The following is a 115,343-nucleotide window of genomic DNA, read 5'->3' as shown; positions in this document are numbered from 1 at the left end:
ACGTCGCCCGGCGGGTGATGGCCCTCACCGGCAAGGACGTCGGCTACATCGACGTCCTCGTCACCAACGTGGCCTCCACCCGTGACGACCACGGCGATCATGGCGATCACGGCGACCGGGAGGCCTCGGGAGCCTCGGGGTCCTTGGGGGCCGGGGGCGCCACGACGGCCGGAGGAGATCCGGCGGGCGGCTCCGGCCGGACCGGTGCCGGAAGCCCGGACCGGACCACCGCGCCCGCAGGCGACCCCGCCGACAACCCCACCGAGGACATCGTCCCGCTACGTGAGGAGCGATGATGGCCAGGCAGGTACCCGACCCGGGGGAGCCGGTCCCCAGAGCGGAACCGACCGGTGAGACGACGCCCACACCCCGTCCGGAGATGACGGAACCGGCCGCACCACCGGCATACGGCACGACAGACCCGGCCGCACCACCGGCGTACGGCACCACCGATCCGGCCGCGTCATCGGCGTACGGCACGACCGAGCCCGCCGTACCACCGGCGTACGGCACGGAACCCGCCGTACCGTCGGCCTACGGCACGACGGAGCCCTACCCGCCGCCGATATACGGCACGGTGGCGAAGGACGCCTCCGCGGATCGCGCGGCGGTCAGGGCGTTCCGCCCGCGCCGGGTGCTTCCGTCGGTCCTCACGGCCATCGTGATGACCCTGGTCGGCCTCCTTCTCGCGCTGGAGGTCATCTCCGCGCTGCTGGGCCGCCCGCTCCGCCTGGTGCCGTACGACCGGATGCTGTCCTGGGCGGCGTCGACGCCGTGGAACGACCCTCGGGTGATGGCGGGCGCGGGCCTGGCGGGGCTGCTTGGCCTGTTGCTGGTGCTGCTCGCGATCGTCCCGGGACGGCCCACGCTGATCCCGGTGAGGACCGGGGACAAGGACCTCGCCATCGGCATGCAGCGCCGGGGCTTCACCCGGTCGCTCGCCCACGCGGCCGAGCAGGTGCAGGGGATCGAGCACGCCCGGGTGCGGCTGCGGGGAAAGGCCGTGCACGTCGCGGCCGACAGCGGCATGCGGGACACCCGCGGGCTGGCCGACGCCGTACGGGAGGCCGTGAACCTGCGGATCACCGCGCTCTCCCCCGTCTGGAAGTATCCCGTCCGCGTGTACCTGCGAGAGAAGTGAGTGCCATGGACGACAAGACCGCCCGGGGCAACCGGCTGGGGTTGCTCATCGTGGGACTGGCGCTGATGGTCCTCAGCGCCCTGGCGATCGCACGCGGCGCGAGGGCGTTCCCGCAGGCGCCGGCCCGCAGCCCGCTCGTGGACGGCTCGGTACGCCAGCCGTTCGCCACCTACGACCCGTGGCTGTGGTGGGTGATCGCGGCGGCGGGCATCGTGCTCGCGCTGTTCGGCCTGCGCTGGCTGCTGGCCCAGGGACGCCACGAGAAGCTGGGCGGCATGCGCCTGGACGGCGGCCCCGACGGGGTCACCGAGGTCGACACGGGCAGCGTCACCGACGCGGCGGCCGCCGAGGCGGGCACGCACCCCGCGATCATCAACGCCACCGCCGACATGATCGGCACGAGCGCGCACCCCGCCGTACGGATGAAGGTGACGGTCGCCGAGGACGCGCCGATGAGCGCGGTCCGCGAGCAGCTGGGCGGGGTGGTCATCCCGCACATGCGCCAGGCGCTGGAGGCCGAGCGCATGCCCGCCGTCGCCCGGGTGAGCCTGGAGGACGCGCCACGCCGCCGGAGGACCCTCGCCTGAGCCACGTGACGGAGCGCCGATCATAGAGTGATCAGGGAAACCAACGCTTCGAGGAGACGATGTGCCTTCGGTCGTGAAGATAAACGCGCTGACGGTGTCCGGGGAGATGCGCGAGGAGCTGGAACGCCGCTTCTCCAGCCGGGCGGGGATCGTCGAGTCCGCGGACGGGTTCGAGTGGTTCGAGCTGCTCCGTCCCGTGGACGGCACCGACCGGTACCTGGTCTACACCCGCTGGCGTTCCGAGGAGGATTTCAAGCGCTGGACCGAGAGCCAGGCCTTCCAGCGGGGCCACGCCCAGGCCGCCGCCGAGGCCGGACAGGGGCAGGGACACGGCAACCCCCACAGCGCGGCCCAGGGCCACGGGCACGGTCAGGGGCAGGGCCCGGCCCAGGGTCACGGCCCCGGGCAGGGACCGGCCGCCACCGGGGCCGAGCTGTGGTCGTTCGAGGTCGTCCAGAGCACCGGCCCCGCACCCGGAGCCTGACCGGCGGCGAGAGACCGAACTCCCCGCGGGAGGCCGTCGGCGGTCCGGGGACCGGGCCTCCGGCGGGGAGCTTTCAGCGGTCCGGGGGCCTGGCTCCCGGCGGTGAGCTTTCAGCGCTCCAGGAGACCAGGTTCCCGGCGGGAAGCCTTCAACGGTCCGAGGGGACGGGTTCCCGGTGAAGAGTCCTCGACGGTCCAAGGGGCTTTCAGCGGTCCAGGAGCTCGGCTCCGGGCAAGGAATCCTCAGCGATCCAGGGGCTCGGCTCCGGGCGGGGAGTCGTCAGCGGTCCAGGGGGTTGGCGGCGATGCGCTCGGCGGCCCCCGCGCGGACGAACCGTCCGGCCAGGCTGTCCGGCTTGCGGGTGCCCTGGTCGACGAAGCACGCGGTGAACTCCGGGCCGATCCCCAGCCGGGGGTAGTGCCGCAGCACCTCGGCGCGGAGCTCCGCCGGGAAGTCCTCCGGCCGCCGCCCGGAGATGTCGAGCGCGGTGGACAGTTCGAGCAGGTATCCCTCGGGGTCCTCCTCGGGGTCGACCTTGTCCCACATGTGGCGTACGACGATCTCCGACGCGCGCACGCGGCGCTCGACGGGCCACCCGGCCCCGGCGGCGAAGACCCACGCGACATGGCCGCCCGCCTCCTCGAACGGCACGGTGTGGCTGTCGAACTCCTTGACCAGGCCGAGGTCGTGCATCATCGACGCGACGTACAGCAGCTCGTCGTCGAAGGCGACACCGTTCATCGCACCGTAGGCCGCCGCGAACAGGTAGGCGCGGACGGAGTGGTTGAGCAGGGCGGGCGAGCAGTAGGCGGTCGCCACCTCCAGCGCGCCTCGGGCGGCCGGTGTGTCGGGGATGACGATGTCGGCGAATCTCATGTCGCCCAGCCTGCCGAAACGCGGCGGCGTCCGCGAGTGGCAGGAGAGACATCGACCGACGAAATCCCGCCACGGGCGAGCGGACGGTGAACGGACCGGGCGGGAGTGACACGGGACGGCAGGAGCGACGGGAACGGCGAGGACGGTGAGAGCAGCGGGAACGCTGTGCGTCCCCGCGAAAGCCGTGACCCCCGTGAAAGCTGTGAACGCTGTGAGGAAACTGGGAGACCCGCATCTAGTTGCTAACGATGTTTCAGAAGGGACCATCCCAGCTTGACCGGTTTGGTGGGATTCGGACAGCATGATCCGCCCCCCTCGTTCGGCCCGGAAGGAACTGGCGTGCGCCGCCGCACAAAAGCATTAGCCCTCTGCATCAGCCTCCTGATGACCTGCGGCGTCACGGTCGGGACCGCGGAGGCGAGGGAGGCGAAACGCACAGCCGAGTGCCAGGGCGACTGGCTGCCCGCCACGCCGACGTCGACGGACATCATGAACGGCGAGGTCGACTTCCTCGACCTCGACCCGGTGAAGGTCGGCAAGGACGTCGACTGGCGCACCGACCCCTACCGGAACCGCTCGTGGAGCATGGTCTTCCACTCGCTGCGCTGGATGGGCCGTCTCGTCGCCGACTACGAGACGAACGGCAACGAGGCGTACCTGACGCGGGCCGTCGAGATCGCCAAGGACTGGGTGGCCGACAACCCCCGCGGCGGCGCGAAGACCAGCCCGTACGCCTGGCAGGAGCACCCGATCGCGCTGCGCGCCCCCGCGCTGGTCTGCCTCAGCAAGCACGTCGGCGGCTCGTGGCTCACCGGCAGCCTGGCCGAGCACGCGAAGATGCTCTCCGACCCGAGGCTGTACGAGAAGGGCCACAACCACGGCATCGACCAGGACATCGCGCTGCTCGGCATCGGCTGCCGCTACGGCCGCGACCAGTGGTCCAGCCTCGCGATCAGGCGGCTCACCGAGACCGTGAAGCTCGACGTCGACTCCCAGGGGGTGCTGCGCGAGCAGGCCCCGCGCTACGCGCTCTACGTCCACGACCGCCTGAAGGTCGCGATGGAGAACATCAAGGCGTGCAAGCGCGCGGTGCCCGGCGACATCTCCCGGCGCTGGGAGTCGCTGGAGGACTTCATCTCCCACTCCACCCAGCCCGACGGGTTCATGGTCCCGATCGGCGACGGCGGCGCGGACGTGCGGCCGGTCGGCTACAGCCACCCGAAGCAGACCGTACGGGTGTTCGGCGGCGGCTACGTCTACGGGCGCACCGCCTGGGACAAGCCCGAGTCGGCGTTCTACTCCATCCGCTTCGGGCCCGGCATGAAGTACCACGGCCACGAGGACCACCTGGGCGTGACCTACTACGCCCAGGGCCGTGACGTCCTGGTCGACGCCGGTTTCGACTCGTACGAGAACAGCGGCTACCGCAACTGGACGATCTCCCCCGAGGCGCACAACACGTCGATGGTCGCCGGGGAGAGGTTCCGCGGCAAGACCGCCACGACGCTGAGCAGGTCCTCGATCGGGCAGGACCGGCAGAGCTACCGGCTGACCGACAAGGCCTACGGCGTGCCCAGGACCCGCTCGGTGCTCGTCAACCACCGTCAGGACGCGATGGCCGTGCTGGACACGGTCCCCAAGGGCTCGAAGGTCCGCAACGTCTGGCACTTCTCCCGTGACCTGTCCACCGTCTCCAGCGGGGGCGGCCAGGTCGTGGTGAAGGACAAGGCGGGCTGGAGGGCGACGCTCGTCCAGGTCTCGATGCCGTCCTGCCGTCCTGTCTCCGGGCTGAAGGTGGTCCGCGGCCAGAAGAGCCCGTACCAGGGCTGGGTCTCCTCCGCCTACCTGCAGAGACACCCTGCCCCCGCGGTCGTCTCCCCCGCCTCGGGCGACCCCGTGCTGACCGTGGTGGTGCCCGGCAGCGCGAAGCCGTCGCTCTCCTGCTCCGGCGGCAAGGTCAGCCTGGAGACCTCCGAGGGCCAGGTGAGCTTCCGCGTCAGCGGCGCCGACCTCTCCTGACCGGTCTTACGGCAACCTGGTCACCAGGTCGGCTCTCGGCGGCTTGGTGACAGGGCCGGCTTTAGCGGCTTGGTGACCAGGTCGGCGCGTCAGCGGCGCCGACCTGTCCCACGGGTCTCCCCGGCCGTTTCCCGGTGCCTTCCGGTGTTTTCCGGTGCTTTCCGGCGGGGGAACGGCCGGTGGCCCGGTGACCGTGTCAGGCGGTGTGGCCCGCGCGCAGGAGGCCGTAGGTGACGGCCTGCTCCAACGCCTGCCAGGAGGCCTCGATGATGTTCTCGTCGACTCCGACCGTGGACCACTCCCCGGCCGCGTCGCTGGAGGTGATCAGCACGCGCGTGACGGCGTCGGTGCCGTGCGTACCCTCCAGGATGCGCACCTTGAAGTCGATCAGCTCGACCCCCGCCAGCTCGGGGTAGAGCCGCTCCAGCGCCAGCCGTACGGCCCGGTCGAGGGCGTTGACCGGGCCGTTGCCCTCGCCGGTGGCGACGATCCGCTCCCCCTTGGCGTACAGCTTCACGGTGGCCTCGCTGACGACCTCGCCGCCCCGGGCCCGCTCGACGATCACCCTCCAGGACTCGACCTGGAAGTGACGCCTGCGCTCGCCCGCGACGGTGTCGCGCAGCAGCAGCTCGAAGGAGGCGTCGGCGGCCTCGAAGGTGTAGCCCTTCGACTCCAGCTCCTTGACCCGGTTCACCAGCTCCCGCGAGGTGTCGGAGGCCAGCTCGTAGCCCAGCTCGCGGCCCTTGAGCTCCACCGAGGCGCGTCCGGCCATGTCGGAGACGAGCATGCGCATGTCGTTGCCGACCTCGGCCGGGTCGATGTGCTGGTAGAGGTTGGGATCGACCTTGATCGCGCTGGCGTGCAGCCCGGCCTTGTGCGCGAAGGCGGAGACGCCCACGTAGGGGGCGTGGGAGTTGGGGGTGACGTTGGTGACCTCGGTGATCGCGTGGGCGATCCTGGTCATGTCGGCCAGCGCCTCCGTCGGCACGAGGTCGAACCCCCGCTTGAGCTGCAGGTTGGCCACCACGGTGAACAGGTTGGCGTTGCCAGAGCGCTCGCCGTAGCCGTTGGCGCAGCCCTGCACGTGGGTGGCTCCGGCCCGCACCGCGGCCAGGGAGTTGGCGACCGCGCAGCCGGTGTCGTCGTGGCAGTGGATGCCGATCCTGGCCGACGTCCCGACGGCCGCGTTCACGACCTCGGCCAGCTCGTCGGGGAGCATGCCGCCGTTGGTGTCGCACAGCGCGATCACGTCGGCCCCGGCCTCGGCCGCGGTCCTGAGGACCTCCAGCGCGTAGTCGGGGTTGGACCTGTAGCCGTCGAAGAAGTGCTCGGCGTCGAGGAAGACCCTCTGCCCCTCCGTACGAAGGTGGGAGACCGTGTCGCGGATCATCGCGAGGTTCTCCTGGAGGGTCGTACGCAGGGCCAGCTCCACGTGCCGGTCGTGACTCTTGGCGACAAGGGTCACGACCGGCGCGCCGGATTCGCGCAGCGCGGCCACCAACGGGTCGTCGGCTGCCTTCACACCTGCCCGGCGGGTCGCGCCGAACGCGGCGAGCTGCGCGTGCTTCAGGTCGAGCTCTGTTTGGGCTCGCCGGAAGAATTCCGTGTCCTTGGGGTTGGCACCGGGCCAGCCGCCCTCGATGAAGCCGACGCCCAGACCGTCCAGGTGACGCGCGATGGTCAGCTTGTCGGCAACCGTGAGGTTGAGCCCCTCCTGCTGGGCACCGTCACGCAGAGTCGTGTCGTACACGTGGAAGCGATCGTCGGCCATGTCGTTCTCCTTCGCGGGTTCGATGATTCGCCGCGCGCTCATCCGGCTTCTGGAAACAAAAATGACCCCTCACGGACGTGAGAGGTCTGCGCGCTGGCGGTGTCCCTTTTCAGCCAGCGCGCCTGCCGATAATGAGCAGACCGTAGAACATGATGCTTCGGAGTCTGCCATACGCCGACACCATCTGACACATCGATCTCAGGATCCGAGACTTACGGCGTGCCGGCCCGCCCCGGCCACAGGCCTGGAGAACAGCCCGGACGGAACCCGGAACAGGGCCCCGGACGGGCCTTCGGCCACGGATCGGGGCGAACCGCGCACGAGCAGCACGGAGCCTGAACAGGGCCTGAACAGGACCCCAACAGGGCCCGCTCAGTCCCCGGACACGACCCGGACACGACCCGGAATCGCCCCCGCCGCCGTCCGGCACGGGCGAGAATGGGCCCCATGAAGGCGACTTATCTCGACCCCACCGTGGGGCAGTATCTGCTCGCGCACACCACCCAGCCCGACGACGTCCTCGACGCGCTCGCCCTCGAGACCCGTGAGCTGACCGGCAACAACTCGTCGATGCAGATCTCCCCCGACCAGGGGCGTTTCCTTACCATGATCGCCCAGCTCGGCGGCGCCAGGAACGCCGTGGAGGTGGGCACCTTCACCGGATACTCCTCCATCTGCCTCGCCCGCGGGCTCGCCCCCGGCGGCGGGCTCACCTGCTTCGACGTGAGCGAGGAGTGGACGGCGATCGCCCGGACCTACTGGGACAAGGCACGGGTCGCCGACCTCATCGAGCTGAGGATCGGCCCCGCGGCCGAGCGGCTGCGCGAGCTTCCCGAGCACCCGGCCATCGATCTGGCGTTCATCGACGCCGACAAGGTCAACTATCCCGTCTACTACGAGATCCTCATGTCCCGCCTGGCCCCCGGCGGGGTGATCCTCGTCGACAACACCCTGTGGAGCGGCCACGTCGCCGACCCCAGCAGGGACGACGAGACCGTCAGGCACATCCGCGAGTTCAACGACATGGTCAGCGCCGACGAGCGGGTCACCTCGATCATGCTCCCCATCGCCGACGGCCTCACCATGATTCGAAAGCACTGACGAGAACTTTCCCGAATCGCGGGCGCGGAGAAATCTTTTCGATTACTTTGAGTGACGTGACCAACACGTTGCGCCCACCCGTGCGGGGGGAAGGATGACCTCATGGCCAAGACCCTGGACCGTCGCGAGGCGAAGCCCATGTCCACCAACCACCAGGAGCTCGAACGGCACTACCAGAAGACCTGCGATCAGTGGCCCGACCGCAAGGTCGAGCTCATCAACGGCCGGATCGTGGTGAGGGAGTTGCCCACGCTCAACCACGCCAAGATCATCCTGCAGTTGCTGGTCCAGCTCATCCCGTTCGCCACGGCGCAGGGCTGGCACCCCGTATACGACGTCAAGCTCTTCCTCGGGGTCCAGAAAGATCGCTATCGGCCCGACCTCCTCGTCGTGCCGAAATTTCCCCGCATGTGGGACGACGAGAACGTCTACGCCGAGGAAACGCTGCTCGTCGTGGAGGTGGTCTCCCCCAGCAGCCGTGACGACGACCATGTCACCAAGCCGGAAAACTGCGCGATCGCCGGTGTCCCGCTCTATCTGGTGATCGACGCCACCCAGAATCTCGCCCGGCTGCTCAGCCACCCCGGAGAGCGGGGATACCAGCAGCAACACCAGGTGATCCTCGGGGAGTCACTGGAGCTCCCCGCGCCCTGGGACCTCACGATCGACACCGGCAAGCTGATCGAGGAATAGGCCCGCCCGGCGGGAGAGGCCCGGCCGGGTGGGCGGCCAGGTCTCCTCCACGCGAGACCGATGGGACCGGCGGGACCGGCGGGACCGATGGGACCGGCGGCCCTCCGGCCGACCGGCCCCTGCGGACCTCTCCGTGAGCTCCTCCGTACGGGACCGACGGGCATCTCGGCCGACCGGCTCTCACGCCCCCCTCCGTACTGGGCCTGCGGACACGTCTCCGTGCGGAACCGGTGGACACGTCGGCCGACCGGCCCCGCGCTGACCTCTCCGTGGCTCTCCACGGACTTCTTCGTACGGGGACTAGCAGATCTTGTGAACCCAGCTGTGCGGGTCGGGACGGGATCCGTACTGGATGCCCACGAGTTCCTCGCGGATCTTCGAGGTGACGGGGCCCTGGGTGCCGTCGCCGATCGTCCAGGCGCGGTCGGCGCCCTTGACCGAGCCGACCGGGGTGACCACCGCGGCGGTGCCGCAGGCGAAGACCTCGCTGAGCTCGCCCGTCTCGCAGCCCCGCTGCCACTCCTCGACCGACAGGCGCCCCTCCTCGGCGCGCAGGCCGAGGTCGGCGGCGAAGGAGAGGATCGAGTCGCGGGTGATGCCGGGCAGGAGCGTTCCGGTGAGCGCCGGGGTGAGCAGGCGGTCGCCGTAGACGAAGAACAGGTTCATCCCGCCCATCTCCTCGACGTAGCGGTGCTCGCTCGCGTCGAGCCAGACCACCTGGTCACAGCCCTGCTCGACGGCCTGGCGCTGGGCCACGAAGGCCGCCGCGTAGTTGCCGCCGCACTTGGCGAAGCCGGTGCCGCCGGGGGCCGCGCGGGTGTACTCGGTGGAGAGCCAGACCGTGACGGCCTTGCCCCCGCCGAAGTAGGCCGCCGCCGGAGAGGCGATGACCATGTACTTGTAGGTCCTGGACGGGTAGTTGACGCCGAGCGCCGGCTGCGTCGCGATCATGAAGGGGCGCAGGTAGAGGCTGTGTCCCGGCGTGGTCGGGACCCACTCGCGGTCGGTCTGGACGAGCAGCTCCAGCGACTCGACGAACGTCTCCTCGGGCAGCTCGGGCATCGCCATCCGCGCCGCCGAGGTGTTGAAGCGCGCGGCGTTGGCCTCCGGCCGGAAGGTCACGATCGTGCCGTTCTCCTGCCGGTAGGCCTTGAGCCCCTCGAAGAGCTCCTGCGCGTAGTGGAAGACCGACGTCGCGGGGTCGAGGCTGAGCGGGCCGTACGGCACGAGCTTGGCGTCGTGCCAGCCCTGCCCCTCGGTGTAGTCGATCGAGATCATGTGGTCGGTGAAGACCTGCCCGAACCCGGGGCTCGCCAGTACCTGCTCGCGCTCTGCCGCGGTGCGAGCGTGGTCGGAGAGCTGCACGTCGAAGCTGAGCTTCTGAGCGGTGGTCATCGCACGGATCCTTCTCTTGGTGTCTGGCTTACCCTTGGGTCCATTCTGCGTCGGACCGGGTAACGGGAAACTACTCCATCCATGCCGAAAACCGGCAGTGCTGGAGAAACAAAAACGCACCTGGCGGCTCGGATGAGCCGCCAGGCGCGTCGGGGTCGAGGAGGGCGGCTTCCTCAGCCGGCTACTCGGGCGGTGATGTCGTCGCCGATCTCCTGGGTGGTCCGGCCGGCCCGGCCGGACAGCCGCTCGACCAGGTCGTCGGCGACGGCCCGCTCGACCCTGGCGGCCTCGTCGGCCAGGCCCAGGTGGTCGAGGAGCATGGCGACCGACAGGATCGTGGCGGTCGGGTCGGCCTTGCCCTGGCCCGCGATGTCGGGGGCGCTGCCGTGGACCGGCTCGAACATGCTCGGCGCGGTGCGGTCGGGGTTGACGTTGCCACTGGCCGCGAGGCCGATGCCGCCGGCGATCGCCGCGCCGATGTCGGTGAGGATGTCGCCGAAGAGGTTGTCGGTGACGATCACGTCGAAGCGCTCGGGCTGGCTGACGAAGAACATCGAGGCCGCGTCGACGTGGCAGTAGTCGGTCTGGACATCGGGAAACTCCAGGCCGACCCGGTCGAAGGTGCGGGCCCAGAGGTCACCGGCGTAGGTGAGCACGTTGGTCTTGTGGACCAGCGTCAGCTTCCTGCGCGGGCGGCCCTGCGCCTTGGCGAAGGCGTAGCGCACGACGCGCTCGACGCCGTAGGCGGTGTTCAGCGACTCCTGGGTGGCGATCTCGTGCGGCGTGTCCCGGCGCATCACGCCGCCCGCCCCGGCGTACGGGCCCTCGGTGCCCTCGCGGACGACGATCATGTCGATGTCCTCGGGGCGGGCCTTGCCCAGCGGCGTCTCGACGCCGGGGAAGAGCTTGACCGGGCGGAGGTTCACGTAGTGGTCGAGCCGGAAGCGGAGCTTGAGCAGCAGGTCGCGCTCCAGGATGCCCGGGGGCACGCTGGGGTCGCCGACCGCGCCGAGCAGGATCGCGTCGTATCCGCGCAGCTCTTCGAGGACCGTGTCGGGCAGGGTCTCGCCGGTCTCGTGGTAGCGCTTGGCGCCGAGGTCGTAGGTGGTGGTCTCCACCTTCGTGCCGACCGCTTCGAGGACCTTCAGCCCCTCGGTGACGACCTCGACTCCGATTCCGTCCCCGGGGATGACCGCCAGGCGAATGTTACGCGAATCCATGCAGGCACCTTACCGGTCCGTCTCGGTGATCGAACAGCGGTCTCACCCTCCGGACACATGCACCTTCAGACCCCCTGATCGTTTTGTCCATTTTTGCTTCCTATTGACCGTTTCGGGAGGTTTGGCTATGGTCCTCCCATTCACATCAATGCCTAATCCGTACGGGCCATCCCCTTACCGGGCCCGCACGGAGCCGGGGAACCACTCTTTACGGGATCTACCTGGCCTCGGGAACCCCGCTCCTCCCCCGGAGCGCCGTTCCCGGCCGTCGTCAGGTGGATTCCTTGGGGCGAATCAGCGCGTTCTCGCGCCGTAGGGCGGCCTCCACGCCCGAGCCCGACAGCTCACCCGGCCGGCCTTATGGAAGGAATTCATGCTGTCCGGCACAGTTCTCCCCCGCGTCCTGTCCATCTCCGCCTCCCTGATCGTCGCGGGCGCCGCGGTGTGCGCGGCCTCACCCGCCGCCCTGGCCGCCTCCCCGCCCCCCGCCCCCGGGCCCGCCGCGCTCAACACCCCCGCGCTGAAAGAGGCCCTCAAGGCGGTGGCCGTCAAGCCCGCTTGGCAGAAAGCCGTGAAGTGGGCCCTGTCCAAGCAGGGAACGCCCTACGTCTGGGGCGGCACCGGCCACGGCGGCTTCGACTGCTCCGGCCTGGTGCTCCGCGCCTACGGCGCCGCCGGGATCAAGCTCCCCCGCGTCACCAACGACCAGTACGCCGCCTTCTCCAAGAAGATCGCCTGGAAGGATCTCAAGCCCGGCGACCTGGTCTTCTTCAGCGGCCTCGGCCACGTCGGCATGATCACGAAGCCCGGCTACATGGTTCACGCCCCGCAGACCGGCGACGTGGTCAAGGAGGAGAAGCTCGACTCCTGGCGCCGCGACTCCTTCGCGGGCGCGGTGCGTCCCGACCCGCAGGGCGTTCAGCTGGCCAAGCGGGTCAAGCTCGCGACGGAAACCGTGGCCGGCGGATGAGACACGCCGGCGGATCACCGCCGGGAGGCTCCGAAGATCCCGGCGGCGAGAACGGGCTCAGCGGGTGGGGACACCACCGTTGTCCCTGCGGTCCAGAGCGGTCTGGAGCGCGTCGGTGGCCTCGTCCTCGGTCTCGTCGGGACGGTTCCAGGGATACATGTCGTACATGGCGAATCTCGTCTCGGTCGCATGCCAGCAAGGAAGGTGGTCGAGACTCCGGTCGGGACTCCGACCAGGCCTGATGTCGCGGGTCCGGATCACGGACCGCCGACGACGGGGGCTTGGAGCCGGCACGCGCCACGACACCGCGGCGAGTCGCCGGCCTGCCCCTGTCAGGCCTCGCCGCGGCAGGTAGGAATTACGAGAACCTGGCGCATATCACTCCAGGTTACCCGGCGGCGGAAACACCGTCTCGTCCGGCGTACACACTTCTCACATGCTGAGACGAGAGGTGGCCGCCGTCCCGGTCTCCGGGACGGCGGCCACCTGGGCTTTTCCGGCTAGTCGGCCAGGTCGACCGAGCGGCCGCTGTCGGCGCCGATCTCCGAGCCGATCTGGTCGATCACCTCGGCCGGGATGGCGGTGTCGACGGTGAGCGCGATGAGCGCCTTGCCGCCCTTGACGTCACGGGCCACCTGCATCGAGGCGATGTTGATCGAGTGGTCGCCGAGGATGCGGCCGACCACGCCGACGATGCCGGGCCGGTCGGTGTAGGTGAAGAACGACAGGTGGTCGGTCGGCTCGATCTCCATCTGGTAGCCGTTGACCTCGACGATCTTCGTGATCTGCCTCGGCCCCGCCAGGGTGCCGGAGACCGAGATCGCGCGGCCGTCGGCGAGGACGCCGCGGACCGTCACGACGTTGCGCCAGTCGGGGCTCTCGGAGCTGGTGATCAGCTCGACCGTCACGCCGCGGTCCTTGGCGAGCAGCGGGGCGTTGACGTAGGTGACCGAGTCCTCGACCACGTCGGTGAAGACGCCCTTGAGGGCGGCCAGCTCCAGCACGCGGACGTCGTGGGAGGCGATCTCGCCGCGCACCTCGACGTCGAGCTTGGTGGCGACCTCGCCCGCGAGGGCGGTGAACACCCGGCCGAGCTTCTCGGCCAGCGGCAGGCCCGGCTTGACGTCCTCGGCGACGGCACCGCCCTGGACGTTGACCGCGTCCGGCACGAACTCCCCGGCGAGCGCGAGCTTCACGCTGCGCGCGACCTGGGTGCCGGCCTTCTCCTGGGCCTCGTGGGTGGAGGCGCCCAGGTGCGGGGTGACGACGACCTGGTCGAGCTCGAAGAGCGGGCTGTCGGTGACCGGCTCCTTCGGGAACACGTCGATGCCGGCGCCGGCGACGCGGCCCTCCTTGATCGCGGAGTAGAGGGCGTTCTCGTCGATGATGCCGCCGCGGGCGACGTTGATGAGGCGGACGTTCGGCTTGACCGCGTGGAGCTCCCTGTCGCCGATGAGACCGATGGTCTCCTTGGACTTGGGCAGGTGCACGGTGATGAAGTCGGCCTCGGCCAGGGCCTCCTCCAGCGAGACCAGCCGGACGCCCATCTGCGCGGCGCGGGCCGGCTGCAGGTAGGGGTCGTAGGCGATCAGCTCGACGCCGAACGGCTGGAGGCGTTGCGCGACCAGCTGGCCGATCTTGCCGAGGCCGAGGATCGCGACGACCTTCTCGTCGAGCTCCACACCGGTGTACTTCGAGCGCTTCCACTCGCCGCCCTTGAGCGCGGAGTGCGCCTGGGCGACGTTGCGGGCGGAGGCGAGGATGAGGGCGACGGTGTGCTCGGCGGCGCTGGTGATGTTGGAGGTCGGCGCGTTGACGACCATGACACCGGCCTTGGTGGCGGCCTCCACGTCGACGTTGTCCAGGCCGACGCCCGCGCGGGCGACAACGCGGAGCCGGGGAGCGTTGGCGATCGCCTCGGCGTCGACCTGCGTGGCGCTGCGCACGATGAGCGCGTCCACGTCGGCGAGGGCGGGCAGGAACTGGGCACGGTCGGCGCCGTCGGTGTGGCGGACTTCGAAGTCCGCGCCCAGAACCGCGAGACCGGCCTCGGAAAGTTCCTCAGCGACCAGTACGACGGGCTTGTTCACAGGCTGGATCCTTACTAGACGGTGAGGGGTGCACGGACCTCACGTAGTCTATCGGCGCTTGTGAACGCGTTCACGAGTGTCCCGCGATCCGAGACGCCTCGATGCCCGGCGGGACGCTCCCGGAGGCTCGCGGGACGCGAGGGGACCCAGCGACACAGGAGACGGTTACCCGTCTTGACAGATCTCATGCGCTCAAAATTCAAGTTGGTATTGATCCCAGGAAAACTTCGCGATTACCCTGATAAGCCGTGGTCCACTACCTATCGTTCCTCATATGAGCATCGGGAACCCCGCTCTCGGCAACGTGCTCGCGCAGCACGGCGATCCGCACCGGCTGCTTGCGGCGCTGGCCGAATGGGGACTCCTGGTTGCCGTGCGACCCGACCGCTCCGTCGTGCTGGGCACGACCCAGGCCGGTGATCGTGTCCTGCTCGGATACACCTCGGCGGACACCTACGCGCGGCACCGTGGCAGCCACTCGCTGTCGGCGTGCGACGCCGACACCATCCTCGACATCCAGCGCGTCACCGGCGTGCGGGAGATCGTGATCGACGCGGCGGGCCCGGCGGCCGCGGCCGTGCCGATCGAGGATCTCCAGCGCTACCTGCTCTCGACGCGCAGCGGCCCCACGCCCGCGCTGTCGAGCGCGGCGCCGACGGCGTACGCGACCGGGGCGATGGCCACGGTCTCGCGTCCCGCGCCCGCGCGCCCGCCGAGAGCGCCGGTGCCCGCCGCGCCCTCCCAGCCGTGGATCCCGGCGCCCCGGCCACATCTGTCGGGCCCGATGCAGCTGGTGGACCCGGGATACCGCCGGTGCGACCACCCGATCCTGCCCGCGCTGCGCGCCGCGATCTCGCAGCTGCTCATGGACTACCCGCTCGTCCACCACGTGTGGATCTCCGAGGCCGGCACCTCCTCGGGCGCGCCGGGGATCATGCTGCACGTGAAGGTGCACATGTCGGCGGCCGAGGACGTGGTCAGGGACATCCATCGCGGGGTGCGCGCCCGGCTGCCGCAGCTCGCCGCGAGCGAGGCGCCGATCCTGATGGCGAGGGTCGCCGACGCGCGCAGCGAGCAGCGGATGGTCGAGCTGGGCGCCCACGTGGTCTGCGCCGACGTCACCGACTGAGCGACGCCTCTCCGCCGTACGACGCCCCCGGAAGCGGTTCCGGGGGCGGTTTCCGGGGATCCGGGGATCGCCTCCGGCGGGGTGACGCGGGAAGGCGGCTCCCGGACGGCGACGCCGGAAAGGCGGCTCCCCGGACGGCGGTGTTCTCGTGTCACCGTCCGGGGAACCGGCGCGTCCGTCCTCGGGCCTCCCGCGCCACGAGACACGCCACGAGACACCACGAGACGCCACGAGACGTCGCGGGCGCTAGCCGGTCGCTAGCCGGTCCTGCGGGTCAGGGTCGTCTTCGTCCGGGTGAACGCCCCCGCCACCAGGGCGGCCAGCACCGGCAGGCCGATCACCACGGCCGCGAGCAAGAGCCAGGGGATCTCGATCTTCGGTGTCGGCGGAATAGCGCGAAGCGCCTCGGCCGGCGTGAGCAGGAAGCTGTACATCCTGGACGTCATGGGCCAGGTCGCGGCGACTCCGGTCACGGAACCGGCGATCGTGCCGATCAGGACACCGAGCCCCGCGATGAATCCGGCCTGTCCGGCGACGACCAGCCTGCGCGTGCCCGGCGGCGCCCCGACGGCGGCCATCGTCGCGAGATCGGAGCGCATGTCGGCGGCGGCGAGCCCGGTGGCGACGAACGTGCCGCCGAGCACCAGAACGAGTGCCGCTCCCATGAGCAGCCACAGTGTCGGGGCGACGTCGTTCTGGAACCCGCGCTCGACCGTGACCCGGACGTCGGCCCGGGGGACCACTCCCGTGAGCTCCCACTCCAGGTCCAGCTCCTGCCGGGGAGTGAGTTCGTGCGAGGCCGGGGCGGCGTACAGGAAGCGAGGCCTGGTCTCCAGGCCGGCGTTCCGCAGGGCGGCGGGCGGCAGCACCGCGATGGCGTACTGGGGGTCGGCGACCGTGGCCAGAACCGCCGGAACCGTGATCTCGCCGGGTGTCGGTTCCTCGCCCCTGGTCGCCTCCAGGATCAGGGAGAGCCTTCCTTCCCGGATTATCCGGGGGTCGAACACCACCGCCTTTCCCGAGGCGAGCGCGGCCGACGCCACCGGGTCCCGCCGGCCCTGGACGAGCGTGAGCAGCCGCTCGTCCCCGATCGGGAGGTACCAGTGGGAGCGTTCCGCCGCGTTCTCACCGGTGAACCGGACTCTCATGCCGACCGTCACTCCCTCGGCGTCCGTCGCCTCGGCCCCCTCGATCAGTGGCACCCCCGGCAGCTCGCGCCGGACGGCGGCTCTCAGCGTGCCCCAGCGGTCGTCGTCGAGCCTCCCGGCCTGGATGGTCATGGTCCCGGCCGGGACGGCCGCCTGGAAGTTGTCCCGGTGCTGGGCGAAGTTGCTGTTGCTCGCGATGGCGAACGCGACGACCGCGGCCGTGGCGGTCATGACCGCCGCGACGGCGGACGCGGTGCGGCCCCGGTGGCGGGAGGCGTCGCGAGCGGCCAGGCGGAAGGGAAGCGGCAGCCGGGCCGCCAGGCCCGCCGCCCCCTTCACCAGCCTCGGTGCCAGCGCGACCAGCCCCAGCTGCGAGAGGACGGCGGCGGAGTAGACCCAGACCACGTTGTACCTGATGGCGAACACGGTCGCCGCGGCTCCCGCGGCGAGCAGGAGCAGCCCCAGGACCGGGCGGCCCACCCGGTCACGCACCTCGCTCCTGCGGCCGGCGAGCACCGCCGCCGGGTCCTGGCGGGCCGCCTGCACCGCGGGGACCAGCGCGGCGACGAGCCCGCTGCCCGCTCCGAGCAGGGCGACCGCCGTCACGGAAACCCAGGGGATCTCCAGGGGACCGGCCACGCCGACCACCTTGCCCAGCAACAGGGGGACGGAGGCCCACGCCAGGCACACCCCGAGGACCAAGCCGGCCACCGCCGCTCCGCAGCCGAGGACGACGCCGTCGGCCAGGACGATCAGGCGCAGGTGCGCCGGGGAGCCGCCCTGCGCGGCGACCAGCGCGAGTTCCCGGCGCCGCCGCCTGAGACCGACCGCGAAGGCGGGACCTGCGAGCAGCACCACCTCCAGCACGATCATGACTCCGACGAGCCCGATCCCGACGAGCTGGTCCTCGTCGTACGAGGAGAAGAGGAAGCCGGCGTCGTCGGGCGGATTCTCGACGACGGCACGGGACGCGACCAGCAGACCGGCCGCGTTCAGCCTCTGGACGGTGGCGAACGTGACCGGTCCGGGGGTGTCGGCCAGCCAGCCGGTGCCCTGGGTGGTACCCGGCTTGTCGAAGAGGAGCGTGCCGGGAAGGCTGACGATCTCCGCCTCGCGGATCCTGTGCGGGGGTTCGACCACGCCGACGACCCTGATCGGTCTCCTGTCCCGCGTGACCTCCAGCAGGGCGCCGAGGCGAGCCCCTCGCGCCAGGATCTCCGGGGTCACCGCGATCTCCTGGGCGGAGACCGGGACGCGGCCCCCGGCCAGGCGGTACATGCCCGCCGTCAGGGGGTCCCGCAGGTCCACTTCCCGTACGGAGACATGATCACGGCCGTCCCGGGCCACGTAGTCGACGCTGCCCTCGTACACCGGCAGGAGCCGGGTTCCGGGCTCCAGGAGCTTCTTCACCTCGGCTTCCGTCCAGGGCGGCGTCAGGCCGGTGGAGGGTTCGCCAAAACTTGCCCACATCCCGCCACGTATGTCCTGATTCACCTTTCCCCGGATCGGGCTCAGCCTGATCCGCGCGTCGGCCGCGCCGATGTCCGCCGTGAGACCCTCGCGAGGGTTGATGTCCGCGGTCTCGTAGAGGGTCAGGAAACCGGTGATGACGAGTACGGGCAGGCCGATCATCAGCATGATCAGGGCAGTGCGGCCCCTGGCGCGCCGGGCGTCCCTGCGGGAGATCCGCAACGCGGCGAGGAGGGCGCTCACGCGACCCCCTCCGCCCGCCGGGAATCCGCCCGCGGCCACCGGAGATCCGCCGGCCGCGGGCGATCCACTCGCCGCCGGAGACCCACTCGCTGCCGGAGAGCCCTTCGTCGCCGGAGACCGGTGGGCCGCCGGAGGTCGGTGAACCGCCGAGGATCGGTAAGCCACCGGAGGTCGATGAGCCGCTGGAGATTGGTGAGCCGCTGGGGATCGGTAGGCCGCCGGAGGTCGAGGGGGCGCTGGAGGTTCGCGGGTGCGCTCCGTGTGTCCGGTCGCTCGTTCATCGGGCGCTCTCCAGGAGGGGGGCGGTGGTGGCCGCCAGGGCGAGCTTGATGACCAGCTCGTCCCGAGGCCGGTCCGACTGGGCGACGGGGGTGCCGAACCATCGCTCCATCTCGGCCAGACCGGCCTCGGTGATCGAGTGGACGACCCGGCCCTGCTGGTCCTGCTCGCCGGGGCTCACCAGGCCGTCGCGTTCCAGGCGGGAGAGCGTCGTGTAGACCTGGCCGATGTTGAGTGGCCAGGTCGCCCCCGTCGACGCCTCGAACTCGGTACGCAACTGGTAGCCGTGGCGGGGCCCCTGGCTCAGCAGGGCCAGGAGTCCCTGTCGGATCGCCATGAATACTGAGTATGCATACGCAGTATCCATGAGGCAAGAGATCTGCATATTCTGGACAGGTTCCGCCCTTGGGGCCGATACTCGGAGGATGAGCTCGACGCATCCCCCGGCCCGTGCCTCCGACGGGGACCGCGATCGCGCGATCAGCGAGCTACGTGACCGTGCCGTCGAGGGACGCCTGTCGCACGACACCTTCCTCGGCCGTGTCGACATGGCCCTGCGCGCTCGCAACCAGGGTGAGCTCGACAACCTGGTCGCCGACCTGCCGCAACGCGGCCGGTTCCGCCGCATGGTCACCGAGGCCGTCGCCTCCGCCTCTGACTTCACCAAGCGTGTGGAGTCGGCCTGGCGACGCCCCAGGCTGCCCCGGCTCGCGCTGCCCGGCGACGGCAGGACCCGCTACGTGGTGGGCCGTGGCTCCGCCTGCGACCTGGTCCTCGCCGACCTGACCGTCTCCCGGGTGCACGCCGAGCTGCGCCGTGACGAGGAGGGCTGGGTCCTGGTCGATCTCGGCTCGCTGAACGGCACCCGGCTGAACGACTGGCGCCTGGTCGGCCCGGCGAAGGTCCGGCCGGGCGACGTCGTCTCCTTCGGCGACTGCGGCTTCCTGATGATCACGCCCCAGATGCTCTGACGGCCGACCAGGCCTCGGATCCCCTGACCGCCCAGGTCTCGGATCCCCCGGCCGCGCACGCCTCGGCTCTCCCCTGACCGCGTGCCTCGAATGCTCCGGCCGCACGCCTCGGGTGCCCTGACCGGCCGCGCCCAGGCCATCCCGAGCCGCACACGGCTTCCCCGGACGCACCGGCTTTCCTGGATACACCGGCTTCCCCGGACGCACCGGCTTTCCTGGATACACCGGCTTCCCCGGACCACGCCACGACCACTCGGACCGCGCTTCGGGCGCCCCCCGAACGCGCCACGGTCACCTCGGACCGTGGCGTGGGTTCCCGTGGAGGGAGCCGCCTCAGTTGTCCCGCGTCTCGACCGTGTCGGCCGGGGTCGTGGCGGCGGCGTCCTGGGCCTCCCTGATCTTCGCGGCCGTCAGGGTGTAACGCAGGGTCAGCAGGATGCTCACCCCCATCAGGATCGCGGGCAGCAGCGTTGTGCCGTACAGCACCGCCGTGGTCGCCGACTCGGGCTGGGCGACGGGGGTGGAGGGGTCGGACTCGACGAAACCGGTCGCGGCCAGTAGCCAGCCGAGCACGAGCGCGCCGAACGCGAAGACCACGGTCTCCGCGGCCGTCCAGAGCCCGGTGAACACCCCGGCCCGGCGCTTGCCGGTGACCAGGGCGTCATGGACGATCACGTCGGAGAGCATCGAGAACTGCAGCAGCTGGAGCCCCGCGTAGCCGATGCCGACGAGGAGCACGCACGCGTGCGCGTACGCCGAACCGAGCGAGCCGGAGAAGGCCATCCCCACGGTGCCCGCCATGAACAAGGCCGACGACAGGATCATCGCGCCGCGCTTGTCGTAGCGCTTGGACAGCCAGACCCAGAGCGGCATGGTGATCAGCAGCGGGCCGACGATGCCCAGGAAGAGCGTGGTGGTCGCCGCCGGGTCGCCCAGCGTGTAGGTGGCGTAGTAGGGGGCTCCGGCCAGCATGACGCCGGCCGAGAACATCTGGGCGCAGCTCAGGCCGAGCAGCACCATGAACGTCCTGTTCGAGCGGGCAGCGGTGAACTGGGCGGCGATCGACGGCTCCGCCTCGGCACGCGCGATCATCGGGGCGCGGGCCGTTCCGAAGAAGGCGGCGAGCATCGACAGCAGCAGCACGGCGCCGATGACCATCCCCATGATCCGGTGGCCGGAGACGTCGGTGCCCGCGATCGCCGGAGCGCCGGCCCCGGCGAGCAGGATCCCCAGGCCGACGAAGACCATCTTCCACTGCAGGAGCGAGGAGCGCTCGTGGTAGTCGTCGGTCATCTCCGCGGGCATCGCCTTGTACGGGACCTCGTAGAAGGCGTAGGCCGTCGCGGTGAGGAAGTAGAAGAAGGCGACGTACAGGGCGGCGGAGACGCCGGTGAGCGGGGGGCCCGCGAAGGTGAGGGCGAACGTGACCGGCAGGGTGACCGCGCCCAGGAGCATCCAGGGGCGGCGGGCGCCGAAGCGGGAGACCGTCCGGTCGGAACGCTGGCCCACCCAGGGGTTGATGAACATGTCCCAGAGCTTCGGCAGGAAGACCACGATGCCGGCGATCCAGGCGGGAACCGCGAGCACGTTCGTCATGTAGAAGAGCAGCAGCAGTCCGGGGACCGTGGAGAAGGTGGCGGTGCAGATCGAGCCGACACCGTAGCCGACGCGCACGCCGCGCGACACGGTGACGACGGCGGGGGAGGGCGCCGGGGAGACCATGCCACATTCAATCGCAGCGAGCGGGCGGCCGGTAAGACCCGGGGCGGGGCGCGACACCGGAAGACGAGAATATTTCGGCTCCGCCTGGACGGCGACTCCGGGTGACTGCCCCCCCTCCCGCCCTGCGGCGATCCAGCGGCACGACTCCTACTTATGCGCTATATGTCCAGCTCAGAGCACCTATAGATGGAAATATCCGTATTAAGGGGTCCGGGGTGTGAGCCCGGGCATCACCGGGCCCAGACGCCTCTGCGACCACTCTGGTTTACCTGGGGCCCACAGTTAATGTCCGTAATTTGCTGACAAGACCGATCCGTCCCCGACAGAATGCGGAGGCCATCCAGCGTCTAACCAACTGGAGGAACCGACATGCGCAGACCGCTAGGGGCACTGCTCTGCCTCGGGAGCCTGGCGGCCCTCAGCACGCCGATCGCCACGGCTCATGCCGCGGCCGCTCCCCAGGCCGAGTGCCGTGTGTACGCCGCCAAGCCGTACGTCACCCCCGCCGGACGGATCCAGGCCTCCGCCGCGCGGCTGGGCTGCGACGACACCGCCCTGGTCCGCGTCCGCATCAAGCGCGCCGTGGCCGGGGCCGACCCGATCGTCAAGAGCGCGTCCCGGCAGGGGACCAACGGGCGGGTGACGGTGAGACTGCGTTGCGCCCCCGGCGTCTACTACACCGTCGTCACCGACTACCGGGGCAACAGCGGCCGTTCCAAGCCCGTGAGGCTCAGCACCTGCTCCCCCACCGCCACCCCGGCCCCCACCCCCACGCCGACCGGCACCACCAAGCCGACCCCGGCGCCGTCCCCCTCGGCGAGCACCGGCCCCAGCACGCCTCCCAACTCCTCGCCGGGATCCTCCCTGTCCGAGGAAGTGGTGCGCCTGACCAACGTCGAGCGGCAGAAGAACGGCTGCGGCGCGCTCGTCTCCGACCCGCAGCTGCGCTCGGCCGCGCAGGGCCACTCGGACGACATGGCGGCCAAGAACTACTTCAGCCACACCTCGCAGGACGGCCGCGACATGACCGCCCGGATCAGGGCGAGCGGGTTCAGCCCGATGCGGGCCTGGGCCGAGAACATCGCGATGGGCCAGCGCACCCCGGCCGAGGTGGTCACCGCCTGGATGAACAGCGCGGGCCACCGGGCCAACATCGTGAACTGCGCCTACACCCACCTCGGGGTGGGCGTGGCCAACAGCTCCCGCGGCATCTACTGGACCCAGAACTTCGCCAAGCACTAGGCGAATCGGGCCGGACAGCTGGAAACCGGACAGCTGGAAACCGGGCAGCTAGCAGCCGACAGTTAGAAGCCGGACAGCTAGCAGTCGGCAGTTGGAAGCGAAACAGCTGGCAGTCGGCAGCCGGACAGTGAAAAACGGCCCGTGCCCCCTCGTCGCGGGGGGCACGGGCCGTCGCTCTCCCCGCGCCCGGTCAACCTGGGCGCGGGGAGCCGGGCGTCGTTACTTGAGCCAGCTCATCATCGGGCGGAGCTTGGCGCCGGTCTTCTCGATCGGGTGCTCGGCGAGCTCGTCGCGGTAGGCGGTGAACTTCTTCTGGCCGCCGTCGAACTCGTCCACCAGCTCCTTGGCGAACTCGCCGGACTGGATCTCGGCGAGGATGCGCTGCATCTCCTTCTTCGTCTCCGGCGTCACGATGCGCGGGCCGCGGGAGTAGCCGCCGTACTCGGCGGTGTCGGAGACCGACCAGTACATCTTGTGGATGCCGCCCTCGTACATCAGGTCGACGATCAGCTTCATCTCGTGCAGGCACTCGAAGTAGGCGACCTCGGGCTGGTAGCCCGCCTCGATCAGGGTCTCGAAACCGGCCTTGATCAGCTCGGACACGCCGCCGCACAGCACGGCCTGCTCACCGAACAGGTCGGTCTCGGTCTCCTCCTTGAACGTCGTCCTCAGCGCCCCGGCGCGGGTGCCGCCGATGCCCTTGGCGTACGACAGCGCGAGGTCCAGGGCGTTTCCGCTGGCGTCCTTCTCCACCGCGACGAGACACGGCACGCCGCGGCCCGCCGTGTACTGGCGGCGCACGAGGTGACCGGGACCCTTGGGGGCGACCATGGCCACGTCCACGCCCTCGGGCGCCTCGATGAGGCCGTAGCGGATGTTGAGGCCGTGCCCGAAGAAGAGCGCGTCGCCCTCGACCAGGTTCGGGGCCACGTGGTCGGCGTACAGGTGGCGCTGGATGTGGTCCGGCGCGAGGATCATGGTCAGGTCGGCCTCTTCGACGGCCTCCGAGGGCGTGAGCACGCGCAGGCCGTCGGCCTCCGCCTTCTCCCGGCTCTTGGAACCCTCGGGCAGGCCCACCCGGACGTCCACGCCGGAGTCGCGCAGCGAGAGCGCGTGAGCGTGGCCCTGGCTGCCGTATCCCAGAACGGCGACGTGCCGGCCCTGGATGATCGACAGGTCGGCCTGGTCGTCGTAGAAGATCTCAGTCACTTGCTTAACCTTTCGGGTTTCTCGTACGCGTTACGCGGTCCGGTCCAGGGCCCGGAGAGAACGGTCGGTGATGGAACGGGCGCCGCGGCCGATGGCCACCATGCCCGACTGGACAAGCTCCTTGATGCCGAACGGCTCCAGCACCTTGATGAAGGCCTGCAGCTTGTCGGGTGTGCCGGTGACCTCGATGGTCACCGCGTCCGAGGAGACGTCGACGCAGCGCGCCCGGAACAGGTTGACCAGCTCCAGCACGCTGGAACGGTTCTCCGCGTCGGCCCGCACCTTGATCAGGGTGAGCTCGCGCTGCACCGACTGCGCCGGGTCGAGCTCCACGATCTTCAGCACGTTGACGAGCTTGTTGAGCTGCTTGGTGACCTGCTCCAGCGGCAGGTCGGCGACGTTGACCACGATGGTCATCCGGGAGATGTCCTCGTGCTCGGTCGGCCCGACCGCCAGCGAGTCGATGTTGAACCCTCTGCGGCTGAACAGCGACGCGACGCGCGCGAGCACGCCCGGCTTGTTCTCCACCAGCACGGAGAGCGTGTGCCTGCTCATCCCTAGTCCTCGCTGTCCCAGACGGGCGCCATGTCGCGCGCGAACTTGATCTCGTCGTTGCTGGTCCCGGCCGCGACCATCGGCCACACCATGGCGTCCTGGTGCACCACGAAGTCGACGACCACCGGCACGTCGTTGATCTCCATGGCCTTCTTGATCGTCGCGTCCACGTCCTCCGGACGCTCGCACCGCAGCCCCACGCAACCGTACGCCTCGGCGAGCTTGACGAAGTCGGGGATCCGGCGGACCGTCTGCAGGTCGGTGTTGGAGTAGCGCTGGTTGTAGAACAGCGTCTGCCACTGCCTGACCATGCCCAGGTTACCGTTGTTGATGATCGCGACCTTGATCGGCACACCCTCGATGGTGCAGGTGGCGAGCTCCTGGTTGGTCATCTGGAAGCAGCCGTCGCCGTCGATGGCCCAGACCGTGGTGTCGGGGCTGCCCATCTTGGCGCCCATCGCCGCCGGCAGGGCGAAGCCCATCGTGCCCGCGCCGCCGGAGTTGATGAACGTGCCAGGGTTCTCGTAGCCGATGAACTGCGCGGCCCACATCTGGTGCTGGCCGACGCCCGCGGTGTAGATCGCGTCCGGGCCGACGAGCGCGCCCAGCCGCTCCATGACGTACTGCGGGGCGAGGGAGCCGTCCTCGAACTCGGTGTAGCCGAGCGGGTAGGTCGCCTTGTAGGCGTTGAGCGCCGTCCACCAGTCGGCGTAGTCGCCCTTGCGCTCCTCGTTGCGCACCACGCCGATCAGGTCGGAGATGACCTCCTTGCAGTCGCCCACGATCGGGACGTCCGCGTGCCGGTTCTTGGAGATCTCCGCCGGGTCGATGTCCGCGTGGACGACCTTCGCGTGCGGCGCGAAGGTGGACAGCTGGCCGGTGACGCGGTCGTCGAAGCGGACGCCGAGCCCGATGATCAGGTCGGACCTCTGCAGCGCGCCGACCGCCGACACCGAGCCGTGCATGCCGGGCATGCCCATGTGCTGCGGGTGGCTGTCGGGGAAGGTGCCCCTGGCCATCAGGGTGGTGACCACCGGGATGCCGGTCAGCTCGGCGAACTCCAGCAGCTGCGCCGACGCCCCCGCCCGGTGCACGCCGCCGCCGACGTAGAGGACGGGCCGCTTCGCCTCGACGATCAGCTTCGCCGCCTCGCGGATCTGCTTGGAGTGCGGCCTGGTCACCGGGCGGTAGCCCGGCAGCTGCATCACGACCGGCCACTGGAAGGTCATCTTGGACTGGAGCGCGTCCTTGGCGATGTCGACCAGCACCGGCCCCGGCCGCCCGGTCGAGGCGATGTGGAACGCCTCGACGATCGTCCTGGGGATGTCCTCCGGGTCGGTGACCAGGAAGTTGTGCTTCGTGATCGGCATGGTGATGCCGGAGATGTCGGCTTCCTGGAAGGCGTCCGTGCCGATGGCGTTGCTGGCCACCTGACCGGTGATCGCGACCATCGGGACCGAGTCCATGTACGCGTCGGCGATCGGGGTGACCAGGTTGGTCGCGCCGGGACCGCTGGTGGCCATGCAGACCCCGACCCTGCCGGTGGCCTGCGCGTAGCCCTGGGCCGCGTGACCCGCGCCCTGCTCGTGCCGTACAAGCACGTGCCGGACCTTGACCGAGTCGTAGAGCGGATCGTAGGCGGGGAGAATCGCGCCGCCCGGGATCCCGAACACAGTGTCGACCCCGACGTGCTCCAGCGCCCTCACGAGGGCCTGGGCTCCTGTCATCTGTTCGGTCATCGGCTCGTTCCTTGTGGCTGAGCATGCTTGATGGCATAAAAAATGCCCCATTCCGCCTGGTCGGCGGAGCTGGGGCGGCGCGCGGGTCGGAGGTACTCGGCTCAGCGACCAGCGCGCCAGCGAAGTACTACCAGGATCCCACGGTGAAGCTGCATGGCTCCACCATGGCCGAAGGAGCACCCCCGCGTCAAATTCATGGGACACATATCTCAGAGTCCGAGATGCGACGTCACGCGGGAGTGCCGAGGCTGGAGAGGCTGGTGCGCATCAGCGAGTCGACGCCGCGCGCGGCCATCGGGCGCGCCACCAGGAACCCCTGCCCTCGGGTGCAGCCCATCTCCCGCAGCAGCTCCAGCTGCTCGGGCCGCTCGATGCCCTCGGCGACCACGATCAGCCCCAGGTCGTGGCCGAGCCGCACGATCGTGCGGGTGAGCAGGGTGAGCGTCTCGTCGCGGCCGAGCCCGGACACGAAGGACGGGTCGATCTTGATCATGTCGACCGGGAGCTGCCGCAGGAACGCCAGCGAGGCGTACCCGGTGCCGAAGTCGTCGATGGCGAGCCGGACCCCGAGGGCGCGCAGCTCGGAGAGCCGGGTGATGGTCTCCTCCGCGTCCTCGACCAGCATCTCCTCGATGACCTCCAGGGTGAGCGCGCTGGGCGGCAGCCCGCTCTCGACCAGGGCCGCCTCGACGGTCTCCACGAAGCGCGGCGCCATGATCTGCCGGGCCGACAGGTTGAGCGAGAGCCCGATCTCCCAGGCGGAGGCGCGCCAGGCGGCCACCTCACGGCAGGACTCGCGCAGGATCCACTCGCTCAGCGGGACGATCAGGCCGGTGTCCTCGGCCGGGCCGAGGAACTGCTCCGGCGGGACGAACTCGCCGCCCCGGCACCAGCGCACCAGCGCCTCGACGGCGGTGACGCGCGAGGTGGCCAGGTCGACCACCGGCTGGTACTCGATCGCGAACTGGTTCTCCAGCAGGGCCCGCTGCAGGTCGGCGGCGAGCTCCAGGCGGCGTACCACGTCGGCGTGCATGTGCGCGGCGAACACCTCGACCCGGCGCCCGCCCAGCTCCTTCGCCCTCGCCATCGCCACGTCGGCGTTGCGGATCAGGTCGGCGGAGGAGACGTCGTCGGCGGCGAAGGCCACCCCGACGCTCGCGGTGAGCGCGATGTCGCGGTCGGCGACCCGGAACGGCTCGGAGGAGACCGTACGGACCAGCCGCTCGGCCAGGTCGACCGCCGTCTGGGCGTCGACCGGCGCCTCCAGCAGCACCGCGAACTCGTCGCCGCCCCAGCGCGCCAGGGTGTCGTCGGCCCGTACGGCGGCGCGCAGCCTGCGGGCCGCCTGGCCGAGCAGGTAGTCGCCGCTGGCGTGGCCCACCGAGTCGTTCACCGCGGTGAAGCCGTCGAGGTCCAGGAAGACCACCGCGACGTTGCTCGCGCCCGGACGGGCCAGCACCTCCCGGGTGCGCTCCTCGAAGTAGGCCCGGTTGGGCAGGCCGGTGATGCCGTCGTGGAAGGTGAGGTGGGCGACCTGGCTGCGCAGGGCCTCCTGGTCGCTGATGTCGCGGGTGGTGACGAGCAGCAGGTCGTCGCCGCGCACGTGCCGGGTGGCCACCGACTCGGCCGGCCGCCAGGTCCCGTCGGAGGCCCGGACCCGGCAGGCGACCATGCACGCGCCCGGCCCCTCCTCGGCCTCCTCCTCCAGGCTCATCGCGCGCAGCGCCTCCTGGATCCCCGGCACGTCCTCGGGGTGGATGTAGTCGAAGATCTTCCTGCCGACCAGGTCGTCGGGGCGGTAGCCGTACGTGATCTCGACGCCCTCGCCGATCTGGCGCACCACGCCGTCGTAGTCGCACAGCAGGACCACGTCCCCGGCGCTCTCGGCGAGGTCGTGCAGCTGCCGCTCGCCGAGGTGGAGCAGGCTCCGCAGCCGGCCGGTCTCCAGCAGCGTCACGAACAGGCGTACCAGCAGGACGGCGACGATCGAGGCGCACACCGAGGCCAGCACCGCCGGGGGACCCTGCACCCCGCCGCTGATCACGCGGAGGAGCACCACGACGGTGGCCACGGCGACGAGGAACAGCGGCACGGCCGCGATCAGCGACGACGTGCTCTCGCGGATGGCCGGCTCGTCGTCCGAGGGGTCGGGCGACCGGGTCGCGGGCCCGCTCCACGGGACCGCGGCGAGCACGAGGAACGCGGCGGGGGCGAGCCACACCCAGGTCAGGGACGGCGTGTCGCCGTTCACCCGGGCGAGCGCGGTGATCGTCTCGGAGGTCGCGACGGCGGCGAGCACGGCGAGCGCGGCCAGGCCGACCGGCCAGGCCGACCGGCGGATCGGCACCACCGCGGGGCCCACGACGCAGGCGAGGATCAGGCAGAACAGCGGGGAGGCGAAGCTGACCGCGGCGTCGCCCGCGTCGCCGGCGTCACCGTAGACCGGGCCCACCAGCGACACCCAGAGGATCACCATGATGGCGGCGGCGCACACGTAGGAGTCGGCGAGGTCGCGCAGCAGGGCGTGCCCGCGCGCGGGCCTCGCCGCCGACAGCGCGGCGCCGACAGCGATCATGGCCGTACCGGCCAGGAGCACCAGGTCGGCGAAGGTCACCACGAAGGGCGCGCCGTCCGCGATGGGGCGTACCCCCACCCCGGCCAGCCAGGTGACCGAGCCACCGGCCAGCCAGCGCCAGGCCAGCGCCCTGCGCCGGTCGGTCGCCCTGGAGGCGGCGGCGAACAGCGAGCCCGCGGCGGCCGCGGCGGTGACGACGCCCGCCACCGCCTCGACGACCACGGCGGGAGCGCCGCTGACCAGAGCGGCCACGAGCCCCACCACGCCTACGGCGGCGGCGGTCAGCGGTACCCGGGGGTCACGCCAGCGGATCAATGTCGTCTGCCCATCGGTGTCGTTTGGTGTGTCTCGTCGATGTGTTTCGCTTTCGCAGCATCCCTTGCCCGCCGCGGCCGCGCTGCCCGCGCGAGCACGTCGTCCTTCGTCCTCGGCGCTCGCACCGGCACAGGGCCAGTGTGTGCCGTCAGGTCCGCGCGAGGGGTGACAACGCCGTAGTCGTCACCGATCTGATAACCGCGCGGGCCATGGAGATCACTTATTACCGACGGTACGCACCGCAGGTCACGAGGCAGCCACGGTCCGGATTCCTTTGCCGGTCAGTAGGAACCCGTGATCACGTTTTTGAGCGGTTCGCCCGCGAGGTAGCGCAGCAGCTGGGAGCGGAGCAGCTTCAGCGTGCGGCGTACCGAGGCCGGATTGCTGCCCGCGACGTGCGGGGTGATGAGCACTCCCGGCGCCGTCCACAGCGGGTGGTCGCCGGGCAGGGGCTCGGGGGCGGTGACGTCGAGCGCGGCGAGGATCCGGCCCCCCCGCAGCTCGGCGACGAGCGCGCCGGTGTCGACCACCGGGCCCCTGGCCGCGTTCACCAGGAGGGCGCCGTCCTTCATCGCGGCGAGGAAACCGGCGTCCACCATGCCGGTGGTCTCGGGCGTCGAGGGGACGAGCAGCACCACCACGTCCGCGCCGGGCAGCAGGCCGGGCAGCTCGTCCATGCCGTGCACCCCGGGCCTGGCGGTCCTCGCCACCCGGACGACGTCGACCTCGAAACCGTCGAGCCGCCGCTCCAGCGCCTCGCCGATCGAGCCGTAGCCGACGACCAGGACCGTGGAGTCGGCCAGCACCCCGGTGTGGTGGTAGGTCCACTCGCCCCGGAGCTGCGCGCGGGCGAACCCGGGGAACTCCCGGAGCACGGAGATCATCGCTCCCACCACCCACTCGGCGGTGCCCGCGTCGTGCACGCCCCTGGCGTTGCACAGCGTCACCCCCTCCCGCAGGTGCGGCCGGTAGGCGTCGACCCCGGCCGTGACGGTCTGCAGCAGCCGCAGGCCGGTCATCCGGGAGAGCAGCCCGGGAAGGTCCGCCACCGGCATCAGCGGCGGGATCCAGACCTCGGCCTCCCCCACCCCCTCGGGCACCGGCTCCGTGCCGTCGTAGACGACGCACTCCACTTCCGGAAGGTCGCACAGGACATCGGCCGCGGCTTTGGAAGGGACCCAGATCTTCATGGACGCATTATCCAGCCGCGTGCCCGTGACCCATCCGGCCGCGTGCCCGTGACACCGCCCTTGAGCGCGCCCGCGGCCGGGTGCGCTTGTTGGGTGGAACGGGTGCGGGTCCGCCCGCGGCGGGCGTGCGCGGGCCCGCTTCACCCGCGCCTCGGGTACCGCTTGCCGGATTCGGGGACGCACTTCGGGTCCGGGAACGCGTCTCAGGAGGGACGGGCGCGGGTCCGCTCCGGCCGCGCCCGGGTGCTACTCGCCGGATTCGGGAACGCACTTCAGGTCGAGCTCGGGACGGTAGACCGTGGTCTTCTTGACGCGCTTGATCTCCTTGCCGTCCTGCTTGAAGACGCGCCAGACGTCGATCGTGAAGCCGTTCTGGCCGACCATCTCGATGCAGTCGGGGCCGCTGTCGGTGTCGCTCTCGAACGGGGTGACGTTGTATCTCTCGGACGAGATCGACTCGATCTCGTAGCGCTTGGTGCTCCAGAAGCCGACGGTGACCCCGCTGTCGTTGAAGGAGGTCTTCACCAGCACCCCGTACGGCGAGTCGTTCTTCCAGCGGAAGTCGGGCTCGGGCCAGGAGACCGTGGACTCGCGCCCGGCCGGGTAGCGGGAGATGTAGAACTCGTGCGCCACGTGCTGGACGTCCTCCAGGCCGCCGAAGAACACCGCGTTGTACATGGTGGTGACGAACTGGGAGATGCCGCCGCCGACCGAGTCGACCAGCCTGCCGCCCTGGATCATGGGCGCGGGGACGAAGCCCCGGGCCGTGTCGCGCTGGCCGATGACGCCGTTGAGCGAGAAGGTCTCGCCCGGCTTCACCAGGTAGCCGTCCAGGAGCTTGGCGATCGTCCTGATGTTGGTGACCCGGGACGGGCAGCATTCGTAGGGCGTGGTGAACTGGCTGATCCGCTCCTTGATGCCGAGCTTGCGCGCCTCGGCGTCGGACATCCGCGGCTTGACGGTGGTGAGGAGCACCGGGATCGTCCGGTCGCCGTCGTTGGTGATCATCTCGGCCACGTCCGAGGCGAGCCGCTCGTCGTCGACGCCCTTCCCCTTGCGGCCGGGCACCAGCTTCGGCTTTCCCCCGACGATCTGGAACGTGGGGTCGCGCGGGGCCAGGACCGGGTCGACGAGGTCCTTCTCCACGGAGGCCACGGCGCTCCTGGCGTCGAACTCCGGCCGCATGCCGCCGGAGCCGTCCGGTGTGAAGGACAGGTGGGCGGCGAGGGTCTCCACCGGCAGCTGGACCCGCTTCCCGGCGAAGGTCAGGGTGACCGGCCCGGACAGGGCGCCGGCCGCGTCGGCCCCGGCCTTCTTGACCATCGCCTCCGTGGCCATCGGCTTGATCACCGAGACCGGGAGGCGGACCTCCTTCGACGGGCCGAGGAAGGCGTTCGTGATCGCGGTGATCGCGGCCTCCCGCTCCAGCTCCCTGCCGTCGCGGGGCGTCACGACGACGGGCTTGACGCCCTCGAACGTGACCGAGCCCTCGCGGACCTTGAGGTCGATCCTCCTGGCCAGGCTCGCGATCGCGGTCCGCATGCCCTCGGCGTCGGCGGAGACCTTGGGCTCCAGCTCGGTGCTGCCGGTGAGGGCCCGCCAGACCTGGGCGGGGCTGGGGAAGTCGCTGGGCGCCTGGTTGATGGTGGCGACCACGTCGAACTCCAGCCCCGACTTGACGGGGTCGAACTCGTAGCGCTTGCCCGCGGCCAGGAGGGTCATCTCGCCGGTGGCGTCGCCCGCCAGGCGGTCCCTGAGCTTGTCGGCCGCCTCGGTCGCGGTCAGGCCGCCGATGTCGATGCCCCGCACCGTGGTGCCCGGCAGCATCCGGCCGGACATGATGACCGCGGGCACCGCGTAGGCGAGCCCGACGACGAACAGCACGGCGAAGACGATCAGGAAGAACTTGCGGGCCCCGCGGCGGGGCGGGGGCGGCTCCTCGTAGCGGAGCCCGTCGGGCTGCGGGAACCCTCCGTCGCCACCGGGGACGAGCGTGGGCTCGTCACGCTGGAAGGGGCGCTCGGGAGGGAGGGCCATCTGCCAGGGCTGCGGGGGCCGGGGGGCGGGCGGGAGCGTCGTGCCGCGGGGCGGCGCGGAGGGGCCTCCGGGACCGGGAGGGCCGCCGAGACCCGGAGCTCCGCCGAGACCGGGAGAGCCTCCGGCTCCGGTGGGGCCGAAGATGTCGGGCGAGACACCCGGCGGAAGGTTGGATCCGCTCTGGGGGGAGCCGCTCTGAGGGCGGCTGCCCTGGGGGCGGCCACCCTGGGGGCTCTGGGGGTGACCGGCTTGGGGACCCTGGGGGTGGGCGGCCGGGGAGTGGCCGGTCTGCGCGCCGGGGGAGAGTCGCGGGCCGCGGGCGCCCGGCGGGACGGGACCCGAGGGAAGTGGCACTGCCTCAAAGGGATCCGGCGGCGGGTTCACAGGCGCTCCGGCGTTCCGCACGGCCTCCGTATCCTCCTGCTTCGCAGCTTCCACCTCCGGCAACCTTAAACCACATTGGTCAACCGCCGTCCCAAAAGGAGTAACAAATCAGCCTGTCCAGCGGTAACGGTGTTCCGGCCTTCCGGCGGTGCCGTACTTCGGGCGGAGCTCCGCCTGACCGGCCGCGCACAGGTGTTCCAGGTACCGGCGGGCACTCACCCTGGAGAGGCCGGTGATCGTCGCCGCCTCGGCCGCCGACAGGTCGCCGCCGCTCTCCTTGAGCGCCGCGGCGACCAGGGAGCAGGTGGTGCCGGACAGCCCCTTGGGCAGCGGCGGCGGGACGCCCCTGACCGCGCCGAAGAGCCGGTCGATCTCGTCCTGGCGGGCCTCGTCCCCGAGGGTGGCGAGCTGCCTGCGGATCTCGGCGTACTGTTCGAGGCGCTCGGCCAGGGCGCGGGCGGTGAAGGGCTTGATCAGGTAGTTGACCGCGCCGCCACGCATCGCCGCCCGGACCGTGGCCACGTCCCGCGCGGCGGTGATCACCAGGATGTCCACCGGGTGCACGGCCTCCCTGAGCTTCGCGAGGACGTCGAGTCCTGACATGTCCGGCAGATAGATGTCGAGCAGTACCAGGTCGGGCCTGCGCGTCGCGGCCGACGCGATCGCGGCGCTCCCGGTGTGGACGATGTCGGCGACCGCGAAGCCGGGCATCCTGGTGACGTAGCCGCCGTGGATCCTGGCCACCATGAAGTCGTCGTCCACGACCAGGACGCGGATCTCCCCCGCGTGCCCGTTCCCGGTCATCGCCGCACCTCCCCGTCCGCGGATCCCCCGGCGGAAGACGCCGATCCACCGGTGGGAGACGCCGATCCACCGGTGGGAGACGCGGGTGCACCGGCGGGAGACACAGGTCCAGCGGCGGGAGACGCGGGTTCACCGGGGGAAGGCGCAGGTTCACCGGCGGGAGACGCGTGTCCACCGGGGGAAGGCGCAGGTTCACCGGCGGGAGACGCGGGTTCACCGGTGAGGAACGCGGGTTTGCCGGTGGGCAGGAGGGCGGTGAAGACGGCTCCGCCCGCGTTGTGCACCCGCACCCAGCCGCCCCGGCGCGCACACGCCTGGCGGGTGAGGGCCAGGCCCAGGCCGCGCGGCCCGGCGTGGGCGGCCTTGGTGGTGAAGCCCTCCCTGAACACCTCGTGCACCAGCCCCGGCGTGATCCCCGGACCGGAGTCGCCGACCCGGACGCGCAGGCCGTCCGCCTCGGTACGGACCGAGACCTCCACCGTCCCCCCCGTCTCCTGCAGCGCGTCGAGGGCGTTGGCGACCAGGTTGCCGACGACCAGGACCGCGTCGTGCGGGTCGCCGAGCATGCCCGCCTCCACCCGGGAGTCGTCGGACAGCACCAGGGTCGCGCCCCGCTCGGCCGCCTCGGCCGACTTGGCCAGCAGCAGCGCGGCCAGCGTCGGGTCGGCGACCTTCTCCCTGATGCCCGAGGCGTGCCTGCTGTAGGCCTCGGTGGTCTGGGTGATGTAGCTGACGGCCGTCTCGTGCTCGCCGAGTTCCAGCAGGCCGACCACGGTGTGCATCCGGTTGGCGAACTCGTGGGCCTGCGCGCGCAGCGCGCCGGTCGTCGTGCTGGCCTGGTCGAGCTCGCGCGCCAGCCGTACCAGCTCGGTACGGTCGCGCAGGGTGACCACCCAGCCGCTCCGCCGTTCCCGCACCGCCACCGGGGTCCGGTTGAGCACCAGGACGCGGTCGCGGTGGAGCACCACGCGGTCGTCGCCGGGGTCCACGCCGTCCAGCACGTCCCGCATCCGGTCGGACAGGGGCATCTCGCGCAGGCTCCGGCCGACGTCGTGCTGGGAGAGGCCGAGCAGGTCGCGCGCCGCGTCGTTGACCAGCGTCACCCGTCCCTGGAGGTCGAGGGCGAGCACCCCCTCCTTGACGCCGTGCAGCACGCCCTCGCGCTGTTCGAGCAGGGCCGCGATCTCCCCCGGTTCCAGGCCGAACGTCTGGCGGCGCACCCGCCGGGCGATCAGCGCGGCGGCGGCCGACCCGGCGACGAGGACCGCGAGGACCGTCCACAGCAGCGGCGGGAGCGCCTCGCCGAGCTGTCCGGCGACGGTTCCCTCCAGGATCCCGACCGAGGCCAGGCCGATGACCTGCCCCGAGGCGTCGAGGATCGGGACCTTGCCGCGGACCGAGCGGCCGAGGGTGCCCGTCTGGATGCCGGTCCAGTGCTCCCCGTTCGTCATGACCTCGGAGCCGTCGGTGGACAGCTTCTTGCCGATCAGGGCCGCGTTGGGGTGGGCGTAGCGGATCTGGTCGCGGTTCGCGATCACCACGTAGTCGGCGCCGGTGGCCGCCTGCACCCCGAGCGCGATCGGCTGCAGGCTCAGCTCGGGCCTGGGCAGGGCGAACGCCTCACGCACCTGGGGAAGCCCAGCGACCGACTCGGCGATCGCCAGGGCGCGCTGCTGGTACTGGCGGTCCAGCAGGACGCGGGTGTGCTCCATCCAGACGCCAGCCGTGCCGCCGACCGCGAGGAACACGATCACGGTCTGCAGCAGGAAAAGCTGGGTGCCGAGCGAGGCGTTGAGTATGCGTCGCACGAGTTAACTCCCTGGTCAGGGACCTTGATGAAAGCAGCCCGAGGTAACGGCGAGGTCGCGGGGAGGTGTGACCAATATGACCGATACGACGGCAAACACGCAAAGGATCGACAGGGTAACTTCCTGGGGTCACCATCCTCACCACGCTTTCTTTACGTTTGTTTGGAGCTGACCATGCGTCTTCGGAGACTGGCCGCCCTCGCGGTGCTGTCCCTCGCAGCCCTCACCGCGTGCGGTTCCGGCGGCGGCTCGGGTACGAGCGCGCTGAGAATCATGGCGCCGGCCTCGCCGGGAGGCGGCTGGGACCAGACCTCCCGCGTCGCCGGGGAGGCGCTCAAGTCCGCCGAGCCGTCCCGCAAGGTCGAGGTCTACAACGTGCCCGGCGCGGGCGGCACCATCGGCCTGGCCCAGCTCGCGGGTGAGAAGGGCAACGGCGACCTGTTGATGACCATGGGCCTGGTCATGGTCGGCGCGGTCGAGCAGAACAAGTCGAAGGTCACCCTGGCCGACACCACGCCGATCGCGAAGCTCACCGAGGAGTACGAGATCGTCGTGGTTCCCGCGGGGTCGCCGTACCAGACGCTGGGCGACCTGGTGACGGCGTGGAAGGCGGACCCGACGAAGATCGCCATCGCGGGCGGCTCCGCCGGTGGCACCGACCACATCGTGGCGGGCCTGATGGCCAAGGCCGCGGGCATCGACCCCAAGCAGGTCAACTACATCGCCCACTCCGGCGGCGGCGAGGCGCTCAACGCGCTGCTCGGTGAGAAGGTCGCGATGGGGATCTCCGGCATCGGCGAGTTCGCCGAGCACGTGAAGTCCGGCAAGCTGCGCGCCCTCGGCGTCAGCTCTCCCGAGCGGCTCGCCAACGTGGACGCCCCCACCATCAAGGAGGCGGGCCTGGACGTGGAGCTGGCCAACTGGCGGGGGTTCGTCGCGCCCGGCGGGCTGGACGACGCGGCGAAGAAGGCGCTCACCGACCTGGTCACCAAGATGCACGACTCCCCCGCGTGGAAGGACGCGGTGATGAAGAACGGCTGGACCGACGTCTTCCAGACCGGGCAGCCGTTCGCCGACTTCCTCGCGGCGGAGCAGACCAAGGTGAAGGCCGTCATCGCGGAGATGGGCCTCGTCTCCTGATGCCGCCCGCAGAAGAACCGTCCGGTCCCACCGGCACCGGCGCCACGGGTGCCGGGGCCGGTGGTGCCGGTGACCACGGCACCGGATCCGAACCCGCCGCCGTCGCCCGCGCGGGCGACGGCGGCACCGGCCGTACCTCCGCTTCCCCTGTGAGGTCCGGGGGGAAAGCGGGCTCCGGGAGCGGCTCGGCCCCCGGGAACGACGCGGATCCCGATCCCGGGAACGACTCCGGAAGCGGCTCAACTCCCGGAAGCGTCCCGGGCTCCGAGAGCGGCACGGCCCCCGGAAGCGGCACGGTCTCCGGAAGCGACCCGCGCTCCAGGAGTGGCGCGGTCTCCGGAAGCGACCCGGCCTCCGGGAGCGGCACGGACGCGCGTCCCGGTGACGAGCGTTCCGGGGCGGCGTCCGGGGGCGAGACCGGGTGGTCGTGGCGGCGGCCGGAGCTGGGGCTGGCGGTGCTGGTCCTCGCGCTGGGCGCGTTCGTGATCGTCGGCACCGCGGACGTGACCGCCGCGGGCTCCACCCTCGGTCTCGGGCCCCGGTTCTTCCCGGCCCTGGTCGGCGGGTCGATGCTGCTGATCGGGCTGTTCTACGTGGTCGACGTGCTCAGGGGAGGCCGTGGCGACCCCGAGGACGCCGAGGACATCGACCCCGGCACGCGGGCCGACTGGCGGACGGTCGCGCTGGTCAGCGTGATCTTCCTCGCCTTCGCCGGGCTGCTCGACCTGCTCGGCTGGATCATCGCGGGCGCGCTGCTCTTCTTCGGCCTGTCCGTGACGCTCGGGGCGGCCCACCGGCTGCGCGCGGGCGTCATCGCGATCCTGCTGTCCACCATCACCTACCTGGTGTTCGTCAAGGGCCTCGGCGTGACGCTGCCGGCCGGGCTGCTGTCCGGGGTGATCTGATGGAGTCCTTCCAGCTGTTGATGGACGGCTTCGCGACCGCCCTCACCCCGGTGAACCTGCTCTACGCGCTGGTGGGCGTCACGCTGGGCACGCTGGTGGGCGTGCTGCCCGGCATCGGCCCGGCCATGACCGTGGCGCTGCTGCTGCCGATCACGTTCACCGTCCCCCCGGCGAGCGCGTTCATCATGTTCGCGGGCATCTACTACGGCGGCATGTACGGCGGGTCGACCACCTCGATCCTGCTCAACACGCCCGGCGAGAGCTCCTCGATGATCACCGCCCTCGAGGGCAACAAGATGGCCAAACGCGGCCGGGCGGCCCAGGCGCTGGCGACGGCGGCGATCGGCTCGTTCGTGGCGGGCACCATCGCCACCGGGCTGCTGGTCGTCGCGGCGCCCCTGGTGGTGGACTTCGCGATCTCCTTCGGTCCCGAGGACTACTTCGCGCTGGCCGTCCTGGCCTTCACCGCGGTGTCGTCGGTGCTGTCCCGCTCCGTCGTACGAGGACTCGCCTCGCTCAGCCTCGGCCTGGTCATCGGGCTCGTCGGCATCGACCAGCAGACCGGGCAGGCCAGGCTCACCCTGGGTATCCCGCAGTTGCTCGACGGCATCGACGTGGTGATCGTCGCGGTCGGGCTGTTCGCCCTGGGCGAGGTGCTCTACGTCGCCTCGCGGCTGCGGCACGGCCGCCCCGAGGTGGTCCCGGTCGGCCGGGCGTTCCTCGGCCGCTCCGACTGGTCGCGTTCGTGGCGGCCGTGGCTGCGCGGCACCGCGCTCGGCTTCCCGTTCGGCGCGCTGCCCGGCGGCGGCGCGGAGATCCCCACGTTCCTGTCGTACTCGATCGAGAAGCGCCTGGCGCGCGGGATCGCCCGCGAGGAGTACGGCAAGGGCGCCATCGAGGGGGTCGCCGGTCCCGAGGCCGCCAACAACGCCTCGGCGGCGGGCACGCTCGTCCCGCTGCTCACGCTGGGCCTGCCCACCTCGGCGACGGCCGCGATCCTGCTGGCGGCCTTCCAGCAGTACGGGCTGCAGCCGGGCCCGCAGCTGTTCGACCACAACCCGGCGCTGGTCTGGGGCATGATCGCCTCGCTGTTCGTGGGCAACACCATGCTGCTGGTGCTCAACCTGCCGCTGGCCCCGCTCTGGGCCCGGGTGCTGCGGATCCCCCGGCCGTACCTCTACTCGGGGATCGTGCTGTTCGCGGCGCTCGGCGTCTACGCGCTGAACTCCTCCTGGGTGGAGCTGGTCATCCTCTACATCCTGGGCCTGCTCGGTTTCGCGATGCGGCGCTTCGGCCTGCCGGTGGCCCCGGCGGTGATCGGCCTGATCCTGGGCCCGATGGCCGAGATCCAGCTCCGCCGGGCCCTGGCCATCGGCGCGGGCGACGTGACGGTGCTGGTCAGGAGCCCGATCGCGGCGACGCTGCTGGTCGTCTCGCTCCTGGCGCTGTGCACGCCCCTCATCAGGAAGGTGGCCGCCCGCCGCCGCGGCGCCTGACCCCCAGCGCGGTACACGCGGGCACGGACGGACGTCCGTGCCCGTTTCCGTGTCCTCGTGCGGCCGTACGTCTCAGGGGGCGAACGCGGCCAGCAGGTCGTCCAGTCCCGCCTTGACGCGCTCGACCGTCACCCCGCGATCGCGCAGGCGGTGGGCGAGCAGCGGCGCGGCCAGCGGGGCGAGGAGGGCGTCGGCGAGGACGTGGGCGTCGGCGCCGGGCCTGGCCTGGGTGACGAGCATCGACAGGTGGGCGTGGTAGGCCTCGTAGGCGCCGCCGAAGCGGGCGAACGGTGCCGCCGTCTCGGCCATCACCAGCAGGTCCAGCTGCTCCACGGTCCTGTCGGCGAGGGCGTGCAGGAAGCCCCGGATGCGGGCGGGCGCGCCAGCACCGGGCCCCAGGGGCGGCGGCCCCTCGATGAACGCCTCCTGGAACTCGCGTTCCCGCTCGTCGATGAGCGCGTACGCGAGCCCCGAGCGATCCCCGAACCGGCGGTACAGCGTGCCGACGCCGACTCCCGCGGCGGCGGCCACCTCCGCCATCGACAGCCCCTCGACGCCGTGAGCGGCGACGATGTCGGCGGCGGCGGCGAGGATCTTCACGCGGTTGCGCGCCGCGTCGACCCGCTCGCGGCGCGGGTTCATGACGACGTCCACGATCACAGGCTACTGGAGACTTGTAAGCGGAATCAGTTCCGCTTTATGGTGAAGCGGAACTGATTCCGCTTAAGGAGCACACCATGACACGCAAGGTCGCGCTCGTCACCGGGGGAAGCCGTGGGATCGGCGCCGCCGTCGCCGTACGCCTGGCCACCGAGGGCGCCGATGTGGTGATCACATATGCGCGCTCGGCGGAGCGGGCGGCGGCGGTCGTCAAGGAGATCGAGGCCGCCGGTGCCCGCGGGCTGGCCGTGGCCGCGGAGGCCGCCGACGCCGGCGCGCTGGTCGCGGCGGTCGAGCGGACGGTCGCCGAGTTCGGGCGGCTCGACGTCGTGGTCGGCAACGCCGGCGTCGCCTCGTTCGGGCCGCTGGAGGAGGTGACGCTCGCCGAGGTCGACCGTGTCCTCGCGATCCACTCCCGCGCCTCGTACGTGCTGGCCCAGGCGGCCTCCCGGCACATGGGCGCGGGCGGCCGGATCATCTGCGTCGGCAGCAGTCTCGCCGAGCGCGTGCCGTACCCGGGATGGACGCTCTACGCGATGAGCAAGTCCGCCCTGGTCGGCCTGACCAAGGGGCTCGCCAGGGACCTGGGCCCGCGGGGCATCACGGCCAACCTCGTCCAGCCCGGTTCGACCGACACCGAGATGAACCCGGCCGACGGCCCCGGGGCGGAGGAGGAACGGCGCTTCACCGCCCTGGGCCGCTACTGCGATCCCGCCGACATCGCCGCCACCGTCGCGCATCTGGCGGGAGAGGGCGGCGCGAACATCACCGGCGCCACCATCACCGTCGACGCGGGCGCCACGGCCTGACCGCGATGGCCTGGGTCCTGCTTCTCGCGGCGGCCGCCCTGGAGATCGTCTGGGCCACCGCGCTCGAACGTTCGGATGGGTTCACCCGGTTCTGGCCGGCGTTCATCGGGGTGACGGCGGCGGTGGTGAGCTTCGTCATGCTCACCTTCGCGCTCAGGACGCTGAGCATGGGCACCGCGTACGCGGTCTGGGTCGGGCTCGGCACGCTCGGGGTCGCCGCCGTGGGCATCGCCGCCCTGGGCGAGAGCGCGTCCCCCGCCCGGCTGGCCTGCCTGGCGCTCATCCTGGCCGGCGTCATCGGCCTCAAACTCCTGGACGGGTGACGCGACGCCGGGGCTTCACGACACCGGGATTCCCTGACAGGGAACGCGACTTCGAGCCCGCACAAAGGGGAACGGCCGCACAACGGGAACGGCTCATATAGAGGGCCCATACAGAGGAACGGCCCATACAGAGGAAACGGCCCACGTGAAAGGGAACGGCCGCCCGGCCGTGGGGAGCCGGGCGGCCGGGCTCATCCCGGGAAAGGGGCTATTCCCGCAGGGTGTCGACGGCCGGGCCGTCGAACTTCTGGCCGTCCTCCCTGGCCAGGTAGGTGCACGAAACCCATCCCGTGGTGCCGGAGGGCAACCCCGACGCCGACCTGGCGCCCAGCCGAAACCTGCACCAGCCGCCCGACGAGCTGAGGATCTGCCCGTAGTCGCCGTAGTAGAGGTAGCCGATGACCGTCGACCCTCCGGCACTCGTCCGCAGGCGCACCCCGTCGGCGACGACGACCGCGTCCACGCCGAGGACCGCCGACAGGGCGGAAGCGCCGCTCACCGGAGCCGCCTGAGCGGGGACGGCGGCGACGGCCATTCCCGCGACAGCCGTCAACGTCACGGCGGCGAATGTCAGAAGCCTTTTCATTGAACGCTCTTCCGATCGTGAGGTCAGGTCATGTCGGAGTTAAAGGTGTGACTGCAGTGATTACTGTGCAAGCCACCATGAATTTCGTCAATACCTATTCAGTTTCAGAAATATGAATTACCACATAAAAAGGACCATTCAATTAAGGGAATGCAAACGACCCAAAACGCCCTTCGACCTCCGCGGGCCGCGCGGTGTCCCGCGGCGTCGTACGCCGTCGGGCATGCGTCCCCGCGCATCGCAAGCAGGGCACAAGTGGTCCACAAGTGATCATTCCTAGATTCCCTCGTACGACCGGGAGCCGGAAACGGGAACCCGGTCACCGGCTCCCGGCAACCGGGGCCGGAAGACCAACGGGGGTCGCGGTGACGCGACCGAGAGGAGTGATCATGTCGAAGATCACGATCGACGACCTGCCCTTCGAGGGCGCCGAGCTGGCCGAGGCCGAGCTGGGCCAGGTGTCCGGCGGCAAGTGGTCCGTCAGCGCGTGGAAGAAGGACCTGCCGTGCGAGTGGTGGCAGTACTGATCCGCCGCTCCGCGCGCACGACCACTCCACCTCACACGGCCGACAGGAACGATCATGTCGAAGTTCGCGATTGACGACCTGCCCTTCGAGGGCACCGAGCTGGCCGAGGCCGAGCTGGGCCAGGTCTCCGGCGGTATGCCCGGATGGGTACTGACCTACGGCCCCCAGGGCTGTGTGCGTGAGTCCGCCTGATCAGGCACTCCCGCCGGCACCGGGAGCCCGCCCGCCGTGAGACGGGCCGGGCCCCCGGCGGACGGCACATCGAGCGCGTCGGGCGCGTCTGGCGCATCGGACGCATCGAGAGCATCGGATGAACACGGCGCGGCGGAACGGGACCCCCGTTCCGCCGCGCTTCGAGACGGGACCGGGCAGTGATTCTGATCATCAGCAGGCGAGGGGACGGGGCGGTCGAGAGGGTCATGACCGCGCTCCGGCGGCGCGGCGCCCGCCTGGTGGGACCGGACGGCGACACGGATACGACCACCGGCGCGGACGGCGCCGGAACGCCGGTGCTGTGGTGGGACACCGGCGACTTCCCCGGCCGCAGCCGGATCACCGCGTCGTTCTCCGGCGGGGAGCGACGGCTGCTGCTGGACACCGGCACGGAGACGGTCGACCTGTCCCGCGTCACCGCGGTCTGGCGCAGCCGGCCGAGCGCGCCCGCCGCGGCAGGCACCGTGACCGAGCCGAGTCACCGCGCGCACGTCGGCCAGCAGGCGGAGTTCATGCTGGACGGGGTGTGGAGCCTCCTGCCCGCGCGCTGGCTGCCCGGACGCCGGGCGGACGAGCGCCGCGCGCACAACAAGATCTTCCACATGGCGCGGGCGATCGAGCTGGGCCTCTCCGTACCCGACACGGTGTACACCAACGACCCCGCGGAGCTCGCGGGCGCGTACGAGTCGGCGGAGCGGCTGGTCGCCAAGCAGATCACCGCCGAGCCGTTCCAGGTCGACGGCGCCGAGCACCGCGCGTTCACGACCGTGGTCACCCGCCGCCACCTGGCCTCCCGGCACCGGGTGCGGCACGAGCCGGTGATCCTGCAGCCGTACGTCCCCAAGGCGGTCGAGCTGCGGGTGATCGTCGTGGGAGAGCGGGTGTTCGCCGCGGAGATCGACGCGTCGGCCTCCCGGGCGGCCAGGGACGACTGGCGGCACTACGACAACGACCGCGTCAGGTACGGCGTGCACGAGCTGCCCGCCGAGGTGGAGTCGCGCTGCGCCCGGCTCGTCGCCGACGTCGGCCTGACCTACGCGGCACTCGACTTCATCGTCACCCCCGGCGGCGAGTACGTCTTCCTGGAGCTGAACTCCAACGGCGCGTGGGGGTTCGTCGAACTGTGGACCGGGCTGCCCGTCAGCGACGCGATCGCGGGCTGGCTCATGGACGGAGGAACACCGTGACCGATTTCGCGAAGGCCCTGTGGTCGGGGGCCTCCCTGCTGCGTACGCTGCCCCGCCGGGACGCGGGTGTCGCCGACGCCCGCCGCGCGGTCGGCGAGTGGGCGGCACGGTATCCGGAGGTCCGGGCACAGCTCGTCGTCGACCGGCGCCCTGGAACCCCGGTGGTCGACTACGACCTGCTCCTCGACCATCCCGACGGCGGCACGGTCGCGCTGACCGCCTCCCCCGAGGACGGGGTGCCCTGGCTGATCGACCACTCGACGCACTGGGCGGCCGGGTATCTGGTCAGCGTCAACGAGGTCGACGTGACGGTCCCCCAGGCGCTGACCATGCTGCGCTCGCTCTCCCGGCCGGACGCGTCGCCGTACCAGGAGATCATCGACCAGTGCCTGCTCGTCGAGGCCGCCGGATCCGCCGGGGACACGGCCGGGGACACAGCGGGGGACGCGGCCGGGACCGCGTCGCTCACCGCCGCCGACCTCCAGGCCACGGCCGACGAGTTCCGCAGGGGCCGTGGCCTGCACGACCGCGTGTCGACCCTGGCCTGGATGACCGAGGCCGGCATGTCGGGTGAGCAGTTCGAGGCGTACATCACCGAGATCGCCCGCCGCCGCCGGTTCCGCCGGGACAGGGAGTCGGAACTGGCTCCCGGCCACCTGGCCGCGAACCCCGATGACTTCGCCCGGGTCAGGGCCGTGTGGGTCACCGGCGACGAGGAGGTGACCGCCGGCACCCCGACCGACCTCCTCGCCGTCCTCGCCACCCTCGCCTCGCCCGGGGAGACGACGACCTCGCCGGCGACGGTTGCTCCCGGAGAAGCCGCGGCGACCTCGTACGGGGAAGCGGCGGTGACCTCTCCCGGAAAGACGGTGACTTCGCCCGGAGGGACGGTGATCTCTCCCGATTCGCCCGCAGAGACGGTGACCTCTCCCAGGGAGACGACGACCTCTCCCGGAGAGACGGTGGTGACCCTCGCGACCCGCTGGGAGGCGGAGCTGCCGGAGGCGTTGCGCGGTACGGAGCCCGGCCGGGTCGTCGGCCCGGTGGAGCTGCCCGACGGCGGCTTCCTGACCGGTGCCGTCCTGTCCAGGAGCCCGGCCACCGGCGACGCGGAGACACTGGCCGCCGCCGGGCGCGCCGCGTTCACCGGCTGGCTGGCGGAGCGCCGCGCAGCGGCCACGGTCGAGTGGCACTGGTCGTGATCGATCCGGACAGCACCCAGGCCGTCGCCGCGCCCGGCCGGCACCGGGTCAAGCACTGGGAGGACGCCGAGGGGTACCGCACGCGCCCCCCTTACGCGCCTCCCGCCTCCGAGTACCCGCCGCCCGCCCCCGAGCCGCGGTCCCCGGAGGCGGCGACCGCCACCGGGCCGGGACCACAGCCCCCCGCGACCGCCGCCGGGCCGCGACCACAGCCCCCCGCGACCGCCACCGGACCTCAAGCGCAACCCCCCTCGGCCACCCCCGCCACTCCGCCGAGGTCCGGCCCTTCTCCCGCTTCCGGAGGCGGTCCTCTCCCAGGAGGCGGCCAGGGGCGGCTCGTCTACCGGGAGGAGGCGATGCGCCGGCATGTCGAGACCCGCGCCGCCGTCCGGATGCCGCTGGTGATCAGCGGCCCGTCGTTCCTGCTGCTGTGGATCGCGGTGGCCGTCGTCCTGACGGCCGGTGCCGCGTTCGTCGCCCTCGCGCTGGGAGCGGGCGGATGAGGAATCGCGTACCTGTCCTGATGCAGAACGCCGCCACCGAGTGCGGCGCGGCGTGCCTGGCCATGGTGCTCTGCCACCACGGCCAGCGCACCACGCTGCACCAGGTGTCCGAACGGCTCCAGGTCGGCAGGGACGGCCTGAGTGCCAAGGCCATCGTGGAGGGCGCCCGCGAGCACGGCCTGAAGGCGCGCGCCTTCTCCCTCGCGCCCGAGGACCTGGCGCGCGTGCCGCTCCCCGCGGTCGCGCACTGGGAGTTCAACCACTTCGTGGTGGTCGAGCGCTGGTCGCCCGACCGGGTGGACCTCGTCGACCCGGGCCATGGCCGTCGCCGCCTGACGGCGGAGGAGTTCAGCGCCGGGTTCACCGGCGTGCTGCTCGTCTTCGAACCCGGCGAGGGGTTCCGCCGTGGCACGTCCTCGATGGCGAGTGCCTGGCGGCGCGAGTTCGTCCGCACCCTGTTCCGGCGCCGTCGTGGCCTGCTCGCGCAGGTCATCGCGGCCTCGCTGCTGCTGCAGTTGCTGGGGCTGGCCCTGCCTCTCCTCTCCCAGCTGCTGATCGACGAGGTCATCCCGTCGCGGGGAGTGGACCTGCTGCCCCTGCTGGGCGGGGCCGTGCTGCTGGCCGGGGTGGCCCAGTTCGTGATCGGCTACCTGCGGGCGGCGCTGCTGGTGGCCGTACGGGCGCGTGCCGACCAGGAGCTCACCGAGGGGGTGATCGGCCATCTGGTGGCGCTGCCGTACCGGTACTTCGCGCAGCGCGGCAAGGGCGACCTGCTCACCCGGGCGGCCAGCGTCTCCACGCTGCGCGACATCCTCACCGGCCAGATCGTGGCGGCGCTGCTGGACGGCCCGCTGGCCGTCGGCTACCTCGTGCTCGTGTACGTCTGGGATCCCGTCTTCGGGCTGGCGCTGACCGGGGTGGTCGCGGCGCAGGGGTTCCTGGTCCTGGCCAGCACCCGCCGGATCAACCTCCTCACCCAGCAGGAGCTCGCCGCCCTCTCCGCGTCGCAGAGCAGCCTCATCCAGACGATCACCGGCATCGAGACGCTGAAGGCGTCCGGGTCCGAGAACCGGGCGGTGGAGCAGTGGGCGGCCCATTTCACCCAGCAGCTCAACGCCGACGTGCGCAGCGGCCTCACCCAGGGCCTGGTGGAGGCCGCGCTGTCCGCGATCCGGGTGGTCGCCCCGCTCGGCCTGCTGTGGCTCGGCACGTGGCGGGTCCTCGACGGGGAGCTGACCGTGGGCGCGCTGATCGCGCTCAACGCCGTCGCGCTCGGCGCCCTGATCCCGCTGGGCTCGCTGATGACCGGCCTGCAGAGCCTGCAGCAGGCGGGCGCGCACTTCGACCGCCTGTCCGACATCCTCGCCTCGGAACCCGAGCCCAGCGACGGCATCGAGGTGCTGCGGCTGCGCGGCGCGGTGGAGCTGCGCGGCGTGAGCTTCCGGCACGACACCCGTGGCCCGTGGGTGGTACGGGATGTCTCGGTCTCCATCCGTCCAGGGCAGAAGGTCGCCCTGGTGGGGGCCTCGGGGTCGGGCAAGAGCACGCTGGCCAGGCTGCTGCTCACCCTGCACACCCCGGTGGAGGGCGAGATCCTCTACGACGGCGTCCCGGCCTCCGAGCTCAACCTGCGCAGCCTGCGCCGCCAGTTCGGCGTGGTCGGCCAGGACTCCTCCCTGTTCAGCGGCTCGATCCGGGAGAACATCGCGCTGAACTCCCCCGACGCGCCCCTGGAGCGGGTGGTCGCCGCGGCCCAGGTCGCGGCGCTGCACGAGGAGATCGTGGCCATGCCGATGGGGTACGAGACGATGCTGACCGACGGCGGCGGTCTCTCCGGCGGCCAGCGCCAGCGGCTCTCCCTGGCCCGCGCCCTCCTGCCGCGGCCGAAGATCCTGCTGCTCGACGAGGCCACCAGCAACCTGGACAGCGCCACCGAGGCGGCCATCGAGTCCAACCTGTTCTGGCTCACCCAGACCCGCATCGTGATCGCCCACCGGCTGAGCACGATCCGGGACGCCGACCTGATCCTGGTGGTCGACTCCGGGCACATCGCGGAACGCGGCACCCACGACGAGCTGATGGCCGCGGGCGGCAAATACGCCACCCTCGTCGCCGCCCAGGCCACCCCCGCCTGACCTCACTCACCCCGCGCGATATGGAACCAGCGTAAATTGATCGGAATCTCAAAGTGGCGCAGCCAAATAGGTAACGGGCCGCACTCCAAGAAATGCGCCCTTGACCAGCGGGGTGTTCCCCTGACACGGCGAAGGACCCAGACGTAGCCTGAGGTCGTCGAGACCATTACGGAAACGTGCGGGGCCTGCTCATGCGTGACGATGGTGCGAACACCCCCGACGAAGAGCGAATCGGGCGGCGGATCGCCCAGGCCCGCAAACTGCGCGGCCTGACGCAGCAGCAGCTCGCCGATCGCGTGCCCTGCTCCAAGAGCCTGATCGCCCAGGTCGAACGGGGGCACAAACCGGCCACGCAGGCCCTCGTCACCGCCGTGGCCCGAACCCTGCGGATCGGGCTCGGTGAGCTGACAGGCCAGCCGTACCCCGATCCCGAGGCGCGCGAGAACCGGGTTCACCAGTGCGTCCCCGAGATCCGACGCGCGCTCCTCACGTGGGACATGCCCGACGACGACGTCTCGCCGCCGTCGATGGAGCAGCTTCGGGCGGACGTGCGCCGCGCGTCCGCACTGGGCAGACGGGCCCGGTACACCCAGCTTGGAGAGATGCTTCCGGGTCTCCTGGAGGAGCTGACGAGAGCCGCGCACATCAGCGAGGGCGCTCGACGCGACGAGCTCTTCGGGCTGCTGTCCGAGGCGTACACCGGGGTGACGGCGATCGCCTACGCGCTGGGCTACTTCGACCTGCGCGGCTCCGCCATGGATCGGGTGGCGTGGGCGGCCCAGGCGTCCCAGGATCCGCTGCGCGTCGCCCGCACGCAGTGGCAGCGTTCGACCCTGTTCCTGGCGACGGCCACCTACGACAAGGGCCTGATGCTTCTGGATCGGGTCCGGCGGAACATCGGCGAGGACCTCGGCCGCCTGGCTCCCGCCGAGCTGAGCGTGTACGGCGCGGCTCACCTCCGGTCCGCGGTCTTCGCCGCCCGCGCGGCGGACCGCCAGACCGCGTTCGACCACATCGAGCACGCACGCGAGGCCGCCCGTGTGCTGGGCGGGGACGCGAACCACTACGGCCTCGAATTCGGGCCCTCAAACGTGATCATGCATGAGGTCGCGGTCGCCGTGGAGATGTACGACGGCGGCGAGGCGGTTCGTCGCGCCCGGCACGCCACGTTCCCCTCGACGGTCGCGCCCGTCCGTCTCGGTCACCACTACATCGACCTGGCGCGCGGCTGGCTCTACCACGGCGATCGCCAGAAGTCCCTGGAGATGCTGCTCACCGCCCGTCGTGTCGCACCTCAGCAGACGCGTAACCATCCGATGGTCCGTGAAACCGTCCGGATGCTCGTCGACCTGGAACGGCGGCGTCCCCGGAACCTCAGCGGCTTCGCGAGCTGGCTCGGCCTGCCGTAGCACGTACGGGTTTCACGAACACGTGATACTTCACCACCCCTCGTGGCCGTGACGCTTTGTACATGCACCGGAACACAGAATCACCACACGCGCCGAGTGTCGAGGATCCGCCCCTGCTGACCGGGAACCAGGCCGACGCGCTCGCCCACGCGTTCCCGTCGTGGAGAATCTGGCAGGCGAACGACATCTGGTACGCCACCGGCCCGTGCCCGGTGCCGGGCTGCGTCTGCACCCGTACGCTGCACGCCCCCACCCCGAGCGGCCTGTGCCGCCAGCTCGACGAGCACGAGCGGCGAGCGCGGACCCGGCGGGAGGCTTCGCGATGACGAGCCAGGAGGGATCCGCCCTCCAAAAACCGCGGTTCTCCGAGGAGGCCGCGGAACTGGCCGAACTCCGGCTCGCCGCGCTCCGCCGGGCCTACCCCGGCTGGGAGATCGTCTGCGTGACCGACCTCAGCGTCCCCGTCTGGTACGCCGCCCTGCGCGCCACCGTCACCCAGCGGCGGAGACAGGCCGAGGTCCGGGAGAAGTTCATGCGCTTCTCGGCCGAGGCGCTCGCCTCGGAGCTGTCCGTCCAGGTCGAAAGGCTGCACAGCACACGGACCCGGCACACCTTCACCGCCCCCTGAACAGCCGCGACGGCACGGACTCCTCCGTGTCGTCGTACCGAACTCCCGCGAGCGGTGGTGCGGACAACTAGGGGCCGCTCGCGGGTCATACGCGACCGGACGGCGCTCCGGGTCCGGCGCCGTCGTACGCGGTCGCGGCGGTGCCCCCGCCTGGAGGGGCGGGGGCACCGTTCACATCGTCCGGCCGAGGGGGTGGAACCGTGGCGGGTCAGCCGGAGACGCCCAAGCGCTCCAGGATGAGTTCGCGGGCGCGGCCCGCGTCGGCCTTGCCCCTGCTGGCCTTCATGACGCCGCCGACCAGGGCGCCGACGGCGGCGACCTTGCCGTTGCGGACCTTGTCGGCCGCGTCGGCGTTGCCCGCGAGGACCTGGTCGATGATCTCCATCAGCTCGCCCTCGTCGTTCACGATCTGCAGGCCGCGGGCGGCCACCACCTCGTCGGGGGAGCCCTCGCCGTTCAGCACGCCTTCGAGCACCTGGCGGGCCAGCTTGTCGTTCAGCGCTCCCCCGGCGACCATCGCGCACACTCGGGCGATCTGGTCGGGGGTGATGCTCAGCGCGCTCAGCGGCTGCCCGGCCTCGTTGGCGCGGCGGGCCAGCTCGCCCATCCACCACTTACGGGCGTCCGCGGGCGGGGCGCCCGCGGCGACCGTCGCCTCGACCAGGGCGATGGCGTCGGCGTTGTGCATCGCCGCCATGTCCAGGTCGGACACGCCCCACTCCTGCTGGAGCCGCTTGCGCCGCGCGCCCGGCAGCTCGGGCAGGGAGGCCTTGAGCTCGGCGACCCACGCCGGGTCGGGGGCGATCGGCACCAGGTCGGGCTCGGGGAAGTAGCGGTAGTCCTGCGCCTCCTCCTTGGACCGTCCCGAGGTGGTGGTGCCGGTGTTCTCGTGGAAGTGGCGGGTCTCCTGGATGATCCGGCCGCCGCCGGCCAGGATCGCGGCCTGGCGCTCGATCTCACCCCGCACGGAACGCTCGACGCTGCGCAGCGAGTTGACGTTCTTGGTCTCGGTGCGGGTGCCCCACTCCGAGGAGCCGCGCGGCATGAGGGAGACGTTCACGTCGAAGCGCATGGAGCCCTCCTCCATGCGGACGTCCGAGACGCCGAGGCCGCGCACCAGCTCGCGCAGCTCGATGCCGTACGCGCGGGCGACCTCGGGGGCGAGCCTGTCGGTCCCCGGGACCGGCTTGGTGACGATCTCCACCAGCGGGATGCCCGCCCGGTTGTAGTCGACGATCGAGTAGTCGGCGCCGTGGATGCGGCCGGTCGCGCCACCCACGTGGGTGGACTTGCCGGTGTCCTCCTCCAGGTGGACGCGCTCGATCTCGATCCTGACGGTCTTGCCGTCGACCTCGACGTCGAGGTAGCCGTCGAAGCAGAGCGGCTCGTCGTACTGGCTGATCTGATAGTTCTTCGGCATGTCCGGATAGAAGTAGTTCTTCCGGGCGAAGCGGCACCATTCGGCGATGGAGCAGTTGAGCGCCAGGCCGATGCGGATGGTCGCCTCGATCGCGGCGGCGTTCGCCGTCGGCAGCGAGCCGGGCAGGGCCAGGCAGACCGGGCAGACGTGCGTGTTCGGCGGGGCGCCGAACTCGGTCGGGCAGCCGCAGAACATCTTCGACGCCGTGCCCAGCTCGACGTGCGTCTCCAGGCCGAGCACCGGCTCGAAGCGCTCCAGCGCCTCGTCGTACGGCATCAACGTCTCAGCGCTCACTGTCGTTCACCACTTCCTGCTCCATGGAACTGCTTCATAGGTAACCAAGTCCCTTCAACGCGTTCCTCGTCTCGGCCACCCAGTTCGCGTAGGCGGGAACCTGGGCCAGAACGGCGAGATCGATGTTGCGTCCTATGTACTCGAAGTAGTCGCGGGCCGGCTTGCCGCGCCGGGGGACGGTCGTGGCCAGCACCCCGGCGGGGTCGGAGATCCGCTCGACGTCGCGGGGCCGCGCCGGCAGCCTGCTGAGGTCGCTGCCCTCCAGTTTCGCCCACGCGGCGGGGTCGGCGAGCAGCCAGCCCTCCGTCTCGCCCAGCCCGATCACCGGCACCAGGTAGTGCGAGTGGTAGCGGACGCCGTCTCTGCGGCGGCGCTCCCGCTCGTCGTCGTGCGTGAAGAGCAGGTGGCAGTCGGCCGCGAGCTCCTCCAGCGCGGTGACCATGTGCTCCCGGTCGGAGGAGACGACCTCCGTCGCCTCGACGTCGACGGCGTACGGCGACATCCAGGTGAGCTCGCGCAGCTGCCTGGAGATCACGATGCCGAGGAAGCCCTCGTCGGCCTCCCCCTCGGCGATGAGCCCCGGGACCAGCGGGCGGCTGCTCATGCCGCCGCGCCCAGGTATTTGCGGACCTGCCGGGGCGAGACGAACGTGCCCGGCTCGCCGTCCGGCTGGATCGGCTTGGCCACGGTCACCCGTGACACCCGGTCGTTGTCGGGGTCGACGCGGACCGCGGTGTCGAGGAACGTCAGCGCGTCCGGCTCGGTCCGGTAGACCTCCGCGACGACGATCGGGGACTGGCTGGTGAGGATGAGCTGCCGCAGCGGCTCGGGACCCCCCGGCGCGGTGATCCGGCGGCGCACCCGCCGGAGCAGCTCGCCGAGGCGGGCCGGATGGACGCCGTTCTCGATCTCCTCCACCAGCAGCGTGCCCGGATGGTCGGGGTCGTGCAGGGCGGCGAGCAGGCCGAGGATCCGCAGGGTGCCGTCGGACAGCAGCGCCGCCGGGACCACCCCCTGGCCGTCGACGAGCAGGTCGAAGGAGCACTCGCCGCGCTCGACGCGCGGCACCAGCCCGACGACGTCGGGGACCACCCCCGCGAGGTCGGCCGCGAGGTCGGACAGCGCCTCCGTACCGGCCATCCGCCCGAGCACCGCGGCCAGGTTCGAGCCGTCGGCCGCGAGCGGCCCCCGGTTCGCCGAGGGAGCGCGGCGGCGCATCGCCGCGGGCGACGGCGAGTAGCGGCGCCACGACTGGACCGTACGGCGGGGCGTGCCCTCGGGGTCGGGGTCCTCGACCATGAGCTCCAGCAGCTCCTCGGGGATCCGCTGGACGGCGTGGCTGACGACGGCGCCGCTGGACCTGGGGATCTTCAGCACCATCTCCGCGCCCACGTCGAACCTGACCGGCACCACGGAGCCGGGCTCCGGGGTGACCAGCGCCTCCACCGAGACGACGAACCCGGGCACCGCCGAGCCGTGGGCGACCCGGTGGAACTGCTCGCCCGGCAGCCCGCGGGCCGCCCCGAGCAGCCCGCCGGAACCCTCGATCTCGGCCGCCACGAACCCCACGGCGTCGAAGAGGTTCGACTTGCCGCTCGCGTTGGGGCCGACCAGCGCGAGGAAGGGCGGCACATCGAGATCGAAGCTCAAGAAGGACTTGAACCCGTCGATCTCGATCCGAGTGATCATGCCGCCGTTCTCCCTGTCACCTGTCGCCCCCTCGTCCTCGCCCCGAAACCCCGGAAAAGCCCTAGAGCTCCGGGGCCTGGGACAGCAGGTCGCCGCCCCACCGGCTCCGCAGGGCCCTCTCGACCGCGGCGCCGACCCGGTAGCAGCGGTCGTCGCCGAGCACCGGGGCCATGATCTGCAGACCGACCGGCAGGCCGTCCTCGTCGGCCAGGCCGCACGGCACGGAGATGGCCGCGTTGCCCGCCAGGTTGGTCGGGATGGTGCACAGGTCGGCGAGGTACATCGCCATGGGGTCGTCGGCGCGCTCGCCGATCGGGAACGCCGTGGTGGGCGTCGTCGGCGAGATGAGCACGTCCACCTGCTGGAAGGCGGCCTCGAAGTCGCGCGCGATGAGCGTGCGGACCTTCTGCGCCTGCCCGTAGTAGGCGTCGTAGTAACCGCTGGACAGCGCGTACGTGCCCAGGATGATGCGGCGCTTGACCTCGGGACCGAAGCCCTGCGCCCGGGTGAGGGCCATGACCTCCTCGGCGCTGCGCGTGCCGTCGTCGCCGACGCGCAGGCCGTAGCGCATGGCGTCGAAGCGGGCCAGGTTGGAGGAGCACTCCGAGGGGGCGATGAGGTAGTACGCGGGCAGCGCGGTGGTGAACGACGGGCAGGAGACCTCGAAGACCTTCGCGCCCAGCGACTCCAGCAGCTCCACGGTCTCGTGGAAGCGCGCGAGCACGCCCGCCTGGTAGCCCTCGCCGCCGAACTCCTTGACCACGCCGATGCGCAGACCCGCCACGTCGCCGTTGCGGGCGGCCTCGACGACCGAGGGGACCGGGGCGTCGACGGAGGTGGAGTCCATGACGTCGTGCCCGGAGAACGCCTCGTGCAGCAGCGCCGCGTCGAGCACGTTGCGGGCGAAGGGGCCCGGGGTGTCGAGCGAGCTGGCGAAGGCGATCAGGCCGTAGCGGGACGAGCCGCCGTAGGTCGGCTTCATGCCCACGATGCCGGTGACGGCCGCGGGCTGGCGGATCGAGCCGCCGGTGTCGGTGCCGGTGGACAGCGGGGCCTCGTACGCGGCGACCGCGGCGGAGGAGCCGCCGGAGGAGCCGCCGGGGATGCGCGACAGGTCCCACGGGTTGTGGGTGACGCCGTACGCCGAGTTCTCGGTGGAGGAGCCCATCGCGAACTCGTCGAGGTTGGTCTTGCCGAGGATCACCAGCCCGGCCTCGCGCAGGCGGCGGGTCACGGTCGCGTCGTACGGCGGCTTCCAGCCTTCGAGGATCTTCGAACCGGCCGTGGTCGGCATGTCCCTGGTGGTGAAGACGTCCTTGTGCGCGATCGGCACCCCGGCCAGCGGGCCGAGCTCCTCGCCTGCGGCCCTGCGGGCGTCGACGGCGCGCGCCTGCTCCAGGGTCGTCTCGGCGTCGACGTGCAGGAAGGCGTTGACCTTGGGCTCGACGGCGGCCATCCGGTCGAGGTGGGCCTGGGCGACCTCGACGGCGGAGACCTCGCCGCTCGCGATCAGCGCGCCCAGGTCTGCGGCGGACTTGCGGATGAGGCTCATGCTTCCTCCCCGAGGATGCGCGGGACGCGGAAGCGGCCGTCCTCGACCGCCGGGGCGCCGGACAGCGCCTCTTCCGGGGTCAGGCTGGGGCGTACCTCGTCGGGGCGGTAGACGTTGGTGAGCGGGAGGGCGTGCGAGGAGGGCGGGATGTCGTCGGCCGCCACCTCGGCGACGCGGGCGACCGCACCGATGATCACATCGAGCTGGGCGGCGAAGTGGTCGAGCTCCTCGTCGGCCAGCGCCAGCCGGGACAGCCGGGCGAGGTGAGCGACCTCGTCGCGGGTTATGGCGGACATGAGTCGTTGAACCCGTTTCGTGGAATGGCAATTGGACACTGTCATCCTATGGCTCGCGACCTGAGGGTCCCGACTCATTAACACTGCCGCAACCAAGCGAAGATCTCTCACTCCCGGCGCCCGGCCCGTCCCCGGATCGCCGGAGCCGGAGAAAGCGGCTCCGGACCTTCCTCACGCGGCCCTCGCGATCACGCTCCCGACGGGCGTCCGGTCACAAATCGTTTCCGGCACGGCTCCGGTGAAGGCCGGGGACGGCGACGGCGACGGCCGGGCACGGTGACGGCCGGAGACGGTGACGGCCGGAGACGGTGACGGCCGGAGACGGTGACGGCCGGAGACGGTGACGGCCGGAGACGGTGAAGGACACCGCCTTCGCCTTCCGGTCCGGGCCATCGGCCCTGCGGTTCCCACCGGCCTCGGGAGGGGTCACCGGCCTCGTTCCGGACCACGATCGAGATAGGAGCGTACTTCTTAGAAGTACGCTCCTACTTCCACTGGCGATACTATCGCGCGCGATAGTATCGCCAGTGGAAGTATTCATGACAAGAAAACCCTGCTAAACGTATATATCGGACAGCCCGATTGTGCGGACGTCGCCTTCGGCGCGGAGTGTCGGCTCGAATCCGGCGGCGCTGTAACAGGCGAGCACGGTGTTCCGGGTGTCGTAGCCCTTCTGGGTGAGCAGTTCCTTCGCGCGACGCAGCTTCTCCACATGCCGCTTCCCCATGACGTCTCCCCATTTGGCCTCCCCCAGGGACAGCACCTTGCGCGGCTCGCCCGGGATCGCGGGAGCGAAGACCACGACGTCCACCTGGACCTGGGCCTTCTTGACGGGATCGGTCAGGGTGCCCGCCCCGACCTCACCCGGCAGGCCACCGAAGACGGGTTCGACGAGAGCGAAGTGCCGGCACAGTTCCTCGAAGTGCGGCCCCATGATCTGGGACTGGAAGCGTGCTTTCGCGTCTGCCCAGACGGGCCGGGCGCGCCCGCTCTCCAGCAGTCCCCATCGGGGGCGCATGACGACCTGGTAGAAGTTGATCAAGGGTTCCGCTATCCGATAGACGGAGCGGCCCGGGTGGAAGACGTCCGGCTCGCGACGGAGCAGGCAGCTGTCTTCCAGGACATTGAGGTGGTGGCCGATGTCGGTCGCCTTACGCCCGATGTAGCTCGCGATCCCACCCCGGGTGTTGTTCCCCGCGGCGACGGAGGCCAGCACGGAGTGATAGAGCGCGGTGTCACGAATATCCGTCTCCTCCTCAAGGAGGTAGCGCGCCTCACGGAACAGCGGGGTGCCCGGGTCCAGGACGGTACGTACCACCCAGTCGTCGAAGTCCTCGGAAGACGTGGGGACGTCCTCATTGAGGAATCGGAGGTAGGCGGGCGTCCCACCGACCACCGCGTGGACCCGGGCGGACAACACGGGATCGCTCAGCTTCCAGTACCTGGCCGCGAGCGGATAGTCGAAGGGCCTCACTATCAGTTCGAGGGTCGCGCGGCCACGCAACGGCGCGTCTCCTGACAAGAGCCCGCCCATGACCGACATCGCGGAACCGCACAGGAGAAGTGACAGGCGCCCGCCACGGGAGATCACACGATCGATCTCCCTCTGCACGATGGAGGGCAGGGCGGGCGACACCTTACTCAGGTAGGGAAACTCGTCGATCACGATGGGACGGCCCGACTCGTCGGCGATGGCGAACATCTGGGTGATCGCCTCGTCCCAGCTGGCGAACCTGGTCGGGACGGGCCTTCCCGTGTAGTTCCACAGCGCGGTCGAGAACATGTTCAGCGCCTCGGCCTCCGTCGCCTCCGTCGCGCTGAAGTAGAAACCGTCCAGCTCGCGGGTGAGCGCCTCGAGCAGAAACGTCTTGCCCTGCCGGCGGCGGCCGCTGACCACGCCGAACTGGACGGATTCGGCGCCCCGCGCGGCGAAGGACGCGAGGTGCCGCCACTCGAATTCCCGAGCGAAGATCCTGTCGGGCTTGGGGATCAAGGCGACCTCCCACACATAGAAGTATACTTCTAAGAAGTATACTTCTATGTGCTTCAGGCCCGCTGAGGGTCGAGGATCTCGGTGCGGCGCAGGAAGCCGAGGTCGTGCGTGGCGAGGGCCCGGTGCTTGCGCAACCACACGGTCGCGTCGGCGGCGGACATGGGCTCGGCGAACAGCCAGCCCTGGCCCAGGTCGCAGCCCATGTCGGCCAGGCGTTCGGCCACCTCCGCCGACTCGACGCCCTCGGCGACCGAGCGCAGGCCGAGGGAGCGGACCAGGTCGACGATGGAGCGGACGATCCGCTCGTCGTCCTTGGACTCGCCGATGCGGCGGACGAACGAGGAGTCGATCTTGACCTCGGCGACCGGCAGGCGCTGCAGGCGGACCAGCGAGGAGTAGCCGGTGCCGAAGTCGTCCAGCGCGAGCGGCACCCCCAGCGCGGTCAGGGCCCGGACGGCGGCGTCGGTGTAGGCCTGGTCGGTCATCAGGATGCGCTCGGTGACCTCCAGCTGGATCGCCTTGGGAGGCAGCCGGTAGCGTGCCAGCCCCGCCCCCAGCTGGTCGGAGAGGGCGCAGTCGAGGAGGTCGCGGGCCGAGACGTTGACGGAGATCTGCTCGTGCAGGCCGGTGTGCCACCAGTGGGCGGCCTGCTCCAGCGCGGCGTCGATGACGTAGCCGGTGAGGTGGCGCATCAGGTACGACTGCTCGGCCATCGGCACGAACTCGGCGGGAGGGATCATGCCCCGCTCCGGATGGCTCCACCGCAGCAGCGCCTCCACCCCCCGCACCTGCCCCCCGGCCAGGTCGAGCTTGGGCTGGTAGTGCAGCCGCAGCTCGGAGCGGTCGATGGCCCTGCGCAGGTCGCCGAGGAGGTTGATCCGCTCGGGACTGTTGCGGTCCTTGTCGGCGGCGTAGATCTCGACCCCGGTCCTGCCCTCCTTCGCGAGGTACATCGCCACGTCGGAGCGCTGCAGGAGCATCTCGAAGTCGGGCGCGTGGTCGGGGTAGATCGCGATGCCGAACGAGGCGTCCAGGTCGAAGCTCATGCCCTCCAGCCGGACCGGCTCGGTGATCGCCACCCGCAGGCGCGCCGCCACCTCCCTCGCCGCCGCGGCGTCCCTGACCGAGGGCAGCAGGACGGCGAACTCGTCGCCGCCGAGCCTGGCCACCACGTCGCCGGGACGGACGCTGTGGGTGAGGCGGTGCGCGACCAGCTGCAGGAGCCGGTCGCCGACCGGGTGCCCGAGGGTGTCGTTGATCTCCTTGAACCGGTCGAGGTCGAGCAGGAACAGGCCGACCCGCTCACCGTCGCGCGCCTCGGCGAGCGCCTCCTCCGTGCTGAGCACGAGCATCTTGCGGTTGGGCAGCCCGGTCAGCACGTCGTGCGTCGCCTGGTGGTCGCGGCGCACCGACATGGTGGCGGTGAAGTAGACCGCCACCATCGGCGCCAGGAACAGCGGCACCAGGGCGGGCGAGTGGTTCATCACCACCACGACGAGCGGGGCCAGGCCGAGCAGCCCGGCGTAGACGAGGCTCTGGTGGCCGACCGTGGTCCTGATCACCCGGCGGATCGACCTGCGCTCGTGCAGCGCCACCGCGCCGGAGACCAGCAGGGCCCGGACCACGAAGTAGGCGAGCCCGGCCAGCCCGATCGCGAGCAGGTCGGAGCCGTCGGGAACCCAGGAGGCCGACGTGACGGACCGGTCGCCGAACAGCCCGAGCACCAGCCCGGCCGCGCCGCAGGCCATCGTCACCTGCGCGATGTTGAACATGACCCGGTGGCTCGCCTTGCGGGTGACGGCCCCGTTGACGACCATGGCGACCGCCTGCAGCAGCACGGCGACCGGCAGGCCGTAGTGGAGCAGCGCGGCGAAGGTGAACATGGTCGACGGGTAGGTGCCGCCCACCGTCATCGACGACGAGAGGACCACCGGCCGCAGCTCGCCCAGCACGACGAGCGCCGCGAGCATCCAGAACAGCGGGCTGCGGACGAGCTCCGCGGCCACGTCCACGTCCATGCCCAGCAGGGACACGACGAGGGCGGTGAACCCGATCGTGATGACGGCTGCGAGGTAGGCCCACAGGGGCGTTCCCGGTCGCGGTCCGGTGTCGCGGGTGTCGGTTGGGTCGGCCATGAGTAACAAAACCCCCATTAGTTCATTATGGGAGAGTACGGCCTGCGGGCCACTTCGCGAAACCGATTGCGCACGTTCCGTCACTAGTAATTCGCACGTTTTTAAGACACAGCGCTCCGAGGCACCGGCGCGACGCCCCCTACTCCTCGGGGGTCACCGTCACCTCCGACGCCGCCTCGGGCCCCTCGGCCAGCAGAACCCGCAGGCCGGCCTCGTCGAGGATCGGAACGCCGAGCTTCACGGCCTTGTCGAACTTGGAACCGGCGTTCTCCCCCACCACCACGAAGGAGGTCTTCTTCGACACCGACGCCGAGACCCTGCCGCCCCGGCCGGCCAGGGCCTCGCCCGCCTCGTCGCGGGTGAAGTCGGCGAGCGTGCCGGTCACCACGAAGGTCAGCCCGGCCAGGGTCTGCGGGAGCTGCTCGGCCGGAGGGTCGTCGACCATCCGGACCCCGGCCGCCGCCCACCGGTCGACGATCTCCCGGTGCCAGTCGACCGTGAACCAGTCGTGGATCGCCGCGGCCACCCGCGGGCCGACGCCCTCGACGGCGGCGAGCTCCTCCTCGGAGGCCTCCGCGATCGCGGGGATCGAGCGGAACTCGTCGGCGATCGCCTGGGCCGTCGGGGGGCCGACGTGCCGGATGGAGAGCGCGACGAGCACCCGCCAGACCGGCTGCTCCTTGGCCTTCTCCAGCTGCTCCAGCATCTTCTCGGCGTTCTTGCTCGGCTCGCCGCTCTGGTTGGCGAAGAAGGTGACGACCTTCTGCTCGCCGCTCCCGGGATCGGTCTTGGGCAGGCCGGTGTCGGGGTCGCGGACCACCGACCTGATCGGCAGCAGCTGCTCCATCGTGAGGTCGAACAGGTCCGCCTCGGTGTGGACCGGCGGCTCCTGCGGCGGCAGCGGCTGGGTCAGCGCGGTGGCCGCGACGTAGCCCAGCCCCTCGATGTCGAACGCCCTGCGCCCGGCCGCGAAGAAGATCCGCTCGCGGAGCTGGGCGGGACACGCCCTGGTGTTGGGGCAGCGCAGGTCGGCGTCGCCCTCCTTCTCGTACGCCAGCTCGGTGTCGCACTCCGGGCAGCGCTCAGGCATCACGAACTCGCGCTCGGTGCCGTCGCGCAGGTCGACGACCGGGCCGACGATCTCGGGGATGACGTCGCCCGCCTTGCGCAGCACCACGGTGTCGCCGATCAGCACGCCCTTGCGCGCCACCTCGGAGGCGTTGTGCAGGGTGGCCCGCTCGACCGTGGAGCCCGCCACGACGATCGGCTCCATCACGCCGTACGGGGTGACCCGGCCGGTGCGGCCCACCGCGACCTGGATGTCGTGGAGCTTGGTGTTGACCTCCTCCGGCGGGTATTTGTAGGCGATCGCCCAGCGCGGGGCCCGGCTGGTGGAGCCCAGGTTGTTCTGCAGCTCGATGCGGTCGACCTTGACCACGACGCCGTCGATCTCGTAGGCCGGGTCGTGGCGGTGCTCGCGGTAGAACTCGATGAAGGCGTTGATGTCGTCGAGGCCGTCGACGACCTTGTAGAGGTCGCTGACCGGCAGGCCGAACCCCTTCAGCCGCTCGTAGACCTCCGACTGGGCGCGGGGCGCGGTGGCGCCCTCCCACCTGCCGACCCCGTGAACGATCATGTAGAGCGGCCGCTGGGCGGTGACGCGCGGGTCCTTCTGCCGCAGGGAGCCCGCGGCGGAGTTGCGCGGGTTGGCGAACGGCGCCTTGCCCCCCTCGACCAGCTGCTCGTTGAGCTTCTCGAACTCCTCGACGGGGATGTAGACCTCGCCCCTGACCTCCACCACGTCGGGCACGTCGTCGCCGGTCAGGCGGTGCGGGACGTTGGCGATCGTGCGGACGTTGGCCGTCACGTCGTCGCCGACGCGGCCGTCGCCCCTGGTCGCCCCCCTGGTCAGGCGGCCCTTCTCGTAGAGCAGCGCGATCGCGAGGCCGTCGATCTTCAGCTCGCACAGGTAGGGGGCGGGGTCGCGCTCGGCCAGCCGCTCGGCCCTCGCCTGCCAGGAGGCGAGGTCGTCGGCGTTGAAGGCGTTGTCGAGGCTCTCCATCCTCTGCAGGTGCTTGACCGGGGTGAAGTCGCTGGAGATCGGCGCGCCGATCTTCTGGGTGGGCGAGTCGGGCGTGCGGAGGGTCGGGCTCTCCTCCTCCAGCTCGCGCAGCTCGCGCATCCACCCGTCGTACTGGGCGTCGCTCACGGTGGGGGAGTCGAGCACGTGGTAACGCCAGTTGGCCTCCTCGACCAGCTCGCTCAGCTCCGCGTGCCGCTCCAGCGCCGCCACCGGCACACCCTCGACCTCAGCGCCCATCGCCCGCTTCTCCCATCGTCGTCGCCCAGGACAAACGTATCTTCGAGCACCGACAATGGAACCCCGCCATTGCCCCGAGTTGGACAAGCCTCGCCGCTCCCGTACGACACCGGCCGGGCGGGGTCGCGAGCGGCGTGCGGGAGCCGGTGCGGCCCCCCGTACGGATCACTCGCCGGGGTCGTCCTGCAGGACGCGGGCGGCCTTGCGGCAGGTGGCCAGGGCGGTCCTGGCGTAGGCGGGCGAGGCCCCGGCCAGACCGCAGGCGGGGGTGAGCACGACCTGCGAGGCCAGGGTCGAGACGGGGAAGCCGAGGCGGCGCCAGAGCTCGACGGCGGGCTTGGCGACCACGTCGACGTCGGGGAGCTTGGCGTCCACGCCCGGCACGACCCCGAGGAACAGCGCGGTCCCGGCCTCGACGGTCTCGCCGATCGCGTCCTCGTCGCGCCTCCTCATGAGGTGGGCGTCCAGCGAGACGGCCCCCACGCCCGCCGTGCGCAGCACCCCGAAGGGCACGCCGGGGGCGCAGCAGTGCACGACCGTGAACGTCCCCGCCGGGAGCACCCCGCCGAGCCGGTCGGCGACGACCTGGCGGTCGACGGCGGCCAGCCGCCCGAAGCCCGAGGCGGTCGGCACCGTGCCCCTGAGGACGCCGGGCAGCCCCGGCTCGTCGACCTGGACCACGATCCGCGTGGCGCCGGGCACCCTGCGGCGCACGTCGGCGACGTGCGCGGCGAGCCCTTCGGCCAGGGAGTCGACCAGGTCGCGCACCGCGCCCGGGTCGGCGAGCGTCTTGTCGCCGTATCGGAGCTCGATCGCCCCCGCCAGCGTCCACGGCCCGCACACCTGGATCTTGAAGGGCCCCTCGTACCCCTGGGCCACCTCCTCCAGCCCGTCGAGGTCGCGGACGAGGTGGTCGCGGGCGCGCTTGAAGTCGCGGCCCGGTCTGTCGGCGAACCGCCAGCCCGACGGCTGCACCTCGACGGGCAGTTCCAGCAGGAGTGACGCGGTGCGCCCGATCATGTCGGCGCCGACACCGCGGGCGGGCAGCTCGGGCAGGTACGGCAGCGCGGGCGAGGTGTCGAAGACGACCCTGACCGCCTCCGCGTGGTCCTCTCCCGGGTGCGACCCGATGCCGGTCGCGGTCGCCTCGCCCCATGGGTACTGGCTCAAGCCTGCTCCTGGTCTCGCATCGGTCCGCGTCAGTCGGGGTCGGTCGGGTCAGTCGGGGTCGGTCGGGTCGGTCGGGTCAGTCAGCGTCGGTTCGCGTCGGTCCACTCCGGTTCGCGCCGGTTGGCGCCGGTTGGCGCCGTCACGTGGGCGGGATCCGCCGGTGCCTGCCCGGCTCGCCCGCCCACGCCAGCTTACGACCGCCGGGTCGCGCCTCCGGCCGGGAGAATCCCGCCGCGCCGTGACGGCACGCGATCAAGCTGAGTAGGGTGCTGCCCGGTATTCACCCGTTTCTGGGGTCTTCTCGCTCCGGAGGCGTCTCGGCGTGGGGGCCGTTTCGCCCGGGGACCGTTTTTCTGGGTCGTTCTGGATCGTTCTGGGGGCGTTTCGTGATCGGTCGGATGTTCGTCACGGTGCTGGTGCTGGCGGCGGTCGCGGCACCACCGGCCGTGGCCGGGGTGGAAGTGAGCGCGACGGGAGCAGGCACGACGGGAGCGGACACGGCGGGAGTGAGCACGGCGGGAGTGGACACGGCGACGCGGGCCGGGATCGCGGGAACCGTCCCGGCGGTTGAGACGAAGACCGCGGGAACCGTCTCAGCGGCGAGGGCGGGGACCTCGGTGGCGAAGGCGGGCACCGCGGGGACGGCCACGGAAACAGCCACGGGGACGGCCGCGGGGACGGCCTCGGCGCCGGTCAGGTGCAATCCCGGGCGCGGCACGACCAGCATCGGGGAGTCCTGGGCCCAGCGGCGGCTCAGCCTCCCCGAGGTGTGGGAGCTGACCAAGGGCGCCGGGGTGACCGTCGCGGTCGTCGACAGCGGGGTGGACGCCAGGCACCCCCAGCTGAGGAGGACCCGGTCGATCGACCTGACCGCCACCGGGGCCCGCGACTGCCTCGGCCACGGTACGGCGGTGGCGGGCATCATCGCGGCGGCCGAGATGAAGGGGGTGCCCTTCACCGGGGTCGCGCCGCAGGCGAAGCTGCTCTCCATCAAGCAGACCTCGGACGGCACCGGCGACGTGGGCCGGCTGGCCCTGGCCATCGTGCGGGCCGCCGAGCTGGGCGCCGACGTGATCAACGTGTCGGTCGAGGCGCGCGACCAGGTCGACCTGCGCAACGCGGTCACCTACGCCCTCGCCATGGACGCGGTCGTGGTGGCCGCGGCCGGCAACGTGCAGAAGGAGGACGGCACCCCGGGGCCCGCCTACCCGGCCGCCTACGAGGGGGTCCTCTCGGTCGGGGCCGCCGGTCCCGACGGGGCGAGGGCCGACTCGTCCAACGCGGTCACCCCGGTCTCCGTCCTCGCCCCTGGCCGGGGCGTCACGAGCACCTGGGCCGGGCGGGCCTACCGGGAGGACCTGGAGGGCACCAGCTTCGCCGCCCCGTACGTGGCCGGGGTGGTCGCGCTGGTCCGCGCCCGCCACCCGGAGCTGGACAACGTGCGGGTGCGGCGGCGCGTCGAGCTGACCGCCAACGGCGGCGCGGGGGCGGGCACCGGGGCGGGGATGGTCAACCCGCTGCTGGCGGTCTCGGCGATCCTGCCGTCCGAGCAGGTGGCGCTCGCGCCGCGCCAGGCGGCCCCGCTGCCGGGGAACGCGGTGCGGCCGGCGCCCCCCGAGGACTCCCGGGCCATCTCGATCTCGCTCTGGGTCGCGCTGGGATCGCTCGCCGTGGGCGTCCTGGTCACCGTGGCGGGCATCGCCGTCCCGATGGGGCGCCGGAGGGGCTGGCGACCCGGCTCCGCGGAGAACCAAACATGACAAACGTATTAAAAAGACGATCTAGTGCGCCAAATTTGGTTGGATGGTGCCCGAATAGCTTAAAGCGGCTTTATTGACAGCTGTGCTGGAAGGAATGCAATGGGGTATTTGCACCCATTACTGCCTGAAGATCCCAAGCGTATCGGCGTGCACGTCCTGGTCGGCCGGCTCGACCCGGACCCGGAACACGCCGTCTACCTGGGACATCTTCCCGACGACGACACCATCCGCGTCATCCGCCTCCTCGCCGCCGAGCCGGAGGCCCCGGACCCCCGGGTGCGGGAGCGGATCACGAACGAGCTGCACGCCGCCAAGCGCGCGTCCGGGGCGCACACCGCCAGGCTGCTGGAGGTCGGCTGGTTCGACGACCGCCCGTACGTGGTCCGCGAGCACGTCGAGGGACCCACGCTGCGGCGGGCGGTGGCCGAGGACGGGCCGCTCACCGGTGACGCGCTGGAGCGGTTCGCGGTCGGCACGCTCACCGCGCTGACCGCCCTGCACCTGTCCGGCCTCGCCCACGGGTCGCTCACCCCCGACACCGTGCTGCTCGGCCCGGACGGTCCCCGCGTCTTCGACATCGGGCTCGACCCCGTCACGGGCGAGCGGGAGCCGGACTACCGCGCTCCCGAGCACATCCGCGAGGAGGCGGCCGACCCCGCCGCCCCCTCGGCGCCGGAGGCGAGCAGGTCCGCGGACCTCTTCGCCTGGGCGGCCACGGTCGTCTACGCCGCGACCGGGCGACCGCCCTTCGGCGGCCGGCCGGAGCGGGTGCTGGAAGGTCCCGCGGACCTGACCGGCCTGCCCGCGGAACTCCGGCCCGTCGTCGTCTCCTGCCTGGACAAGCGACCGCAGGAGCGCCCGGACACCAAGACCGCCATGCTGCGCCTGCTCGGCGAGCCCGAGGCGCCCGGCGCGCCGGCTCCCCTCCACGGCGTCGCCTCCGAGCCCGCGCTCCCTCCTCTTCCCGGCCTCGTCTCCGGCATCGTCTCGGGTGCCGGAACGGGCATCGGAGACGGTGACGCCGCGGGGGCGCGGCCGGGTACGAACATCACGGGGGCCACGCTCGGGGACGACTCCCCGCCGGACGAGAACGCCCCCGGTGCCGCCGTACCGCGGCAGGCGGAGCCCGCGACGTCGGTCTGGGGAGCTCCGCAGCTTCCCCAAGGCGCGTCCCCCGCTCCCGGAGCCCCGGACCCGGCGCCCGCGAAGGCCGCCGGGACCCGTCAGAGGACGGGCAACTTCTCGATGGCGCTGGCCGCCTGCGTCGGCGTGATCGTCCTGCTCTCCGGGCTGGGCCTGTGGGCGGCGGGGCGGTACACCGCCCTGAGCGAGCTGGAGCGGGCCTCCGCCGACGGCGCGATCCCCGAGGTGTCGCTCGGGCTCGCGGACCAGTCGCGGAACGAGCCGCAGGGGCAGGACCCGGTGCAGAACACCGGGGACGACCCCGTCGGCAAGGTGACGGTGCCCTGGGGGACGACTCCCGACCCCAGGGTCGCGGAGGTGGGGCCGCTGCAGCTGCCCAGCGACGCCCCCACGGGCGTGCCCCAGGTCCCGACCATCGGCGCGTACACCAATCCTCCGGTGCCGGTGCCGACGGCGCCGCTCACCACGGTCCCGACCGTGCCCGTGGCGCCGACGCCCACGGCCGGGGTGCCCTCCGCCAACGCGTCGTCCACGACGTCGGTCCAGCCGACGCCGACGCCGAGCCCGTCCCTGACGGTCGAGCCGGAGCAGCCTCCGACCGGGACGCCGACGCCGGTCCCGAGCCCCACCCCCACCCCGGGCCCGCCGGGCACCCCGGGCCCCACCCCGACGCCGACCCTGCCCCAGGGAACCCCCGGCCTGACCCCCACCCCCACTCCTACCCCGACCCCGACGCCCACCCTGGCCAAGCCGTCCTTCAAGCCCTCGGAGGCCGTGAAGCCCTCGCAGACGGCGAGGCCCTCACAGCCCGCCAAGCCCTCGCAGACGGCCAGGCCGACGGCGCGACCGGCGTCGCCCACGCCCACGACCGTGAGGCCGTCGTTCCCGCCGTCGTCGCCGTCCTCGCCGCCGGAGCAGCGAGCCAACCCGCACACCGCGGAGAAGGTCTGCGGGCTGAACTACTCGGTGCAGCGGCAGGCTCCGTTCAAGGGCGGGACCGTCTACCAGCTCTTCAACGGCGTCACGAAGAACACCTGCGTGGTCGCGCTGAAGAACACGACCGTGGGCGTCGCGTCCCCGGTCTGGGTGACCCTGGAGGTCATGGGCAGCCCGGCCAAGACCGACCGCGGCAACTACGAGTACTACGCGGGCCCGGTCGTCCTCCCCGCGCAGGGCAAGTGCGTGCGCGTCAGCGGCGGCGGCCCCGCCGGTTCCTCCGCTCTCGGCTGGGGGAACTGCACGTAATGCGCGGCGAGCGGGAAAGTGCGCCGGGCGTGTCCGGCGGGCCGTACTCAGCGACCGGCGATCCGGAGACGGACCGGCTTCTCACGGTGATCGGGGAGCAGACGACCCGGATGGAGGAGGTCGGGCAGAGCCTGGCCGAGGCCAGGGGGCGCGGTGAGGCGGCCGGTGGACACGTGTCGGTGGAGGTGCTGGCCAGCGGCGCGCTGGCGGCCCTCCGCATCGACCCGCGCGCCCTCCGCCTGGGCTCCGAGGCCCTCGCGGAGGCGATCCTGGCGGCCTCGGGCGAGGCCACCAGGGACGCGGCCGAGCAGACCGGCGCGCTGCTGAACTCACTCCTGGAGGACCCCTTCAGGGACTGAGCCCGAACGCGGGGTCCGGCCCCGGGCGAAGGCCCGGGGCCGCACCTCCGGGGCCCTCGCTCAGCGGGTGGCTCACGAAGACCCGGTCGTCCACGACACCGGCGTTCCCGGGGCCCCCGCTCAGGCGGGGGGCTTGGCCGCGCGGGAGCCGTGCACGATGATCTTGGAGATCCACTGCTCCCAGGTGGGGAGGGCGGGATCCCCCTGGAGCGCGTTGTCCGTCACGGTGTACGTCCCCGAGCCGACCAGCCGCGACATCAGGTTGCCCGCCGCGTCGCTCGGGAACGCCTTGCCCCAGGGACCGATCTTGGTCAGGTCGAAGGCCGCGTTGAAGGCCATGTTGCTCGCGAAGCCCCGGCCGAACTGCTTGGTGTTCTCGCCCTCGCCCGTGACGTCGTTGCCGGTGAGGTCCTTCTTGACCCCGGCGAGCTCGAAAATGCTCCACTGGAGCACCTGCTGCCCGCCCGCGTAGGCCACGCTGTCGCCCAGGTAGTAGAACGAGTTGTAGATGATCTTCTCGACACTGATCTTGAAGAGCTTCTTCTGCAGGATCGCGCGGCCCTTGAGGAACCTGTCCATGATCTGCTTCTGCACGGCCGCCCCGATGCCCGCGGTGGCCCAGCCCCAGGCCACCGTGTAGACCATGTTCACCCAGGCCTGGATCGCGAGCACGATCAGCACGTACCGGGTGATCTCCACCGCGCGGGCGTAGTCGCGGCAGGCCGTGGCGATCGCCCGGCAGAACCTGGCGACCTCGCCGGGGTAGGGACGGAGCTTGCCCGTCCACAGCGCGCGGAACTCCTGCACGGCCGCGCCGCCGTTGTTCTTCCAGACCTGCTCGGCGACACCGTTCGCGTCGGCTCCGGCGCGTTCGATGGTGTCGGCGAGGCCGTCCCAGATGTCCGCGGCGCTGCGCAGCTTGTCCGGGTCGCCCTCCGGCCAGCTCACGCCGAGCATGGACGTGACGAACGCGGCGCCGCCGATGGAGCCGGCCCCCATCGCGGTCTTGACGGGGTTGGCCTTGGCGAACGCGCCCACCGCCGCCAGCGGGTTGCTCATTCGAGCTCGGCCTTGCTGACGGGAACGTCGATCTTGGGGCCGACGACCGCCTTGACCATCTCCCCGACCGTGGCCCAGTTGGCCCCGGTGACGTTGTCGCCGACCAGGCCCAGGTTGTCGCCGATCTTGCGATAGCCGTCCCTGATGCCCTCGACGTGGGTCTTCGCCTCGTCCCTGGCGGCGAGATAGCCCGTGCCGCCCGAGGCGCCCGCGAACCTCTGGCCGGTCTCGTCGTTGCCCCAGAAGGCTCCCAGGCCGTCGAGGTCGGCCATGGCCTTGGCGAAGGCCCTGGCGAGCTCGTCGCTCTCGGTGTGGAAGTCTTCCTTGCGTTTTTTCAGATCGGCCGGACTGATGTCCGTCGGCTCCGGAGGAAATGACAAGAGAGCCCCCTGAACGTCACACACGTTGAGGGAGTGAAACTAGTCATCCATTGTTACGAGTAACACCCTCTTCTGTTGCTTTCCGTTCACTTCTCCGGACCGGGCTGGGGAACGAACGCGGTCTGGATGAGGCGCACGCCGTTCCTGCGGTCGGAGAGGTAGGCGCGTCCCGGCGGCAGCGCGTGCGGGCGCACCCCGAACAGCACGCCCTCGTCCTTGTGGCCCGACATCATGACGGCCGGGGTGGCCATGTCCTTGAGCCGCTGGAGCACCGGGTCGAACATGGCCCGTCCCGCGCCGCCCATCGCGCGGGCCAGCACCAGGTGCAGGCCGATGTCGCGGGCCTGGGGCAGCAGGTCGAGCAGCGCACCGAGCGGGTTGGCGCCCGAGGCCACCACGTCGTAGTCGTCCACCACGATGTAGATGTCCGCCCCCTTCCACCAGCCGCGCGAGCGCAGCTCCTCCGGGGAGAGGTTCGCCGGGGGGAGCCGCTTGACGAGCGACTCCCTGATCTCGCCGATGAACTCGGTGGCGGCGGTCGAGGAGGCCGCGTACCCGATGCGGTGCTCGGTGTAGGCGGCGTCCAGCAGCGAGCGGCGGTAGTCGATGACGACGAGGCGGGCCCGCGCGGGCTCGTGGCGGGCCACGACCCCCTCGGCCACCAGGCGCAGCAGGTTGGACTTGCCGCTCTCGTTGTCGCCGATGACGACCAGGTGGGGATCGGCGTCGAAGTCGGCGAGCACCGGCGACAGGGTGCTCTCGTCGATGCCCAGCGGGATGCGCGCGCCGGTCTCCTCGGGTCCCGGCAGGCTCTCCGGCGCGAGGACGGCGGGCAGCAGCCGCACCCGGGGCGCGGGCGGGCCCTGCCAGGCGGCGGCGACGGACTCGACCATCGCCCGGGTCGCGACGGGCAGGTCGTCGCTCCGGTCGCCGCCGTCGACGCGGGGCAGCGCGCTCAGGAAGTGCAGGCCGTCGCGGGTCAGGCCGCGTCCGGGCACGCCCTCGGGAACGGCCATCGCGGTCCTGCGGTTCACCTCGGACTCGTAGGCGTCGCCCAGCCTCAGCTCCACCCGGGAGCCGAACAGGTCGCGGATGGACGGCCGGAACTCCGACCACTTGTTGGTCGCCGCGACCACGTGGATGCCGTAGCCGAGACCTCGGGCGGCCAGCTCGGTGATCGTGGGCTCCAGCGACTCGAACTCCTGGCGGACCGTGAGCCAGCCGTCGACCACGAGGAAGACGTCCCCGAAGCCGCCGGGGTCCACGGTCCCGGCGGCGATCTGCCGCCGGTAGGTGGTGATCGAGTCGATGCCCCGCTCGGCGAACTCCCGCTCCCGCCGCGCGAGCAGCGCGGTGACCTCGGCGACGGTACGGCGGACCCGGTCGGCGTCCATCCGGTTGGCCACCCCGCCGACGTGCGGCAGGCCCTCCAGCGAGGCGAGGGCGCCGCCGCCGAAGTCGAGGCAGTAGAACTGCACCTCGGCGGGGGTGTGGGTGAGGGCGAGACCCGCGATCAGCGTGCGCAGCACGGTGCTCTTGCCGCTCTGCGGCCCCCCGGCCACGGCGAGGTGCCCGGCGGCGCCAGACAGGTCCACCCAGTACGGGTCGCGCCGCTGCTCGAAGGGACGGTCGACGACGCCGAGCAGCGCGTGCAGCCCCCCGCGTCCCTGCCAGTGCGCGGTCGTCAGCCCGTGGTCCGGGGTGACGGACAGCGGCGGGAGGATCTGGTCCAGCGAGGGCGGCTCGGCCAGCGGCGGCAGCCAGATCCGGTGCGCGGGCGGCCCCTGCCCGCCCAGCCTGCGGACCACGACGTCGAGCAGCGTGTCGCGCCCCGCGCCGGTGACCGTCTCCGGTTCCTCCTCGGGCTCGGGCTGGACGGGAGGCGCGATGTAGGCGGGACCGTACGGGACGATCCGCCGCCCCTCCGCGCGCTCGCGCCGCACGACCCGCCGCTCGGGGGTGTAGGGCCCGGAGACGTACGCGGCCTTGAAGCGGACCATCCCGGTGGTGTCGAACTTCAGGAAGGCGTTGCCCGGCGCCGAGGGCAGCTCGTAGGCGTCGGTCACGCCGAGCACCACCCGGCTCTCCATCGCCGAGAAGGTCCGCAGGCCGATCCGGTACGACAGGTGGGTGTCCAGGCCGCGCAGCCTGCCCTCCTCCAGCCGCTGCGAGGCCAATAGCAGATGCACCCCCAGGGACCTGCCGAGGCGGCCGATCATCACGAAGAGCTCGATGAACTCGGGCTTGGCCGAGAGCAGCTCGCTGAACTCGTCCAGCACCACGAACAGGGTCGGCATCGGCCGCAGGTCGGCCCCCTGCTCCCTGGCCTGCTCGTAGTCGCGCAGCGAGGCGTAGTTCCCGGCGGCGCGGAGCAGCTCCTGGCGCCGTACCATCTCGCCGTGCAGGGCGGCGTGCATGCGGTCGACGAGCGGCAGCTCGTCGGCGAGGTTGGTGATGACGGCCGCGACGTGCGGCAGCGAGTCCATGCCCAGGAAGGTCGCGCCGCCCTTGAAGTCGACGAGCACGAAGTTCAGGACCTCCGACGAGTGCGCGACGGCGAGCCCGAGCACCAGCGTGCGCAGCAGCTCGCTCTTGCCGGAGCCGGTGGCGCCGATGACGAGGCCGTGCGGGCCCATGCCGCCCTGCGCCGACTCCTTGATGTCCAGCTCGACCGGGCGCCCGTCGGTGCCGACGCCGATCGGCACCCGCAGCCGGTTGCGCGGCGCCCGGGGACGCCACAGCAGCGCCGGGTCCAGCCCCGCCGCGTCGCCGAGCCCCAGCAGCTCGGCCAGCGTGGTGTCGGCGGCGAGCGCGTCGCCGCCCCCCGCCCCGGCCGGGGAGCCGCGCAGCGGGGCCAGCCGCCTGGCGAGCCCGTCGGCCTGCAGGTACGAGAACCGGTCGGGCCTGCCGAGCGGCGTGACGACCTCCTTGCCCGCCTGGTCCGTGGTGACCCGGCTGAACGACTCCTCGGTGACGCGCAGCCTGAGCATCGTCTTCTCCCCCGCCGGGGTGGTGGTCCCGTCGAGGTCGATGAGGGTGACCCCCTCGATCGCGTCCGCGCCCAGCGGGGAGTCCTGCGGGACGTGCCCGCCGTCGATGATCACGATGTGGTACGGGAGCGCGTCGGCGGAGATCCCCGGCTTGAACCGGGCCCGGTTCTTGAAGTCGGCGCCCAGCAGCCGGTCGAGCTCGCCCAGGTCGTCGGTCATGAGGCGGACGGGTCCCGCCGCGTCGGTCTCGTGCGGGTGCAGGGCGTGCGGGAGCCACTTGATCCACTCCCAGTGGGCCATCCACTCCTTGGACGCGCACACCGCGATCCTGAGCTCGTCCGGCGAGTGGAAGACGGCGAGCTGGCCGACGAGCGCCCTGACCATGTCGCGGACGGCCGACTCTGGGCCGGTGGGCCTGACCCTGGCGAAGGAGTGCAGGGAGATGGCGATGGGCAGGTCCGCCACCGTCGAGTGGGCGCGGACGAAGCGGCGCAGCGCCCCGGCGGACATCGCGTCCAGGTCCTCGACCGGCTTGGACTCCGGCGGGATGAGCTGGACGGCGAGGCGCTGGGAACCGGTGCCCACCCGGACGGCGCCGAAGTCGGCGTCCGAGGGCCGCCGCTCCCACAGGCGGGCGCTCAGCGCGATCGCCCAGAGGGCGTCGGGGTCGGGTCCGTTCCAGTCGAGCGCCTCGCGCTGCCTGCCCGCCGCGCGCCTGACCTTGGCGCGGGTCTGGGACAGGTAGCGGAAGTAGTCGCGGCGCAGGCCGTTGAGCCGCTGCTTGCGCTCCCCGCCCGCCCGGCCCATCTGGCCGACGGTCATGCCGACCATGGAGAGCGCGAACATGCCGCTGGCCACGTACATGATCGGGTTCCCGCCGCCGCCCCCGGCGAACATCAGCCCCATCGCGGCGCCGCCGGCCACCATCGGCAGGTACATGAGCACCTGCGTGAACCCGGCCGAGGTGGTCTCCGGGATCTCGGGCGGCGACTCCAGGAGGATCTCGCCGCGCGGTGGCGCCGGAGGCGGACGCCGCTCGGGACGCCGGACGACCACGATGCCCACTTCGCCCCCGATGTGAGTTAAGCAAATAATGTCCAGTCCGGATTACCGTAGCGAAACCGCCCCCCGGGTTCGACGAAATCTTCGAGAACACCCCGGGACCGATACCGGGACCGCCGGGCGGGTGGGTGGAAGAGCGATCGCCGGAGCGTGAATCCCGGCACCTCGTGGGCCGGACGGACGCCGCGTGATCGCGGGACGAACACCGTGAGCCCGGCGGCCCCGGTGGATGCCCGGTAGTCGCAGGGTGAACACCACGGACTCGATGTCTGCTGATCGCAGGGTGAACGCCGTGAACCCGGTTACCCCGGTGGACACCGCGTGATCGCGGGACGAACACCTTGACCCCGGTTACCCCGGTGGACGCCGCGTGATCGCGGGGTGAACACCGCGGCCCCCGCGACCCCGATGGGTGCCGGGTGATCGTGGAGGTGGCTACCATGCGCCCTGTGAACCAGGTGACCGCAATCCCCCTGTGCCGCATCACCGTCGTCACCCCGCGCCGCCGGGTCGACCTGGCGGTGCCCTCGGACCTCCCCCTCTCCCACCTGCTGCCCGACCTGCTCGCCGCCACCGGCGAGAGCGCCGAGGAGGTCGCGCCCGCGGGCGGCTGGGGGCTCCAGCGGATCGGCGCGGCCCCCATGCCCTCGGGCGCGGGCCTGTCCGAGCTGGGCATCAGGGACGGCGAGGTCCTCTACCTGCTGCCCCGCTCGTCCCAGCTGCCCGAGGCGATCTTCGACGACGTCGCCGACACCGTGGCGACCGGCGTGAAGGAACGGACCGGCCGCTGGCGGGCCGCGCACACCAGGGGCGTCGGGCTGGGCACCGCGGCGCTGTCGATGGTCGCCGCGTTCGCGGTGCTCGTGGTGAGCGGGCCGCCCTGGGGGCCGGTGGTCGCCTTCGCCGGGGCGTGCGCGATCCTCGCCGTCGTGGCGGGCGCCGCGCTCTCCAGGGCCGTGGGCGACGGCCGGGCCGGCGCGACCATCGGCTACACCGCGCTGCCCCACGCCTTCCTGGCCGGGGCCTGCGTACCCGCTCCCCCCGCCGGTCCCGCCGCGTTCGGAGCGCCCAACCTGCTGGCCGGGTTCGCGGTGACCGCGCTGGTCGCCACCGTGACCGGCTGGATCGTCGCGGAGGGACTGCCCAACTTCTTCGGGGTCGGGCTGGCCGCGGTGATCGGGACGATCTGCTCGGCGGTCGTCATGTTCACCGGGGCGCCCGCCGCCGGGGTGGCCGCGCTGGCCGCCGCGGTGACCCTGGCCTGCGCCCCCCTCATCCCGACGACGGCCTTCCGGCTGGCGCGGCTCCCGCTGCCCGCGCTGCCCGCCAACGCCGAGGAGCTGCGCGCCGACACCGACGACATCGACGGCGCGGACATCCGGCGGCGCGCGACGGAGGCCGAGCGGTTCGCGACCGGCCTGACGTCGGGCGTCGCCCTGGTGGCGCTGGGCACGCTGCCGGTCCTGCTCACCGCGAGCGGGTGGACCGCCCCCGCGACACTGGTCACGCTCTCGCTGGCGCTGCTGATGCGCGCCCGCGTCTTCCAGGGGACCGGCCAGCGCCTCTGGCTGCTCGGCTCCGGGCTGACCGGGCTGCTGGCGCTGACCCTGGGCGTGGCGCTCACCGTGCCGGACTCGGCCTTCGCGGTGACGATCGGCCTGGTGTGCGCGGCGGCGCTGGCGGGCGGGATGGCGCTGTTCCTCCCGAAGCGGCGCCCCTCCCCGTTCTGGGGACGCGCGGGGGACGTCGTGGAGTTCTGCCTGATCCTCGCCCTGCTCCCGCTCGCGCTCGGGGTGATGGACGTGTACGCGGCGATCAGGGGCCTGTCGGGCTGACCGGGGGGTTCCCCCCGGCCCGACCCGGCTCCACCCACCCGCTCCCTGCTCCGCCTGCCTCCGCCCGGCTCCCGTCCCGCCGGGGTTCCGTACGGCCCGGGGGCCCGTGCCGTACGAAATCCCGGATCCGTGTCGCCCGGGAGCGCGTACGGCCCGTACCCTCCGAGCGTGCCGGGCAGGGCCGGGCCGGATAGTGCCGGGCGGGCGGTCAGTCGCGGGTCAGGTCGTCCAAGGTGCGGACGAGGTCCTGGCCGATGTCCTCGAAACGGCGGCGGGCGTCGGCCATGTCCAGCGGGAGCGGGTCGCCGCCGGTGGCGGCGCGGAGCAGTTCCTCGTTGGCGCGGGCGGCGGCCTCCTGGGCGGCGCGGACCGCCTCGGTCACCGCCTCGGCGACGGCCTGGCTGTCCAGGCGCATGATGCGCGGCTCAAGGGTGACCTCCTTGATCCGCCCGGTGCCGTCCACCAGGGCGCGGGCCAGGCCGTCGGCACCGGTCCCCTCCCCGGTGACGGTCTCCAGCTCGCCGAAGACCCCGCCGAGCCGCCGCAGCGTCTCCTCGCTCTGCCGCACGACGGCGTCCAGGTCCTCCAGCCGCAGGTTCTCGGGGTTTCCCAGGTGCGGGTTCCCGAAGTTGGGGTCGCTCACTTGTACGGCTCCGGCATCTCTTTCTTGGGGGACAGCCACTCGAACGTCCCGCCCTTGGGCAGCTGGGGCGCCTGGCCGGGCGCGCCCGTGGGCGCCGCCTGGTACGGCAGCAGCGAGGGATCGATCCTCGCCTTGGTGAAGTCGACCTTGGCCGAGCCGGTGGGCTCCAGGTTGAACGACTGGACCCACGCCTTGCCGGAGAAGTAGACCGACATGCTCCCGGCCACCGAGGCGACGAGCTTGCCCAGCGCGCCGGTCGACACGGCGATGACCTGGCTTGCCAGCGTGCCCAGCATCCTCAGGTTGACCATGGCACTGGCCGCGTACGGGGTCGCCAGCATCGCCGCCGCGATCGTCGCGAGGGCGAGCAGGGTGGCCGCGATCTTGGCGATGGCGAGCCAGTACGCGCGGTAGGCGTCCCCCAGCTCGTCGACGATCCCGGCGATGTTCTTGACGTAGGCGCGCAGGCTCTCCAGCGCCTCCTGCATCCGCTGGACGGCGTCGTCGAACGCCTCCCTGTCGTCGGCGATCCACCCCTCCTTCTCCTTCGTGAGCAGGACGGCGACGTAGCTCTTCACCGCGGTGTCCAGACGCGAGTGGATGGACTCCCAGTTGTTGTAGGCGTCGGCCATGCCCGGCACGTTCGCCACGGCGGTGCTCGCGATCGCCACGCCCGCCCAGGCCGTGGGCGCCAGCCTGGCACCGCCCTTGAGGGTGGACAGGACCTTGGAGGAGTTCGTGATCACCCCCTTGGCGCTCTTGCCCGCCGTCAGCGGGCTCGGCCTCCCGCCCGGTCTCGCGGTCACGTCAGATCTCCCTCCCCCGGCTCACCGACACACAACTCACCGGTACACGGCTCACTGGTACACGGTTCGCTGATACGCAACTCACCGACGCACAACTCACCGGTACGCGGCTCGCTGATACGCGACTCACCACCGCACGACTCACCGGTACGCGGCTCGCTGATAAGCGGCTCACTGGTACACGACGGTGCTGTTGTCCTCCGCGGTCCGCCAGTTGACGCGGGCGGTGGTCAGCGCGGCCGTCCACGACTCCAGCACCTCCACCGCGGCGTCGAACTTCTCCCCGACGTCCCGCTGTACCTCCCGGTAGCGCATCCCGACCGCGAGCTCGCCGACCGCCCCCCAGCCGGGAAACCCGACCGTCGTGTCGCCCAGCATCGCGTGCATCTCCCTGATCCTCGGGATGACGTCCTCCTCGATCTCCTTGCGAATCCCCTCGATCGCCTTGGAGGTGACGTACTTCTCCTGGGTCATGCGGCCTCCGTGATCACGTGTTCCCGGACATCTCCTACCATCCCGAGCCGGTCCCCCCGCCCACCTCGAAGGCCTGTTCACGGGGTCGCCGACGGCCGGAAACGTCCGGTACCACCGCCGTTCACCACCGGTGGCCCGTGCACCGCCCGGCGATCACGCTTCTATGCTGTCGGCGACCGCGCATCCGGCGAGGCGGAGGTGGGATGCAGACCCGTCGTGATCTCTATCAGGCGCACCGGCTGATGACCCAGCGCCTGGGCATGGCCCTGCTCCAGGGCGAGCCCGACGTGCCCGAGTCGCCGATGCGCAGGCACAACGTCGCGACGTTCTGCGGCGTGCTGGTCGCGGTGCTGGTGGCCGTGGCGTTCGGCATCTACGGCCTGCTGAAGCCCGGCGGCGCCACCGCGCTCACCGCGCCGGGGACGGTGATCGTCGAGGAGGAGTCGGGCGCGACCTTCGTCTACAGCGCGACGCGGGGCCAGATGATCCCGGTCGCCAACGTCACCTCGGCCCGGCTGCTGCTCGGCGGCGGGCAGGGCGGGCAGAACGTGGCGGTCCGCACGGTCTCCACGGCGTCGCTCGCGCGCTTCCCGCGCGGGCTCATGGTCGGCATCCCCGGCGCCCCCGAGTCCCTGCCGCCCCGCGAGCGGCTGGTCCGCGCGCCCTGGTCGGCCTGCGTGGTCGAGGGCGTGGACGCCGCCGGTACGCGTACCCCGCACACCTCGCTGATCGGCGGCTTCGCGGTCGGCGGCACCCCGTTCGGGCGGGACACCGCGATGGTCGTGGAGGAGGGCTCGCAGACCTGGCTGCTCTGGTCGGACCGGCGGATGCGGGTGCCGCAGGAGAGCCTGCGGGCGCTGACCGAGGAGCAGCCCCGGCAGGTCCCCGCGGCCTGGCTCAACGCGCTGCCCATCGGCCCCGACTTCCGCGCCCCGGCGCTCGCCGCGCGCGGCAGGGTGGTGCGCGGCCCCGACGGCGGGCGTTCCGTCGCGGGCCGGATCTACACCGTGCGCGCGGCGTCGGGCGGCGCGGCCAAGTGGTACGTCCTGCTCCCCGACGGCCTGGCCGCGCTCACGCCCGCCCAGGCCGACCTCCTGCTCCAGGACCCGGCCAGCAAGAGGGCGTACGGCAGGGCGCCGGTGCGCGCCGTGGAGATCGACGCGGCGACCGCGAACGGGATGCGGCGCTCGGCCACCCGTTTCGACCCCGCGGGGCTTCCCACGGCCATGCCGCGGGTCATCGCCCCCGACCCCGCCTCGCCCGTGTGCGCGGTCTACGCCGACACCGAACGCGGATCGACCCGGGCGCGGCTGACCGTCGGCAGCACCATGCGCATCCCCGCGCCGCCGGCGGGCCGGTTCGACCAGGACTCGGTGGACCAGGTCGTGCTCCCACCGGGCACCGCGTCGCTGGTGGGCGTGCTGCCGGGGAACGGCAGGCTGGACGCGGTCACCTCGGTCTTCCTCGTCAGCGACCAGGGGCGGCGGCACGCGGTCACCGCGACGGAGTCGCTGGCGAGCCTCGGCTACACCGCCGCGGACGTCGCGCCGCTGCCGGCGCACATCGTGCACCTGATCCCGCAGGGCCCCGCGCTCAACCGGACGGCGGCGGCGATCCCGGTACCCGTGGGACAACCGTGATCCCCGTTACCAACGGTATATCTGTTTGTTATTGGTGAGAGACGTAACGGCTGTCCACTTTGTAATGATCGAAAGTCCCATGCCAGTCGAACACCATGGAGGTGTCACATGGTCCAGAAGACCTCCGCGTACCATTCGCGGCTTGGCGAGGCGTCACAGAAGACCGACGACGCCAAGAACACGATCAACCAGATCAAGACCCAGCTCGAAGGCCACCGGGGCGAGCTGCGCTCCGGCTGGGACGGCCAGTCGGCGGTCTCCTTCGACGGCGTGTTCAACGCCTGGAGCACCGAGATGACCAACATCCTGCGCGAGCTCGAGGGCCTGTCCATCAAGCTCAAGAACATCCAGAAGAACTACGAGACGGCCCAGGAGAACCAGACCGCCGTGTCCAGGCGGCTCGGGGCCGACATCAACAGCTGACGGATTCGGAAACGGGGATCACCATGGCTAGCGACTTCGACCGCACTCTTGTCGACTTCGGCCAGATGGACCGCTCTGCCGGCGACTTCGCCCGGCAGTGGCAGATGCTTGAAGGCACCCTCCAGAACCTGGAAGGGGACCTCGACCGGTTGCTCGGTGACTGGGAGGGCGACGCGCGCACGGCCTACTACGGCGCCCGCGCCCAGTGGGACGCGGCGTCCGGCCGGATGGCCGCGCTGCTCCAGCGCCTCGGTGGCGTCATCGAGATCGGCAGGGAGAACTTCGCGATGACCGAGAAGGTCAACGTCACGATGTTCGACGGGCGCTGATCCCGCGAGCGGAGCGGGTCACGGCGGTGCCGCGGCCCCACCTGAGCGGGGAGAACCAACCGGGTCGCGGCGGTGCCGCGGCCCCTTAGCAACGGGGAGAGAGGCATGCCACCTCTTGAAGACAGGGCCGCGTCCCCCTGGCCCGGCCTCGACAAGAACCGTCCGGCCGTCGAGATCAAGCGCGACCGGATCAAGCAGCTCCTCAAGGCTCTGGAGGAGGACGTCGCACGTCTGGAGGGCTCGAACGAGGGAGCCCTGCAGGACATGCGGTCCATGACCAACCTGACCGAGGCCCACTTCGGCACCTGGGACACCGCCAAGGACCTCGCCAGGACCACGGGCAAGGCCCACGTGAAGATCGGCGCGGTCTACCAGGACACCGTCGCCAAGTATCGGGCCGCGATCGAGCTGCTGCGGGCCGCCGCCTACAACTACCAGAACGCCGAGCAGGCCAGCACCACGAACAAGACGAGCTGAGGAGATGGGCAACGACCACGCGCTTCACCACATCAAGTTCGACGGTGAGGGCCCTCCCGGAATCGGCAGCCGTGGCCACTACAGCGGCTACAGCGCCGAAGAGATCAAGGCCATGCTGGAGGCCACCAACCCGCGGGCCATCGAGGACGCGGGCCACGCCTACAGTTCCGCGGCGGGCACACTGCGCGACAGCCACCTCCTGATCAGGCAGGTCGCCGGCGAACTCGCCCAGGTCTGGAGCGGCGACGCCTCGGTCGAGGCGCAGAACGCGCTCCAGCTGGTCCACAAGACGGTCAACGAGCTGGCCACCCGCTGCGGCGAGCTCGGGCAACCACTGACCCACTACGGCAGGGAGGTCCTTCCCAAGTACATCGACTACGCCGTCAACAGGCCGTCGATGGGAGGGTTCCTCGACGCCGTCGACTTCCTCCCGGGGGACGACATCGCCACCGGGAAGATCGGCGACACCTACCTCTTCACGAACAAGTCGACGAACGACTTCGCCCGTGAGGACCTGATGGCGCTCAACCAGGAGCTGGTCAACCTCTACAACAGCATTCCCGCGACCGTGGAGAAGGACCTGCCCCAGCTGAGCGGCGCGACCACCCCTCCGCTCACCACCCAGGGCTACCCGGGCGGCACCGAGGGCTATCCGGGAAGCGGCTATCCCGGCGGGGGTTACCCCGGCGGTGCCGGTTATCCCGGCGGCGGCTATCCGGGGGGCGGCGGTTACCCCGGCGGCGGGGGCTACCCCGGCGGCGGTTATCCGGGAGGCGGTGGCTACCCGGGAGGCGGTGGTTATCCGGGTGGGGGCGGCTATCCCGGCGTCTCCAACCCGGCCTACCCCGGCGTCTCCGACCCGGCCTATCCGGGCGGGCCCGGCACGAACGTTCCCGGTGTTCCCGGCGCCGGCGACCCCGGCACGGGTGGCCCGCCGGGAAGCGGGACCGTCCCGCCCGGGCTCTCCACCGACCCGGCGGTCCTGAACCCGAACAACCCGAACCCGGGCCTGGACCCGAACGATCCGCGCAACACCAAGCTGGCCGGTTTCGAGCCCACCGTGCCGGGTGGTCCCGGCACCGGGCTCGGTCCCGGCACGGGCCTCGGCCCCGGCACCGGGCTCGGCCCGGGCACGGGACTCGGTCCCGGGACCGGGACAGGCCCCGGCACCGGTATCGGCCTGCCCACCGGCGGTGGCGGCGGAGGGGGCGCGGGCCCCACCTCGTTCGGCCAGAACGGCCCCGCCGGGCCGAGTTCCTGGGTCGGCACGGGCGGCACCACCGGGACCGGCGGCGGTTTCGGCGGCGCCGCGGGCCCTCGGGCCGACGGCCGCGGCGGCATGGGCATGGGCGGCATGCCGTTCATGCCGATGGGCGGCGCGGCGGGCGAGGGGAACCAGGATCGCGAACGCTCCACCTGGCTCACCGAGGACGAGGACATCTGGGGTGGTGACGGCGGCACCGCACCGCCCGTGATCACCTGACAGGACCGCGGGGGGGGCACCCTTCCCGGCAGCCCCCCGCGCGTTCCCCCTCCGGCCTCCCCCTCTCCCCCCGCGAGAAGCGTCCTCCCCGAGACCCCCCGAGGCCCTCCCCGGAGACCACGGCCCGGGGCACGCCCGGCTCAGGCGGTCTCATCGCCCTCATCGCCCCAGAAGGCGTCGACCTCGTACTGGTTCCGGCTGTGGAACCAGCCCTCGGCGATCCTGCCGTCGCGCATCGTCATGACGTGGGCGAGGTTGTTCTCCAGCGGGAGGTCGCGGTCGGGCCGGGAGGCGGTGTAGGTCGTGAGGGCCACGGCCGTCTCGTCATCCGACAGCACGCGGTGCACGGTCAGCTTGAGCGTGCCGCCGGTGACGGTGAAGGCGTGGGCGACGAAGCCGAGGACGGCGTCGCGTCCGGCGTAGTCGCCGGTGTTGGCGCCCCGCCCCGGGACGTGCAGGACCGAGTCGGGGGTGAGCGCCCTCCCCGCGCCCTCCAGGTCCCCCGCGCCGAGGGCGTCGTAGAGATCCCGTACGGCCTGGGCGTTGCGCTGCGCGTCGTTCATGATGATCCTCCCAAAGAATTTCGACGTAGAAATAGTTGCACCCAGGTATTTCGATGTCAAACTATTGGGACCGAGACGTGAGGAGCGCGCATGGAAGACCCGGACGCCGGTGTCCAGCGGATGATCGAGCAGTGGAACAGGGAGATGCCCGACGTGGACCCGCGGCCGATGGCCCTGTTCGGCCGCCTGACCCGTGCCGACACCCTCGCGGGCACGGCCATCGCCGCGACCCTGCGCGCCCACGGCCTCAACCGGGGGGAGTTCGACGTGCTCGCCACCCTGTACCGCTCCGGGGTCGCCGAGGGACTGTCGGCCGGGGCCCTGTCCTCCTCGATGCTGCTCTCACCCGCCGCGACCACCAACCGCGTCGACCGCCTGGAGGCGGCGGGCCTGCTGGTCCGCGCCCCCGATCCCTCCGACGGCCGCGGGGTGCGGGTCCGGCTCACCCCCGAGGGGCGCGAGCTCGTCGGCGGCGCGGTGGGCGACCACCTCCGCGGCATGGAACGGATGCTCTCCGGCCTGTCGGCGGCCGAGCGCGAGCAGCTCTCCGGCCTGCTGGCGCGGCTGCTCCACAGCATCGCCGCCGGGGATCGGGCCGGGGGCGCGACGGTGCCGCCCCCCGCGGGAGCATGATCCGGCACGCCCATAAAGTGAGGGGATGAGACTCACGAAATTCGGGCACGCGTGTGTCCGCCTGGAGAAGGACGACTCCGCCCTCGTGATCGACCCGGGCTCCTTCAGCGAGGAGTCCGCGCTCGACGGGGCCCGGGCCGTACTCATCACCCACGAGCACTTCGACCACGTGGACGCCGACCGGCTACGCCGGGCGGCCGGGGCCAACCCGTCCCTGGAGATCTGGACCAACGAGGGCGTGGCCGCCGCGCTCGCCGACGTCCCCGCGAAGATCCAGGTCGTATGGCACGGCGACACCTTCGACACGGCCGGGTTCGGGGTGAGGGTCGTCGGCGAGTGGCACGCCCCCAACCACCCGGACATGCCGATCGTGCGCAACGTCGGTTTCCTGGTGGACGAGGAGGTCTTCTACCCGGGTGACGCGTTCACCCCGCCGGGCGTCGAGGTGCCCACCCTCCTGGTGCCGACGAACGCGCCGTGGATGAAGGCGTCGGAGATGGTCGAGTATCTCCGCCAGGTCCGCCCCGCCCGCGCCTTCTCCACCCACGACGGCCTGCTCAACGACATCGGGCTCCGGCTGATCGACATGTGGCTGGAGACGGAGTCGGACAAGCAGAAGGCCGACATGCGCCGCCTCAAGCCCGGCGAGTCGGTCACCCTGCCCTAGAGCCGCGACGCCTCAGCGCCCCGGAGTCCCTGCGCCTCAGCGCCCCGGCGCCCCGGCGCCCCGGCGCGGCCGGACGCGCCCGGAGGACGCGCCCGGAAAGCGGGCTCAGCCCGGAGAACGGGCTGCTCGGAGAACAGGCTGCTCGGAGAACGGGGTCAGGAGGCGGAGGCGATGGTGGCCGAGCCGATCACGGTGTCGCCGAGATAGAGCACGGCCGCCTGGCCCGCCGCGACCCCGGTGGCCGGGCTGTCCAGCGTGATGTGGACCTCCCCGCCGGAGAGCTGGGCGCGGCAGCCGTACACCTCGCCGTGGGCGCGGAGCTGGACCGTGCAGGCCAGCGGCTCGCGCGGCTCCTCCGCCGGGCCGTTCCAGACCGGCCGCTCCGCGACGATGGTCGTGACCTGGAGGGACGAGCGCGGGCCGACGGTGACCGTGTTGGAGACCGGCTCGATGGACAGCACGTAGCGCGGGCGGCCGTCGGGGGCCGGGCGGTCGATGCGCAGGCCCTTGCGCTGGCCGACGGTGAAGCCGTAGGCGCCCTCGTGGCCGCCCACGACCTCGCCGGACTCGTCGACGATCGGACCCCGCTCCGTGCCGAGGCGGTCGGCGAGGAAGCCCCGGGTGTCGCCGTCGGCGATGAAGCAGATGTCGTGGCTGTCGGGCTTGTCGGCCACCATGAGGCCACGCCGGGCGGCCTCCTCGCGCACCTGGGCCTTGGTGGAGTCGCCCAGCGGGAAGATCGCGTGACCGAGCTGCTCCCTGGTGAGCACGCCCAGGACGTACGACTGGTCCTTGCCCTGGTCGGGGCTGCGGCTCAGGACGCCGTCCGCGACGCGCGCGTGGTGCCCGGTGGCCACCGCGTCGAAGCCCAGCGCGAGGGCCCGGTCGAGCACCGCCTCGAACTTGATCTTCTCGTTGCAACGCAGGCACGGGTTGGGCGTGCGCCCGGCGGCGTACTCGCTGACGAAGTCCTCGACCACGTCGCGGTGGAACCGCTCGGCCATGTCCCATATGTAGAAGGGGATGCCGATCACGTCGGCGGCCCGGCGGGCGTCTCGCGAGTCCTCGACCGTACAGCACCCGCGGGCGCCGGTCCGATAGGACTGGGGGTTGGCGGAGAGGGCGAGGTGGACACCGGTGACGTCATGGCCCGCCTCGGCGATGCGGGCGGCCGCCACGGCGGAGTCGACGCCACCGGACATGGCGGCAAGCACACGAAGACTCATAACCCCCTGAGCGTACCCGCGCCGGCGCCCACCTCGTCGGGCCGGGAGGCCCCGGAACCGCCCGCCGATCCGCCCACGGGGCGACGGAAGGCCGGAGGGACCGGATCCGCACCATCCGCGCCACACGGGATCGGGCTCGGACCCGCCACGAACCCCCGTACGGCACCGATCGGCTCAGGCCCGCTCGCTCAGGCCCGCACGGCGGGCAAACTCAGCTCAGGACCGCTCAGCTCAGCCCGCTCAGCTCAGCCCGCTCAGCTCAGGCCCGCGCGACAGGCCCGCTCAGCTCATAGGCCCGCGCGGGGGGGCGCGCTCAGCTCAGCCCGCTCAGCTCAGGACCACTCAGCTCAAGGCCCGCACGACGGGCCCGCTCAGCTCAAGGCCCGCGTGGCGGGCCCGCTTCAGCTCAGGCCCGCGCGGCGGGCGCGTTCGACGACGTGGCCGATGACCTCGGCCAGCCGGTCCACGTCCTCCTCGGTCGAGGTGTGACCGAGGGAGAAGCGCAGCGAGCCACGCGCCCGGAACCCGTCGGCGCCCATCGCGAGCAGTACGTGGGAGGGCTGCGCCACCCCCGCCGAGCAGGCCGAGCCCGTCGAGCACTCCACGCCCTTGGCGTCCAGGAGCATGAGCAGGGCGTCGCCCTCGCAGCCGGGGAAGGAGAAGTGGGCGTTGCCGGGAAGGCGGTTCACCGGGTCGCCGTTGAGGATCACGTCGGGCACCGCCTGGCGGACCCGGCGGATGAGATCGTCGCGGAGGCCGGTCAGCCGGGCCGAGTTCTCGGCCTGCCGGGCCACCGCGGCCCGCACCGCCGTGGCGAAGCCGGCGACGGAGGGGGCGTCGAGCGTGCCGGAGCGGACGTCGCGTTCCTGGCCGCCGCCGTGCAGCACCGGCACCGGGTCGACGCCCCGGGCGAGCAGCAGGGCGCCGACGCCCATCGGGCCGCCGACCTTGTGCCCGGAGAGCGTCAGCGCGTCGACCCCCGAGTCGGCGAAGACCACGGGGAGCTGGCCGACGGCCTGGACCGCGTCGGTGTGGAAGGGGATGCCGTGCTCCCCCGCGATCGCGGCGAGCTCGTGGACGGGCTGGACGGTGCCGACCTCGTTGTTGGCCCACATGACGCTGACCAGGGCGACGCTCTCCGGGTCGCGCTCGATGGCCTCGCGGAGGGTCCGCGGGTGCACCCGGCCGAACTCGTCGACGTCGAGCAGCTCGACGGCCGCGCCCTGGTGGGCGCTCAGCCAGTGCGCGGGGTCCAGGGCGGCGTGGTGCTCCACCGCGCTGATCAGGATCCGGTCGGCGCCTCCGGCGCGGCGGGCCCAGTACAGGCCCTTGACGGCGAGGTTGTCGGCCTCGGTGCCGCCCGCGGTGAAGACGACCTCGCTGGGCCTGGCGCCGAGCGCGGCGGCGATGGTCTCCCGCGACTCCTCCACGACCTGGCGGGTGCGGCGGCCGGTGGCGTGCAGGGAGGACGCGTTGCCGACCCGGACGAGCTGGGCTGTCATCGCCTCGATCGCCTCGGGAAGCATCGGCGTGGTCGCCGCATGATCGAGATAGGCGGACTTCACGGCCGCATTCCCCTCCCCCAACTCGCTGTCAACCTTCCAAGCGTATCCGCGCCCGCGAAGGGCCCGATCCCCGGAGTTGACCACTAAACCGTCCAGACGGTACAGTAACGGCCATGAGACGGGAAGAGCTGTTGGACGCGGCAGAGGATCTGCTCTGCGACCAGGGCTCCCAGGCGCTCACCCTGGCGACCGTCGCGGAGCGCGCCGGATGCAGCAAGGGCGGTCTGCTCTACCACTTCGGCACGAAGGAAGCCCTGATCAAGGGCATGGTCGAGCGGCTGATCGAGGAGTTCGACGAGATCGTCGCGGCCCAGGGCCACGACACCTACACGAAGAACTATCTGGAGGCCACGTTCACCGCCGTGCAGAGCGGCAGGCTGCGGCGCTGGGCCGTGGTGACCGGAGCCTCCGGCAACCTCTATCTCCTGGCCCCGCTGCGAGAGGCGATGGCCCGCTGGCACCGCGAGGGGCTCGACAACGAGCCCGACCCGGAGGCGGCGCAGATCGTGCGCCTGGCCTGCGAGGGCCTGTGGGACGTGGCGAGCCACGACCCCGACCTCTACGACGCCGAGCACTTCGAGGTCCTGAAACGGCGCCTGCTGGCCCTGCTGCCCGCCTGACCTGGCCCCGCTGCCCGCCTGATCGCCCCGCTCGCCACGTCGGCACGGCCCGCCTGATCATCTCGGCGCCGCGACGCGCCCGGCAGCGGGCATCCGTCCGATCATTCACCTGACCAGGGGAAACACCCACAAAGATTGGTGGTCGCTTTCGCACGCGCGAAAGCGACCGACTTTGGTGTGCCCGCTCCCCGGTTTGTCAAAACATTTATTGAAGGGATTGAGTCATGACCCGCGACCTGAGAGCGGCTCGAACCGGGGCGGTTCTCACATTCGTGCTCGCAGGCCTGCTGTGCGGATCGATGACCGTGCGCATTCCGGCACTCTCCGACAAACTCGGGCTGTCCGAGTCCTCGGTGGGCGCCACCCTCCTCGTGTGGGGGCTGGGAGCGCTCGTCACCATGCAGTCGATGCGCGGGGTGATGACGCGCTTCGGTAGCCGGAGCATCCTGCGGGTCGCGGCTCCGCTGACCGCGATCACCCTGGCGCTGCTCGCGGTGGCGCCGTCGTTCCCCCTGGTCCTTGCGGCGAGCGGCCTGTTCGGCATGGCGTTCGGCGCGGTGGACGTCGCGATGAACGCGCAGGGGTCGGCGGTCGAGCGCGCCTACGGGCGCCCGCTGATGAACGGCATGCACGCCGGCTGGTGCGTGGGGGCGATCTCCGCGGGCCTGCTGGGCACCGCGGCGATCGCGGCGGGGCTCTCGATCACGGTCCATCTGACCCTGGTCGCCCTGCTCGCGCTCCCCGTGGCGGCCCTCGTCAGCCGCTCCTACCTGCCCGACCCGGTGACGGCCATCGGCCGCTCGGCCAAGAACCGCCCGGCCAAGAACCAGCCGATCAAGGACCGTTCATCCAAGGACCGCTCGTCCGAGGGCCGTTCATCCGAGGGCCGCTCGCCCGAGGACCGGGGCGTGGCGCGACGCCGGATGCCCCCGGTGGTCTATCTCCTCGGCGTGATCGCCTTCTGCGCGTTCATGGTCGAGGGTACGGTCGCCGACTGGAACGGCCTGTACCTGCGGGACGTGCTGGGCGCCCCGGAGGCGCTCGCCGCCCTGGGCTACCCGATCTTCGAGGCGGGCATGCTGGCCGGTCGCCTCACCGGTGACCGCGTCCGGGCCCGCTTCGGCGCCCGCGGCATGATGGTCGCCTCCGGCCTGGCCACCGCCGCGACCTTCGGCGTGGTCCTCACGGCCCCCACGGCGGCGATCGCCATCTCGGCCATGCTGTTCGTGGGCGTGGCCGTGGCGACGGTCTCGCCGATGGCGATGTCCCTGGCGGGCGGCGCGACCGGCGATCCCGGTCCGGCCATCGCCCAGACCGGCGCGATGGGCTACGCGGGACTGCTGCTCGGCCCCGTGATCATCGGTTTCCTCTCCGACCTGGTCACGCTCAGGGTGGGCCTCGGCATCGCCGTGGTGCTCGGCGTCCTGATCGCCGTGGCCGCGTGGTTCCTGCCCCGCTCCCGCGCGGTCACCGTCCCGCTGGAGCCCGCCGGACGCGAGCTCTCCATGGCGGCCTAGGAGCCGTCCGGGGCCCGGATCCGGCTGGGGCTCGGTGGCGGGCCGGTCGTGGTCGCTAGAACTCGGACGTGGCGCGCTTCGACGTGACGGATGCGGAGGGGGCGTCGATCGAGCCGTGCCTGCCGGTGGCGGCCACCGGGCCGCCACCACGGCGGGTGCGTGATCGGTTCGACCCGGCCATGATCCTCGCCGTGGCCGATGGAAGGTTCCAGGCAAACGGACACCGTAATAAACCAGTCAGTACGGCACGTTTCTCCCCGGGAACATATAGGACATATCACCGTAACGGATGATCTATAGCGTCACGCGCAATACCGGGTTCCTTGAGGAGCACGTGGTGCGCAAAGTCCTGATCTCCCTCCTCTCCCTCTCCCTCTCCATCACTCTTGTCGCCGTACAACCCCAGCAGGCCAGCGCCAAGGTCGAACTCGACCTTGAGACGCTGACCGGTGCCGAGGCCGTATCCCTCATGGCCTCCGGCAAGCTGACCTCGGTCGACCTGACCAAGGCGTACATCGACCGGATCACCGCGCTGAACAAGCGCGGGCCCGGCCTGAACGCCGTCACGGATCTCAACCCCGACGCGTTGAAGGAGGCCGAGGCCTACGACCGCCTGCGCAAGAAGGGCAAGTCGCTCGGCCCGGCCATGGGGCTGCCGATCCTGCTCAAGGATCTGATCGACGTCGAGGGCATGCCCACGACGGCGAACAACTGGTCGCTGCGCCAGTCCTTCCCCGCCTCCGACGCCGGCATCACCAAGAAGCTGAAGGAACGCGGCGTCGTGATCCTCGGCAAGGTGGGACTGTCGGAGTACGCCAACAGCTTCGGCTCGCAGCCCTCCGGGTTCGGCAACTACGGCGGCCAGGTCATCAACGGCATCGACGCCGACCAGAACCCCTCCGGGTCGTCGTCGGGCACTGGCGCGGCCATGGCCGCGGCGCTGTCGACGCTGGGCATCGGGACCGAGACCTCCGGTTCCATCATCTCGCCGTCCAACGCGCAGTCGCTCGTGGGTCTGCGGCCGACCGTGGGCCTCGTGCCCGGTTACGGCATCGCGCCCATCTCGGCCTCGCAGGACATCGCCGGTCCGATGGTCCGCACGGTCTCCGACGCCGCGCTCACACTGGCCTCGATCGCCGGGCCCGACCCGGTGGCCGACGCCGGGTACAGGGCCATGTTCGGCGACGACTACATCGCCAAGGGCATCATCCCGCCGCTCCCCGCGACGCTGCCCGACTACACCAAGGCCATCGATCTCGAGTTCGTGCGCGGCAAGAAGATCGGGTACAACGGCACCCTCACCGAGGGCAGCCCGCTCAAGATCGCGTACGACGCCCTGGCCGCCGCCGGCGCCGTCCTGGTGCCCCGCCCGCAGGCGACGATCCCCTCGCTGCCCGCGCTGCCCAGCGGCTACGAGCAGCACAAGAGCATCGACTCCTACTACGAGCGGCTCGGCCCGCAGGCGCCGATCAACTCGCTGGTCGAGGAGGTGCAGGTCAACCAGGCCGAGGCTCACCAGGCGCTCAAGTTCGGCAACGTCAACCACCTGAACTCGTCGCAGGCGGACGTGACCCCGGGCGGGGCCAACGAGCAGGCGTACCGGACGAACCTCGCGATCCGTAAGGCCGCCTGGCACAAGGCCATCGACGACATGGTGACGTACACCAACTCGGACCCGGCGCAGCCGGCCGACCCGGTGATCGCCATCCTGGGCGGCGCGCCGAGCGCCCCGCAGGCCGGTTACCCGTCGATCACGATCCCGATGGGCTACACCGCGACCCAGCGGCGCGCCCAGAACGTGCAGGTCCACGGCGACGCCTACAGCGAGTTCGACCTGCTCGGCGTCGCCTACGTCATCGAGCAGGCCACCAAGCTGCGCCGGCCGGCCAGCCTCGTGAACCCGAGCATGTACCGCTGCGCGAAGACGACCCCGGCTCCGCCGTTCGCCGGGCGCGGCGCCTGCAACCCCGACTACGACGCCGTCCTCAAGGTGACCGGCTACGACTCCCGGCCGCTCGGTTTCTCGCTGGAGACCGAGACGGCGCAGAGCCTGATCCGGAAGCTGAACAAGGATGAGGTCTCGGCCGAGGAGCTCACCCGCGCCTACCTCGACCGCATCGCGCTGACCAACGCCGAGGGCCCGGCCACCCAGGCCGTACGCGAGATCAACGCCGACGCGGTCAAGGAAGCCCGCAAGCTCGACCAGGAGCGGTGGAAGTACCGCACCGGCGAACCTACAAGCCCGAACGACACGCGCCCGCCGCGTCCCGCCCTCTGGGGCCTGCCGGTGCTGGTCAACGACACCATCGACGCCAAGTCGCTGTCGACCACGGGCGGCTCGATCGCCCTCCAGGGTCTCAAGCCGGCCAATGACTCCGCCCTCGTGGCGAAGCTGAGGGCCGCCGGCGCGATCGTGCTCGGCAAGACCAACGTCACCGAGCTGAACGGCGTCTTCGACGCCAACCTGCCGAAGGGCTACTCCTCGCTCGGCGGCCAGGTCCTGCTCCCGAACGACACCGACAAGACCCCCGCGGGTTCGTCGGCCGGCGCCGCGGCGGCCACCGCCTCGGGTCTGGCCGCGATCACGATCGGCATGGAGACCTCGCCCGACTCGGCGCAGCTCCTCGCCCCGGCCGACGCGGCCGGTGTGGTGGGCCTCAAGCCGACCGTCGGCCTGGTCAGCACGACCGGTGTGCTCCCTGTGGCCAAGTCGCAGGACGCCCCCGGCCCGATCACCCGCAGCGTCGGCGACGCCGCGACGATCCTCAACGTGATCGCCGACCCGGCGAGCCCGGTCGACTACACGAAGGACCTCAAGGCCGACGCCCTCGCGGGCAAGAGGATCGCCGTGGTGTCCAGCACGAGCGCCCCCTACCAGGAGGCGATCGCCAAGCTCCAGGGCCTCGGCGCGACCGTCACCGAGGTCTCGGTCGCCGCACCGGCCGCGACCGACAGCGTCGTCGCCACCGAGTTCAAGCGTGACCTGAACGCCTACCTCGGCGCGGCCAAGCCCGGCACGACGCTGAAGAGCATCATCGACTACAACGACGCCAACCCGGTCGAGGGCCTGAAGTACCAGCAGGGTCAGCTGCTGGCCGCCCAGGCGATCGACCTGTCCGACCCCGCGACGAACGCCAAGTACACGGCCGACCTGGAGGCCGGCAAGGCCGCCAACAAGGCCGTCCTGGACAGCGTCCTGAGCGGGTCCGACCTGATCCTGGTCCCGAGCGGCAGCAACGTGATCGGCTACGCCGACCGCGCCGGCTACCCCGCGCTCACCATCCCCGCCGGGTACGGCGCGCAGCAGAGCTCGTCGGGCCGCAACCCCATCGGTGTGACGCTGATCGGCGGCGCCCTCTCGGAGGCGAAGCTGCTGGCCGGCGGCTACGCGCTGGAGCAGGCGATCGACGACCGCCTCGCCCCCAGCTACACCAACCCCAGCATGTGGCGCTGCGTCCCGGAGAGTACCTTCTTCACGGGCGAGTTCTGCCTGCCGGGCGACCGCCTGGCCCCTCGTTACAAGGGCTGATCACCAGTTGAGGAGAAGGGCCCGCGGTCTCCCCGCGGGCCCTTCTCTCGTTCGTTGCGAGGTACGGCCTGAGCCGCCCGTCCACTGCCTGACTCGGGCCGGGGCCGGGCCCTCCGCGGGGAGGGGTCCGGCCTGGTAGGAGCCGGTACCGCGGTCGACATCCGGCGGCAAGCCGGCCACGCCCCGGCGGCGGGCACCGGTACCGCGGTTGACGTCCAGCGGCAGGACGGCCACGCCTCGGCGGCGGGCATCGGCCAGGATCAGTCTTTTGGGGTACCGGTCAGGGCCATGTGTGAGAGGCCCTGCGGGCCCGCGAACCGGCGGAGGGGGTACGGGCGCGATGTGCCCGTACCCCCTCTGACGCGCCGTGACCTGCCGGTCACTTGCGCTTGGTGACCTCCTGGGTCAGCTGCGGGACGATCTGGTGCAGGTCGCCCACGACGCCGTAGTCGGCGAGCTCGAAGATCGGCGCCTCGGGGTCCTTGTTGATCGCGACGATCGTCTTGGCGGTCTGCATGCCGGCCCGGTGCTGGATGGCGCCGGAGATGCCCGCCGCGATGTACAGCTGCGGCGAGACGGTCTTGCCGGTCTGGCCGACCTGGAACTGGTGGGGGTACCACCCCGCGTCGGTGGCGGCGCGGGAGGCGCCGACGGCCGCGCCGAGCGAGTCGGCCAGGTCCTCGATGATCGAGAACTTCTCGGCCGAGCCGACGCCCCGGCCACCGGAGACCACGATCGCGGCCTCGGTGAGCTCCGGGCGCGCGCCCTTCTCCTCCTTGACCCGCTCCACGATCCTGGCGCCCTTGGCGGCGTCGGACACGGTGAAGGTGACGCGCTCCTCGGCGCCCGCGCCCGCGGCGGCCTCGATCGGGGTGGCGTTGGGGCGCACCGCGACGATCGGGATGCCCTTGGTCACGCGCGACCGGACGTTGATGCCGCCGCCGAAGATGGACTGGTCGGCGACCAGGCCGTCCTCGATGCCGACGACGTCGGTGAGCACACCGGAGTCGATCTTGATGGCGAGACGGCCGGCGATCTCCTTGGCCTCGGCCGTCGCGGCGACGAGCACCGCGACCGGCGACTTCTCCCCCACCAGGTGGGCGAGCAGCTCCGCCTTGGGCGCCACGACGTAGTCGCTGACCTCGGCGGAGTCGGCCAGGTAGATCTTCTCCGCGCCGTACTCGGCGAGCCTGGCCTGGGCCTCGGGAGAGTAGCCGTCGCCCGTCCAGACCGCCGACGGGGTGCCCAGCTTCCTGGCGAGCGTCAGCAGCTCAAGGGTGACCTTCTTGACCTGGCCCTCGACGTGCTCGACCAGAACGAGAATCTCGGACATTCCAGCTAACCCCCGCTCTCAGACGAACTTCTTCGACGCGAGGAAGTCGGCGGCCTTCACGCCACCGTCGCCCTCGTCCTTGACGACCGTGCCCGCCACGCGCGGCGGGGCGACCGCGAAGTCTGCGACCTCGCTCCAGGAGTTGGCCAGGCCCACCTGGGAGGCGTCGATCTCCGCGTCGGCGACGCCGAGCTTCTCGACCGGCTTCTTCTTGGCGGCCATGATGCCCTTGAAGGACGGGTAGCGCGGCTCGTTGATCTTCTCCACGACGGAGACGACGGCGGGCAGCGAGGCCTCGACCCTGTCGTAGCCGTAGTCGGTGACGCGCTGGATGGAGATGGAGCCCTTGCCGGCGATCTCCACGCGGTTGGCGAAGGTGAGCTGCGGCACGCCGAGGCGCTCGGCCAGCATCGCGGCGAGGACCCCGGTGCGGGCGTCCGTCGACTCCGAGCCGAGCACGACCAGATCGAAACCGATCTTCTTGAGGGTCTGTGCCAGGGCGTGGGAGGTGCCGAGGGCGTCCGAGCCGTGCAGCGCGTCGTCCACCAGGTGGACGGCCTTGTCGGCGCCCATGGCCAGGGCCTTGCGGATGGTGTCGCTCGCCTTGGCGGGGCCCATGGTGAGGACGGTCACCTCACCGCCGTGGGCCTCCTTCAGGCGGAGCGCCTCCTCGACCGCGTATTCGCACAGCTCGTTGATGACGCCGTCGGCGGCGTCGCGGTCGAGCGTATTGTCATCGGACTTCAGCTTGCGCTCGGTCGCCGTGTCGGGGACCTGCTTCACGCAGACGACGATGTTCATGGCCGGTGGCCGACCTCCCGTGTTCGCCTGCGCCACCGCGTCGCTGCGGTTGACGCCGGATGCGGTACGTGCACGCGGGGTACGTGCACGCGCTGCCAAGACTGCCAGGTGCCCTGGGGCGCCGCGGCAGCGGGTGGCCCGGTCGGTACGTGCCCGTCCCGGCCCCCCGTCATTATGTTACCCATCAGTAGCTTAGGCGCAAACCACCAGGTTGGGCGGGCCGCGCCGAGCGGCCGTAACCTTCCCCGAGGACCGCCACCCCTACCATACCGAACTATGTTCCGGTATTCGCGCACGGGCTCCACGCCACGCGCACCGGCTCCACGCCACGCGCACGGCCCGGGTCCCGGCCCCGGTCCCGGACCCGGCCACGGCAGGGCTCAGCTGGCCACCAGGATCGCGACCAGGACGAAGACGACGGTGCCCAGCACCAGCGCGAGGGTGAGCGTGCTGAAGAACGTGCTGAGGAGCGCCGCCAGCCCGACGGCCCCGGCCCCGGCCGCCAGGTCGAGGATCATGCGCCCCCGGTTCCGGCGGGCGAACAGGGCGATGCCCGCGTCGACGAGCATCGCCGAGCCGTACCCGGTCAGGAGCAGCAGCGCCACCTCGGGCAGCGGTTCCCTCGCGGTCGCGGCCATCAGGGCGACGAGCAGGCCGGTGCCGACGACCCAGCGGCGGTGCAGGACGGCCCTGCGGCGCTCGCGGGCCTCCTCCGGCGAGGGCCTGCCCGTCGCCGGGCGCCGCTGTCCCGGCCGCCACTCCCGGGTGCCGAGCTCCTGCATCCCGGTGTCCGCGGCGTTCGCCGCGTTCGCCGCGTTCGCGGCGTCCTGGGGCGGCCTGCTCCTCGGCACCTGGACGTCCCGGGACCGGGGTTCCGGGAACAGCGCGGGATCCTGGAACGCCACGGCCTCCGGCGAGCCGGCTCCCGCGAACGGCGGGGGGTCGCGGAACGCGGCCGGCCGGTGCCGCGCGCCCTCGGCCTGGGCGACCTTCCGGGCGGCGGTGTCGGGGCGCTGTCCGGCTGGCCGCGCGACGGGCGTGCCGCCCAGCCGCGACACGATCCGGTCCGCCGACGGCCGGGCCGCGGGATCGCGCAGCAGGCACTCGCCGAGCGTCGGCTCCAGCCATCCGGGAACCCCGTCGAGGCCGGGAGGGTGGTGCACGACGCGGTAGCCGATCGCCGACGCCGGGCCGGTGCCGTAGGGGTGGCGCCCCGTGGACGCGTACGCCAGCGTCGCCCCGAGGGCGAAGACGTCGGCCTCTGGGCCCGCCTCGGCGCCCTCCAGCACCTCGGGCGCCAGGTAGCCGGGGGTGCCGAGCACGGCCCCCGACGCGGTGACCGAGGGCGAGTCGAGCGCGGAGGCGATGCCGAAGTCGATGACGACCGGCTCCCCGTCGGTCAGGATCACGTTGGCGGGCTTGAGGTCGCGGTGCACCACCCCGGCGGCGTGCACGGTGGCCACGGCCTCGGCCAGGCCGCGCGCGAGCCGTACGAGATCGTCGCCGGTGACCGGCCCGTCGGCGGCGACCACCGCGCCGAGCGGGCGGCCCTGGACGTAACGGGTGACCAGATAGGGGCGGGTCCCCTCCAGGGAGGCGTCCAGGATCTCGGCGACCCGCGGGCCCTGGACCAGCCGCATGGTCTCGACCTCGCGGGCCAGCCTGGCCAGGGCCGTCTCGTCGGCCGCGACGTGGGGATGCAGGATCTTGACCGCCACCGTGCGCCCCTGGGGGTCCAGGGCCAGGTGGACCTCGCCGAAACCTCCGGCGCCCAGTCTCGACAGCAGGCGGTAGGGGCCAAGACGTTCACCGTCCGGCGCAACCATGCGACTCCTTCCGGCGGGTCCCCTCCATCGTGCCGCAGAAGAGGGCGATCGCGCACCGGCCGGCGACCGTTAAGGCCCCGCCGCCGGGACCGTTACCTCCGGAACGGCTATCTCCAGAACGTCAGGAACCCGAGGCCGAGGCTCTTCATCAACTCGTCGAAGAGACCGCCGACGAGGTCGAGCACGCCCATCGCGCCCTCGTTCGCCGACTGCCGCCACTGCGCCGTGAGCTTGTCGACGACCTCGGTCGGAGGCTGCCACGGGGAGAAGGACGGGACCACGCTGAACGCCGCCATCACCGCGAAGAACGCCAGCGTGCCCAGCACGATCGTGGTCACCATGCCCGCGCCGGGGCTGCGGATCACCCCGCTCAGCGCGCGGGCGACGGCCTTGCGGGGCTTGCCGCCGCCGGGCAGCACGAACAGCCCGGCCACGAAGGCGCCCGCGGCGTAGGCGGCCGCGAAGTTCTTGTTCATGTCGCCCGCGTAGACGAGGAACCCCCACACGCACATGCCGAACATCGCGGACAGCAACCCGGTGACCAGCGTCCCGAACGCGGACCTGATCAGCGCCCAGGGGGTGCCGAGCACCGCGAGCAGGGGGTCGCTGGCGCTGCTGCCCCGGATGGAGCGCCGCTGGGCCAGGTCCCCGAAGAGGTGCTCGCCCACGCGCAGGCAGAGCGCGGCGGCCAGCGCGAACACGCTCACCACCACGGGCAGCATGCAGGCCAGCGCCACCAGGATCGTGAGCAGCAGCACCGACGCCAGCGGGTGGGCGGCGCGGTAGCGCTCCTGCGGAGGGGTGCGGGGCGCGGGGGCGGGCCGGTCCTGGGCAGGGGCCTCACGCCGCGCCTGGACCGGCGGCGGATAGGGGCGCGCCTGGCCGGTGGGCGGCGGCGCCGGATACCCGGCCACCCGCTGGTCGGCGAAGGGCGGCGGGGCCGCGGCCCTGGCCTGCGCCGAGGGCGGCGCGGGGACGTAGGGCGGCGGCTTGGAGGCCGGGACGTACGGGGGCGGCGGGGCCGTCGCGGCGGACCCCTGGCCCTGCTCCTGCCTGGGCCTGCGCTCACGCCGCTCCGGCTTGGCGTACTCGACCGGCGGGAGCAGGTCGGCGTAACCGCCGTCCTGCGGCAGCGCGCGGGTGCCGTTGCGCGGCGGCGACGACGGCGGGGACTGCGGGGACGGCGGTGACTGCGAGGGAGTGGACCGGGAGGGGGACGTGGGCTGGCCGTCGAGGACCCTGGTGCCGTCGGCGTTGAGGACCTTCGTCCCGCCGTTGTCGAGGACGGAGGTGGGCGGCGTCTCCTGGAAGGCCGTCACCCTCGGGTCGAGGGCGCGGGCCATCCGGTGCAGCTCCGTCGCGGACGGCCGGGCGACAGGGTCGACGGCGAGGGCTCGCCGCAGCCAGCCGCGCAGCCACGCGGGAGCCAGGTCGACGTTGGCCCGGCCCTCCATGATGTTGAAGCAGACGACCTCGAAGCTGCCCGTGCCGAACGGCGGCTTGCCGGTCGCGCCGAAGAAGACCGTCGAGGCCAGCGCGTGCACGTCGGCCGCCTGGGTGATCTCGGAGTCGCGGATGATCTCCGGGGCGAGGTAGCCGGGGGTGCCGACGAACATGCCGGTCTGGGTGAGCCGGGTCGCGTTGACCAGGTGCGCGATGCCGAAGTCGATGACCAGCGGGTCACCGTTGACGATCATCACGTTGGACGGCTTGAAGTCGCGGTGGATGACGTCGGCGGCGTGGATGGCCACCAGCGCCGCGCACATGCCCTGCGCCAGCCGGATGACCTGGTCGGCGGAGAGCGGGCCGTCCTCCAGGACGGTCTCCTCCAGCGTGCGTCCCGGCGCGAACCGGGTCACGATGTAGGGCTGCTTCGCCGTCAGCTCGGCGTCGAGCACCTCGGCGACGTGCTGGCTGCGCACCCGCCGCATGGTCTCCACCTCGCGGGTGAGCCGGTCGCGCGCCTTGAGGTCGGCGGCCACGTGCGGGTGCAGGACCTTCACGGCCACCTCGCGCCCGTCCTCGTCGAGACCGAGGTGGACGACGCCCATGCCGCCCTCGCCGATCTTCCTGAGCAGGCGGTACGGACCCAGCCTCTCGGGCGCCCGCGTGTCCCCGGTCATCACGCCGCCTTCTCTCGTAGGTCTTCCAGTTTCCCCACCACCGTCCCGACGTCGACCGGCGTCCACACCGCCTGCCGTGCCTTCTCTCCCACGGTGCCGATCGCCAGGAAGACCATCAGCGCCGCCGCCACCGCCAGCCCCGCGGCGGCGACGATGGCCGCTCCGCGTGACGGCAGCAGTGATGCCAGCGTACGTCGCATCTGGCGGCTGGGGCCCTCGACGCCGGGTCCGGCGCAGAGGGTCCAGAGCGCGACGGCCACGCCCCAGCTCAGCGCGTTGGTAACCGGCATGCTCCTGACCAGCACCGCGGCGAGCAGGAGCGTCACCGGCAGGCCGAGGACGAGCGCGTACGGGACGAGGGCGACGGTGATGCCGATCGACTTCAGGAGCGCGGCCGGCTGGCCGAGCACCCGGAAGACGTCGGCCGCCGCCTCGCCCGCGGCCCTCCTGGCGTTGAGCGCGGGCTGGGCGATGTCGGCGGCGCGCAGCAGGATCGCCACCGGGATCGCCAGCGCGGCGACGATCACCGGGGCGACGACCGCCGCGCCCGTCATGACGACCAGCATCAGCACGCTCGCCACCCCGTACGCCTTGGAACGCTGCAACGCGTGTCCCGGACGCTGGCCGGGGTGGAGCGCCGACGGCACGGGCTGCTGGGCCTGCGGGGAGTGCTGGGGATGCCGGGCGTGCGGCTGGGGGTGCGGATAGGGGTAGGGGGGCGGGGTGGGGGTGCGGACCTGCGGGGTCCGCTGCTGGTCGAACGCGGCCTGCCGCTGCGGGTAGGGCGGCGGGGGCTGGCCACCGGGCTGCGGTGACCGGCCCTGCTGACCGGAATGGCCCTGCTGGCCCTGCTGACCGTGCTGGCCCTGCTGGCCCTGCTGGCCGTGCTGCCCCTGCTGACCCGGCCGGGCCTGCTGACCCGAACGGCCCGGCTGGCCTTGCTGGCCCTGCTGACCGTGCTGGCCCGGCTGCTCGGTGTACTGGCGGATGTATTCCTGCAGGTCCTGGGGGCGGACCCGCTGGGTGGGGATGTCCCCGTCGGAGACCGGCGCCGTGGCGCCGTCGTCGGCCCGCGCCGCCTGCTGCTCACCGACGGCCGGAGCGGACGGGCCGGGCACGGGGCCCGGGACGGCGCTCGGGGTGCGGGTGGGGACGTCCTCGGGGGCGAGCATGCCGGTGGGCAGGTCGTACGCGGCCTGCTGGGCCGCCGCGGCCTGGCGCAGCTCCTCGGGCGTCACCCTGCGGGTGGGCCACGGGTCGGGCTGCTCCTCGCCGAGCAGCGAGACGTACTCCTGGGGCTGGGCCACGGGGGCCGGGGGCCAGGAGGTGGGCCGCTGGACCGCGGGGCGCGACGCGACCGGGGTCGGCACGTCGCCCGGCTCGTCGGCCGCGGCGCCCTGGCGCCCGGGGACGCGCGGGCCCGGGGCGCCGGGACCGCCATGACCACCGGAGCCACCGGGAACACCGGGGCCACCGGGGCCACCGGGGCCACCGGGAACACCGAAGGCGCCCGAGGACCCCGAAGGGCGGGAGCCGGGGGCGGGGTCGTCGAACTCCGCGACCGTGGTGACCTCGTCGGGCACCCGGGGCCTGCCGGGGCCGGTGCCGGGACGGGGCAGCAGGCGCGCCACCTGCGCCGCCAGGTCGGCGGCGGCGGGCCGCCTCGCCGGGTCGCGCTGGAGCGCGGCCCGCAGGACCGGCTGGAGCGCCTGCGGGACGGCGTCGACGTTCGCCTTGCCCGCGGTGATGTTGTAGAAGATCATCTCCAGCGTGCCCTTGCCGAAGGGCGGCAGGCCGGTGGCGGCGAAGACCAGGGTGCCCGCCCAGGCGTGCACGTCGACCTCGGGCCCGGCCTCGTGCCCCTCGATGATCTCAGGGGCGAGGTAGCCGGGGGTGCCGATGAACATGCCGGTCTGGGTGAGCCGGGTGGCGTCGACGGCCTGCGCGATGCCGAAGTCGATGAGGACCGGCTCGCCGTCCAGGATGAGGACGTTGCCGGGCTTCAGGTCGCGGTGGATCACCCCGACCGAGTGGACGGCGGCCAGCGCCGACGCCACCCCGTGCGCGACCCGCAGCAGCGCGGGCAGCTCCATCGGGCCGTCCTGCTTGATGACCTCGTCCAGCGGCCTGCCCGCGACGTAGCGCGTCACGATGTAGGGGCGGTGGCCGGTCACGTCGGCGTCGAGGACCTCCGCGATGTACTCGCTGCGCACGCGGCGCATCGTCTCGACCTCGCGCGAAAGACGGCGGCGCGCGACGTCGTCGCCCGCCACCTCGGCGCGGAGGACCTTCACCGCCACCTGCCGGCCCTGCGGGTCGACGGCTAGATGGACCACGCCCATACCGCCCTCGCCGAGCCGCCGCAGCAGCCGGTAAGGGCCCAATCGGTCGTCCTGATTCATGGCATGAAGCACCATATCGGCTTAGACCTCGCCCACGAGATGAACCATCGGGCCACATTTTCCGACTGAATAACGTTCACAGAACCCCGACGGTTTCCCGATTCCCGCTCTCACTTAATCTCATTTCCGCCTCAGTTCGCCAGGTGGAGAACCCGCGCGGTTTTCAGCCCGGCCAGCAGCGAGCCGGGCACGGCCAGCTTGGAGCGGCGGACGCCGCTGCCGATCACGACCTCCGGGTGGGCCGCCACCGCCTCGTCGACGAGCACCGGCCAGTCGTCGGGCAGCCCGAGCGGGGTGATCCCGCCGTACTCCATGCCGGTCAGCGCGACCGCGTCGTCCATCGGCGCGAACGAGATCTTCCGCGCGTCCAGGTGGCGCCTGATCACCCCGTTGACGTCGGCCCTCGTGGTGGCGAGCACCATGCATGCCGCGTAGCGGGTCTCCCCCGCGCGCCGGGCCGCCACGATCACGCAGTTGGCCGACTCTCCCATGCCCACGCCGTAGCGCTCGCAGAAGGCCGCCGTGTCGGCCAGCTCCGGATCGATCTCCGCGACGGTGACCCCGCCAGGCCCACTTCCCCCGCCGAGCTCGCCGAGCTCTCCGATGGCCCGCGCCACCGGCTCCGCCAGCAGGTCCGGCCGCCCCGCGGCGCTCGTCCAGTCCAACGTCCCGATCGCCATCGCCGTCTCGCCTCCCTGGGAATTCCTTTGGGGATTCTCTCGCACCGAAGACTTTACGGCGGCGGGGTGACACTCAGGAGGGCGTCTGGAGCACCCGGTGGTGCAGATCGGTGACCGCCCTCCGCGCGGACTCCATGGCACCGGCCTGCCAGGCCGTCAGGTGCGAGAGCCAGTCTCCGGCGAAGTAGACCCGGCCGGCCGGGCGCTGCAGCAGGGCGTAGTCGCTCCCGAAGGAGGGCCAGCTCGCCCAGCCGCCCTCGATGTACGGCTGGCGCCCCCAGGCGATCGAGACGCTGGAGCGCAGCTCGGCGCGGTACTTCTCCCCGTGGATCTTCTTGCCCTGGGTGAGCGCGCGGTTGCGCCGTTCGCGGTGGGAGAGCCCGGTGTAGACGTCGGCGTTCTCCTCGACGTTGTAGTAGCCGACCACCAGGCCGCCGCGGGAGTGGAAGCCGTAGGAGGGGTACCAGATGTGGGTGATGTCCAGGTCCGTCTCGGTGGCGCCGCCGTAGATGCGGTCGTCGATCTCCCACCAGCGTCTCCCGTACTCCAGCCCGATCTTTCCGGCGGGGACGGGCACGGGCGTGCGGAGCGCGGTGGTGACCGGGGTGCCGAGGTCGTGCGGCAGGCGCGCGAACAGGTGGGGAGGCAGGGTCGCGACGCAGTAGTCGGCGCGGACGACGCCGGTCCCGGCGTTGTCCCCGGTGCCGTCCCGGTGCGTGACCTCCACGCCGTCGGGCAGGGTCCTGATCCCGGTGACCGGCGTGCCCGTCCTGATCCGGTCGCGGCCGACCGCGTCGGCGAGCGCGCCGGTGATCGTGTCCATCCCGCCCACCGGCTGGAACATGGGCATGACCTGGTCGTAGCCGAAGTCCATGGTGACGTACCTGCCGGTGCCCGCGGCGAGCACGTCGCGCAACGAGGAGGCCGTGCCCACGGAGACGCCCTCGCCCACCCCGGGGTAGGTCTCGAACCCCCGCCGCCTGGAGTCCCGGCGGTAGGCGAGGTCGGGGCCGAGGTCGCCGAAACGCCGCAGGAACTCCTCCAGCCGCTCGCGGTCGTCCGCGGTGAGACGGCGGTCCAGCGCGCCCGCGTTGCTCGCCTTGGCCAGCAGCTCCCCGACGTAGCCGTACAGGTCCGCGCGGGCCGCGCGCGCCCGTGCCGGGGCGGTCATGCCCCGCGTGTAGACGTACGCGGAGGCGTTGTTGTTGACGAAGATCTCGACGGGGACGCCCAGCTCGCGGCAGTAGTCCATGGTGACCATCCAGGGCGCGATCCGCGCGGCCCCGGCGTTGAAGTAGACGCCCTCCTGGAACCCCGCGGTCTGCGTCTCGCCGCCCAGCTCGTCCAGCCGGTCGCCCGCGCGCAGCGTGAGGTTCCTGCCGCCCACCCGGCCGGACGCCTCCAGCACCGTGCAGTCGTACCCGGCCTTGCCCAGCTCGTAGGCGCAGGTCAGCCCGGCGACGCCCGCGCCGAGGACGACCACCTTGGCCGCTCCCCTGCCGGTGAGGGAGAAGTCGGAGCGCTGCGGGGGTGTGAAGTTCCTGTCCTGGGACTCCGGGGCGAGGCCGAGCGCGCCCATCGCCGCGAACATCGCCCCGGCTCCCCCGGCCGCGCCCACGCCGACCAGCAGCGCCCTGCGCGTCAGGCCCCCGCCCGTGCCGGGCGCGGGCCTGGTACTGACTTCGGCGGCGGGGGGCGGACCCGCCTCGTCACTCATGGGGGGCGTCAAGGGTCAGCCGTACGCGCCGCTGCCGCAGGCGATGTGGCCGCCGATCGTGGCGAAGATCCCCAGCAGGGCCATGATCTGCGAGAAGTCGTCGGTGGTGAACTCCGTGTGCCGCGGGCCCGCCGCCGTCACCCCGGGGATGATCGCGCATCCGGCGGCGATGGCGGTGGAGTTCCACTCGACGCCGAGGGTGAACGGCGGCTCGGGGGCGCAGAGGCGGAAGTCGGCCACCCGGTCGAGCGCGCGGGCCGCGGCCTCGCGGATGCGGGCCCGGGCGACGGCGGGCGGCAGGAGCTCGGCGGCGAACCTGTCGACGCCCTTCTTGACCGCGACGGTCTCCACGTCGCCGAGCAGCTCCCTCGCCTCCTCGCAGACGGCCTCGTCCCCGGTCACCAGGATCACGGGGACGCCGAGCGTCCCGGCGAAGGAGGCGACGAGACGGGTCTCCCCGCAGACCTCGCCGTTGAGGTAGACGTTGTGGATTTCCTTGCCCATCCAGGTGTGGTTGAGCACGCCGTGCTGGACCCCGGCCCGCGCGTGGTATCCGGCGAAGCAGGCCGCCCGGTGGCTCGCGTCGAGCCCCTGCCCCATCCGCAGCGGCTTGCCGGGGCCCCGCAGCAGGGTCGCCCGCTCGTCGAGCAGGTCGATCCTGAGGTTCTTGGTCGAGCCGTGGGCGTCGTTGACGCGCACGGCGGTGGCCCCGGCGTCGAACAGGCCCTCGACGACCGCGTTGGCGTCGCCGGTCATCAGCTCGCAGCCGCGCTCGTAGCCCCGGCCCCCGGCGTGCATCTCCTCGGGGTCGGTCAGCCCGGTGACGCCCTCCATGTCGACCGAGACGTAGACCTTCACGTCATGCCCCAGGTCTCGACGCGGCGCGCCTCTTCCTCGCTCATGAAACCGATCTCCCCGGTCACGAAGTCGTGAACCTGCTTGCGCCACGGTTCGGGGATCTCCGCGACCGCGGGCGGGTAGCAGCGGTCCAGCCAGGCGGTGGACGCCTCGGTCGCCCGGAGGTGCCGCGCCGCCGCGGCGAAGACCGTATCCTCGATGCCGGGCACCCGGGCGCAGCCGTACTCGATCATCTCCTGGCCCCCGTACGGGGGCGGCTGCTGCCACTTGCGGGCGACCGGGCGGCCCGCGGTGATCGTGGTGCGGAGGGGGCGGCGCTCGACGGCGGCCTGGATGAGCTCCTTGTACAGGCACTTGCCGCAGGTCCCGCAGGGGCCGCCCACCCCGCGCAGGCACCAGCGGAGCTGCCCGCGCAGCCCGGAGCCGAGGGCGAGCCGCATCGTGACGGCCTCGCTCACCCCGCCCACCGGGAGCACGATGTGCAGGCCCACGGCGGCGAACGCCCGCCCCCAGGCGCCGTGCGGGGCCCACATCAGGTTGTCGGGCGTGTAGCGGTGGATGTAGCGGGCGCCCCCCAGCCAGCGCGACCCCAGCTCGTAGCCGAAGGCCAGGCCGCCCAGGTCGAGCTCGTCGGCCATCAGCAGCGCGCCCGCGGCGACCGCGTGGTGCTCGGGGTAGCCGGGACGGGGCTCGGCGAGGGTGAACTCCAGGTCGGAGCGGACGACGGTCAGCTCGCGGCCGGTCTTCTCCGCCAGCGAGGCCAGGACGTCGGAGCGGTAGTGGGTCCACCGGTTGGGCACGCGCGGGTGGGAGACCCGCTGGAAGTGCACGAACGGCGCGTCGGGCAGCATCGCGGCCACCGCGACCGAGTCGGCCCCGCCGCTGTAGGAGATCGCCAGCCTGCTCCCGGAGCGCGACCGCGTCCCAGTAGGCCCGGTAGGCCCGGCGGTCCCGGTAGTCCCCGTGGTCCCGGCGTTCCCGGTGGAATCGGTGGGACCGGCCTCGATCCCCCAGCCGTCGCCAATCGCCCCGGCGAGCCCCGGCGAGATCGGCCGGTCGAAGGTGACGCGGCGCCGGGTCCACGGCGCGACCACGGTCCACGCGGTGAGGGCGAGCAGGTCCGGGTGGATGTCACGCGGCGCCCGGGGCAGCTCGACCCTGAAGGTGTTCGTGGCCAGCTTCAGGGCCGCGCCGTCGGCGCAGTGGCCGGTGACGCCGTCCTCGGGGTCCAGCCGGAACTCCAGCCGCCAGGTGCCCCCGTCGGCCGTCCAGGCCACTCTCACGCCGTGTCCTCCATGCCCACAGTGCCCGCAGTGTTCACAATGCCCGCAGTGTTCACAGTGCCCGTCGCGCGCCCGGTGGCGCGGTCCACGGCCTGCCAGAGCAGCACCTCGTTCTGGAGCACCCCGTCCAGCGCGACGGCGGTCTCCTGGGCCAGCCGGTGGGCGTCGTCCCAGCGCCCGGCCCGCGCCGGGTCGAGTTTCACCCCGGCCACCCGCGAGCGGAGCTCGACGACCTCCGCGCGCAGCGCGGTGACCTCCCTGGCCAGCGTCTGGACCTCCCAGAGGGCGTCCTTGACGTCCTGCCGGTGGTCGGCCCTGGAGATGTACCGGGAGTCGAACCAGCCGAGAACCGCCCGCCGCAGCGGGGCGGGCACCAGCGCACGCTTCACCAACCGCACCATAACCCGGCACGATACCGGCAATCATCGATCATCCAGGACCAATCCCCACAAGCTTCATCTACCTCGGCGTACAGGTCAGCGGCCGGTGAACTCGGCCTTCGACCTCTCGGAGAAGGCCCGCATGCCGATCCCCGCGTCGTCGGTGGCGAACAGCCCGGAGAACTGCAGGCGCTCGATCTCCAGGCCGGTGTCGAGGTCGGTCTCCAGGCCGGTGTCCACGGCCTTCTTGGCGGCGCGCAGCGCCAGGGCGGGGCCTCCCGCGAACCGGGCGGCGTACGCGAGGGCCTCGGGGTACACGTCCTCGTCGGGGACGACCCGGTCCACCAGGCCGATGGCCAGCGCCTCGGCGGCGGGCACGTGGCGCCCGGTGAAGATGAGGTCCTTCGCCCTGGCCGGGCCGACCAGCCGGGGCAGCCGCTGGGTGCCGCCCGCCCCGGGGATGATGCCCAGCAGGATCTCGGGCTGGCCCAGCTTGGCCGACTCCCCGGCGATCCTGACGTCCGCGCACAGCGCGAGCTCGCAGCCGCCGCCGAGCGCGTAGCCGGTCACGGCCGCGACGACCGGCTTGCCGATCCTCGCGACGGCGGTGAAGCAGTCCTGCAGGACCCGTGAGTGGGCCGCCATGTCGGCGTACGACATTCCGGCCATCTCCTTGATGTCGGCCCCGGCCGCGAAGACGTTCCCGCCGTAGAGGACCACGGCGTACACGTCGTCGTCGGCGTCCACCTGGCGGGCGCACTCGGCGATCTCCAGCTGGACTTGCCGGTTGAGCGCGTTCATCTTCGGCCGGTCCAGCCTGATCGTCGCGACCCCGTCGGCCGCCTCCACCCGCACGAACTCACCCATGAACGTCCTTCCGCCGGGACCCGCGGGCCGCGCCGCGATCTTCGTTGACCTCCGTGCCGCGAACCACCATAGGGCGCGTCTCAGTTGACGGGCATGGCCAGGTCCCTGCTCTCCCCCGCGTTCCTGCCCGAGTCCTCCCTCGCCCGCCTCGGCAGCCCGGCGATCGTCCTGCGGTAGATCGCCTCGTACCCGCGGGCCATCACCTCCACGCCGAAGAAGCGCTCCACGCGGGAACGGCAGGCACGCGGGTCGAGCGCGTCCGTCGCCTCGATGGCGGCGGGGAGCTCCGAGGGGTCGCTCCGGATGAAGCCGGTGACCCCGTCCACGACCACCTCGGGCACGGCGCCCCTGCCGAGCGCGACCACGGGCGTGCCGCAGGCCATCGCCTCGATCATGACCATGCCGAACGGCTCCTCCCAGACGATCGGGAAGACCAGGCACCTGGCCGCGCCCAGCAGCTCGTGCTTGCGCGCGGTGTCGGCCTCGCCGACGTACTCGGCGTCGGGGCCGAGCCGGGGCCTGACGTACTCGTCGAAGTAGTCGTACTCGATCTTCTCGGTGAGCTTCCCGGCGAGCAGGATGCGCCGTCCCGCGGCGCGGGCGGCGTCGATGGCCAGGTGGGCGCCCTTGTCCTCGTTGAACCGGCCCAGCCACAGCGCCCAGTCCTCCTTGCGCTCCCGGAACGGGAAGGCCGTGACGTCGACCGCGTTGTGGACCACCCCCGCCCAGTTCAGGTCGGGGGCGATGCGCCGCTGGGCCTCGGAGATGGCGACCATCGACACGGCGCCGCCGAGCACCCGGTAGTACTCGCCGAACTCGCCCCCCACCTCCCCGTGGCAGGTGATCACCGTCGGGACAGCCTGCGCGGCCGCGGTCAGCGGACCGGCCAGGGTGTGGTCGTGGATCACGTCCACCACGAGCTTCGAGGTCATCGCGTACGCCTTGGCGGCGTGCAGGACCTCGGGCATCGGCTCGCCGATCCGCTCCGAGGGCGCCCGCCCGTAGGTGCTCAGGAAGCGCGCGGAGGTCCCCGCCCGGCCGGCCCCGATCAGCGTGATGTCGTGCCCGCGCCGGGTCAGCCCGGCGACGAGGCCGGCCACCATCGACTCGATGCCCCCGTAGCCCTGGGGCGGCACGTCGTACCAGGGCGGCGCGACCATCAGGATGCGCATGCCCTCCGACCATCCTGGGACGTTTCTCGACGAGACCATGGCCACCTCACTACGAAGACGAATACGCGGAACCTGGAACCTTGAAAGACACGGAGAAAGCGGTCAGTGGACCCGCCGGAGGGCGGCGGTCAGCGGGCTGCGCGGCTCGTTGATCAGGGTGATCCCCTCGGGCAGCCCGGTCACGGTGGCGCCGTCCTGGCCGACCTCGATCGTGACCCGGGAGCCCGCGAGCGGCAGCCCCTGGATCCGCAGGCCCTCCAGCCCGACGGGATCCAGCCACACCCGCCCGTACGGGATCCACGGCTCGAAGCGCAGCAGGCTCCTGACCAGCTGGATGGGGCTCGCCGCGGCCCACGCCTGCGGGGAGCAGGAGGTGGGGTAGGGCACCGGCCAGGTGAACTCGGCCCGGTCGAACCCGCAGAACAGCTCGGGCAGCCGCCAGCCGAAGACCTCGGCCGCGTCCAGCAGGCCGAAGGCGACCCGCTGGGCCTCGCCCGTGAAGCCGTAGCGCGTCAGCCCGGCCGCGACCAGGGCGTTGTCGTGCGGCCAGACCGAGCCGTTGTGGTAGCTCATCGGGTTGTAGGCGCCCATGGTGGAGGCGAGGGTCCGCACCCCGTACCCGGTGAACATCTCCGGCGAGAGCAGCCGCTCGGCGACGTGGGAGGCCCGGTCCTCGTCGACGATGCCGGTCCACAGGCAGTGGCCCATGTTGGAGGCGAGGCTGTCGATCGCGCGCCCGGCGCCGTCGAGGCCGATGGCGTAGTAGCCCCGGTCCGGCAGCCAGAAGCGCTCGTTGAAGGCGTCCCTGAGGCGTTCCGCGCGGGCCTTCCACTGCTCCTCCAGGGCACTGTCGCCCGCCTCGTGGGCGAAGTGGGCGCGGGCGATGTAGGCGGCGTAGACGTAGCCCTGGACCTCGGCCAGCGCGATGGGCGGGCTGGCGATGGTGCCGTCGGCGAAGTTGACGCCGTCGAAGGAGTCCTTCCAGCCCTGGTTGATCAGCCCGTGGTCGGTCTTGCGCCGGTAGGACAGGAACGGGTCCGCGGACCTGCGGATCCAGTCGAGGGCCGCGTCGACGTTCGGCATGAGGCTCTCGACGGCCTCCCCGTACACGCCCCACCGGCGCAGCTCGCCCATGACCATCACGAACAGCGGGGTCGAGTCCACCGAGCCGTAGTAGGCGCGGCCCGCGTGCGGCGAGGCGCCGGTCTGCGTGCCGAAACGGAGCTCGTGCAGGATCTTGCCCGGCTCCTCCTCGGTCAGCGGGTCGTCGACGGTGCCCTGCAGCCTGGCCAGGCGCATGAGGGTGCCCAGCGCCAGGCACTGGTCCATCTGGAGGGCCATCCAGGAGGTCAGCAGCGAGTCACGGCCGAACAGGGTCATGAACCACGGCGCGCCCGCGGCGATCGTCGGCGCCTCGTCCGGTTTGCCGGCCTCGAAGAGCCGCAGCGCGCCGAGGTCCTCCTTGGAGCGCTCCAGGACCTGGGCCAGGACGCGGTCGGAGGTGACGATGATCGGGCTGAGGCGTTCCCAGTCGGCGCGGCGCCTGGCGGGCTCGGCGTGCTCCAGCGGGTGGTGGGTGGAGAACCACGCGGGCGACTCCTCGCCCTCCAGGATCGGGTTGACCTGCAGGCTCGCGGTCCACTCGCCCCGCGCGGGCACGACGACGCGGAAGATGAGCATGCCGGGCACGGCGAACGGCGCGGGCTCGGCCACCACCCTGGTGCCGCGCGAGCGGCAGGCCGAGACGATCAGCAGTCCCGTCCTGTCGGACGTCATCTCGACGTCGCTCACGTGCCGGATCCGGCCGGCCTTCACCTCGAACAGGTCGGCCATGTCGGAGGCGACGTGGATGTCGACCACGCATCCGGCGGGCTCGCTCCCCAGGTTGCGCAGGGTGAGGTCCTCGCGCAGGCCGCCCCCGACGTAGCGGTCCCTGATCACGAGCAGGCTGCTCTCGGCCCGCCCGGGGCGGGGGGCCGCCTTGCTGAGGAACGTGGCGTGGTACGGCTCGGCGGGGAGGACCCTGAGGTCCTCCACGGGCGTCTCGTCCACCCTCAGCTCCCAGCGCGACAGGATCCGGGTGTCCGCGTGGTAGACCCCCTGCGCCCCGCCGGGGAGGATGTCGCCGTTGCGGGCGCACACGCAGAAGGAGCCGCCCTCGACCAGCGTGACCGTGGTGTCCCCCAGCGCGCCCGGCTGGCCCTCGAACGTCCAAGCGTCCACTGTTCTCTCCAGGGTGTACGAGGTGTCGGCTATGTAGCCATTCCCGCCACATACAAGAAAGAACTATGCAAAAGACGTATATTGTCGCGTTTTGCCATATAAGAGGGACTTTGCCCGAGTCGGCCTGACACCCGCGTCCGGGGCGGCCCACCGGCGGGCCCGCGCCACCTCGCTCCCACCTCGCGCCGGCCTCACACCCCCTCGCGACCTTCGCGCGCACCCTGTGACAAAAGCCGCGAAAGACAGGTCCCGCGTGGCCGCTTGGCGCCACAACCGGAAAGACCCTGGCATGCCTGCACTTGAACCGATAGTAGTCATTCAATTACTTACGGTGACTACGAAAGGGAGGATCTTGTGCCAGACATGAACCGGCGGGGGTTCGCCAAACTGGCGGGGCTGGGCGCCGTGGGAGCGGTCGGCTCGGCCGTCGACCCGGCGGTCGCGGCGGCGGTCTCGCTCACGGACCCGGCCCCCGCGCGCACCGGGCGGGCGCCGCGCGACGCGAGGCGCTGGGACACCTGCACCCGGGTGGCCCGGGACCTGCTGCTCGTCGGCGAGAACGGCTCGGACCTCAAGCTCGAATACCTCAAGGTGCTGATCGACGACGGCCTGCCCAGGACCCGCTCCCCCAAGAAGATCCTCGTCGTCGGCGCCGGGATCGCCGGGCTGGTGGCCGCGACGCTGCTGAAGCGGGCCGGGCACCGGGTCACCGTCATCGAGGCCAACGGCAACCGGATCGGCGGCCGGATCAAGACCTTCCGGACCGGTTTCGCCGACCGGTCGCAGTACGCCGAGGCCGGGGCGATGCGCATCCCCGACTTCCACCCGCTCACGCTGGCGCTCATCGACAAGCTCGGCATCCCCCGGCGCCTGTTCTACAACGTCGACGTGCGGCCCGGCGACGCGGCGACCGGCCCCGTCCCGCCCGTCGTCTACACCCCGCGCCGCGGCCCCGCCTGGCGCTCCGGCCCGTCCCGGGGGGAGTTCACCGCGCCGGAGCGGGCGAACCGCACCCTGATCCGGGTCAACGGCATCACCCAGCGCCGCGACGAGTACGCCCGGGACCCGCGCGAGATCAACGCCTCGTTCGGGCTGCGGGACGGCAGGACCGCGGGCAGGATCCTGGACGACGCGCTCGACCCGGTCAGGGACTACTTCTCCGTCGTCCGCGGCTCGACGCGGGTCGACAAGCCGCTGCCGGAGCTGATCGAGGGCTGGGCCCGCGTCCTGTACGACTTCGACGACCACTCCATGAACCGCTTCCTGCGGGAGCACGCCCGGCTGAGCGACGCGGCGATCGACGCCATCGGCACCCTGGAGAACCTGACCTCCCGGCTGCCGCTGTCGTTCATGCACACCTTCCTGACCCGGAGCCTGGTCAACCCGTCGGCGACCTACTGGGAGATGGAGGGGGGCAGCCGGGAGCTGCCGTACCGGCTGGCGCCGGGGCTGCGCGGCGACATCCGGATGGACCGGCGGGCCGTGCGGATCCAGCACACCGCGCGGGGCGTGCGCGTCGAGACGGTCACCGAGACGGGCAGCACCGAGTCCGACTCCAGGCCGCAGGGCAGGGGCGAGACGTTCGAGGGAGACCTCGCGATCATCACGATCCCGTTCTCCGCGCTGCGGCACGTGGAGATCGCCCCGGCCCTGCCGTACCCGAAGCGGCGCGCGGTGATCGAGCTGCACTACGACTCCGCGACCAAGGTGCTGCTGGAGTTCCGCAGGCGCTGGTGGGAGTTCGACGAGCGTGACTGGAGGCGGGAGCTCGGCCCCCGCTACCGCCCGGGGCCCGCGGCCCACGTGACGGGCGGCGGGTCGGTCACCGACAACGCCAACCGGTTCGTCTACTTCCCCTCCCACCCGGTGCGCGGCAGCGAGGGCGGCGTCGTGCTGGCCAGCTACGCGTGGGCCGACGACGCCACCCGCTGGGACTCCATGGACGACGACGAGCGCTACGGCTACGCGCTGCGCGGGCTGCAGGAGGTGCACGGGGAGCGCATAGCCGACTTCTACACCGGCCACGGCATGACCCAGAGCTGGCTGCGCAACCGCTACGCCTTCGGCGAGGCCGCCGTCTTCACGCCGGGCCAGATGACCGAGATCCACCCCGCCATCGCCGCCCCCGTGGGACGGCTGCACTTCGCGGGCGAGCACACCTCGCTCAAGCACTCCTGGATCGAGGGCGCCCTGGAGTCGGCGGTCCGCACCGCCCTGGAGGCCAACGCCTGACCCTTCGCCCCTCCGCCACGGGGGTGTCTCTCCGGAGCCGACGAGGACTTCCCCTCCGCGGCCGTCCTCGCCCCTTCGCCACGGGGGTCTCTCCGCGTGGCCCGCGGCACCGACCTCCGCGGGCCACGCGCCACCGGGCCGCCGCATGGTCAGGCGCACTCCGGGGTCACGGCGCCGGGAACCTTTCTCGGGCGCCAGGGATCGAGTGCTCAACCCTACCCACCGCACCACGCGGCGTGGCGGTACGTGGACACTTCCGGACTCACCGGTGTGGTGACGTCTCGCTTCGCGGACTCGCGGTAACGCGAGGACCCCCGTGCCCCCACCGGAAACCGGGAGGGGCGCGGGGGTCCGGCCGTCCGGCGCGGGCGCCGGACGGTCACGCGGTCAGCGCAGGGTGCCGTTGGTCATGCCGACGGGCTCCTCGGGCACCGCGACCAGGCCGAGCTCCGAGGTCGACGCCACCAGCGGGTGGTCGGGGACGACCCGGACGGTGTAGCCGAAGGGCCCGGTGCGGTCGAGGGGGATGGTCCCGGAGAAGACGGCCCTGCCGTCGTCGCCCTCGGACTCGACGGTGAGGTCGGCGTAGGAGGGGGCGGCCAGGTCGTCGTGGTCGCCGACCCGGCCGTAGGCCGCCTGGACCCGGATGTCCCCGGGCTCCAGCTCGCCGAGGGCGATGGTGGCCTTCAGCTCCAGGGAGGTCCCGAGCTCCGGGGTGCTGTCGCCCAGGCCCGAGGCCTCGACGTGCTCGACCCGCACGCCCGGCCAGGCCCTGCCGACCTTGAGCTTCCATGCCGCGAAGCTCCTGGCCTGCTCGTACCCCTCCCCGGAGAGGGCGCGGGCGGACTTCGCCGCCGGGGCGTAGAGGTCGACCACGTAGTCGCGGAGCATCCGCCCGGCGAGCACCTTGGGGCCGAGCGAGGTGAGGGTGTGCCTCACCATCTCCAGCCAGCGCCGGGGCAGCCCGTCGGCCCGGTCGTAGAACCGGTCGGCCACCTCGTGCTCGATCAGGTCGTACAGCGCGGCGGCCTCCAGCTCGTCGCGGCGGTCGGGGTCGGCGACGCCGTCGGCGGTGGGGATGGCCCAGCCGTTGGTGCCGTCGTACCACTCGTCCCACCAGCCGTCGCGGATGGACAGGTTGAGCCCGCCGTTGAGGGCGGCCTTCATCCCGGACGTGCCGCACGCCTCCAGCGGGCGCAGCGGGTTGTTCATCCACACGTCGCAGCCCTGGACGAGCAGCTGGCCCAGGGCCATGTCGTAGTCGGGCAGGAAGACGATGCGGTGCCGCACGTCCTCGGAGTCGGCGAACTTCACGATCTGCTGGATGAGCTTCTTGCCGCCCTCGTCGGCCGGGTGGGCCTTGCCCGCGATCACGATCTGCACCGGCCTGGCGGGGTCGAGCAGCAGCGCGCGGAGCCGGTCGGGGTCGGACAGCATCAGGGTGAGCCGCTTGTACGAGGGCACCCGGCGGGCGAAGCCGATGGTGAGCACCTCGGGGTCGAGGGCGTCGTCGATCCAGCCGAGCTCGGCCTGCGAGGCACCCCGGTTGATCCACGACTGGCGGAGCCGCGCGCGGGCCGCGACGACCAGCTTCTCGCGCAGCCGTCCCCGGATGCCCCAGACGTCGCCGTCGGAGATCTTGCCGATGCTCTCCCAGCCCTGGGCGCGGTCGACCAGGGTGGGCAGCTCCCGGCCGGCCAGCTCCATGATCTCCCGGCCGACCCAGGTGGGGGCGTGCACACCGTTGGTGATGAACCCGATCGGGATCTCCTCGGTGTCGAACCCCGGCCACAGGCTCTGGAACATCCCCCGGCTCACGGCGCCGTGCAGCTCGGAGACGCCGTTGACCCGCTGGGCGAGCCGCATGCCCATCGCGGCCATGTTGAACTTGCCCGGCTCCTCCTCGGCGCCGAGCGCGAGGATGCGGTCGACGGGGACCGTCGGCCAGGCGTTCTCGCCGCCGAACTGGCGGCCGATCATCTCAGCCGGGAAGCGGTCGATCCCGGCGGGGACGGGGGTGTGCGTGGTGAAGACGGTCCCGGCCCGCACCGCCTCCAGGGCCTCGTCGAAGGAGAGCCTGGCCTCGGTGAGCTCGCGGATGCGCTCCAGGCCGAGGAAGCCCGCGTGGCCCTCGTTGGTGTGGAACACCTCGGGCTCGGCGTGCCCGGTGACCCGGCAGTAGGCGCGGATGGCGCGGACGCCGCCGACGCCGAGCAGCAGCTCCTGGAGCAGCCGGTGGTCGCCGCCGCCGCCGTACAGGCGGTCGGTGACGTCGCGGGCGGCGGCGTCGTTCTCGGCCACGTCGGAGTCGAGCAGCAGCAGCGGCACCCTGCCGACCTGGAGCACCCAGACCTGGGCGTGCAGGGTCCGGTGCTCGGGAAGGCTGATCTTGATGCGGACCGGGGTGCCGTCCTCCTCCCGCAGGAGGGTGAGCGGCAGGCCGCCGGGGTCGAGGGAGGGGTAGTGCTCCAGCTGCCAGCCCTCGGGCGAGAGGGACTGGGTGAAGTAGCCGTGGCGGTACAGCAGGCCGACGGCGAGGATGGGCACGCCGAGGTCGCTCGCGGCCTTGAGGTGGTCGCCGGCGAGGATACCGAGCCCGCCCGAGTACTGCGGCAGCGCCGCGGCGATACCGTACTCCGGGGAGAAGTAGGCGATGGCCTTGGGCGCGTCGGCCATGGTCTGGTACCACCGGGGGGCGGTCATGTACTCGCGGAGATCGTCGGCGGCGTCGGCGAGCCGCCTCAGGAAGCGGCGGTCGGCGGCCAGCTCACGGAGCCGGGCGGCCTCGACGGCGCCCAGCAGCGCGACGGGGTCGTACCCGACGCGCCCCCAGATGGCCGGATCGACCTCGCCGAACAGGTCCAGTGTCTCCGGGTGCCATGACCAGCGCAGATTGAGGACGAGCTCGCCGAGGGAGGCCAGCTCCGGCGGCAGGACGGTGCGGACGGTGAACCTGCGGATAGCTCTCACGGTGCCAGACCCTAGTTACTCAGCGCCACGAGGGCGACCCAAACACTCACGCGTCTCCCTCTCACCGCTATCAATCCACCCCAAACACATCAAAGACAGGTGATCGACTGTTAGGGCAACTCGCGGAAGAGTAAGAGGTGCCGCACTCTATCCAGCGGGACGCATGAAGCTGGACTATTGGGGCACCGGAGATACGAGCCGGAACACACTGCCCTCGGGATCCGACCGTCCCATCAGGGCGGGCTTCGGCCTGCCCCGAGACCGGCCGCCCGGGGTTGCTTGAAAAAACGAAGATCCTTCCTTGCTGACTTCCCCGGCGGTACCGGGCGTGCCGCCGCTACCTTGAGACGCGATGATCGGACGAATCCCAATCCAGGACATCCACCCCACGGTCGACTGCGGGCGCCGCCCCGCCAAGGCCGCCGCGGGTGAGACCTTCGAGATCTCCGCGACCGTGTTCCGCGAGGGACACGACGCGGTCGCGGCAGGGGTCGTGTTCACCGGCCCCGGCGGCGTGCGCGGCCCCCTGCTGCCCATGGGCGAGCTCGCCCCGGGCACCGACCGGTGGGGCGTGGAGGTGACGCTGCCCACCGAGGGTGAGTGGCGGTTCCGGGTGGAGGCGTGGAGTGATCCCGTGGCCACCTGGCTGCACGACGCGGGCATCAAGATCCCGCGCGACCTGGACGCCGACCTGATGTGCGAGGAGGGCGCCCGGCTCTTCGACCGCGCGGCGAGGGCGGTGCGGGCCGCCGACTGCGGGCCGGCCGGTCCCGCCGGCGGCACGGCCGCGACCGGCAGGCCGGTGAGCGGCAAGACCCCCGCGGCTCGGGCGGCCAGGCGTCCCAAGGTGGCGCAGCAGCACGTCTGCGGACACCGGGCCGCGCTCCAGGCGGTCGCGGCGAGGCTGCGCGACCCCGAGATCGACCCGCGCGCCCGGTTCACCGTGGCCCAGCTGCCGGAGACGGCGGCGATGCTGCGCGCCCACCCGCTGCGCGACCTGGTGACGAGGTCGGCCCCGCGCACGGTCCTGGTGCACCGCCGCAGGGCGCTGTTCGGGTCGTGGTACGAGTTCTTCCCCCGCTCCGAGGGCGCGATCATCGAGCAGGGCGTCGCCCCCAAGTCCGGGACCTTCCAGACCGCCGCCAAGCGGCTCCCGGCCGTGGCGAAGATGGGCTTCGACGTCGTCTACCTGCCGCCGATCCACCCGATCGGGCACAGTTTCCGCAAGGGGCGCAACAACACCCTCACCCCCGAGCCGTACGATCCCGGATCCCCCTGGGCGATCGGCTCCGAGGAGGGCGGCCACGACGCCATCCACCCCGACCTGGGCACCTTCGAGGACTTCGACGCCTTCGTGGCCCAGACCCGCGAGCTGGGCATGGAGGTCGCCATCGACTTCGCCCTGCAGTGCGCGCCCGACCACCCGTGGGTCAAGGAGCACCCCGAGTGGTTCAACATCCGCGCCGACGGCTCGATCGCGTACGCGGAGAACCCGCCGAAGAAGTACCAGGACATCTACCCGCTGAACTTCGACAGGGACCCCAAGGGGATCTACGAGGAGATCAGGCGGGTCGTGCGGCTCTGGATGGACCACGGGGTCCGGATCTTCCGGGTCGACAACCCGCACACCAAGCCGGTGGCCTTCTGGGAGAAGCTGCTGGCCGACGTGCACACCACCGACCCTGACGTATTGTTCCTGGCGGAGGCCTTCACCCGCCCCGCGATGATGCGGACGCTGGCCAAGGTCGGCTTCCACCAGTCGTACACGTACTACACGTGGAAGAACTCCCGCCCGGACGTCGAGGACTATCTGGGCGAGCTCTCCCACGAGACGTCGCACTACATGCGGCCCAACGTGTTCGTCAATACTCCGGACATTCTCCACGAATACCTTCAACACGGGGGAGTCCCGGCATTTTATATCAGAGCAGTACTCGCGGCCACGGCGATGCCGACGTGGGGCGTGTACGCCGGATATGAACTTGCAGAGAATGTCCCGGTTAGACCGGGTAGCGAAGAATACCTTGATAGCGAGAAATATCAGTACAAACCCCGCAATTGGGTAGAGGCAGAGCGAGAAGGTCGTAGCCTTGCCCCGTTCATCACACAACTCAATTTGTTCCGAAGAGCACACCCGGCACTCCAGGAACTGCGTAATCTACGGTTTCACAGCGTCAACAACCCGGATGTGATCTGCTTCTCCAAGCGGTTGCCCGGCGCCTACGACACGGCCACACGACGGCACGGCCTGGGCGACGTTGTCCTGGTCGTCGTGAACCTGGATCCGCA

Annotated in this window: 92 protein-coding genes and 1 riboswitch (2 of these 93 cut by a window edge); of the genes, 42 read left to right on the top strand and 50 right to left on the bottom strand. The window is 71.7% G+C overall.

The window, feature by feature from the left end; translation table 11 throughout:
• The 4 genes from ABT053_RS14505 to ABT053_RS14490 all read left to right on the top strand — a co-directional run.
• Window positions 1-296, top strand: partial view of an Asp23/Gls24 family envelope stress response protein gene (locus ABT053_RS14505; RefSeq protein WP_350969478.1) — the 3' end only. 379 nt of this gene lie to the left of the window's left edge; the window shows 296 of its 675 coding nt (coding positions 380-675); the start codon falls outside the window, past its left edge; it ends in the stop codon at window positions 294-296.
• Window positions 296-1,141, top strand: a complete 846-nt coding sequence (locus tag ABT053_RS14500; protein WP_350969477.1) for a DUF6286 domain-containing protein — start codon at window positions 296-298, stop codon at window positions 1,139-1,141. Before ABT053_RS14505 ends, ABT053_RS14500 begins: the two co-directional genes overlap by 1 nt.
• Window positions 1,142-1,146: 5 nt before the next feature.
• The gene (locus tag ABT053_RS14495; protein WP_350969476.1) at window positions 1,147-1,728 is read left to right on the top strand and encodes an Asp23/Gls24 family envelope stress response protein; all 582 of its coding nucleotides are present in this window, start codon (window positions 1,147-1,149) and stop codon (window positions 1,726-1,728) included.
• A 61-nt stretch (window positions 1,729-1,789) separates the two neighbouring features.
• Window positions 1,790-2,212, top strand: a complete 423-nt coding sequence (locus ABT053_RS14490) for an antibiotic biosynthesis monooxygenase family protein (RefSeq protein WP_350969475.1) — start codon at window positions 1,790-1,792, stop codon at window positions 2,210-2,212.
• A gap of 279 nt (window positions 2,213-2,491) precedes the next feature.
• Here the strand turns inward: ABT053_RS14490 and ABT053_RS14485 are convergent, their stop codons facing one another.
• Window positions 2,492-3,088: an HD domain-containing protein gene (locus ABT053_RS14485; protein WP_350969474.1), complete on the bottom strand. Its 597-nt coding sequence runs from the start codon at window positions 3,086-3,088 to the stop codon at window positions 2,492-2,494.
• 339 nt (window positions 3,089-3,427) lie between these two features.
• Between ABT053_RS14485 and ABT053_RS14480 the strand changes: the two genes are divergently transcribed.
• Window positions 3,428-5,107 (top strand): heparinase II/III domain-containing protein, encoded by a 1,680-nt coding sequence (locus ABT053_RS14480; protein ID WP_350969473.1) that lies wholly within the window; start codon window positions 3,428-3,430, stop codon window positions 5,105-5,107.
• A 196-nt stretch (window positions 5,108-5,303) separates the two neighbouring features.
• Here ABT053_RS14480 and cimA read toward each other — a convergent pair whose 3' ends face one another.
• Window positions 5,304-6,878 carry a citramalate synthase gene (cimA, locus tag ABT053_RS14475; protein ID WP_350969472.1) on the bottom strand — a complete coding sequence of 525 codons (1,575 nt, stop codon included), beginning with the start codon at window positions 6,876-6,878 and terminating at the stop codon, window positions 5,304-5,306.
• A gap of 447 nt (window positions 6,879-7,325) precedes the next feature.
• Between cimA and ABT053_RS14470 the strand changes: the two genes are divergently transcribed.
• Entirely contained in the window at window positions 7,326-7,979 is a 654-nt protein-coding gene (locus ABT053_RS14470; protein ID WP_350969471.1) for an O-methyltransferase, read from the top strand.
• Between the two features lie 102 nt (window positions 7,980-8,081).
• Window positions 8,082-8,672 carry a Uma2 family endonuclease gene (locus ABT053_RS14465; RefSeq protein WP_350969469.1) on the top strand — a complete coding sequence of 197 codons (591 nt, stop codon included), beginning with the start codon at window positions 8,082-8,084 and terminating at the stop codon, window positions 8,670-8,672.
• A gap of 300 nt (window positions 8,673-8,972) precedes the next feature.
• On the opposite strand, the gene ABT053_RS14460 is transcribed toward ABT053_RS14465, so the two are convergent.
• Together ABT053_RS14460 and ABT053_RS14455 are read right to left on the bottom strand one after the other, a co-directional pair.
• Window positions 8,973-10,067 (bottom strand): branched-chain amino acid aminotransferase, encoded by a 1,095-nt coding sequence (locus ABT053_RS14460; RefSeq protein ID WP_350969468.1) that lies wholly within the window; start codon window positions 10,065-10,067, stop codon window positions 8,973-8,975.
• Window positions 10,068-10,240: 173 nt separating this feature from the next.
• Window positions 10,241-11,287 carry a 3-isopropylmalate dehydrogenase gene (locus ABT053_RS14455; protein ID WP_350969467.1) on the bottom strand — a complete coding sequence of 349 codons (1,047 nt, stop codon included), beginning with the start codon at window positions 11,285-11,287 and terminating at the stop codon, window positions 10,241-10,243.
• Window positions 11,288-11,426: 139 nt separating this feature from the next.
• A riboswitch (cyclic di-AMP (ydaO/yuaA leader) is annotated at window positions 11,427-11,660 on the top strand.
• Between ABT053_RS14455 and ABT053_RS14450 the strand changes: the two genes are divergently transcribed.
• Window positions 11,661-12,257, top strand: a complete 597-nt coding sequence (locus ABT053_RS14450; protein ID WP_350969465.1) for a C40 family peptidase — start codon at window positions 11,661-11,663, stop codon at window positions 12,255-12,257.
• Between the two features lie 500 nt (window positions 12,258-12,757).
• Here the strand turns inward: ABT053_RS14450 and serA are convergent, their stop codons facing one another.
• Window positions 12,758-14,347: a phosphoglycerate dehydrogenase gene (gene serA / locus ABT053_RS14445; RefSeq protein WP_350969464.1), complete on the bottom strand. Its 1,590-nt coding sequence runs from the start codon at window positions 14,345-14,347 to the stop codon at window positions 12,758-12,760.
• Window positions 14,348-14,621: 274 nt separating this feature from the next.
• Here serA and ABT053_RS14440 point away from each other — a divergent pair, with 274 nt between their 5' ends.
• Window positions 14,622-15,476 carry a hypothetical protein gene (locus ABT053_RS14440; protein ID WP_350969463.1) on the top strand — a complete coding sequence of 285 codons (855 nt, stop codon included), beginning with the start codon at window positions 14,622-14,624 and terminating at the stop codon, window positions 15,474-15,476.
• Between the two features lie 257 nt (window positions 15,477-15,733).
• On the opposite strand, the gene ABT053_RS14435 is transcribed toward ABT053_RS14440, so the two are convergent.
• Together ABT053_RS14435 and ABT053_RS14430 are read right to left on the bottom strand one after the other, a co-directional pair.
• Window positions 15,734-18,337: an ABC transporter permease gene (locus ABT053_RS14435; RefSeq protein ID WP_350969462.1), complete on the bottom strand. Its 2,604-nt coding sequence runs from the start codon at window positions 18,335-18,337 to the stop codon at window positions 15,734-15,736.
• 277 nt (window positions 18,338-18,614) lie between these two features.
• Complete coding sequence (locus ABT053_RS14430; RefSeq protein ID WP_350969461.1) at window positions 18,615-18,953, bottom strand: PadR family transcriptional regulator; 339 nt, start codon at window positions 18,951-18,953, stop codon at window positions 18,615-18,617.
• An 88-nt stretch (window positions 18,954-19,041) separates the two neighbouring features.
• On the opposite strand from ABT053_RS14430, the gene ABT053_RS14425 reads away from it, so the two are divergent.
• Window positions 19,042-19,587 (top strand): FHA domain-containing protein, encoded by a 546-nt coding sequence (locus tag ABT053_RS14425; RefSeq protein ID WP_344749304.1) that lies wholly within the window; start codon window positions 19,042-19,044, stop codon window positions 19,585-19,587.
• Window positions 19,588-19,920: 333 nt separating this feature from the next.
• Here ABT053_RS14425 and ABT053_RS14420 read toward each other — a convergent pair whose 3' ends face one another.
• Window positions 19,921-21,309, bottom strand: coding sequence for an MFS transporter (locus ABT053_RS14420; protein WP_350969460.1), 1,389 nt, complete (start codon window positions 21,307-21,309; stop codon window positions 19,921-19,923).
• A 369-nt stretch (window positions 21,310-21,678) separates the two neighbouring features.
• Here ABT053_RS14420 and ABT053_RS14415 point away from each other — a divergent pair, with 369 nt between their 5' ends.
• The gene (locus tag ABT053_RS14415; protein ID WP_350969459.1) at window positions 21,679-22,551 is read left to right on the top strand and encodes a CAP domain-containing protein; all 873 of its coding nucleotides are present in this window, start codon (window positions 21,679-21,681) and stop codon (window positions 22,549-22,551) included.
• A gap of 219 nt (window positions 22,552-22,770) precedes the next feature.
• Here the strand turns inward: ABT053_RS14415 and ilvC are convergent, their stop codons facing one another.
• The 8 genes from ilvC to ABT053_RS14375 form a co-directional block, all read right to left on the bottom strand.
• Window positions 22,771-23,751 (bottom strand): ketol-acid reductoisomerase, encoded by a 981-nt coding sequence (ilvC, locus tag ABT053_RS14410; protein WP_350969650.1) that lies wholly within the window; start codon window positions 23,749-23,751, stop codon window positions 22,771-22,773.
• Between the two features lie 39 nt (window positions 23,752-23,790).
• Window positions 23,791-24,315: an acetolactate synthase small subunit gene (gene ilvN / locus ABT053_RS14405; RefSeq protein WP_350969458.1), complete on the bottom strand. Its 525-nt coding sequence runs from the start codon at window positions 24,313-24,315 to the stop codon at window positions 23,791-23,793.
• Between the two features lie 2 nt (window positions 24,316-24,317).
• Window positions 24,318-26,105, bottom strand: a complete 1,788-nt coding sequence (locus tag ABT053_RS14400; protein WP_350969457.1) for an acetolactate synthase large subunit — start codon at window positions 26,103-26,105, stop codon at window positions 24,318-24,320.
• 178 nt (window positions 26,106-26,283) lie between these two features.
• Window positions 26,284-28,890, bottom strand: coding sequence for a putative bifunctional diguanylate cyclase/phosphodiesterase (locus ABT053_RS14395; protein WP_502991770.1), 2,607 nt, complete (start codon window positions 28,888-28,890; stop codon window positions 26,284-26,286).
• 335 nt (window positions 28,891-29,225) lie between these two features.
• A complete protein-coding gene (locus ABT053_RS14390; RefSeq protein WP_350969455.1) occupies window positions 29,226-30,134 on the bottom strand; it encodes a 2-hydroxyacid dehydrogenase in 909 nt (302 codons plus the stop codon).
• Window positions 30,135-30,380: 246 nt separating this feature from the next.
• Complete coding sequence (locus ABT053_RS14385) at window positions 30,381-32,171, bottom strand: VanW family protein (RefSeq protein WP_350969454.1); 1,791 nt, start codon at window positions 32,169-32,171, stop codon at window positions 30,381-30,383.
• Between the two features lie 492 nt (window positions 32,172-32,663).
• Complete coding sequence (locus ABT053_RS14380; RefSeq protein ID WP_350969453.1) at window positions 32,664-33,359, bottom strand: response regulator; 696 nt, start codon at window positions 33,357-33,359, stop codon at window positions 32,664-32,666.
• Window positions 33,356-35,167, bottom strand: coding sequence for an ATP-binding protein (locus ABT053_RS14375; RefSeq protein WP_350969452.1), 1,812 nt, complete (start codon window positions 35,165-35,167; stop codon window positions 33,356-33,358). The genes ABT053_RS14380 and ABT053_RS14375 overlap by 4 nt, the downstream gene beginning before the upstream one ends.
• 174 nt (window positions 35,168-35,341) lie before the next feature.
• Here ABT053_RS14375 and ABT053_RS14370 point away from each other — a divergent pair, with 174 nt between their 5' ends.
• Genes ABT053_RS14370 through ABT053_RS14360 form a run of 3 tightly spaced genes read left to right on the top strand, consistent with a single transcriptional unit; the run spans window position 35,342 to window position 38,708 of the window.
• Entirely contained in the window at window positions 35,342-36,307 is a 966-nt protein-coding gene (locus tag ABT053_RS14370) for a tripartite tricarboxylate transporter substrate binding protein (RefSeq protein ID WP_350969451.1), read from the top strand.
• Window positions 36,307-37,212, top strand: a complete 906-nt coding sequence (locus ABT053_RS14365; RefSeq protein ID WP_350969450.1) for a tripartite tricarboxylate transporter TctB family protein — start codon at window positions 36,307-36,309, stop codon at window positions 37,210-37,212. The genes ABT053_RS14370 and ABT053_RS14365 overlap by 1 nt, the downstream gene beginning before the upstream one ends.
• Complete coding sequence (locus ABT053_RS14360; RefSeq protein WP_350969449.1) at window positions 37,212-38,708, top strand: tripartite tricarboxylate transporter permease; 1,497 nt, start codon at window positions 37,212-37,214, stop codon at window positions 38,706-38,708. Before ABT053_RS14365 ends, ABT053_RS14360 begins: the two co-directional genes overlap by 1 nt.
• 72 nt (window positions 38,709-38,780) lie before the next feature.
• Here the strand turns inward: ABT053_RS14360 and ABT053_RS14355 are convergent, their stop codons facing one another.
• Entirely contained in the window at window positions 38,781-39,362 is a 582-nt protein-coding gene (locus ABT053_RS14355) for a TetR family transcriptional regulator (RefSeq protein ID WP_350969448.1), read from the bottom strand.
• An 83-nt stretch (window positions 39,363-39,445) separates the two neighbouring features.
• On the opposite strand from ABT053_RS14355, the gene ABT053_RS14350 reads away from it, so the two are divergent.
• Together ABT053_RS14350 and ABT053_RS14345 are read left to right on the top strand one after the other, a co-directional pair.
• Window positions 39,446-40,177 (top strand): SDR family NAD(P)-dependent oxidoreductase, encoded by a 732-nt coding sequence (locus tag ABT053_RS14350; protein ID WP_350969447.1) that lies wholly within the window; start codon window positions 39,446-39,448, stop codon window positions 40,175-40,177.
• 5 nt (window positions 40,178-40,182) lie between these two features.
• Complete coding sequence (locus ABT053_RS14345; protein ID WP_350969446.1) at window positions 40,183-40,500, top strand: DMT family transporter; 318 nt, start codon at window positions 40,183-40,185, stop codon at window positions 40,498-40,500.
• 208 nt (window positions 40,501-40,708) lie between these two features.
• On the opposite strand, the gene ABT053_RS14340 is transcribed toward ABT053_RS14345, so the two are convergent.
• Entirely contained in the window at window positions 40,709-41,059 is a 351-nt protein-coding gene (locus tag ABT053_RS14340) for an SH3 domain-containing protein (RefSeq protein ID WP_350969445.1), read from the bottom strand.
• Window positions 41,060-41,475: 416 nt separating this feature from the next.
• Between ABT053_RS14340 and ABT053_RS14335 the strand changes: the two genes are divergently transcribed.
• The 9 genes from ABT053_RS14335 (at window position 41,476) to ABT053_RS14295 (ending at window position 48,890) form a co-directional block, all read left to right on the top strand.
• The gene (locus ABT053_RS14335) at window positions 41,476-41,613 is read left to right on the top strand and encodes a putative ATP-grasp target RiPP (RefSeq protein ID WP_350969444.1); all 138 of its coding nucleotides are present in this window, start codon (window positions 41,476-41,478) and stop codon (window positions 41,611-41,613) included.
• A 54-nt stretch (window positions 41,614-41,667) separates the two neighbouring features.
• The gene (locus ABT053_RS14330; protein ID WP_350969443.1) at window positions 41,668-41,805 is read left to right on the top strand and encodes a putative ATP-grasp target RiPP; all 138 of its coding nucleotides are present in this window, start codon (window positions 41,668-41,670) and stop codon (window positions 41,803-41,805) included.
• 179 nt (window positions 41,806-41,984) lie between these two features.
• Window positions 41,985-43,013, top strand: coding sequence for an MvdC/MvdD family ATP grasp protein (locus ABT053_RS14325; RefSeq protein ID WP_350969442.1), 1,029 nt, complete (start codon window positions 41,985-41,987; stop codon window positions 43,011-43,013).
• A complete protein-coding gene (locus ABT053_RS14320; protein ID WP_350969441.1) occupies window positions 43,010-44,215 on the top strand; it encodes a TIGR04500 family putative peptide maturation system protein in 1,206 nt (401 codons plus the stop codon). Before ABT053_RS14325 ends, ABT053_RS14320 begins: the two co-directional genes overlap by 4 nt.
• Entirely contained in the window at window positions 44,212-44,718 is a 507-nt protein-coding gene (locus tag ABT053_RS14315) for a hypothetical protein (RefSeq protein WP_350969440.1), read from the top strand. The genes ABT053_RS14320 and ABT053_RS14315 overlap by 4 nt, the downstream gene beginning before the upstream one ends.
• Window positions 44,715-46,853, top strand: coding sequence for a peptidase domain-containing ABC transporter (locus ABT053_RS14310; RefSeq protein ID WP_350969439.1), 2,139 nt, complete (start codon window positions 44,715-44,717; stop codon window positions 46,851-46,853). The genes ABT053_RS14315 and ABT053_RS14310 overlap by 4 nt, the downstream gene beginning before the upstream one ends.
• Window positions 46,854-47,044: 191 nt before the next feature.
• Window positions 47,045-48,262, top strand: a complete 1,218-nt coding sequence (locus ABT053_RS14305; RefSeq protein WP_350969438.1) for a helix-turn-helix domain-containing protein — start codon at window positions 47,045-47,047, stop codon at window positions 48,260-48,262.
• Between the two features lie 62 nt (window positions 48,263-48,324).
• Window positions 48,325-48,588 (top strand): hypothetical protein, encoded by a 264-nt coding sequence (locus ABT053_RS14300; protein ID WP_350969437.1) that lies wholly within the window; start codon window positions 48,325-48,327, stop codon window positions 48,586-48,588.
• Window positions 48,585-48,890, top strand: coding sequence for a hypothetical protein (locus tag ABT053_RS14295; RefSeq protein ID WP_350969436.1), 306 nt, complete (start codon window positions 48,585-48,587; stop codon window positions 48,888-48,890). Before ABT053_RS14300 ends, ABT053_RS14295 begins: the two co-directional genes overlap by 4 nt.
• A 208-nt stretch (window positions 48,891-49,098) precedes the next feature.
• Here ABT053_RS14295 and gatB read toward each other — a convergent pair whose 3' ends face one another.
• The 9 genes from gatB to ABT053_RS14250 form a co-directional block, all read right to left on the bottom strand.
• A complete protein-coding gene (gene gatB / locus ABT053_RS14290; RefSeq protein ID WP_350969435.1) occupies window positions 49,099-50,604 on the bottom strand; it encodes an Asp-tRNA(Asn)/Glu-tRNA(Gln) amidotransferase subunit GatB in 1,506 nt (501 codons plus the stop codon).
• Between the two features lie 34 nt (window positions 50,605-50,638).
• On the bottom strand, window positions 50,639-51,208 hold the full coding sequence (locus tag ABT053_RS14285) for a hypothetical protein (RefSeq protein ID WP_350969434.1): 570 nt from the start codon (window positions 51,206-51,208) through the stop codon (window positions 50,639-50,641).
• Window positions 51,205-52,293, bottom strand: coding sequence for an AAA family ATPase (locus ABT053_RS14280; protein WP_350969433.1), 1,089 nt, complete (start codon window positions 52,291-52,293; stop codon window positions 51,205-51,207). The genes ABT053_RS14285 and ABT053_RS14280 overlap by 4 nt, the downstream gene beginning before the upstream one ends.
• Before the next feature lie 61 nt (window positions 52,294-52,354).
• Window positions 52,355-53,845, bottom strand: coding sequence for an Asp-tRNA(Asn)/Glu-tRNA(Gln) amidotransferase subunit GatA (gatA, locus tag ABT053_RS14275; protein WP_350969432.1), 1,491 nt, complete (start codon window positions 53,843-53,845; stop codon window positions 52,355-52,357).
• The gene (gatC, locus tag ABT053_RS14270; RefSeq protein ID WP_329085297.1) at window positions 53,842-54,141 is read right to left on the bottom strand and encodes an Asp-tRNA(Asn)/Glu-tRNA(Gln) amidotransferase subunit GatC; all 300 of its coding nucleotides are present in this window, start codon (window positions 54,139-54,141) and stop codon (window positions 53,842-53,844) included. Before gatC ends, gatA begins: the two co-directional genes overlap by 4 nt.
• 556 nt (window positions 54,142-54,697) lie before the next feature.
• A complete protein-coding gene (locus ABT053_RS14265) occupies window positions 54,698-56,134 on the bottom strand; it encodes an ATP-binding protein (RefSeq protein ID WP_350969431.1) in 1,437 nt (478 codons plus the stop codon).
• Between the two features lie 53 nt (window positions 56,135-56,187).
• Complete coding sequence (locus ABT053_RS14260) at window positions 56,188-58,269, bottom strand: putative bifunctional diguanylate cyclase/phosphodiesterase (RefSeq protein ID WP_350969430.1); 2,082 nt, start codon at window positions 58,267-58,269, stop codon at window positions 56,188-56,190.
• A gap of 139 nt (window positions 58,270-58,408) precedes the next feature.
• On the bottom strand, window positions 58,409-60,589 hold the full coding sequence (gene ligA, locus ABT053_RS14255; protein ID WP_350969429.1) for an NAD-dependent DNA ligase LigA: 2,181 nt from the start codon (window positions 60,587-60,589) through the stop codon (window positions 58,409-58,411).
• A gap of 165 nt (window positions 60,590-60,754) precedes the next feature.
• Window positions 60,755-61,759 carry a methionine synthase gene (locus ABT053_RS14250; RefSeq protein ID WP_350969428.1) on the bottom strand — a complete coding sequence of 335 codons (1,005 nt, stop codon included), beginning with the start codon at window positions 61,757-61,759 and terminating at the stop codon, window positions 60,755-60,757.
• Between the two features lie 386 nt (window positions 61,760-62,145).
• Here ABT053_RS14250 and ABT053_RS14245 point away from each other — a divergent pair, with 386 nt between their 5' ends.
• The 3 genes from ABT053_RS14245 to ABT053_RS14235 all read left to right on the top strand — a co-directional run bounded on the left by ABT053_RS14245 (window position 62,146) and on the right by ABT053_RS14235 (window position 66,266).
• On the top strand, window positions 62,146-63,519 hold the full coding sequence (locus ABT053_RS14245) for a S8 family serine peptidase (RefSeq protein ID WP_350969427.1): 1,374 nt from the start codon (window positions 62,146-62,148) through the stop codon (window positions 63,517-63,519).
• Window positions 63,520-63,666: 147 nt separating this feature from the next.
• On the top strand, window positions 63,667-65,907 hold the full coding sequence (locus ABT053_RS14240; RefSeq protein ID WP_350969426.1) for a serine/threonine protein kinase: 2,241 nt from the start codon (window positions 63,667-63,669) through the stop codon (window positions 65,905-65,907).
• Entirely contained in the window at window positions 65,907-66,266 is a 360-nt protein-coding gene (locus ABT053_RS14235; protein ID WP_350969425.1) for a YbaB/EbfC family nucleoid-associated protein, read from the top strand. Before ABT053_RS14240 ends, ABT053_RS14235 begins: the two co-directional genes overlap by 1 nt.
• A 120-nt stretch (window positions 66,267-66,386) precedes the next feature.
• Here the strand turns inward: ABT053_RS14235 and ABT053_RS14230 are convergent, their stop codons facing one another.
• The 3 genes from ABT053_RS14230 to eccCa all read right to left on the bottom strand — a co-directional run bounded on the left by ABT053_RS14230 (window position 66,387) and on the right by eccCa (window position 71,760).
• Window positions 66,387-67,325, bottom strand: coding sequence for a WXG100-like domain-containing protein (locus tag ABT053_RS14230; RefSeq protein ID WP_350969424.1), 939 nt, complete (start codon window positions 67,323-67,325; stop codon window positions 66,387-66,389).
• The gene (locus ABT053_RS14225; RefSeq protein ID WP_350969423.1) at window positions 67,322-67,705 is read right to left on the bottom strand and encodes a hypothetical protein; all 384 of its coding nucleotides are present in this window, start codon (window positions 67,703-67,705) and stop codon (window positions 67,322-67,324) included. The genes ABT053_RS14230 and ABT053_RS14225 overlap by 4 nt, the downstream gene beginning before the upstream one ends.
• A gap of 86 nt (window positions 67,706-67,791) precedes the next feature.
• Complete coding sequence (eccCa, locus tag ABT053_RS14220) at window positions 67,792-71,760, bottom strand: type VII secretion protein EccCa (protein ID WP_350969422.1); 3,969 nt, start codon at window positions 71,758-71,760, stop codon at window positions 67,792-67,794.
• Between the two features lie 446 nt (window positions 71,761-72,206).
• On the opposite strand from eccCa, the gene eccD reads away from it, so the two are divergent.
• A complete protein-coding gene (eccD, locus tag ABT053_RS14215; RefSeq protein WP_350969421.1) occupies window positions 72,207-73,592 on the top strand; it encodes a type VII secretion integral membrane protein EccD in 1,386 nt (461 codons plus the stop codon).
• A gap of 208 nt (window positions 73,593-73,800) precedes the next feature.
• Here the strand turns inward: eccD and ABT053_RS14210 are convergent, their stop codons facing one another.
• Together ABT053_RS14210 and ABT053_RS14205 are read right to left on the bottom strand one after the other, a co-directional pair.
• Window positions 73,801-74,235 (bottom strand): YbaB/EbfC family nucleoid-associated protein, encoded by a 435-nt coding sequence (locus tag ABT053_RS14210; protein WP_350969420.1) that lies wholly within the window; start codon window positions 74,233-74,235, stop codon window positions 73,801-73,803.
• Window positions 74,232-75,041, bottom strand: a complete 810-nt coding sequence (locus ABT053_RS14205) for a hypothetical protein (protein WP_350969419.1) — start codon at window positions 75,039-75,041, stop codon at window positions 74,232-74,234. Before ABT053_RS14205 ends, ABT053_RS14210 begins: the two co-directional genes overlap by 4 nt.
• 5 nt (window positions 75,042-75,046) lie before the next feature.
• Between ABT053_RS14205 and ABT053_RS14200 the strand changes: the two genes are divergently transcribed.
• Entirely contained in the window at window positions 75,047-75,259 is a 213-nt protein-coding gene (locus tag ABT053_RS14200; RefSeq protein ID WP_350969649.1) for a pentapeptide repeat-containing protein, read from the top strand.
• Here the strand turns inward: ABT053_RS14200 and ABT053_RS14195 are convergent.
• Window positions 75,213-75,515 carry a hypothetical protein gene (locus ABT053_RS14195; RefSeq protein WP_350969418.1) on the bottom strand — a complete coding sequence of 101 codons (303 nt, stop codon included), beginning with the start codon at window positions 75,513-75,515 and terminating at the stop codon, window positions 75,213-75,215. The two genes, ABT053_RS14200 and ABT053_RS14195, sit on opposite strands and share 47 nt — an antisense overlap.
• Before the next feature lie 203 nt (window positions 75,516-75,718).
• On the opposite strand from ABT053_RS14195, the gene eccB reads away from it, so the two are divergent.
• The 5 genes from eccB (at window position 75,719) to ABT053_RS14170 (ending at window position 79,867) form a co-directional block, all read left to right on the top strand.
• Window positions 75,719-77,155 (top strand): type VII secretion protein EccB, encoded by a 1,437-nt coding sequence (eccB, locus tag ABT053_RS14190; RefSeq protein WP_350969417.1) that lies wholly within the window; start codon window positions 75,719-75,721, stop codon window positions 77,153-77,155.
• A gap of 108 nt (window positions 77,156-77,263) precedes the next feature.
• Window positions 77,264-77,578: a WXG100 family type VII secretion target gene (locus ABT053_RS14185; RefSeq protein WP_344917994.1), complete on the top strand. Its 315-nt coding sequence runs from the start codon at window positions 77,264-77,266 to the stop codon at window positions 77,576-77,578.
• A gap of 23 nt (window positions 77,579-77,601) precedes the next feature.
• The gene (locus ABT053_RS14180; protein WP_344917995.1) at window positions 77,602-77,907 is read left to right on the top strand and encodes a WXG100 family type VII secretion target; all 306 of its coding nucleotides are present in this window, start codon (window positions 77,602-77,604) and stop codon (window positions 77,905-77,907) included.
• A 105-nt stretch (window positions 77,908-78,012) separates the two neighbouring features.
• Window positions 78,013-78,384, top strand: coding sequence for a hypothetical protein (locus ABT053_RS14175; protein WP_350969416.1), 372 nt, complete (start codon window positions 78,013-78,015; stop codon window positions 78,382-78,384).
• Window positions 78,385-78,388: 4 nt separating this feature from the next.
• The gene (locus tag ABT053_RS14170) at window positions 78,389-79,867 is read left to right on the top strand and encodes a WXG100 family type VII secretion target (protein ID WP_350969415.1); all 1,479 of its coding nucleotides are present in this window, start codon (window positions 78,389-78,391) and stop codon (window positions 79,865-79,867) included.
• A 140-nt stretch (window positions 79,868-80,007) separates the two neighbouring features.
• Here ABT053_RS14170 and ABT053_RS14165 read toward each other — a convergent pair whose 3' ends face one another.
• The gene (locus ABT053_RS14165) at window positions 80,008-80,430 is read right to left on the bottom strand and encodes a nuclear transport factor 2 family protein (RefSeq protein WP_350969414.1); all 423 of its coding nucleotides are present in this window, start codon (window positions 80,428-80,430) and stop codon (window positions 80,008-80,010) included.
• 90 nt (window positions 80,431-80,520) lie between these two features.
• Between ABT053_RS14165 and ABT053_RS14160 the strand changes: the two genes are divergently transcribed.
• Both ABT053_RS14160 and ABT053_RS14155 read left to right on the top strand, forming a co-directional pair.
• A complete protein-coding gene (locus ABT053_RS14160) occupies window positions 80,521-81,063 on the top strand; it encodes a MarR family winged helix-turn-helix transcriptional regulator (RefSeq protein ID WP_350969413.1) in 543 nt (180 codons plus the stop codon).
• A 25-nt stretch (window positions 81,064-81,088) separates the two neighbouring features.
• Entirely contained in the window at window positions 81,089-81,730 is a 642-nt protein-coding gene (locus ABT053_RS14155) for an MBL fold metallo-hydrolase (RefSeq protein WP_350969412.1), read from the top strand.
• Between the two features lie 155 nt (window positions 81,731-81,885).
• Here the strand turns inward: ABT053_RS14155 and mnmA are convergent, their stop codons facing one another.
• Together mnmA and ABT053_RS14145 are read right to left on the bottom strand one after the other, a co-directional pair.
• The gene (mnmA, locus tag ABT053_RS14150) at window positions 81,886-82,956 is read right to left on the bottom strand and encodes a tRNA 2-thiouridine(34) synthase MnmA (protein ID WP_350969411.1); all 1,071 of its coding nucleotides are present in this window, start codon (window positions 82,954-82,956) and stop codon (window positions 81,886-81,888) included.
• A gap of 401 nt (window positions 82,957-83,357) precedes the next feature.
• Window positions 83,358-84,521, bottom strand: coding sequence for a cysteine desulfurase family protein (locus ABT053_RS14145; protein ID WP_350969410.1), 1,164 nt, complete (start codon window positions 84,519-84,521; stop codon window positions 83,358-83,360).
• Between the two features lie 113 nt (window positions 84,522-84,634).
• Between ABT053_RS14145 and ABT053_RS14140 the strand changes: the two genes are divergently transcribed.
• From ABT053_RS14140 to ABT053_RS14130, 3 genes are all read left to right on the top strand, one after another.
• Entirely contained in the window at window positions 84,635-85,141 is a 507-nt protein-coding gene (locus tag ABT053_RS14140; RefSeq protein WP_350969409.1) for a TetR/AcrR family transcriptional regulator, read from the top strand.
• Between the two features lie 224 nt (window positions 85,142-85,365).
• The gene (locus ABT053_RS14135) at window positions 85,366-86,658 is read left to right on the top strand and encodes an MFS transporter (protein ID WP_350969407.1); all 1,293 of its coding nucleotides are present in this window, start codon (window positions 85,366-85,368) and stop codon (window positions 86,656-86,658) included.
• 337 nt (window positions 86,659-86,995) lie between these two features.
• Window positions 86,996-90,187 (top strand): amidase family protein, encoded by a 3,192-nt coding sequence (locus ABT053_RS14130; protein WP_350969405.1) that lies wholly within the window; start codon window positions 86,996-86,998, stop codon window positions 90,185-90,187.
• A gap of 379 nt (window positions 90,188-90,566) precedes the next feature.
• On the opposite strand, the gene ABT053_RS14125 is transcribed toward ABT053_RS14130, so the two are convergent.
• The 13 genes from ABT053_RS14125 to ABT053_RS14065 form a co-directional block, all read right to left on the bottom strand.
• Window positions 90,567-91,520 carry an electron transfer flavoprotein subunit alpha/FixB family protein gene (locus tag ABT053_RS14125; protein WP_350969403.1) on the bottom strand — a complete coding sequence of 318 codons (954 nt, stop codon included), beginning with the start codon at window positions 91,518-91,520 and terminating at the stop codon, window positions 90,567-90,569.
• A gap of 18 nt (window positions 91,521-91,538) precedes the next feature.
• A complete protein-coding gene (locus ABT053_RS14120; protein ID WP_350969401.1) occupies window positions 91,539-92,321 on the bottom strand; it encodes an electron transfer flavoprotein subunit beta/FixA family protein in 783 nt (260 codons plus the stop codon).
• Window positions 92,322-92,701: 380 nt separating this feature from the next.
• Window positions 92,702-94,147, bottom strand: a complete 1,446-nt coding sequence (locus ABT053_RS14115) for a serine/threonine-protein kinase (RefSeq protein ID WP_350969399.1) — start codon at window positions 94,145-94,147, stop codon at window positions 92,702-92,704.
• A gap of 107 nt (window positions 94,148-94,254) precedes the next feature.
• Complete coding sequence (locus ABT053_RS14110) at window positions 94,255-96,270, bottom strand: serine/threonine-protein kinase (RefSeq protein WP_350969398.1); 2,016 nt, start codon at window positions 96,268-96,270, stop codon at window positions 94,255-94,257.
• Entirely contained in the window at window positions 96,270-98,672 is a 2,403-nt protein-coding gene (locus tag ABT053_RS14105; protein ID WP_350969396.1) for a serine/threonine-protein kinase, read from the bottom strand. Before ABT053_RS14105 ends, ABT053_RS14110 begins: the two co-directional genes overlap by 1 nt.
• A gap of 131 nt (window positions 98,673-98,803) precedes the next feature.
• Entirely contained in the window at window positions 98,804-99,352 is a 549-nt protein-coding gene (locus ABT053_RS14100; protein ID WP_350969394.1) for a YbaK/EbsC family protein, read from the bottom strand.
• 73 nt (window positions 99,353-99,425) lie between these two features.
• Window positions 99,426-101,069 carry a flavin monoamine oxidase family protein gene (locus tag ABT053_RS14095; RefSeq protein WP_350969393.1) on the bottom strand — a complete coding sequence of 548 codons (1,644 nt, stop codon included), beginning with the start codon at window positions 101,067-101,069 and terminating at the stop codon, window positions 99,426-99,428.
• Window positions 101,070-101,084: 15 nt separating this feature from the next.
• Entirely contained in the window at window positions 101,085-101,927 is an 843-nt protein-coding gene (locus ABT053_RS14090; protein ID WP_350969391.1) for a M55 family metallopeptidase, read from the bottom strand.
• On the bottom strand, window positions 101,924-103,210 hold the full coding sequence (locus ABT053_RS14085) for a DUF6395 domain-containing protein (RefSeq protein WP_350969390.1): 1,287 nt from the start codon (window positions 103,208-103,210) through the stop codon (window positions 101,924-101,926). The genes ABT053_RS14090 and ABT053_RS14085 overlap by 4 nt, the downstream gene beginning before the upstream one ends.
• A complete protein-coding gene (locus tag ABT053_RS14080; RefSeq protein ID WP_350969388.1) occupies window positions 103,207-103,599 on the bottom strand; it encodes a hypothetical protein in 393 nt (130 codons plus the stop codon). The genes ABT053_RS14085 and ABT053_RS14080 overlap by 4 nt, the downstream gene beginning before the upstream one ends.
• Window positions 103,600-103,686: 87 nt before the next feature.
• On the bottom strand, window positions 103,687-104,457 hold the full coding sequence (locus ABT053_RS14075; protein ID WP_350969387.1) for an enoyl-CoA hydratase/isomerase family protein: 771 nt from the start codon (window positions 104,455-104,457) through the stop codon (window positions 103,687-103,689).
• Between the two features lie 80 nt (window positions 104,458-104,537).
• Window positions 104,538-105,629, bottom strand: coding sequence for a glycosyltransferase family 4 protein (locus ABT053_RS14070; RefSeq protein WP_350969386.1), 1,092 nt, complete (start codon window positions 105,627-105,629; stop codon window positions 104,538-104,540).
• A gap of 102 nt (window positions 105,630-105,731) precedes the next feature.
• Window positions 105,732-107,852 carry an amylo-alpha-1,6-glucosidase gene (locus tag ABT053_RS14065; protein WP_350969385.1) on the bottom strand — a complete coding sequence of 707 codons (2,121 nt, stop codon included), beginning with the start codon at window positions 107,850-107,852 and terminating at the stop codon, window positions 105,732-105,734.
• A gap of 363 nt (window positions 107,853-108,215) precedes the next feature.
• Between ABT053_RS14065 and ABT053_RS14060 the strand changes: the two genes are divergently transcribed.
• On the top strand, window positions 108,216-110,084 hold the full coding sequence (locus tag ABT053_RS14060) for a flavin monoamine oxidase family protein (protein WP_350969648.1): 1,869 nt from the start codon (window positions 108,216-108,218) through the stop codon (window positions 110,082-110,084).
• 387 nt (window positions 110,085-110,471) lie between these two features.
• Here the strand turns inward: ABT053_RS14060 and glgP are convergent, their stop codons facing one another.
• Complete coding sequence (gene glgP, locus ABT053_RS14055) at window positions 110,472-113,054, bottom strand: alpha-glucan family phosphorylase (protein WP_350969384.1); 2,583 nt, start codon at window positions 113,052-113,054, stop codon at window positions 110,472-110,474.
• 352 nt (window positions 113,055-113,406) lie between these two features.
• Between glgP and ABT053_RS14050 the strand changes: the two genes are divergently transcribed.
• Window positions 113,407-115,343, top strand: partial view of an alpha-1,4-glucan--maltose-1-phosphate maltosyltransferase gene (locus tag ABT053_RS14050; RefSeq protein WP_350969382.1) — the 5' portion only. 193 nt of this gene lie beyond the right edge of the window; only the first 1,937 of its 2,130 coding nucleotides appear in the window; the start codon lies at window positions 113,407-113,409; its stop codon lies off the right edge, out of view.

The organism is Streptosporangium sp. NPDC002524 (genome assembly GCF_040295985.1).
Lineage (GTDB): Bacteria > Actinomycetota > Actinomycetes > Streptosporangiales > Streptosporangiaceae > Streptosporangium.
Note: the sequence above shows the minus strand (reverse complement) of the source record. Positions and strands in the feature narration are given on the sequence as shown.

Bases quoted from the DNA above. Each gene is read 5' to 3' on its own strand.
- ABT053_RS14380 (WP_350969453.1), bottom strand. From the start codon at position 33,359: ATGACCGGGAACGGGCACGCGGGGGAGATCCGCGTCCTGGTCGTGGAC.
- ABT053_RS14160 (WP_350969413.1), top strand. From the start codon at position 80,521: ATGGAAGACCCGGACGCCGGTGTCCAGCGGATGATCGAGCAGTGGAAC.
- gatA (WP_350969432.1), bottom strand. From the start codon at position 53,845: ATGAGCCTCATCCGCAAGTCCGCCGCAGACCTGGGCGCGCTGATCGCG.
- ABT053_RS14370 (WP_350969451.1), top strand. From the start codon at position 35,342: ATGCGTCTTCGGAGACTGGCCGCCCTCGCGGTGCTGTCCCTCGCAGCC.
- ABT053_RS14465 (WP_350969469.1), top strand. From the start codon at position 8,082: ATGGCCAAGACCCTGGACCGTCGCGAGGCGAAGCCCATGTCCACCAAC.
- ABT053_RS14470 (WP_350969471.1), top strand. From the start codon at position 7,326: ATGAAGGCGACTTATCTCGACCCCACCGTGGGGCAGTATCTGCTCGCG.
- ABT053_RS14455 (WP_350969467.1), bottom strand. From the start codon at position 11,287: ATGGATTCGCGTAACATTCGCCTGGCGGTCATCCCCGGGGACGGAATC.
- ABT053_RS14485 (WP_350969474.1), bottom strand. From the start codon at position 3,088: ATGAGATTCGCCGACATCGTCATCCCCGACACACCGGCCGCCCGAGGC.
- ABT053_RS14495 (WP_350969476.1), top strand. From the start codon at position 1,147: ATGGACGACAAGACCGCCCGGGGCAACCGGCTGGGGTTGCTCATCGTG.
- ABT053_RS14360 (WP_350969449.1), top strand. From the start codon at position 37,212: ATGGAGTCCTTCCAGCTGTTGATGGACGGCTTCGCGACCGCCCTCACC.
- ABT053_RS14195 (WP_350969418.1), bottom strand. From the start codon at position 75,515: ATGACCCAGGAGAAGTACGTCACCTCCAAGGCGATCGAGGGGATTCGC.
- ABT053_RS14070 (WP_350969386.1), bottom strand. From the start codon at position 105,629: ATGCGCATCCTGATGGTCGCGCCGCCCTGGTACGACGTGCCGCCCCAG.
- ABT053_RS14500 (WP_350969477.1), top strand. From the start codon at position 296: ATGGCCAGGCAGGTACCCGACCCGGGGGAGCCGGTCCCCAGAGCGGAA.
- cimA (WP_350969472.1), bottom strand. From the start codon at position 6,878: ATGGCCGACGATCGCTTCCACGTGTACGACACGACTCTGCGTGACGGT.
- ABT053_RS14095 (WP_350969393.1), bottom strand. From the start codon at position 101,069: ATGAGTGACGAGGCGGGTCCGCCCCCCGCCGCCGAAGTCAGTACCAGG.
- ABT053_RS14305 (WP_350969438.1), top strand. From the start codon at position 47,045: ATGCGTGACGATGGTGCGAACACCCCCGACGAAGAGCGAATCGGGCGG.
- ABT053_RS14260 (WP_350969430.1), bottom strand. From the start codon at position 58,269: ATGGCCGACCCAACCGACACCCGCGACACCGGACCGCGACCGGGAACG.
- ABT053_RS14390 (WP_350969455.1), bottom strand. From the start codon at position 30,134: ATGAAGATCTGGGTCCCTTCCAAAGCCGCGGCCGATGTCCTGTGCGAC.
- gatC (WP_329085297.1), bottom strand. From the start codon at position 54,141: ATGTCCGCCATAACCCGCGACGAGGTCGCTCACCTCGCCCGGCTGTCC.
- ABT053_RS14170 (WP_350969415.1), top strand. From the start codon at position 78,389: ATGGGCAACGACCACGCGCTTCACCACATCAAGTTCGACGGTGAGGGC.
- ABT053_RS14180 (WP_344917995.1), top strand. From the start codon at position 77,602: ATGGCTAGCGACTTCGACCGCACTCTTGTCGACTTCGGCCAGATGGAC.
- ABT053_RS14365 (WP_350969450.1), top strand. From the start codon at position 36,307: ATGCCGCCCGCAGAAGAACCGTCCGGTCCCACCGGCACCGGCGCCACG.
- ABT053_RS14060 (WP_350969648.1), top strand. From the start codon at position 108,216: ATGAACCGGCGGGGGTTCGCCAAACTGGCGGGGCTGGGCGCCGTGGGA.
- ABT053_RS14115 (WP_350969399.1), bottom strand. From the start codon at position 94,147: ATGGTTGCGCCGGACGGTGAACGTCTTGGCCCCTACCGCCTGCTGTCG.
- ABT053_RS14385 (WP_350969454.1), bottom strand. From the start codon at position 32,171: ATGGCCCTCCCTCCCGAGCGCCCCTTCCAGCGTGACGAGCCCACGCTC.
- ABT053_RS14345 (WP_350969446.1), top strand. From the start codon at position 40,183: ATGGCCTGGGTCCTGCTTCTCGCGGCGGCCGCCCTGGAGATCGTCTGG.
- ABT053_RS14185 (WP_344917994.1), top strand. From the start codon at position 77,264: ATGGTCCAGAAGACCTCCGCGTACCATTCGCGGCTTGGCGAGGCGTCA.
- ABT053_RS14430 (WP_350969461.1), bottom strand. From the start codon at position 18,953: ATGGCGATCCGACAGGGACTCCTGGCCCTGCTGAGCCAGGGGCCCCGC.
- ilvN (WP_350969458.1), bottom strand. From the start codon at position 24,315: ATGAGCAGGCACACGCTCTCCGTGCTGGTGGAGAACAAGCCGGGCGTG.
- ligA (WP_350969429.1), bottom strand. From the start codon at position 60,589: ATGGGCGCTGAGGTCGAGGGTGTGCCGGTGGCGGCGCTGGAGCGGCAC.
- ABT053_RS14135 (WP_350969407.1), top strand. From the start codon at position 85,366: ATGACCCGCGACCTGAGAGCGGCTCGAACCGGGGCGGTTCTCACATTC.
- ABT053_RS14110 (WP_350969398.1), bottom strand. From the start codon at position 96,270: ATGACCGGGGACACGCGGGCGCCCGAGAGGCTGGGTCCGTACCGCCTG.
- ABT053_RS14295 (WP_350969436.1), top strand. From the start codon at position 48,585: ATGACGAGCCAGGAGGGATCCGCCCTCCAAAAACCGCGGTTCTCCGAG.
- ABT053_RS14425 (WP_344749304.1), top strand. From the start codon at position 19,042: ATGAGCTCGACGCATCCCCCGGCCCGTGCCTCCGACGGGGACCGCGAT.
- ABT053_RS14420 (WP_350969460.1), bottom strand. From the start codon at position 21,309: ATGGTCTCCCCGGCGCCCTCCCCCGCCGTCGTCACCGTGTCGCGCGGC.
- ABT053_RS14155 (WP_350969412.1), top strand. From the start codon at position 81,089: ATGAGACTCACGAAATTCGGGCACGCGTGTGTCCGCCTGGAGAAGGAC.
- ABT053_RS14330 (WP_350969443.1), top strand. From the start codon at position 41,668: ATGTCGAAGTTCGCGATTGACGACCTGCCCTTCGAGGGCACCGAGCTG.
- ABT053_RS14140 (WP_350969409.1), top strand. From the start codon at position 84,635: ATGAGACGGGAAGAGCTGTTGGACGCGGCAGAGGATCTGCTCTGCGAC.
- ABT053_RS14450 (WP_350969465.1), top strand. From the start codon at position 11,661: ATGCTGTCCGGCACAGTTCTCCCCCGCGTCCTGTCCATCTCCGCCTCC.
- ABT053_RS14100 (WP_350969394.1), bottom strand. From the start codon at position 99,352: ATGGCGATCGGGACGTTGGACTGGACGAGCGCCGCGGGGCGGCCGGAC.
- ABT053_RS14400 (WP_350969457.1), bottom strand. From the start codon at position 26,105: ATGGGGCATTTTTTATGCCATCAAGCATGCTCAGCCACAAGGAACGAG.
- ABT053_RS14285 (WP_350969434.1), bottom strand. From the start codon at position 51,208: ATGAGCAGCCGCCCGCTGGTCCCGGGGCTCATCGCCGAGGGGGAGGCC.
- ABT053_RS14350 (WP_350969447.1), top strand. From the start codon at position 39,446: ATGACACGCAAGGTCGCGCTCGTCACCGGGGGAAGCCGTGGGATCGGC.
- ABT053_RS14335 (WP_350969444.1), top strand. From the start codon at position 41,476: ATGTCGAAGATCACGATCGACGACCTGCCCTTCGAGGGCGCCGAGCTG.
- ABT053_RS14415 (WP_350969459.1), top strand. From the start codon at position 21,679: ATGCGCAGACCGCTAGGGGCACTGCTCTGCCTCGGGAGCCTGGCGGCC.
- ABT053_RS14440 (WP_350969463.1), top strand. From the start codon at position 14,622: ATGAGCATCGGGAACCCCGCTCTCGGCAACGTGCTCGCGCAGCACGGC.
- ABT053_RS14460 (WP_350969468.1), bottom strand. From the start codon at position 10,067: ATGACCACCGCTCAGAAGCTCAGCTTCGACGTGCAGCTCTCCGACCAC.
- ABT053_RS14125 (WP_350969403.1), bottom strand. From the start codon at position 91,520: ATGTCCGAGATTCTCGTTCTGGTCGAGCACGTCGAGGGCCAGGTCAAG.
- ABT053_RS14075 (WP_350969387.1), bottom strand. From the start codon at position 104,457: ATGGGTGAGTTCGTGCGGGTGGAGGCGGCCGACGGGGTCGCGACGATC.
- ABT053_RS14165 (WP_350969414.1), bottom strand. From the start codon at position 80,430: ATGAACGACGCGCAGCGCAACGCCCAGGCCGTACGGGATCTCTACGAC.
- ABT053_RS14235 (WP_350969425.1), top strand. From the start codon at position 65,907: ATGCGCGGCGAGCGGGAAAGTGCGCCGGGCGTGTCCGGCGGGCCGTAC.
- ABT053_RS14280 (WP_350969433.1), bottom strand. From the start codon at position 52,293: ATGATCACTCGGATCGAGATCGACGGGTTCAAGTCCTTCTTGAGCTTC.
- ABT053_RS14300 (WP_350969437.1), top strand. From the start codon at position 48,325: ATGCACCGGAACACAGAATCACCACACGCGCCGAGTGTCGAGGATCCG.
- ABT053_RS14105 (WP_350969396.1), bottom strand. From the start codon at position 98,672: ATGAATCAGGACGACCGATTGGGCCCTTACCGGCTGCTGCGGCGGCTC.
- eccB (WP_350969417.1), top strand. From the start codon at position 75,719: ATGCAGACCCGTCGTGATCTCTATCAGGCGCACCGGCTGATGACCCAG.
- ABT053_RS14230 (WP_350969424.1), bottom strand. From the start codon at position 67,325: ATGAGCAACCCGCTGGCGGCGGTGGGCGCGTTCGCCAAGGCCAACCCC.
- ABT053_RS14175 (WP_350969416.1), top strand. From the start codon at position 78,013: ATGCCACCTCTTGAAGACAGGGCCGCGTCCCCCTGGCCCGGCCTCGAC.
- mnmA (WP_350969411.1), bottom strand. From the start codon at position 82,956: ATGAGTCTTCGTGTGCTTGCCGCCATGTCCGGTGGCGTCGACTCCGCC.
- ABT053_RS14310 (WP_350969439.1), top strand. From the start codon at position 44,715: ATGAGGAATCGCGTACCTGTCCTGATGCAGAACGCCGCCACCGAGTGC.
- ABT053_RS14120 (WP_350969401.1), bottom strand. From the start codon at position 92,321: ATGAACATCGTCGTCTGCGTGAAGCAGGTCCCCGACACGGCGACCGAG.